We start from the raw sequence: 112884 nt of genomic DNA on the forward strand, positions 1-112884 counted from the left end.
CGAAATCGAGTTTGCTGTCGGCGAATTTTCCGGATGCCTTGACGGCGAGCTCGGCAAGCCCCGCACGCTTCGTCTGGCTCGTCGCAGCATTTTTCCAATCGAGATCGAAATTGGCGGTGGGATTAGCGAGGGAGCCGGAAGCCCCCACTTTTCCCGTAATCGTGCCTTCGGCGGCGAGATCGGGAACGAAACCATTGGCGATGCGGGCAGGCAGATTGAGGATATCGGCGTCGACATCAAGCACCGGCGCCTTCGGGTCGGCGAGCGTGACATTGCCGGCAGCCCTCAGCGACAGGCCGTCACTACTGCCGACCGTCGTGTCGAAATCGAGCTTATTGTCGGCGAATTTGCCGCCGGCGGTGATGCCGAGCGGTGCCAGGCCCGCCCCCTTCGTCTGACCCGTCGTCGCATCCTTCCAGTCGAGCTTGAAGTCGGCGACCGGTGCTGCCGGCGTTCCGGTCACGGCAATCGTACCTGAGATCGTGCCGTCGGCTGACAGGTTGGGCACGAAACCATTGGCAAGCGCTGCCGGCAACTCGCGGATGTCTGCATCGATCTTCAGCGTTTCGCCGGCGGAACCGGTGACGGTCACCGAGCCGGTGCCGGTTTTCAGCATCAGTCCGTTCAGGCTGGCGGCACCGCCGCCGATTGCGACCTGCGTCGGTGCGGCAAGCTCGATCGGGATATTGCGGGGGCTTGCCGAGAAGCGATCAAGGTTCAGGTGCATCGTGCCGCCCGCCGCTTCGATACTGCCGGTGGCCAGCACGGGATTGCCGTCATAGGCCGCATCGAGATCGAAATCGGTATGGTCTTGCTGCTTGGTAAAACCGAGCGAAAGGCCGGCGAGCCTGTTCGTTCCGGCACTCACCTCCTCGGCCTTGACCGTGCCGTTTGCCGCAAGGGCTTTGAGATCGCTGACCGTGACATCGATATCCGGCTTGACGATCGCAAGCGTATCACGGCGGATCGAGCCGCCGGTCGCAAGCAGCTTGAGCGCAATCCTGCCGCTGTCGCTGCTGACGCCGAGCGACCCTTTGAGATCGCCTTCGGCCTTCTGTCCGCCGAGTGCGGCGAGCAGGCCGATATTGGGGAAATCGAAGGTCAGCGCGCCTGTCGGCTCAAGGGAAGACGAGAATTCCACATTGCCGGTCAGCCGGTTGCCGCCGATATCGGCGGTCAGTGTCGGAATGCTCGTCTTGCCGTCCTGCGAGCGGATGTCGCCGTTGATGCCGATCGGCTGGCCGTCGATCGTGCCGGTGGCGGCGATCCTGCCCTGCGGGGCCTTGGGATCGGCGAGACCCGACAGGTCGATATTGAGGTTGCCGAGCACGCGGTCGGCCATTTCAAGGCTGGGCGCCTTGAGATTGGCCGTGACGGAAATCGCCGGGAGCTCACCCCCCACTCTCAACGCATAACCCGCCCCGCCGCTGGCGCCGGGGATGAGCTTGCCGATGTCAGGCAACCGGCCGGAGAGATCGGCGTTCAAGATCCCGCCGTCGAGCGCGACGTTGCCCGCCGCTTCGAGCGTGCCGGACTTCAGGACGAGATTGGACAACGCGAATTTCGACGGGATGGTGCCGACCACCTGGCTTTCGAGCGAGATCGGCCCGTCGAACTTGCCTGTTGCCGCAGCCGGCAGGGCTGCCGGGTTGATGGTGAGCTTGAGGTTGCCGGTCAGCGCTTGGTCTGTCAGCCGATAGGAGCCGTTGAGGCTGCCGTTGATATTGGCGCTTTCGACGGTGGTGCCGTTGAAGCCGATACCACTGGGCGAGATCTGCAGCGGCGAGGCGATGGTGATCGGGCCTTGGACCGCACGATTGAGGTTCGGCTCGGCAAAGGTCGCGTCGCCGGCAACGAGGCGCAACTGGACGCTGCCGGAACGGGCGGCGAGATTGAAGGCGTCGCTCTTTGCTGTCAGCTTGATGTTGCCGATATTGGCCTGCGGCAGGGTTGCGGTGTCGAGCGAGCCGCTGACGTTCAGTCGGGCGGTCTGCGCATCGCCTGTTAGTGCCAGGTTGAGGCCTGATATCAGGAAGCGGGCTTCGCCTTCGGCGAGCGGCCAGCGGAAATCGACAGGCCCCGACGTGCCGAGCAGATTGGCGTTCAGGCTGTTGTTGCCGGCAGGATCGAGGGTGCCCGAGGCGGCGATCACAACGCTGCCGGTGGCGATATTGCCGGTCTGGATATCGATCTTGCCGTGATTGTCGAAGGTGGTGGCAAGATCGATATTGGTCTGGCCGGCAAAAAGCGGCCGGAATGCCGATGGAAGCAGCGAGCTCAGGTCACCGCCGCCCTTGAGGTCGAGGTGGTGCAGCCCGTCTTCCGTAATCTGGTGCCGCGCTTCGATTGCGGCACGCTGCTGCCCGTCGAGGGCAGCCTGCAATTTGCCTTTCCAATCGGATATCGGCCCCTGGCCATCGAGATCGATGTTGACGGCCGGGCTGTCCGGCAGACCGAGAAAGCCTGCCAGCAGCCCGCCCTTCGGCTCGGACAGCTGCGCCTTCAGCCGCAGCCGGTTTTCGGCTGGCGCAAAAGCGATGTCGGCGGCAAGCCGCGCATCCGGAACCGCGTGACGGCTGACATTGACGACGGCCTCGCCGCCATCGCCGTTCGCCGAAAGGCTGCCTTCGGCGGCGAGCGCAAAGGCGCGGCCGGCAACGGGTGCGGCAAGTTTGATATCGGGCAGCGCGATGCGGTCTATATCGACCTTGATCGGAAGGCTGAATCCGCCGGAATTTTCAGCCTTCGGCCGCGAGGGCAGGGTGCGCACCGGCTTGCGCAGCACGTTGATCGCTTCGATCTCGAAGCGTTTGGCATGGAAGGTTCCGGTCAGCAGCGCAAGCGGATTCCAGTCGATCGCGACGCCATGAATTTCCGCAAAGACGCCCCTGGTGTCGGAGATGGAGATCTCGGCGGCGCGAAGCCCGCCGGTCAAAAGGCCTTGCGGTTCGCGAACCTCGATCGTCATGTCGCGATTGGACAGCGTGGAGGCTATCTTTTCGGTGACGATGCGGGCACCAAAACTGGTGAAGCCGAAGATCGCCAGTGCTACGACCGCGAGAATCAACGTGGCGCCGACGACATAGCCGGTGAGCCGTACGACCCAGTTGACGATTTTTGTCAGCGTTTGCATCGGCGCGGACACTACCCCGTTTTCATGACGGCCCACAGATCGGAAAACACGAGCGGAATCGGCAATCCTAGAAAGATTGGCCGATGCCGGCGTAGATTCCGTAATCTGTGCCATCTTCGTACTTGTTCAGCGGCATGGCAAAATCAAGCCGCAGCGGGCCGAAAGGCGTTGCATATCGTATTCCGGCGCCGGCACCGGCGCGAATATCGGAAAAACCCGGAAAGGTGCTGTCCGATACGGTGCCGACATCGATGAAGGGCACGATGCCGATCGTATCGGTGATCTTGATGCGGGCCTCCAGCGAACCGGTCACATAGGAACGGCCGCCGGTGGGATCGCCATCGTCGTTATAGGGCGAGATTTCCTGATAGCTGTATCCGCGCACGGAGCCGCCGCCGCCGGCAAAGAAGCGCTGCGTGGCGGGAATGTCCCCAATGCTGTCGCCGCCGATCAGGACGCCGGCGGCAACCTTGCCGGCAAGCACCACGCCGTCTTCCTGTCCGAACGGCAAGTAGCCGGAGATCGAGCCCTCGAATGCCGCATAGGGCGTGGCGTTGAAGATCTCGTAGCCGGGCTTAGCCGAGAATGTTGCGCGATAACCCTCCGTCGGGTTGAACTTGTCGTCGCGTGCGTCGCGGTCATATTGGATCGGCAAGGTGAAGGTCAGGTAGTCGTTCGTGCCGAAGGCGTCGTCGTCGCGCTCCCAGCTGACCTCGCCGGCTGCCGAGACGGTGTCCCGGTCGGTCAGTTCGTAGGAAAGGCCGAGCGAGGCGGTGACGAGCGTGGCGTTATAGGCATCCGGATTTTCGGTCTTGGCGACGATGCTGGCCTTCAGCGTGGCGGCGGGAAAGAAGGCGCCGGGCTTGGTGAACAGGATGCCGGCGGAATAGTCGAGGCTGCCGACATCGGTCGTTTCGCCAAGCCGCGAGACCGCTCCCTCGATCCTCAGCGTTTCGGCTTCGCCAAAAAGGTTGCGGTGGCCCCAATAGCCCTGAACACCGAAGCCGTCGGTGGTGGAATATTGCGCGCCGACGCCGAAGTAGCGCCTCTTGCCCTCTGAAACTTCGATCGTCATCGGCAAGGTGCCGTCCGATGCCAGCGCATCTCCTTGGTGAATGGTGACGCTCGAAAAGACGCCGAGGGCGCGAAGCCGCTCGCCGGCTTTCTTCAACGTTTCCGGGGAATAGGCTTCGCCCTTGTTCAGCCGGGAATAACGCTGGATGAAAGCTGGCTTGACGGTCTTCTCGCCGGTGACGCCGACATCGCCGATCGGAGCGATGGGGCCGCCCTCGGCAGCAAGGACGATATCGACGGTATCGCTGTTGTGATCGGCGACCACCTTGCGTTCGGTCAACTTGGCGAAGGGCCGGCCTTCGCTCTTCAATTGTTCGACGATCTTGTCGCCGGCCCTGATGATCGCCAACGAGCCGGCTTGCGCACCCGGGGCGAGATCGTAATCGGCGGGATTATGGTTTGCGGCATCGCCGCCGAACTGGACCTCCCTGACCTTGAAAACGGGGCCGGGAGCAATGGCGACGGTGACGGGAATCGGCCCGGACCGGTCGAATGTCGGATTGGGCGGCAGGTCGTCGATATTCTTGCCGTCGATGGTGATCGTCACCAGGCCGCCATAACGGGCCTTTTCATACAGAGTGGCGATCAGCCGCTCCCGGTCGTCGCGCGCCTTGACGACGACGCCGAGATCGCCGGAAACCGGCAGCTTCTGGTCGCTGACGAGACGGGAACTGTTTTCCAACGCTTCTTTCAGGTCCGGATCGGCGGTATCGGCTTTGAGGTCGACCTGGTAGCGCACCGGATCGGGCACCTGTTCGCCTTCGTCTTCCTCTTTGCCGAAAATGGTGATGCCGAAAAGCTTGAAGGCGTAAGCGTCGCCGATCAGCACCGGTGAGAACGCAGCCGCCGCTGCGACCACCATCATGGTGCCTGTTCGCCGATACGCAGTACCTGTTTTCGGGCCTGTCCCTCTGATCCGCATCCGCCGCTTTTGGTTGTGTCTACATTGAAGCTTCGTTGCCCAGCCATGAATAGCTTAGCGGCAAAATCGCGCGAGGTGTACCATTTTAAATTGCCAACGCGCTAATTTAGCACAAAAAATCCCGGACCTGTGTCCGGGATTTCTTGAATTTGCCGATTTCAGTGCGCTCTCAGCGCGGGCAACTATCGATATAGCGGCGGCCGTAGCGGTCGCGATAGTAGCACTGGCCGGGCTGTTCGGCGACGCTGCCGATGAGGGCGCCGGACACGCCGCCGATAGCGGCGCCGACTGCCGCGCCACGGACGTTGCCGGTGACTACGCCGCCGATGACGGCGCCTGATGCAGCGCCGATGCCGGCGCCTTGCTGCGTCGGCGTGCAGCTTGCGATCGACAAGCCGATCAATGCGAGTATGACAACTTTCTTCATCTTTTCTCTCCGAGGTTGTTGCCCAGCGGGCAAAGGCCGTCCCTTTTATTTTTTGTCAGGCTAGACCGAAAACTATGTCGGAAGAAAGGGTTGTCCACTGCTGTCCTGATTTTTTTCGATACAGGATGTTGTCGCCAGCTGCACGGTTTCGCGAATTTCCATTATGCTTGCCACATCAATTTCGTTGATCGCGGCTCGCATATTCTTTATCTGGAATCATTCAAAACTCTGCGCCTTTTGCCGCAGTTGATGTTAAAGCAAAGGGCAAGGGTTGACGCGCGAACGTCCGGTCAGCAAGAACGGTCGCGTGATACTGGAGCATATGATGGATTTCGAAGCGTATTTTAAAAGCGAGCTGGACGGGCTTCACATCGAGGGCCGTTACCGCGTTTTTGCCGATCTCGAACGTCACCGCGGCAATTTTCCGCGCGCGACGCGCCATACGGCCGATGGCGCAAAAGAAGTTACCGTCTGGTGCTCCAACGACTATCTCGGCATGGGCCAGCATCCCAAGGTGATCGAGGCGATGAAGAACGCCATCGACCACTGTGGCGCGGGTGCGGGAGGCACCCGGAATATTTCTGGCACCAACCATCACCACGTCGTGCTCGAACGTGAGCTTGCCGATCTGCACGGCAAGGAAGCTGCCCTGATCTTCACATCAGGCTATGTTTCCAACTGGGCGGCACTCGGCACGCTCGGTGCGAAGATTCCCGGGCTCATAATCTTCTCTGACGCTATGAACCATGCCTCGATGATCGAGGGTATTCGCCACGCCAAGTGCGACAAGGTGATCTGGAAGCACAATGACGTGGCCGATCTCGAGGCCAAGCTCGCTGCCGCCGATCCGAGGGCGCCGAAGCTGATCGCCTTCGAGAGCGTCTATTCGATGGATGGCGATATCGCCCCGATCAAGGAGATCTGCGATCTCGCCGACAAATATGGCGCGATGACCTATCTCGACGAAGTGCATGCCGTCGGCATGTACGGCCCGCGTGGCGGCGGCATTGCCGAACGCGAGGGGCTGATGGACCGGTTGACCGTCATCGAGGGCACGCTCGGCAAGGCTTTCGGGGTGATGGGCGGCTATATCGCCGCTTCGACGGCGCTTTGCGATTTCATTCGCTCGTTTGCCTCCGGCTTCATCTTCACCACGGCGCTGCCGCCGGCACTTGCCGCCGGCGCCGTCGCCTCGATCCAGCACCTGAAGGTCAGCCAGTTCGAGCGCGCCCGCCATCAAGATCGTGTCCGCAAGCTGAGAGCGCTGCTCGACCAGCGCGGCATTCCGCATATGCCCAATCCGAGCCATATCGTGCCGGTGCTGGTCGGCGATGCGGCCAAGTGCAAGTGGATCTCCGATCTGCTGCTCGACAATTGCGGCGTCTACGTCCAGCCGATCAACTATCCGACCGTGCCGAAGAAGACCGAGCGCCTGCGCATTACGCCGACGCCGCTGCATTCCGACGCCGATATCGCCCATCTGGTTGAGGCGCTGCATTCGCTCTGGTCGCGCTGCGCACTCGCAAGGCACGTCGCCTGATTTTTCGATGATCGCTCGGTTCGAACCGTAATTCAGGGCCTCCACCGGAGGCTCTGACAGCGATCGGTCTTGCTCCCGCAAAGACGCTGGAACAAACCTCCCTTGCCCGTCCAAGATCGTCCGCTCTGCGCTTGGTCTTAACACCGATGACACATCGCAATCGGCCTGACCGATGCGCATCGATCTTTCCCTGTGCTTGCCTCTTGCCGCAACTGTGTTGCCGATCCGAGCTTTGGTGTGGCGTGAGAAAACCTTTTCTCACTTGACATAAGGATTGGTAAAAGCTTTTCTCAGATCACTTCAGAAGGAGGACGTTCTGAACATATCGGGAGGAAAAAGAGGCAGGATCACCATCCACGAGGTGGCGGCTGCTGCCGCGGTGAGCATCTCGACGGCGTCGAAAGCTCTCAATGATACCGGCCGGATGGGGTCGGAAACGCGCGAGCGGGTGAAACGGATCGCCGCCGAGATCGGATACCGGCCGAATGCGCTGGCGAGAGGTCTTCTCAGCAAGCGCAGCTTCACCATCGGGCTGCTGACGAACGATACTTACGGCCGTTTCACGCTGCCTGTCATGGCGGGTATCTCGGATGCTCTCGTCGATCACGGCGTTTCGGTCTTCCTGTGCGCCATCGAAGACGATCCGGCGCTCGCCCAGATCCATGTCGATGCGATGCTGGACAAACAGGTCGACGGCATCATTGCGACGGGAAAACGCCTGGATCGGCGCCTGCCTGTCGATCTTTCGAATTTGCATGTGCCTGTCGTCTACGCATTCACGGAGGGGACGCAGAACAGTGTCACCTTCCGTTCGGACGACGAACAGGGTGCGCGGCTGGCGGTGGAATGGCTCGTGAAGATCGGACGGCGGCGGATTGCGCACATCACCGGGCCGGAGGACTTCTTCTCAGTGCGGGAACGTGCCGGCGCCTATCACGAGGTGGCAGGTCACCGTGAGCCGGTGCTCTACGGCGTCTGGTCGGAAAGCTGGGGGCATGATGCGGTCGAACAGCTTTGGAAGAGGTCGGGAGAAAAACCGGATGCTCTCTTCTGCGGCAATGACCAGATCGCCCGCGGCGCGGTGGATGCGTTGCGCGAGCGCGGCGTCAAGGTGCCGCAGGACGTCTCGGTCATCGGCTTCGACAATTGGGAGATTGTCGCGGCCCAGACGCGGCCGCCGCTGACGACGGTGGACATGGAACTGAAGGAGCTCGGGCGGCAAGCCGGATTGACGGTGCTCGCGCTTGCGGAAGGACGGCCTGTCGAGCCGGGAGTGAGGAAATTGCCGTGCCGGCTGATCGTCCGGCAGTCATGCGGGGGTACAGCCCCGAAGGAATGAGAACAAGAGAATGAGCAAAGGCGCGAGGAGATGCGCCATATCGGGAGGAGTGTCATGATCAAGCGTCTATTGGCGGCGACCAGCATCGCTACCTTGTGCCTGTTTTCGGCCGCGTCAGCTGCCGAGAATGTCGAAATGTGGGTTCGTACGGGGATCGGCGACGCCTTCAAGAAGGTCGTCGAAGCCTATAATTCCGGTCACGAGAACAAGGTCGTGATGACCGAGGTGCCGTTCTCCGAACTCGTGCAGAAATATGCGACGGCGATCGCCGGCGGACAGGCGCCGGACGCCCTGTCGATGGATCTGATCTATAATCCGGCCTTTGCTGCGGCCGGCCAGCTGGAAGACCTGACGGACTGGGCAAAATCCCTGCCCTATTTCAACTCGCTTTCGCCATCGCATGTTCGCCTCGGCACCTATCAGGACCGGATTTACGGCCTGCCGCTTTCGGTCGAGACCTCCGTCTTTGCCTGGAACAAGGATCTCTACAAGAAGGCAGGTCTCGACCCGGAAATGGCACCTGTGAATTGGGACGAAATCACCGCCAATGCCGAGAAGATCCGGGCGCTGGGTGACGATACCTACGGCTTCTATTTCTCCGGCGGCGGCTGCGGCGGCTGCATGATCTTCACCTTCACGCCGTTGGTCTGGGGTGCGGGCGCCGATATCCTGTCGGCCGACAGCAAGACGGCGACGCTCGATACGCCGCAGATGCGCAAGGCCGTCGATATCTACCGCAACATGATCAAGAAGGACCTCGTGCCGGCAGGAGCCGCCAGCGACAACGGCGCCAACTTCCTGACCTTCACCAACGGCAAGATCGGCCAGCAGAGCCTTGGCGCCTTTGCCATCGGCACGCTGGTGACCGAGCATCCCGATATCAACTTCGGCGTAACGCTCATTCCTGGCGTCGACGGGAAGCCTTCGTCCTTTGCCGGCGGCGACAACTTCGTCATCACCAAGGGCACGAAGAAGATCGACGCGGTGAAGGAGTTCATCGAATATGTATATTCGATGGACGGCCAGAAGATCATGGCGAAGTATGGCAGCCTGCCGACGCGCGGCGATATCGCCGACAAGGTGCTTGAGGGCCTCGATCCGCGCATGCAGGTCGGCCTGAAGGCGATCGGTGTGGCCAAGACCCCCTATACGCTGCAGTTCAACGATCTGATCAACAGCGCCAACGGGCCATGGGCAAGCTTCACCAACGCCGCGATCTTCGGCGAAGACGTCGACGGCGCGTTTTCGAGTGCGCAATCGGAAATGCAATCGATCATCGATAGCGGCCAGTAAACTCTCCCCCGGCCGCGGCCGGGGAGCGGTGGCAGCTTCCCGGCCAATCCCACTCGACAGATGCGGAGCGTTTGATGACCGGTTCCGGTTCAGAGATTCTATTGCCTCGACGCAGGCGACGGCGCCGATCGAACTGGCGCGGCCTCGTCTACATCGCACCGGCCATGGCGCTGGTCATCGTCTTCTTTATCATGCCGGTTCTCTTCACCGGATGGATGAGCCTGCACAACTGGCCGCTGATGGGGGCGTCCCGCTGGATCGGCTTCAACAATTATTTCCGCATGGCCAACGATACCCGTTTTATGACGGCACTGAATTTCACGGCCTATTATACCGTGATCGTCACCATCGCGATCTTCGCGATCGCGTTTCCGCTGGCAATCTTCGTCGAGAAGGAACGGCAGTTCGTCGGCGCCTACCGGACGATCATCTTCCTGCCCGTCGTGGTCGGTCTTGCGACAGCCTCGCTGCTGTGGGTCTGGCTCGCCAATGTCGATAGCGGCTTCATCGGCCCGGCCTTGAAGGCGCTCGGCCTCGTCGAAAAGAGCCCCAATCTTCTTGCGACCTTCGACACCGCCTTTCTGACGATCGTGGTGATGGTCGTCTGGAAGATCGCCGGCTTCACCATGATCATTCTTTTGACCGGGCTTCAGGCCATTCCGTCCGAGCTGACGGAGGCTGCCCGCATCGACGGCGCCGGCCGCTGGCAGCGTTTCCGGCATCTGACGCTGCCGCTGATGCGCAAGACGATCGCACTGGCGCTGATCGTCTCCGTCACCGGTTCGATCCTCGCTTTCGATCAGTTCTACATCATGACGTCAGGCGGACCGCAGAACAAGATGATCTCGGTGGTCTACTACATCTTCAATCAGTCGTTCGTGTCGTTCAATCTTGGTTATGGCGCAGCGCTGTCGATCGTGCTTCTCGCCATCCTAATGGCGATCAGCATCGTGCAGCTCTGGCTGCTTCGCGTCGGGGAGGAGCGTCCATGACCACCTCAAGGGAGCGCCGCGCGCGCAAGGCCATCCGGACGAAGTCGGCCTATCACCTGACCGGCATCGCTATCTCGATCTTCTTTCTCGCCCCCTTCGTGATCACGCTGTTGTCGTCCTTCCGGCATGGCACGGAGGCCAGCCTGCCGCCCTTGCCGCCATGGCCGACCTCAGGCGTCAGCATCGATTCCTACGCGCTGCTTGACACGTTCGGCGCCGGCATCTGGCGGCACATGATCAATTCGCTGTTCGTTTCGGTCGCCACGGTGGTGCTCACCGTCGCCGTCAGCCTGCTCGCCGGCTACGGCTTCTCGCGGTACCGATTCCCGATGAAGAATGCGCTTTTCGTGCTGATCATCGCGACGCTGATGATCCCGTTCCAATCGATCCTGACGCCGCTCTTCATCATCCTGGCAAAGCTCGGCCTCAACAATTCGCTGCTTGGGCTGACGCTCGTCTATGTGACGCTTCAACTGCCCTTTTCGGTGTTCATGATGCGCAACGCCTTCGACGCCGTGCCGAAGGAGATCGAAGAGGCCGCGCGCATCGACGGCGCGCGCGACCTCAGGCTCTTGGTCCGGGTTCTTCTGCCGCTGGTGCTTCCCGGTGTGGCGACGGTGGCGATCTTTGCCTTCCTCAATGCCTGGAACGAGTTTCTGGCCGCCCTCGTGCTGCTCTCCAGCAACGAGAAATACACCCTGCCGGTGCTGATGACGGCGGTTCGCGCCGGGCGGCTCGGCGCCATCAACTGGGGAGCGGTGCAGGCCGGTGTCGTCGTCATGACGATCCCTTGCCTGATCGTCTTCCTGCTCCTGCAACGCTACTACATGCGCGGGCTGATGGCCGGCGCCGTGAAATGATCCCAAGAAGGTAGAGCCCATGACCAAATCAACCAATGACCGCCAGTTTCGTCCCGTCGCCGTTCCCGATGTGGAGCTCGGCGGCTTCTGGGGAAAATGGCAGGATGCCGTCTGCAATTCCACGGCCGAGACCCTGCTCGACCGCTGCGTCGAGGCCGGCATGCTGAAGGCGATCGACGTCAACCAACCGAGCCCCGGGGTGGTCATTCCCATTCAGCCATGGGGCGGGACGACGCAGATGTTCTGGGATTCCGACCTCGGCAAGTCGATCGAAACGATCGCCTATTCGCTCTATCGCCGGCCGAACCCGAAGCTCGAGGCCCGCGCCGATGAGATCATCGACATGTATGAGAAGCTGCAGGACGAAGACGGCTATCTGAACGCCTGGTTCCAGCGCGTCGAGCCGAACCGCCGCTGGACCAATCTGCGCGACCATCATGAGCTCTATTGCGCCGGCCATCTTATGGAAGCCGCCGTCGCCTATTATCAGGCGACCGGCAAACGCAAGCTGCTCGACATCATGTGCCGCTATGCCGATTACATGATCAAGATTTTCGGCCATGGCGAAGGCCAGATATCAGGCTATTGCGGCCATGAGGAAGTCGAGCTCGCGCTGGTCAAGCTTGCCCGCGTGACCGGCGAGACGAAATATCTCGAGCTTTCGAAATACTTCATCGACGAACGCGGCACCGAGCCGCACTTCTTCACGGCCGAGGCCGCTCGCGACGGCCGGAGCGCTGCCGACTTCCATCAGAAGACCTATGAATATGGCCAGGCACACCAGCCGGTGCGCGAGCAGACGAAGGTGGTCGGCCACGCGGTGCGCGCCATGTACCTCTATTCGGGCATGGCCGACATCGCCACCGAATACAAGGACGATAGCCTGACGGCAGCGCTGGAAACGCTCTGGGACGATCTGACCACCAAGCAGATGTACATCACCGGCGGCATCGGGCCGGCGGCCTCCAACGAAGGCTTCACCGATTACTTCGATCTGCCGAACGATACCGCCTATGCGGAGACCTGCGCCTCGGTCGGCTTGGTGTTCTGGGCAAGCCGCATGCTCGGCCGCGGTCCGGATCGGCGCTATGCCGATATTATGGAGCAGGCGCTTTACAACGGCGCGCTGCCGGGGCTTTCGACCGACGGCAAGACATTCTTCTACGACAATCCGCTCGAAAGTGCCGGCAAGCACCACCGGTGGAAGTGGCACCATTGCCCCTGCTGCCCGCCCAACATCGCCCGGCTGGTGACCTCGATCGGCTCCTACATGTACGCCGTTTCGGACAATGAGATCGCCGTGCACCTCTATGGCGAGAGCACCGCAAGGCTGAAGCTGGCCAACGGCGCCGAGGTCGAACTCGAGCAGACCACCAACTATCCGTGGGACGGTGCCGTCGCCTTTACCACCAAGCTGGAGAAGCCGGCGAAGTTTGCACTGTCGCTGCGCATTCCGGACTGGGCTGAAGGCGCAACCCTCAGCGTTAATGGAGAGATGCTCGATCTCAACGCCAATATGCAGGACGGATATGCCAGGATCGATCGTGAGTGGGCTGCGGGCGATCGTGTCGCCCTCTACCTGCCGCTGGCGCTTCGGCCGCAATATGCCAACCCGAAGGTGCGCCAGGATGCCGGGCGCGTCGCATTGATGCGCGGCCCGCTGGTCTATTGCGTCGAAACGACCGACAACGGCGAAGACCTCAACGCCATCGTCCTGCCGCGTGAGCTCTCCACAGCCGAAACCGTCGTACTGAAGGATCTCAATGATGCCGTCGCCCTCGATCTCAAGGTCGAGCGCGAGGAAACATCGAACTGGGGAACGACGCTCTACCGCAAGGCGCCTGCCGAAAGGCAGGTCGCCACCGCGCGTTTCGTGCCCTATCATCTCTGGGACAACCGCGCGCCCGGAGAGATGCTCGTCTGGGTCCAGTCGGACAGATAGGTCTTTTTGGGGATGACGAACGGTATGGGTAACAAGAGCGTCGTGCTCCAGGACGTGCGAAAAAGCTATGGCAATCTGCAGGTGGTCCACGGGATCGACCTGACGATCGCGGAGGGTGAATTCGTCGTCTTCGTCGGCCCTTCCGGCTGCGGAAAATCGACGCTTCTTCGCATGATCGCCGGCTTGGAAGACGTGACCGACGGGGAGGTCGAGATCAAGGGACGTGTTGTCACCGATCTCGATCCATCCGAGCGCGGCATCGCCATGGTCTTTCAGTCCTACGCGCTCTATCCGCATATGAGCGTGCGCGACAATCTGGCCTTCGGTTTGAAGATGGCGCGCACCAATGCCGCCGAGATAGAGACCCGCGTCAAGGCCGCCTCCGCGATCCTGAAGATCGATCATCTGCTCGACCGGCGGCCGGGACAGCTTTCCGGCGGCCAGCGGCAGCGTGTGGCGATCGGCCGGGCGATCGTGCGCAAGCCCGACGTCTTCCTGTTCGACGAACCGCTGTCCAATCTCGATGCGGAACTGCGCGTTTCGATGCGCATCGAGATCGCCCGCCTCCACCGCGAACTCGGCAACACGATGATCTATGTCACCCACGACCAGACGGAGGCGATGACGCTCGCCGACAAGATCGTCGTGCTGCGCGACGGGCGCGTCGAACAGGCGGGAACGCCGCGGGAAATCTACGAGAATCCCTCGAACACCTTCGTGGCGGGCTTTATCGGCTCGCCACGGATGAACCTGCTCAATGCCCGCTGGGGTGAGGGCGGCCTGGTCGAAGTCGCCGGCCGGCAGATCGAAAGCGGCCTGCCGCCCGCAAATCGGCCGGTTGGTGCCGCGGTGACGCTCGGTCTGCGGCCGGAGCATTTGAAGGTGGCATCCGACCTATCGGGCAGCCTGACGGCGAGGGTGGATTTTTCAGAGTATCTCGGGGGAACGCAATATCTCTATTGCCAGCTTGCCGATGGCCAGTCACTGACCGTCGAACATCGGTCACCGATCAGTATTGCGGCGGGCGAGCAGGTGAGCCTGCTGTTTGAACCGTCGGATTGCCGATTGTTCGACGAGGGTGGGAACCGGTTGCGCTAATCGCGGGCGTCAGGATCACAGGCGGGCGACCACTCGGCGATCGGCCCGTCTGAACTTCACTCGGCGATCGCGAGTGTCATGAGCTCCGCCGCCCTTTGCCGGGCTTGCCTGTCGGCGGCGAAGACATCGTCCATGGTGGAGGCCGGCGGCAGGCCGGCCAGATCGTCCATGACCCTCTCGGTGACCTCGGCCATGGCGAGGAAGGAGAGCTGCCCTTCGATGAAGGCTTCGAGCGCCACTTCCTTGGCGCCGTTCAGCACCGCGCCCTGAACACCGCCGCGCGTCATCGCCAGGCGCGCGAGCCGCAGCGCCGGAAACCGCACCTCATCCGGTGCCTCGAAATCCAGCCTGGCGAGCTTGGCGAAATCCAGCCGCTCGACCGGCAGGTTCGGCCGGCGCGGAAAGGACAGGGCATAACCGATGGCGGTGCGCATATCCGGCGCGCCGAGCTGCGCCAGCACCGATCCATCGGTATAGCCGACCATGGAATGAATGATCGATTGCGGATGGAAGATAACCTCGATCTGTTCGGGTCTGAGACCGAAAAGGTGCCGGGCTTCGATCATCTCCAGCGCCTTGTTGAACATCGAGGCGCTGTCGATCGAGATCTTCAATCCCATCGACCAGTTCGGGTGGGCGCGCGCAGTTTCCACCGTCACATCCGCCATGTCACGCAGCGAGGCGGTGCGGAAGGGGCCACCCGACGCCGTCAGGATGACCCGCTCGACGGCGTGGCGCTGGTTCTCTTCCAGCACCTGGAAAATCGCGTTGTGCTCGCTGTCGACCGGAAGCAGCTTGCCGCCGCCCGCCCGGATCGCTGCGATGAACAGGTCGCCGGCCGATACCAGGCATTCCTTGTTGGCAAGGGCGATATCGGCGCCGCGGCGGGCAGCGGCAAGGGTGGGCGCCAGGCCAGCAGTGCCGACGATTGCCGCCATCACCCAGTCGGCTTCGCGGTCCGCGGCTTCCATCAGGCCGGATTTTCCTGAAGCGACCGCGATGCCGGTGCCGGAAAGTGCGCTCTTCAGTGATTCGTAATGCCGGTCATTTGCCGTCACCGCCAGCCGCGCGCCCGATGATTTCGCCTGCCGGGCCAACAATTCGACATTGCCGCTGCCGGTCAGCACGGACATTTCGAAGTTCTCCCGTCCGCCCAGATGATCGACGACATTGAGTGTATTCTGGCCGATCGAACCCGTCGAACCGAAGATGCTGAGGCGCCGCGGCGCGCTTTTGCCGGTCATCATGTAGAATTTCGCGAAAATTTCTCTCGTAGGCTCAGGCTCTACTAGGCTTTGGGGGGGGCGGCAAGTGTGCAGTGCAGCAGATTTCAACCCCTGAGGGGTTTACAGAGCAGCGGCCGGATGTGATCCTTATAACATTGCTGGTGGATTCGGTTCCGCCGCGGCTGGTCGCGGTCGCAGGGCAAGTCGGGGCGCTCCGGAGCCCATCGAAGAACAGGCACTCGGTGCCGCCGGCCTTTCGGCCAACCATTAAATCGAGGATGAAACCGGGATGGGCGGCTTGGCCGTGATCCCCATCGCGTTCGCTGCGAGCGCTTCATGTTCGCTGCTGCTTCGGTTTCGGAGCCGCAGCCCTGTGTCAGGCAAAACGTTCTTACTTCATGACGACATTCAAATTAGCATGCATCCTTTTCGCCATCCTGCCCTCGCTCACAGCCGCAGCCAGGGCAGACGACCTGCTGATCTGGTCGCCGGCCAAGCTTTCGGACCGGTCCTACAAAGCGACGATGGGTTTTCGCCTGCCGGCGGAATGGGAAACGAGTGCCGGCGCCGACATCGCGCTTGCCTCGACCAAAGGCGGGGCGCTGCTGCCCGATTCCGAACAGGCAATGCTTTGGGGCAGGATCAGCAGAACGAGCGTTACCCCGGCAGGCCGGTCACAGCAGGGTGCCAGCGTCAGCGTCGATACGCTGCGCGGCAGCGGCGCGCTGACCCTCAGCCGCTCGCGCAGCTGGATCCTGTCCGATTCGCTCGACATGCAATCGAGCCGATCCATCAGCGTGCAATATGACGCGGTCGAGGCCCGGCAGGCTTCGGTGACGGCATCGCAGGCGCTGAAGCTGATTCATCCCTGGACGGGAACCTCGCTTTCGGCAGGGACAGGCGTCAGCAATGCCAGCGGCGACTTCTCGAGCACGGTAGGGGTCAGCCAGACCATTCTGCCGAACCTCAATCTCGATGCCTCGGTGAGCAATCCATTTTCGGGAGGTGAGGCGGGCAGTGTCAATCTCCGCTATGGCGTCAACTGGTAGCGGGGACTGAACCAAACTCCGCCGATCAGCGTTTCCTACGAAGCTTTCACGGAGGAACGGATCATGGTTTTCAAGGAGCAGACATTTCACGGGCTCGAACCCGAGATGGAGATAGAGATCGCCAATCGCGCAACGGTCGAGTCAGCCGTTGCCAATGCGCTGGCGATTGCCGGCGGCATCGATGCGTCGGATGTCGAGGTGACGATGGAAAACAACCAGATCGTGCTGAGCGGCACCGTCGGCACGGTGGGCGAAATCGAACGGGCAACCGCGGTCGCCAAGGCGGTCGAGGGCGTGCATGCGGTGCAGAACCGGATCCTGCTTGGCGGATCTCCGCTCGACGGCCCGCATTAACCAACGGCGGGCCGCTCCGGCCCCTGCCGGGCGAGGACTATTTCCACAGCATCGCCTATAAGCCGGTCAACCGGCGAAGCGTTCGACGAGGAAGGACGAGCCGGCCAGACGATCCGTTTTCTGCGCAGCGCCTGATCCCTGCGGCTGGTAAGCGATGGCGAGCAGCAGGACGCTGACGGCGACATAGGCGATGGCCAAAAGAGTCATCTTGATACGCATGATGAATACTCCTGTTTCGCGATAAACGCGGCTGTTATGGCGAAGTTCCTCATCGGCGAGATCAGAAGAAAAGCCCGGCCGGGGAGGATCGGCCGGGCTTTTCCTGCATGGATTGCCTTATCGGCAGATCCGGGTTTCCTTGACGATCGTGTGACCGTGGCGGCGGATCTTTTCCGTCTTGGTGAAGCAATCGCGGGAAACGTGCCGCGCCCTCATGTGATGGCGGTAATCGGGCCGTTCTGCATGGCGGTAATGGGGACGCGCGTCATCCGTGGTGATGGTTACACTTGCCGCCTGGGACGGCATTGCTGAAAAGATGGACGCAGCAGCGAGCGTGCAGGCAAGGATAATCTGTTTCATGACAAGCCTTCTTTCTGAGTTGGTCATTCTGGGTTGGTCAGGGCATCAACTCACCGGAAGCGCCGCCGGTTCAATCACATAGAGTTACCGATTGTGTCGACGGCAGAAACCTTTCCGGCCGCGGATCGTTAGCGCAGGGGATAGCCGGAGGCATCGATCATGGGACCGATTGCAAGGATCATCACCATCGTCGCCGGGCTTGCCGGCGGCACGGTTTTTTCGCAGGCGCCGGAATTTGCGCAGCAATACCGACAGCGGATCGGCGGGGCGATCGACGAACTGCGCGTCATCGTCGAGGATTTCAATCGTCAAGCCGCCCAGCACGATCTCGATCGCCAGCAGGCGCTGAACGCCTATTCGCAATCATCCGACGATTTTCTGCGCGATCGCGGCGTCTCGATGCGGAGCACGATCACGCGCTACGAAACGCTGCTGTCGCAGCAGCTCCACCTCGGCACCGCCGCCCCCGTCGCCAAGCCCTTCGTGCTGCTGCGGAATGCGGATGATGTGGTTTTCGCCAATACCTGGCGCGACTTCGTGCCTGGGGTGCCGGTGAGCTTCGCCGGCCTCGTCTGGGGCGTAATCGGTTTTGTCGGCGGATGGGTTGTGGCAGCGCTGCTGGGATTGGGTGCCCGGCGGGTCACGAGGACGCGGCGCGTCCATCGTCAGGTGCGGTGAACCAATCGGTGGCGAACGTGGCACTGGCGCCGGAACGTAAATGATATCAGTCAAGCTTTGCGCTGAAATGACCCCCGCCAAACTTCGGCGGGGGTCATCGATATTAATCGGAACCGGTTCGTCCAGTTGCTTTCCCGGTGATCGGGCCAGAGAGCCTTGTTACGTGGACGCTGCCGCTTCCTTGGCGATGCCACCTGAAAGCAAACGCCAAATGCCGAATGCCACCACGCCCATCGCGAGGAAGATCACAAAGATCAGGAAGTTGTAGTAGATCATCGCTGCCAGCGCGACGAGGGCGAGCCCGAGGGCAATGGCTGGCACCACGGGATAACCCCAGGCCCTGAAGGGTCGGGCGAGTTCAGGTTCGGCCTGACGCAGTTTAAACAGCGACGCCATCGAGACGATGTACATGATGATCGCGCCGAACACCGACATGGTGACAATATTGGCGGTTAGCGGCAAACCGCCGATCTGGATCAGGCTGTCGGAAAAGATGGCTGCGATGCCGACGGCGCCACCTGCAAGGACTGCGAGATAAGGCGTGCGGAATTTCGGATGGATTTTTGCAAGGACTTCCGGGAGGTAGCCGGCGCGGCCCAGCGCAAAAATCTGCCTGGAATAGCCCATGATGATGCCGTGAAAGGAAGCAATCAGGCCGAACAGGCCGATCCAGACCAGCATATGCAGCCAACCGGAGGATTCGCCCACGACCGCCTTCATCGCCTGCGGTAGCGGATCGTTGATATTGGACAGCGTACGCCAGTCGCCGACGCCACCGGCGAAGATCATGGTGCCGAAGGCGAGGAAGACGAGTGTCAGAATACCCGCAATATAGGCAATGGGAACGGTGCGGGTGGGGTTCTTGGTCTCCTCAGCCGCCATTGCCGCGCCTTCGATCGCCAGGAAAAACCAGATGGCAAATGGAATGGCGGCAAAGATGCCTCCAATGGCACCGACCGAGAATTCAGGGGCGCCAGCCCAGCCATTGGCCGCGAAATTGGCAAAAGAGAAGCCCGGCGCGACGACACCCATAAAGATCAGCAATTCGGCAATCGCCAGAACGGTGATAAAGAGTTCGAAGGTTGCCGCGATGGTAACTCCGACAATATTGAGCGCCATGAAAATGATATAGGCGCCGACGGCCGCCATTTTCGGATCAAGCCCCGGGAACTGCACATTGAGATAGGCGCCGATGGCCAGCGCGATGGCCGGAGGGGCGAAGACGAATTCCACCAGTGTTGCAAAGCCCGCAACGAAGCCGCCGAGCGGCCCGAAAGCCCTGAGCGCATAGGCAAAAGGGCCGCCCGCATGGGGAATAGCCGTCGTCAACTCCGTGAAGGAAAAGATAAAGGTGGTGTACATCACGGCGATCAGGGTCGTGGTGATCAAGAAGCCGAGTGTGCCAGCGGCCGCCCAGCCATAGCTCCAGCCGAAATATTCGCCCGAGATGACGAGGCCGACGGCAAGTCCCCATAAGTGCAGCCCGGTCAGGCTCTTGGCGAGCGTCGGTTGAGAATTTGACATGATTGTTCCCCTTTTTTGTAGATTGAACTATGCTTCTTGGTGTGGCAGCGCTTCTATGGCGCCTTCGGCATTTTCCTTGAGATCGACACCGGTCAGCTGCAAGCGAAGCGCCTCCCGGACGATCCAAACGATCTTGTCCGCTGCGACCTCGTAGCTGAGCCCGTCGGCATGAATATTCGAAATACAGTTGCGCTCGCTGTCACGCCGTCCTGATTGCGGGCGGAACGTGATGTAGGCACCGAGACTGTCAGGCACGCTTAGCCCCGGCCTCTCGCCGATCAGCACGATGGCAACTTCCGCACCAAACGCCGCCGCTGCCTCATCACCAAATGCCACCCGCGCCTGCTCGCCCAATATCACCGGGGCGACGCTGAAACCGCCGAGACGCTTCATGCATGCCTTAAACAGCGGCACCGCATGGTGCTCGACCGCCGAGGCCGAAAGCCCATCTGCGATGATGAAGGCGATATCATAGGGATCGCCTGAGCTCGGGAGATCGGCTGCGTTGGTCTGACGGCCGAGATCCGGGCGCGCCAGGTAGATCGTACGGTCTTTGGCGCGAGACCGAATCCGGACCGTCGGCACGGGAGCAAGCTGCTTGGCAAGGGCGACAAAATCCACTTGCCCATGCACGGCATCCCGCGCTCGGGCATGGGCAAGCTGGAAGTCGAGAATTGCCGATGTCGGCAAGGCGTCGCCCGCCCTTCCAAGCCCGATCCGGGCGCGGGTGGCGTTGCGGAACCGCGCAAACGGATCTCGTTCGAAGGGAGTCATGCCGATGCTCCGTAACTCAAGAGATTGCGAGAAAAGGCGCCCGAGGCGCTGGCAGGCGCAAGACGACCCGTGTGATCAATCATGCCCATGCGATGAAGCCAGGCTTCGAACTCCGGAGCGGGCGGACGATTGAACTGGTGCCTGAGGCCGACAATATCGTGGTAGGAAAGGCTCTGATAATTGAGCATGACGTCATCGGCGCCGGGCACTGCGATGAGGAAGCTGACGCCCGCGACAGTCAGCAACACCATCAGATTGTCCATATCGTCCTGGTCGGCTTCGGCGTGGTTCGTGTAGCAGACGTCGACCCCCATCGGCACGCCAAGCAGTTTGCCGCAGAAATGATCTTCGAGCCCGGCGCGGATAATTTGCTTGGCGTCGAAAAGATATTCGGGGCCAATAAAGCCGACCACCGTATTGACGAGCAACGGATTGAGTTCACGTGCAACGGCATAGGCCCGCGCCTCCACCGTCTGTTCGTCGACACCATGATGAGCGTCGGCCGAGAGCGCGCTGCCCTGGCCGGTCTCCAGGTACATGACATTGTTTCCGACCGTGCCGCGCTTCATGGAAAGCGCTGCCTGCTGGCCTTCCCTGAGGACGGCGAGATCGACGCCGAAACCCTTGTTGGCGGCCTCAGAGCCGGCGATTGACTGGAACACCAGATCGAGCGGCGCTCCAGCCTCGATCGCCTTGATTGACGTGGTGACATGGGTCAACACGCAGGATTGGGTCGGGATATCGAACCGTTCGCGCAGCCGGTCGAAAAGAACCATCAATCTTGTGCAGGCTTCGAGATTGTCGGTAGCCGGGTTGATGCCGATCACCGCATCGCCGATCCCATAAAGAAGTCCGTCGAGCGTCGAGCCGGCAACGCCTTCAGGATCATCGGTGGGATGATTGGGCTGAAGACGGCTCGACAGTCGGCCAGGCAGACCGATCGTGGAGCGAAAGGCCGTGACCACCTTACATTTGCCGGCGACGGTGATCAGATCATGGTTGCGCATGATCTTGGAGACCGCCGCGACCATTTCGGGGGTGAGGCCTGGTGCAATGGCAAGCAGTCTTTCGGCGGTCGCGTCATAAGAGAGAAGCCAATCGCGAAACTCACCGACCGTCATATGAGATACCGACGCGAATGCCGTCCAATCATGGCGGTCGATGATCAGTCGGCTGACCTCGTCGACCTCGTATGGGATGACGAGGTCTTCCAGGAAAGTCTTAAGAGGCATATCCGCGAGCAGGTAGCGGGCGGCCACCCGCCGCTCGTTGCTTGACGCTGCGATCCCGGCCAGCACGTCACCGGATTTCAGCGGCGAAGCGCAAGCCAAGACCGATTTCAGATCCTGAAAGACATGGCGTTCGCGTCCTAGAACGATCGAATATGTTGTCATCTGCTCCTGGCCGTCGATCAGCCTATTCCAAATGTCCGAGAACTCACCCACCTTCCGGTTGTGAGAATTCGTGGGCTTCCGCCGACTATGCTCGGCTCTGCGCCAAGCAACGCAAGAATCGTGCCATTCTTTATGGGCTGGGATGCCGAGGTAGCGGTGCCAAAGGCCTCGCGTGACAGGATTAGTGACCCCTCATGCGACGCACCTAGGGCGGAGAACGTTTTCAACCAAGGATAGGCAATTCGCGCGGTGATGTATCCACTTTACGATGGCGTGCTCCGATATGCGCAAATCTGGGTCTGGCTCGACACTGATTGCGAAAATATTCGTTGAGTTCCTGATCTAGTCGTTCTGGCCCAAGCGCTTTTTCGGTGGGGCAGTCTGTGCTGAAACGCGATCATCAACTTTGCAAAACTGACCGTGGATGGACCCCAATGTTGAAAAACTAGCCAGTTGAACGAAACCGGTTGATCGCCCATCTCTTGCCCTATGAGTTCAGGCGTTTCGCGAAGGCCGGCCCTGAGGGTTTATTCGAATTTGGCATCGCGATGAGACTGAGCATGGCAGGAGAGGCTGATAGTGCGGTTTTTCCGCTTGCCGCTGTCCGAGCGGAAATCCTTCCTATCGCTCCTATAAGCCCGCATGGTGTTCTCTGACAGCGCTGCGCGGCCATAGTCGAGCGCATCGGCGCTAAGATCGGAAGCAGTTTCTAAGCCAAGCTGCGGGTTTACCAACGTCAGTGCTTGCACGGTCGTTCCCCCATCTGCCCCAAAGACCATCGCGCCACGACCATAAGGTGCCGCATTTATGCCACAGGTTGCACTTCTTTTTGCCGCAATCTTGAAACTCATAGTGGAACCGTGCTTTGCTTACTCTACCGTGAACGAGGAGAAGCAAATGCCTCCGCATCCGCCACCCTGTGCAGCGAATGAATTGCAGATCGGTAATACATGTTATCCGCGTCCGGACGTGCTGAAAGTAATCCGGCTTGGCGATGGCTACAGCTTCCTACTAGGGTCGGTTTCCCCTGATCTGCTTCCTGTGCTCACCAACTTTTCCGGCGACGCCGCGCACATGCTTGTAAGAAACGTCGGCCCTTCAGTCGACGTGACTATCACCTCCGTGTTGCCAGACGACGCTGCCGAACTGCTGAGGCAACTTCGGCCGAACGATCCGGATGCGACCCTTCCCGACTAAACGGGTGTCAAATGCGAAAAAATTGCCTTACAATCAAGGCCGCAACTCTGTTGTCGGCTCTGTCCCTCTCTAACTGCGGTTTCGTTCCGCCCAAGCTCGCTGAATTTTGGGAAGCTCGCGACGTCAGCGATGGAATGGTGCTCAATATAAAGCGCAACATATTCTGCGAGACGATTGCCGCAATTCGGCACGTCAATGCGGAAAAGACCAACTTTGGCAAGCCGATACCCGACGATTACGGAATCCAGCTCCAGCTAACGTTGGACGTGGCGGAGAGCACCACCTTCTCTCCCACGCTTACTGCTACACGGACACTTCGCAGTGGCTCCCAGTCGGGGGAATCGATCGGGCGCAGCCTTGGTCTGGGTCTCAATGCTACCGCGTCGTCAACGGCCACGCGGACCGATACCACTTATACATACTGGCAAGTTGGCGCTATTTCGGGACGGGGGAAGAACGTAGAGTACTGTGAGACGTGGCCGATTGACCGTCGCGGGAGCTCGCCTCTTCTCACGTCCGATCTCGGGATCGCAAAGTTCCTGGATGACAACGTCAAGCCAGCCATACTTCTGCCTTCGACAAGGCCGAGCGGCAGCAAGAAGCCGGATAAAGTCGACGTATACAGCTACAACATAAAGTTCGCTGTCGTAACGACAGGAGGCATTAGTCCGTCTTTCAAGATGGTCTCGCTTTCAGGTGGCGGCTCGCCGATCCTGGATCTCAACAGAACGCGCACGCACGAGCTTTTACTGACATTCGGTCCGACAGGCCCCGACGGTTATCAACCGTCGCCGATTGCATTGGAACAGCACCTCAATATCCAGAGGAACCAAACACTGTCCCGGCAGCCTTTCTGAGGCCGATCCCAATCGACTGCCAGTTGCCGAGCGCGACTGGTCTCAGTCGAAATGCTGCTGGCTGAAAACCTCGTTGAACACTCCATGCGATACGAAACCATGGACGATCTCTCGAACTTTGGGATGAGCGCCGGCAGACGTCGCGGTCGCCCCGGAGCTCCCGCTGCAGGAACCAAAGCGTGCCGCGGCTTTTGAGATTCAGGATTCCCGGATGGCGTAAGTTGTGTGATGGAGACCCGCCATGGGAAGCCGCATCCAATTGAGTTGCGTATGCGTGTTGTCGCGTTTGTAGAGGAAAGCGACAGTCACCGGGAGGATGCCCGGCATTTCCGGGTTTCACCTCGGTTCGTCAACAACATAATGATCCTGCATTGAGCGATAGGCTCGCTTGCGGCGGCAGGACAAGGTCATGGGTTTGGTGGCCGATTACTGATGCTTTGACTGTCGCATACTTGCTGTTTTCGGGCGCCGTATTCCTCTCTCGGGCGTCGAGATGCGCGGCACGTATTTTCGCCCAGACAAATGGATCAACGCAGCCCTCGTGAAGAAGGGGCGAGTACGCACGTAGTTTTCACCCAGACAGGTTGGGAATGGATGACCAGAGTTCTCGAAGGAATTGCCAAAGCCTGAATGTTGGATTTGGCCCGATTTGGAGTTTCAGATGTCCGCATTGACGTTGATAGGCCCACAGTCGGGCCGCATCATTGAAGCGACCCGGCGTCGCGCACGGACGGTGGAAATCTATATTCGCTGCGCTGATCGCGCCAAAGAATAGCTTGGTTCACTTTTTGAAGTTTCCCTTCTCGCACCAATATCGAACCGTCACCCCGGGTTGGTTTTGGAAAAGTTCAGCTGCTATCCGACAATTCTCTGAGTTGTAATCGGTGCCATCGGTTGTATTGAACGAGGCTACGTGAATTCGCATGTTGCTGTCGAGCGCGGATGATCGATAGAGCGTGTAGCTGTCTCCTCCATCACATCCGGAAAATAGGGCAGCCGCGAAAAGCAAAGGGACAACCTTTCTCATGTAACTTTACCCCTTAGATGCCACCGACTCGCTCATTGAACAACGGCAGAAGATGCCTTCTCACCACAATTCGCAGCTTGACTTATTGGAGCTCCATCGGCCTTTCTCGAGAAAGAACATGGAGGGGTTTTATGCCGACTTGCAAGAGTTGCGATCAACGTTTTGGAATGGTCGAATTGAGAGATGGTTATTGCAAGCCCTGTCGTGGCAGGGAGATGGAACGTGCTGCACGACCGAAAGAGAAAAGCACGAACGGTTGATGGATGCGGGCTTGAATGCCAGCGTTCCGATTAATGTGATTGATGAACGCGCTGCTACTGTCGTCCTAACGACCAGCCACGATGTTCCTTCGCGATCGACCGTATCGGTGATATCGATCGTAGCCGCTGAAGCCGCCATCGGAATGAATATTTTCAAGGATATCGCCAACAACTTCCGCGACACATTTGGTGGTCGTAGTAGTTCCGTTCAAAGCACGTTGAAAGACGCCAGGGAAGCATGCCTGAAGGAACTGAAGCGGGAAGCTTTCATGGCCGGCGCAGACGCTGTAATTGCAGTAAAGCTCGACTACAGCGAGATTTCCACTGGCGGCTCGGGTGGCGGGATTTTGTTTGTTGCAGCAACCGGAACGGCAGTGAAGCTTTCGTCGATCTGAGAGCAAAGAAGGTTGTCTATTGGGGGCTCGGCGCTCCCATTGCGATCTGAGCGTCGCCATTGTTAACGCTGGTCCGTATCGGCCCCGATGTCGGCGAGGAAGGTTTGCTCTTTGGACCAAGATCACTTCCTTCGGCGAACTCAGGAAGAGCGGTGGTTTTCGGTGCGTTCGCGATTCGGAGGCCGATGGAACAGCTAGGCATTTTATTGAATGGCGCCGCGATGGCGTCACGGCATGAGGATGGAGAAGTGATTGAGCCGATATCAGATGATTGGAGAAAACCGGCCGGCGTCGAATATGCGTTGGACGAGCCAAAATTCATGGCTGAATATGGGCGATCAATGGCGGCATGGGGCAATGTTGAGCATGCTCTAAGCAGTGTTTTTGCGACAGCACTTGAGGTTAAGCAGGTGCACCACGCGCGTGCGGCCTTCCATAGCGTCATCTCTTTTCGGGATCGCCTGGGGATGATCGATGCTCCTATGAAAATGGTGACAACTTCTTTCCCCGGTGAACAGTGGCTAAAGCTGAGCCAAGAATGGGCTCGATTAAGCGATACGCTTAACAAGGCGTCCCGACATCGAAACGTCCTCGCCCATATGCATGTTTGGCACAGCCCCTTGGTCGGTACCTTCGGCTGGAAGGACATAACCCGGATCTCTGAATTGCCAATGGATCCTGATGAGCGGAAGAAGGTAACGGTCACCGTCGAAAGGATGCGCGACTATCGAAAGTCCTTCGAGAGTTGCACTCGTCGTGTCCGAGATTTCGAGCAAGATCTACTGAAAGCGATGGAGAACCCAATGCGCGATGTTGTCCTGCCTTCAACTCAAAAATGACTTTGAATCGCCCCCTGGAAAATCGGGAGCCCTTCTCTTTGGGGCTAAGCAATTGACACGTATGGTGATCCCGGCGCGATTCGAACGCGCGACCCCCAGATTAGGAATCTGGTGCTCTATCCTGCTGAGCTACGGGACCACTTGAGTGCCATGCATACAAAAGGCTTGGCGGGAAGCCAAGCCTTAATTGTTGTCAGAGACCGAGGCGCTGTTCGGCGAGGCGGACCCAGTAGGAGATGCCGTGGGCGATGGCTTCGTCGTTGAAGTCGTAGGCCGGGTTGTGGAGGCCGGCGCTGTCGCCGTTGCCGATGAAGATGAAGGCGCCGGGGCGGGCGTTCAGCATGTAGGAGAAATCCTCGCCGCCCATCATCGGATCGATTTCGGCGTTGACGTTCGCCTCGCCGGCGATGGCACTGGCGGTGGCGACTGCATGCTCGGTCTCATCCGGGTGGTTGACGGTAACGGGGTAGTTGCGGTGGAAGCTGATTTCGGCCTCGGCGCCGTGGGCTGCGACCAGGCCCTCGATGATCTGCCGGAACCGCGTCTCGGCGAGCGTGCGCACCTCTGGGTCGAGGGTGCGGACCGTACCGGCGAAGGTCGCATCGTTCGGAATGACGTTATGGGCGAAACCGGCATTGAACTTGGTCACCGAGACGACGACCGAGCGCAGCGGATCGGCGGTGCGCGAGGCGATCATCTGCAGATTGGCGACGATCTGGGCGCCGATGGCGATCGGGTCGATCGTCTTATGCGGCTGGGCGGCGTGGCCACCGCGGCCCTTGACGGTGACGGTGAATTCATCGGTCGCCGCCATGATGGCGCCCTTGCGGGTGGCGAACTGGCCGACAGGCAGGCCCGGCAGATTGTGCATGCCGTAGACCTCTTCGATGTCGAAGCGCTCCATCATGCCGTCCTTGACCATCAGATTGCCGCCGCCGCCGCCTTCTTCGGCGGGCTGGAAGATGACGGCGACATTGCCGTTGAAGTTGCGGGTCTCGGCCAGGTATTTCGCGGCGCCGAGCAGCATGGCGGTGTGGCCGTCATGGCCGCAGGCATGCATCTTGCCCGGCGTCTTCGAAGCCCAGGGTTTGCCGGTGATCTCGGTGAGCGGCAGAGCGTCCATGTCGGCGCGCAGGCCGACCGTGCGGCGGCCTTCGCCCTTGCCCTTGATCAGGCCGACGACACCGGTTCGGCCGATGCCGGTGACGATCTCGTCGACGCCGAATTCCTTGAGCTTTTCGGCGACGAAGGCGGCCGTATTTTCCACAGCGAAGAGGAGTTCCGGCCGGGCGTGGATGTGGCGGCGCCATTCGGCGACCTCGTCCTGCAACTCCGCGGCTCTGTTCAAAATCGGCATATCGGTGTTCCTGTTATGAAATCTCGACAATCTTTCATCGCATCACAAGGGTGTGAGGCTCACGGAAATTACTTAGTCAATGACCTTTGCCATGTCATAGCCATATAGGCTAAATAGGGGAAGATTTCGAGATTTTCCTGATATCCGAAGGACGAACCGTGTCGACGAGCCACTTCCGTTTGTTTGCTGCCTTGCGGCCGCTTTCTTTCGTGTCAGCGGCGACTGCCGTTTTTCTGGCCTCCGTTCCGCTGGCCCAGGCCAATCCGCATATTCTCGTCGATGTTCAGACCGGCCGCGTGCTCGAGCATGAAGAAGCCTTCCGCAAATGGTATCCGGCCTCGCTGACCAAGCTGATGACCGTCTATACCGTGTTCGATGCGATCCGCGCCGGTCAGATCAGCCTTGATACGCCCGTCGTCATCAGCAAACGCGCCGCCGCGCAGCCGGCCGCCAAGATGTATTTCAAACCAGGCCAGAAACTGACGCTCGACAGCGCATTGAAGATCCTGCTGGTGAAGTCGGCCAATGACGTGGCGGTCGCGGTCGCCGAAGCCATCGGCGGCACGCAGGAAGGCTTCGTGACGCGGATGAACGGCGAGGCGCTGAAGCTCGGCATGACGGATTCGCACTTCGTCAATCCGAACGGCTTGCCCGGCAAAGGCCAGTATACGACGGCGCGCGACCTTGCGGTGCTGACGGTGGCGCTGCGCCGCGATTTTCCGCAATATGCCGGCTATTTCTCGCTGGAGGGTTTCACCAACGGCCAGCAGAACGTGCCGAGCCTCAACATGCTGATCGGCCGTTTCGCCGGCGCCGACGGCATGAAGACCGGCTTCATCTGTGCCTCGGGCTTCAACCAGATCGGTTCGGCGACGCGCAACGGCCGCACGCTGGTCTCCGTCGTGCTCGGCACCGACAGCCTTGCAGCGCGCGCCGATGCGACGGCGAATCTTTTGCAGAAGGGCTTCACCACCCAGCCTGCCAGCAACGACACGCTGGGTTCGCTGAGACCCTACGGGTCGGGACAGGACCAGGTGACCGACATCAGTGCCGATATCTGCAGCGCCAAGGGCGCCAAGGTGCGCAGCGAAACGCGCGACGAAGTCGGCCGCATGAAGGTGCAGTCACCCTATATCCAGCCAATGGACCACGATCCGCAATTCGTCTTTGCCGGCCTCATTCCGGGCCAGGATCCGCAGCCGGCCGCGCAGCCGGAAAAAATGGCGCGGGGCGATACGGCGGGAGTGATCGCCAACGTGCCGGTGCCGATGCCGCGCCCGACATCCTTCTAAGCTTTTAAGGTAAAATGACATGAGCGCGCTCAACGACAGGATTCCGGTCACCATCCTGACCGGCTTTCTCGGCGCCGGCAAATCGACGCTGCTCAACCGCATCCTCAAAGATCCTGTCATGAGGGATGCGGCCGTCATCATCAACGAATTCGGCGATGTCGGTATCGATCATCTTCTGGTCGAAAGTTCCGGCGATTCGATCATCGAGCTGTCCGATGGCTGCCTCTGCTGCACCGTGCGCGGCGAGCTTGTCGATACGCTGGCGAACCTGATGGACGCCGTGCAGACGGGCCGCGTCAAACCGGTCAAGCGCGTCGTCATCGAGACGACGGGCCTTGCCGATCCTTCACCGGTCATGCAGGCGATCATGGGAAATCCCGTCATTGCCACGAATTTCGAACTCGACGGCGTCGTCACCGTCGTGGACGCGGTGAATGGGCTGCAGACGCTCGACAATCACGAGGAAGCGCGCAAGCAGGCGGCGGTCGCCGACCGGCTGATCGTCTCGAAAAAGACGATGGCCGAGGCAACGGACGGGCTGGAAAAACGGCTGCGGGCGCTCAATCCGCGTGCCGCGATGATGGATGCCGACAGCGCCGAGGCGGGCAGTGCCGCGGTGCTGGTCAACGGGCTCTACGATCCGGCGACGAAGATCGCCGATGTCGGTCGCTGGTTGCAGGACGAGGATGCACACGAGGCGCATCATCACCATCATGATGACGACCACAATCACGATCGTGATCGTGATGGCCACGGTCACCACCATCATGATCATGCGCACCAGGACCCGCACGACGTCAATCGTCACGATGCCTCGATCCGCTCGTTCTCGATCATCGAAGACAAACCGATCGATCCGATGGCGCTCGAGATGTTCATCGATCTCCTGCGTTCGGCCCATGGCGAGAAGCTGTTGAGGATGAAGGCGATCGTGTCCGTCTCCGACCGGCCGGATCGGCCGCTGGTGCTGCATGGAGTGCAGAGCATCTTCCATCCGCCGGTGCGGCTTCCCGCCTGGCCGGGGGAAGACCGGCGCACGCGCATGGTGCTGATCACCCGGGATCTGCCGGAAGCCTTCGTGAAGGATCTCTTCGACGCCTTCCTCGGCAAGCCGCGCATCGATATGCCGGATCGCGCGGCGCTCTCCGACAATCCGCTCGCTATCCCCGGTATGCGGATTTAAACCGTTGATGTTTGTTGTGGCGCGATCTTCTTCAGGTCTTGCGTTTAAGGATACTTGAAAGCCACTTGGCCTGCTGGCCGCTGAGAAGGCTGCGATAGCGCTCCTGGCTTGCCGCCAGATGGGCGCGCATGGCGGCGCGGGCGGCTTCCGGGTCCCCGGCAGAAATCGCCTTCAAAATCGCCAAATGCTCGCGCTGCAGGCCTTCCTGATAGTCACGCGACAGCGTGCTATCCGTACCCCAAGGCGAGGCGACGTCGCAGGGGATGGCCCGCATGCCAAGCGCATCGAGAACTTCGACATAATATGAATTATTGGTGGCAGCCGCGATTTCTCGGTGGAAAGCGAAGTCGCTCTTGCCGGTTGCTTCGCCGCGCTCGAGCAGCCGGTCGAATTCGAAGAATGCTTCCTGAATCTGCGCTTCCTGAGCCGCATTGCGCCGTAGCGCAGCAAGCCCTGCGCTCTCGATTTCGAGCCCCATGCGCACCTCGATTATGTTGAGTGCATGGGAAACCTTGTTGCCGACATCGGCGCTGATCGAACCGAAGGCAATCGTCGGATGGTTCTTGACGAAGACGCCGGCGCCTTGCCGCGCCTCGACGAGGCCGTCGGCGGCAAGGGTTGCAATCGCCTCACGGACAACGGTGCGACTGACGCCGAAGAGTTCGCCCATCCGGATCTCGGTCGGCAGCTTTTGGCCGGGCGCGTACACTCCGGACACGACCTGAGCACGGATGGTCGAAACGACGCCTTCGGAGAGTTTCGGCCTTCGCTCGACCCTGAAATCTACGGCTGTGTCGGTCGCCATGTCGCACTCCTATTTGAACACGCTCGGCAGCCACAGCGAAATCGCCGGGATGTAAGTGACCAGCCCGAGCACCACGATGCCCGCACCGTAGAACGGCCAGATCGAGCGCATGGCCTCCCAGACAGAGATCTTGCCGACTGCACAAGCCACGAATTGCACCGCGCCGACTGGAGGCGTGTTCAGCCCTATGCCGAAATTGAGGATCATGATCACGCCGAAATGCACCGGGTCGACACCGTAAGCCTGGGCAACCGGCAGGAAGATCGGCGTGCAGATAATGATGGTCGGCCCCATGTCCATAAACGTGCCGAGCACAAGCATGAGGACATTGAGCAGGAGCAGCACCGTCAGCGGATCATCGGCGACGCTCTTCATCCAGATCACCAGCGAGGCTGGCACCTTCAGGAAGGCCATCAACCAGGAGAAGGCGGCGGCTGTGCCGATAATCAAAAGCACCATTGCCGTCGTGCGCACGGCGCCCTGCGTGGCGTGAACGAAGTCTCTCCAACTCATCTGCCGGTAGACCAGGAGGGTTATCAGCAGCGCGTAGAGCACAGCGATGCAAGAGCTTTCCGTCGCAGTGAAGACGCCGGACCTCACCCCGCCGAAGATGATGGCGATCAGCAGCAGCCCGGGGAGTGCGACGGCGAGCAAATGAGCCACCATGACAAAGCCCGGAAAGGGTTCTGTCGGATAGCCGCGCGAGCGCGCAACGATGTAGGCCGTCACCATGAGCGCGACCGCGAGCAATAGTCCGGGTAACACGCCGGCGGTGAACAGGTCGGCGATGGAGATCTTGCCGCCGGCAGAGATCGAATAGATGATCATGTTGTGGGAGGGCGGCAGGAGCAGCGCGATCAGCGCTGCCATCGAAGTGACGTTCACCGCATAATCGGCGCCATAGCCGCGCTGCTTCATCTGCGGGATCATCAGGCCGCCGACGGCTGCGGCTTCTGCCACCGCCGAACCGGAGATGCCGCCGAACAGCGTGGCTGTGACGATGTTGACCTGGCCGAGGCCGCCGCGCACGTGGCCGACCAGTGATGCGGCGAAGGCGACGATGCGGCTGGCGATGCCGCCACGCACCATCAGGTCGCCAGCGTAGATGAAAAAGGGGATGGCGAGGAGCGAAAATACGCTCATGCCGGAATTCAGCCGCTGGAAGATGACCAGCGGCGGCAGGCCCATGTAGAGCACCGTGGCGAAGCTGGCGACGCCGAGGCAGAAGGCGATCGGCGTTCCTATCAGCATCAGGGTGGTGAAAACACCGAACAGGATCCAGAGTTCCATCGCGCTACACTTTCAATTTGACGTTCGGATCGGCATTGATGTTTTCGATCTCGACGGCGATTTCCGCCGGCAGAATCTCATCCAACGCATCGTCAATCGGTTCGCCGGCGAGGCGGAGCACGATGCGCTCCAGCGAGAAGACGACGGCAAGCACCCCGCCGCCTGCGAGCGGCAGATAGTCGAACGCGCCGGAAATACCCAGCGACGGCAAGGTTGTGTTCCAGGTCAGGCTTATGAGCGCGCCGCCGTACCAGATCATGCCAGCGCCGAAGGCGAGAATGACGACGTCCGAGATCATGCGCAGGACGCGCTTGCCGGATTTCGGCAGCACATAAAGGAGCACGTCGAAACCAAGATGATTATTCTCCCGGATACCGACGGCGGCGCCGAGGAAGATGAACCAGCTCATCAGCATGACCGAGCCCGGCTCCGTCCAACTTGGCGAGTCGTTCAGCACATAGCGGCAAAATACCTGCCAGGCGACAAAGACCGTCATCAGCACCAAGCCGGTGCCCGCAAGCCAAAGGGTGGCGTTGCTCAGGCGTGTCAGAAAATTGACGACGGGTGTCAGGTTGTTCGACATAAGGGCCTCGTCGAAATTGGGCGCTCACTCTCCCTTGCCGGGAGGAAACGAGAAAGATGTGCAGGAAACGGCGAGTGAACCGGGGTGGAGATAACCGTCCACCCCGATAACCGACGCCGCTTTCCGCAATAAAAAGGAAGGCAAGCTATGGCTATTGCACAGCCTTTACATCCTCGACCATCTTCTTCAGCACGTCGTCTTTCACGTGCTTTTCATAAACCGGGGCCATGGCGTCGATGAACCCCTGCTTGTCCGGCGTGCTGATCTGGGCGCCGAGCTTTTCGACATTGGCGCGCGATTCAGTGACCTTGGCTGACCACAGCTCGCGCTGCTTGGCGACGCTGTCTTTGGCGGCCTGTTTGAAGACCGCCTGATCCTCCGGCGTCAGCTTGTCGAACGCCGCCTTGTTCATGACGAACACCTCCGGCAGGATCGTATGCTCGTCGAGAGAGTAGTTCTTCGCTACTTCGGCGTGCTTGGCGGTGTCGTAGCTCGGGAAGTTGTTTTCCGCGCCGTCGATAACGCCCGTTTCGATCCCCGAGTAGACTTCTCCATAGGGCATCGGCGTGGCATTGGCGCCGAGGGCCGCCACCATGTCGACGAAGATATCGGACTGGATAACGCGGAACTTCAGACCCTTCATATCGGCAACCGAACTGATCGGCTTCGTTTTGTTGTAGAACGAGCGCGCGCCGGCATCGTAGAAGGCAAGCACCACGAGACCGGCCGGTTCGAACGCCTTCTTGATCTGGTCGCCGATTGCGCCGTCCATGACCTTGTGCATGTGCTCTTCCGAACGGAAGATATAGGGCAGAGCCGGAACGATCGATTCCTTCACAGTGCCGTTGAAGGGTGCCATTGACACACGATTCAGCTCGATTACGCCGGAGCGCACCTGCTCGATCGTGTCCTTCTCCTCGCCGAGCTGGGCGGAATGATAGACTTCGAGGGAATAGCGGCCCTGCGTCCGCTCCTTCAACAGCTCGCCGAAGTATTTAACGCCCTCGACTGTGGGATAACCGTCCGGATGAGTATCGGACGATTTCAGCACCGTTTGAGCGCTGGCCGCGCCACTCATGAATGAAGCGGCAACCATAAGACCGGCCGCCAGTTTAACGAAATTTTTCATGCTCTCCTCCCGTTTTGCATGACGATTAATTCTCAGAGTCGATATCCCCGGCTTTGCGACTTAGAGGAAGGTCCTCTGCACGCTTCGCCTCCTTCCAGCGATATTTCCACAATCGGGCACTGATGGTCCGGCACGAAAAGTTGCGCGAGTTGGAAGAGGCTCATCGAGACAACCAACATGGCTCAGCGGTGCCCATCGGGTTCGATGGAACAGCTGCTGACCTCTACACGCGAACACTGTCGCTCTTCTTGTGGAAACAGAAGACTTGGATCGATAGCCTCCTCTATTCTTGCCGTTCCTCCGACCGGCTCACTATGGCTAGAACCTGTAAAGTATAATGTCAACATACAAAAGCTGTGTAGTTGTATGATGAATTTTCGGCGCCACTTGGTCTCCGGCCGACAGTTGCGGAAGCGCGAGCAGGCAAGGTTGGAGATGCGGGCGACAGCCTTATGGTGAAGGCGTGCGCTTTGTAATAACCCTCAGGCTCATTCAATTAGTTTCAGTTTTGCGCGACGCTCTTTAGCGCTTGCGGATCAGGAAGCGGTGGCCGTTTTCGGTCTTTTCCGTCTCGACCAGTTCGTGGCCGTCCTCATTGCAGAAATGCGGCATATCGATCACGGCCAGCGGGTCGGTGGTGTCGACGCGAATGAGCGTGCCGCTCGCCATGGCGGCGAGCTTCTTGCGTGTCTTGATCACCGGGAATGGGCATTTCAGGCCGCGAAGATCGTAGAGAACGGGGTTCAAGCCGTTCAGTTCCTCGCCCAGAATTTCCAGAACGGCTTCTTTGCCGTGGCTTCCGCCGTTTCCTGCGGTTCGGGCGCCGCAAAGGCCAGCGGGTTCTGCATCGGCACCGGCACGACCGCAGGTGTCGCGGCAGCGACGGCCGTTGCCTGCGGCTGGGCAGAGATTGCCTGCGGCCCGGCAGGTGTTGCCGGCGTGGCGCCCGGCGCGCTCTTGGCGGCGAGGCCCTGCGCGGTGCGCTTGGCCATCATGTCTTCGAGTTCGGCGACCTTGACCATGCGGCCGGCTTCCAGCGAGGTGCCGGTCGGAGCGTAGGCAAGCTCGCGGCCCTTACGCTGCTTGGCGACCACGGCCTTGCGTTCGGCTTCGGTGGGATCGTACCAGGCCATGCCGTCAAATTTGCTCATCGCCTTGGCATAATCGGCATCGTAGGTCTTGCCGTAGGAGGCAAGGGCGGCCGTCAGCGCCGGCGGCGTCGACATTGCCGGGCATTTGCCGGCGGCATTGAAGGCGTTGCCGTCGGTTGCCTGCTGATTGAAGACGTATTTCTTCTCGCAGACATTCACCTCAGGCGGGCGCTTCGTCACTTCGAAATTGTCGTAGCCGACCTTCAGCATCTTCCAGAAGTCGTAATTGCCGTCGAGGCGATGCTTCACCATGTTTTCCGCCGTCATGCGGAAGGGGAAGGCCTGCAGCTGCACCGTCGCCTGGCCGCCCTTGAAGGCGTCGCGGGCAAAAGCGTAGATCTCCAGCACCTGCTGGTCGGTCATCGAATAGCAGCCGGAGGACGAGCAGGCGCCGTGGATCATCAGATCGGAACCGGTGCGGCCGTTCGCCGCGTCGTAGCGGTTCGGGAAGCCGGTGTTGATCGCCAGATAATATTTGGAATTGGGATTGAGGTTGGCGCGCGTCAGGTCGTAGAAACCTTCCGGCGCCTGCCGGTCGCCGGTCTTTACCTTCGGGCCGAGACGGCCGGACCAGGCGCAGATCTTGTAATCGGCGATCTTGTCGAAACGGTTGTCGGTTTTCGCCTTCCAGATCTCCATGGCACCTTCTTCCTTGAAGATGCGGATCATGATCGGCGAATTACGGTCCATGCCCTTGGCGGACATCTGAGCGAGGATATGGCTGGGAAGCGGCTGCTCGACCTTGTTCTTGACCTTGGAAAGATCGACCTGCGCGGTTTCCAACGCGTCATTGCAGCCGGACAGAGCCAGCGCCATGAGGGAGATATAGGCAAAATAACGTATGCGCATCCCAACTAGCCCATAAAGATAATGCGACCCGGTCCGCCCATGGAGTCCAGGCATCAAACGGAATCATAGACGGTTTATACTTTACAAGTCCTTACCAGCCTATGACGTGCCTGGAACATCCCCGCAAGCGCGAATGCTACAGATAACATCAATGTGGCCAAGATTTGGCCCCAATCGATGAGAAACCGAATGTCCGTTAGAGATTGCGGCCCATGGCGAGGAATTTCTGGCGGCGGTCGTTGCGCAGCTGTTCGCCGGAGCGGGGTGCCATCTCAGCCAGCGCACTGGCGATTACGTCGCCGGTTGCGGCTATCACGCTGTCGGGATCGCGATGCGCGCCGCCGAGCGGCTCGGAAATGATGCCGTCGATAACGCCGAGCGACTTCAGGTCCTCGGCGGTGATCTTCATGTTGGTCGCCGCTTCCCGGGCGCGGGTGGAATCGCGCCAGAGGATGGAAGCTGCCCCTTCGGGCGAGATGACGCTGTAGATCGAATGCTCGAGCATATAGACCTTGTTGCCGGTGGCGATGGCGATGGCGCCGCCCGAGCCTCCTTCGCCGATGACGACGGAGACCAGTGGAACCTTGACGCCGAGACACATTTCCGTTGAGCGGGCGATCGCCTCGGCCTGGCCGCGCTCTTCGGCGCCGACGCCGGGATAGGCGCCTGCCGTATCCACCAGCGAAATCACCGGCAGGCCGAAACGATCGGCCATTTCAAGGATGCGGATCGCCTTTCGGTAGCCTTCCGGACGGGGGCTGCCGAAATTGTGCTTGATGCGGCTCTTGGTGTCGTTGCCCTTTTCCTGGCCGATGACGGCGACGGGTTGGCCGCGGAAGCGGGCAAGGCCCGCCTGGATCGCGGCATCCTCGGAAAATTTGCGGTCGCCGGCAAGCGGTGTGAATTCCTGGAACAGGGTCTTGGCGTAATCGATGAAATGCGGTCGCTGCGGATGGCGGGCGACCTGAGTCTTCTGCCAGGGATTGAGCTTGGAATAGATTTCGACGATCGCCTCACGGACGCGAACCTCCAGCCGGCCGATCTCATCGGTGGTGTCGATGCTCTCGTCTTCCGTTGCGAGCTTCTTCAGCTCGATGATCTTGCCTTCGAGGTCGGAGATCGGCTTTTCGAAGTCGAGATAATTGTGCATGAGGTGCGTTTCCGTTCCTTGTGCCCGGGGCGTTTTCCTGGCTCCGCCCCATGTCGCCGGTCCTATTCGTGCTTTTTCGCCTGTTTGGCAAGGGGGTGATGCGTCTGGACAAGCTGCTGCAGCCTCTCTTCGAGGACATGTGTGTAGATCTGCGTGGTCGAAATGTCCGAATGGCCGAGGAGTTCCTGTACGACGCGCAGATCGGCGCCGTTGGCAAGCAGGTGGCTGGCAAAGGCGTGGCGCATGACATGCGGCGAGATCAGCGACGGCGTCAGGCCGGCGCGGATCGCGAGGTTCTTGAGGTCGCGGGCAAAAACCTGGCGCGGCAGGTATCCCTCCTTCGAGGCGGAGGGAAACAGCCACGGGCTTTCCTGCTGTTCCTTCACGGCTGCATTTTCGGCCGCCAGCAGGCGCCCGTAGGATTTCAGGGCTGATATTGCCGAATGCGACAGCGGCACCAGCCGCTCCTTGTTGCCCTTGCCACGGATCATCAGGAAACGGCCCTCCTGATCGAGCACGCGGGCGGGAAGCGAGACGAGTTCGCTGACCCGCATTCCGGTGGCATAGAGCAGCTCCAGCAACGCCAGCATGCGCAGGCGCTGCAACTGGCCCGGAGCCGGATCCTCGGCTTCGGCCTCGGCCTGCGAAAGCAGCCTGCCGACCTCGTCGACGCCCATCGTCTTCGGCAGCGGACGGCCCTTCTTCGGCGCGTCGAGAATGCCTGTGGGGTCGTCGGTCCTCAGGCCCTCGGCATAGAGGAACTTGTAGAACTGCCGCATGGCGGCAAGCCGGCGCGCCTGGGACGAGGGTTTGAAGCCCTTTCGGGCGAGCGAGGAGAGATAGGCGGCAAGATCGGCGGAGACGGCTTCTGTGAGCCGTATGCTGCGCTCCGTCAGGAAGGAGCGGACGTCGTCGAGATCGCGTTCATAGGATTGCAGCGTGTTGGCGGCAGCGCCGCGCTCGGCGCTCATCATCTCCAGGAAGGATTCCACATGGACGCGGCCGAGATCCACCATGCCGGTCACTTCCTGGTCGTGTCGATCGCGCCCGTCGCGGGCGGATTGACCCGCTCGGACGGAATGCGGATCGTCACGTCGCGCTGCTGCGGCTCCACGAAGGTCACAAGCGCCAGCATCGCTCCGTAGACCGTCCCGGCGAGGATCGCGCAGACGAACAGGAAACGGAACAGGGTCGGCATCCAGCAACTCCTTCATGCTCTGCTTCTGTTATAAGAAGCCTATCTGCAAGTGCAAGAAGCGGTATTCAAGCCATGATTCCCTTGTCCGCGACTTGACGCTCCATCTGCATTTGTCGATACCGTTTGCAAACAAAGTGTGAATGGACCGATGAGTGAACAACTGCTGACCGTTGCTGAAAGCTTGAAAGACAGAGCTCGCGCCGCGCTCGGTTCACGCAATCTCATCCTTGTCGGCCTGATGGGCGCCGGCAAATCCTCTGTCGGGCGCATCGTCGCCAGCCAGCTCGCCATTCCCTTCATCGACAGCGATCTCGAGATCGAGCGGGTGTCGCGCATGACGATCGCCGAGCTTTTCGCCGCCTATGGCGAGCAGGAGTTCCGGGCGTTGGAAGCGCGGGTGATCAAGCGGCTGCTGAAGAGCGGGCCGCGTGTCGTCTCCACCGGAGGCGGCGCCTTCATCAACGACCGGACGCGCAAGCATATCAAGAAGGGCGGTCTTTCCGTCTGGCTGAAGGCCGATCTCGACGTGCTCTGGGACCGGGTCGCCAAGCGCGACACACGGCCGCTGCTCAAGACCGAAAATCCGAAGCAGACGCTCGAGGGCCTGATGAATGCGCGTTATCCGATCTATGCGCAGGCCGATCTGACCGTGCTTTCGCGCGACGTCCGCAAGGAAATCATGGCCGACGAAGTCTTAAAGGCCTTGATCGAAGCTCAGAAAGAAAGTGCAGCGTCATGAATGCGATAACCTCCGCCTCCGCCATCCGAACGGTGCATGTGCCGCTCGGCGAGCGCGCCTACGACATCCTGATCGGGCCGGGGCTGATTACGCGGGCCGGCGCCGAGATCGCCTCTCGCCTCAAGGGCCGCAAGGCGGCTGTTGTCACCGATGAAAATGTCGCGCCGCTCTATCTCAAAGCCCTGGTCGCAAGTCTGGATGAAGCAGGTATCGCCTCGGCTGAGGTCGTCCTGCCGGCCGGCGAGAAGACCAAGAGCTTCGAACATCTGATGACGGCCTGCGACAAGGTGCTGGAGGCGCGCGTCGAGCGCAATGATTACGTCATCGCGCTCGGTGGCGGGGTCATCGGCGATCTTTCGGGATTTGCGGCCGGCATCGTCCGTCGCGGCGTGCGCTTCGTGCAGGTACCGACCTCGCTGCTGTCTCAGGTCGATTCCTCGGTCGGCGGCAAGACCGGCATCAATTCCCGCCACGGCAAGAATCTGATCGGCGTCTTCCATCAGCCGGACCTGGTTCTGGCCGATACGGATGTGCTGAATTCGCTGAGCGAGCGCGAATTCCGCGCAGGTTACGCCGAGGTCGCGAAATACGGGTTGATCGACAAGCCGGATTTCTTTGCCTGGCTGGAAGCGAATTGGAAAGCGGTTTTTACCGGCGGCTCCGCGCGCATCGAGGCGATTGCCGCAAGCTGCCAGGCAAAGGCCGATGTCGTCGTTGCCGACGAGCGTGAGAATGGTCAGCGAGCGCTGCTCAATCTCGGCCATACCTTCGGCCACGCGCTGGAAGCGGCGACCGCCTATGACAGTTCTCGCCTCGTGCATGGCGAGGGCGTTTCGATCGGCATGGTGCTGGCGCACGAATTCTCCGCACGGATGAACCTTGCAAGCCCGGACGATGCGCGGCGCGTCGAGCGGCATCTGAAGGAGGTCGGCCTGCCGACCCGCATGTCCGACATTCCAGGCGACCTGCCGCCGGCCGAAACGCTGATGGACGCGATCGCCCAGGACAAGAAGGTCAAGAGCGGCAAGCTTACCTTCATCCTGACACGCGGCATCGGCCAGTCCTTCGTCGCCGACGATGTTCCGGCGTCCGAAGTGATCAGCTTTCTCCGGGAAAAACACGCCTGATGTCGGTCGAAGGCGCTCTGGCATTTCTTTCGACATATTGGCCGGAGATCCTTTCGATCACGGCGCTCGTGTTCATGTCCGCCTTCTTTTCCGGCTCCGAGACCGCGTTGACCGCCGTTTCGCGCAGCCGTATCCATACGCTCGAGGTCAATGGCGACGAACGCGCCGGCCTCGTCCGGCAGTTGATCGAGCGGCGCGACCGGCTGATCGGCGCGCTGCTCATCGGCAACAATCTCGCCAATATCCTGTCCTCCTCGATCGCCACCAGCCTCTTCCTCGGGCTGTTCGGCAGTTCCGGCGTGGCGCTGGCGACGCTTGCGATGACCGTCATTCTGGTCATCTTCGCGGAAGTGCTGCCGAAGAGCTGGGCGATTTCGGCGCCTGAGCGCTTCGCACTCGCCATCGCGCTGCCGGCCAAGCTCTTCGTCGCCGTCGTCGGCCCGGTTTCCTCCTTCGTCAATGCGATCGTCCGGCAGATTCTTTCGCTGTTCGGCATCAATCTCTCACGCGAGACATCGATGCTGACGGCGCATGAGGAGCTGCGCGGCGCCGTCGATCTGCTGCACCGCGAGGGATCGGTGGTGAAGGCCGACCGTGACCGCCTCGGCGGCATACTCGATCTTAGCGAGCTCGAACTCTCCGACATCATGGTCCACCGCACCGCGATGCGGGCGATCAACGCCGACGATGCGCCGGAAGCGGTGGTGCGCGTCATCCTCGAAAGCCCCTATACGCGTATGCCGTTGTGGCGCGGCACGATCGACAACATCATCGGCGTCGTCCACGCCAAGGATCTGCTGCGGGCGCTCGCCGAGCCGAACATGGAGCCGCAGAACCTCGATATCGTGAAGATCGCGCAGAAGCCGTGGTTCGTGCCCGACAGCACCAACCTCGAGGACCAGCTCAACGCTTTCCTGCGCCGCAAGCAGCATTTCGCCGTCGTCGTCGATGAATATGGCGAGGTGCAGGGCATCGTCACGCTGGAGGATATTCTCGAGGAAATCGTCGGCGACATCTCCGACGAGCACGATATCGAAATACAGGGTGTGCGCCAGGAGGCCGACGGTTCCGTCGTCGTTGATGGCGGCGTGCCGATCCGCGACCTGAACCGCGCGCTCGACTGGAACCTGCCGGACGAGGAGGCGACGACGATCGCCGGACTCGTCATCCACGAATCGATGACCATCCCGGAAGAGCGCCAGGCCTTCACCTTCTACGGCAAGCGTTTCGTCGTCATGAAGCGGGAGAAGAACCGCATCACCAAGCTGCGCATCCGCCCGGCCGGGGAAGACGGCGCAAAGCCAGGCTGATTCTGCTTGGATCTTAGACGGCGAATGCCCATATGGGTTGCGTGCCGCTACCAGCGGGTCGGTTCATCAGGTGCAGCCGGTTCGACGGCCAGCGCATGCAGGCCGGCATCGAGCTCCGGTTTCAACAGGTCGGTGATGGCCCGGTGGCGCGCCAGCCGCGACATGCCGGCGAATTTTCCGGAAACGATCCTCACCCGCATATGGGTTTCGCCGGTGCCCGTGATATCGGGCTGGTGGCCGGCATGCAGATGGCTTTCGTCGATGACGCTCAGGCGGTCGGGCGCGAAGGCTTCGACAAGTTTTTCTTCGATGCGGGTTCGCAGGGTCATCATCCGGTCTTGCTGTTCGCGAAAAGGGTTCCTACCAAGCCAGCAACATTCCCGTTTGTCAATTCTTGTTGTCGCTTCGCGACAGCCCCATAATTAGCGCCGTCATGAGACTTGATTCCAAATATTTCGATCGCATCCGAACACGCCGCAAACGCGAGCCAGAGACAGAGCAGGCGCCGCCTACCTGTCAGTGGGACGGCTGCGACAAAAAGGGGGCGCATCGCGCTCCCGTCGGCCGCAATGCGGAAGGCCAGTTCTTTTTGTTCTGTTTCGAGCACGTCAAGGAATACAACAAGGGCTACAATTATTTCTCCGGTCTTTCGGACGGCGAGATCGCGCGTTACCAGAAAGAGGCGATCACCGGTCACCGGCCGACATGGACGGTCGGCGTCAACAAGGCGGCGAAGGACAGTCCGCTGCATTCGGAGATCCGCTCCGGCGCCTATACCCGCGTTCGCGATCCCTTCGGCTTCGTCAAGGAAGGCGGCAAGGGCAGCGGGCCGCGTTTTCCGCAGGCACGCAAGCTGAAATCGCTCGAAACCAAGGCCTTCGAAACGATGGGCCTCGACGCCAATGCGACATCGGCGGAGATCAAGAGCCGCTACAAGGAACTGGTGAAGAAACACCATCCGGATGCCAATGGCGGCGACCGCGGCTCGGAGGAGCGTTTCCGCGCCGTCATCCAGGCCTATCAATTGTTGAAGCAGAACGGTTTTTGTTAATTCCCGTCCTTGCTCTTGGGCTTCAATCGGGTATGGTCCAAATCGGCTGAGGCCGCAGGCAAACGCGGCTCATATTTGTGCGTTTTCCCGACATCGCCTCCGCCGACCTTCCGGACGCGGCGTTTCTTGTCCGGGACTCTTTCAAGAATGCTCGCACGCGGTCATTATCCCGCCGAGGTTTCGTTTCAGTCCCGGAGAGCATCGCCGACGTTCCGACCTGGACGGGCGCGGAATAAAAAACGCGGCGTCTGGGTTGCGACATGGCCTGAGACAGTATGGCCGGGTGGCATCACCCGCCTTGGAGACATGATGAGCAAGATCGACCTGGATATATCAGAACTGCCCGATACCACCGTTTCGGTCCGCGAGGCCTTCGGCATCGATTCCGACATCCGCGTTCCCGCCTACAGCAAGGGCGACGCCTATGTGCCGGACCTCGACACCGACTACCTGTTCGACCGCGACACGACGCTCGCCATTCTCGCAGGCTTCGCCCATAACCGCCGCGTGATGATTTCTGGCTATCACGGCACGGGCAAGTCCTCGCATATCGAGCAGGTGGCGGCGCGGCTCAACTGGCCTTGCGTGCGCATCAATCTCGACAGCCATGTCAGCCGTATCGATCTCGTCGGCAAGGATGCGATCGTCGTCAAGGACGGGCTGCAGGTCACCGAATTCAAGGACGGCATCCTGCCCTGGGCCTATCAGCACAATGTTGCGCTCGTCTTCGACGAATATGATGCCGGCCGTCCCGATGTGATGTTCGTCATCCAGCGCGTACTCGAATCCTCCGGTCGCCTGACGCTGCTCGACCAGAGCCGCGTCATCCGGCCGCACCCGGCATTCCGCCTGTTTGCGACCGCAAATACGATCGGCCTCGGCGACACGACAGGCCTCTATCATGGTACGCAACAGATCAACCAGGCGCAGATGGACCGCTGGTCGATCGTCACCACGCTGAACTATCTGCCGCATGATCATGAAGTGAATATCGTCGCAGCCAAGGTGAAGAGCTTCGGCAAGGACAAGGGCGGCCGCGAGACCGTTTCGAAGATGGTGCGCGTCGCCGACCTGACGCGCGCTGCCTTCATGAACGGTGATCTCTCCACCGTCATGAGCCCGCGCACGGTCATCACCTGGGCCGAAAATGCCGAGATCTTCGGCGATCTCGCCTTCGCCTTCCGCGTCACATTCCTCAACAAGTGCGACGAGCTGGAGCGTCCGCTGGTCGCCGAGCACTATCAGCGGGCCTTCGGCGTCGAGCTGAAGGAAAGTGCCGCCAATATCGTTCTCGGAGCTTGAGACCGACCGATCATGGCAGCTCGCGGTGACAATTCGAAAGCAAAGCCCGGCGCGCCTGTCGACGTCGAGCCATTGCGCCGGGCGATAACCGGCTGCGTGCGCTCGATCGCCGGCGACGGCGACGTCGAGGTGACCTTCGCCAATGAACGGCCGGGGATGACCGGCGAGCGCATTCGGCTGCCGGAACTTTCCAAGCGGCCGACGGCGCATGAGCTGGCGGTCACCCGCGGTCTCGGCGATTCGATGGCGCTGCGGCTCGCCTGCCATGACGAGAAGGTGCATGCGACGATGGCGCCGCAGGGCTCGGATGCCCGGGCGATCTTCGATGTGGTCGAGCAAGCGCGTGTCGAATCGATCGGCGCGCTGCGCATGGAGGGCATGGCGTCGAACCTGCGCTCCATGACGGATGAGAAATATTCCAAGGCGAATTTTACCGGCATCGAGCGCCAGGAAGACGCACCGGTCGGCGAAGCGGTTGCGATGATGGTGCGCGAGAAGCTGACCGGCCAGCGCCCGCCGGCCTCCGCCGGCAAGGTGCTCGACCTTTGGCGTGACTTTATCGAGGACAAGGCAGGGTCCGAACTCGACAATCTGTCGAGCGCGATCAACGACCAGCAGGCCTTCGCCAAGGTCATCCGCAACATGCTGTCGGCCATGGAAATGGCCGAGGAATACGGCGACGACGACAGCGACGCCGACAATGACGACCAGTCGGAGCAGGAAGACCAGCCGAGCGGCGACGAACAGGACCAGGACGAGGTCGACGAGGATGCCGGCACCGATGCCGCCCCCGTCGAGGACAGTGAAGTCGCCGACGAGCAGATGGAGGACGGCGAGACCGAGGGCGCCGAAATCTCCGACGACGACATGATGGAAGAGGGTGAGGACGATTCGGAAACGCCGGGCGAGACCCGCCGGCCGAATACGCCTTTTGCCGATTTCAACGAGAAGGTCGATTATCACGTCTTTACCGAAGAGTTCGACGAGATCATCACCGCCGAGGAACTTTGCGACGCCGCCGAGCTGGAGCGCCTGCGCGCCTTCCTCGACAAGCAGCTGGCGCATCTCCAGGGGGCCGTCGGCCGTCTCGCCAACCGGCTGCAGCGCCGCCTGATGGCGCAGCAGAACCGCTCCTGGGATTTCGACCTGGAAGAGGGTTATCTCGATCCAGCCCGGCTGCAGCGTATCATCATCGATCCGATGCAGGCGCTCTCTTTCAAGATGGAGCGCGACACCCAGTTCCGCGATACCGTCGTTACCCTGCTCATCGACAATTCCGGCTCGATGCGCGGCCGGCCGATCACGGTTGCCGCCACATGCGCCGACATTCTCGCCCGCACGCTGGAGCGCTGCGGCGTCAAGGTCGAGATCCTGGGCTTTACGACCAAAGCCTGGAAGGGCGGGCAGGCGCGTGAAAACTGGCTTGCCGGCGGCAAACCGCAGACGCCGGGCCGCCTCAACGACCTGCGTCATATCATCTACAAATCGGCCGACGCGCCGTGGCGGCGCGCGCGCGCCAATCTCGGGCTGATGATGCGCGAGGGCCTGCTCAAGGAAAATATCGACGGCGAGGCGCTGATCTGGGCGCATAATCGCCTGCTCGCGCGCCGTGAGCAGCGCCGTATCCTGATGATGATCTCTGACGGCGCGCCGGTGGACGATTCGACGCTGTCGGTCAATCCGGGCAATTATCTGGAGCGGCACCTGCGCGCCGTCATCGAACAGATCGAGACGCGCTCGCCTGTCGAACTGCTGGCGATCGGCATCGGCCACGACGTGACGCGCTACTATCGCCGCGCCGTGACGATCGTCGATGCGGACGAGCTTGCCGGTGCGATGACCGAGCAGCTTGCCTCACTGTTCGAGGACCAATCCGTCCAGCCGCGCGGCGGCCGGATTCGCCGTGCCGGCTGACGTCGCTGGAAGAATGACAGTCAAGCGCCTCTGCCGTGCGGCGTCGATCGCTCTCTGCATCGCGGCCGGCGCTTCCTCGTCATGGGCCGGCGACGACGTGCCGGTCATTAGCCGGCAAATCTCCGATTTCAGGATCGGCTCTTCGGAGACGCAATTCGGTTCGCTGGAATTTCTCGGCGGGCTGGAAGTGGTCTCCAGCCGAGCGCTATTCGGCTCGCTCTCCTCCATCCGTTTCCGGCCGGACCAAAAACATTTCGTCGTCGTGCTCGACACCGGCCAGTGGCTGACCGGCAGCATCGAGCGCGACGTCAAGGGCAGGCTTTCCGGCCTTTCGGATGTCGAGATCACGCCGATGAAGAACAGCGCCGGGCGCAGCTTCGAGGGCAAGGGACATATGGATGCCGAAGGCCTGGCGCTCGACGGCGACCGGATCCTGGTCTCCTTCGAGCAGGCTCATCGCGTCGATGTCTATCCCGATCCCGGCTTTGCCGGCTCGGGAGTGATAGCCACCCTGCCGATCCTCATCCCGCGAAAGATGCTGGACGACAACCGCGGCATCGAAACCATCGCCGTGGCGCCGGCATCCAGCCCACTCAAGGGCGGCGTGGTCATCGTCTCCGAACGCGGTCTCGACAGTGACGGCAATCGGCTGGCGGCCATTCTCAGCGGGCCGCTGAAAGGCCGTTTCTCGGTTAAGCGAGACGGCAGCTTCGACATCACCGACGGTGCCTTCCTGCCGAACGGCGACCTGCTGCTGCTGGAGCGCCGCTTCAACATGGCCGAAGGCATCGGCATGCGTCTTCGGCGCATCAAGGGCGCCGACATCAGGCCCGGCGCCGTCGTCGACGGCGACTTGCTGCTGGAAGGCAATTTCAACTCGCAGATCGACAATATGGAAGGGCTCGATGCTTTCCAGGCTGCCGACGGCACGACCCATATCATTCTAGTGTCGGACGACAATCATTCGATCCTGCAGCGCAATCTGATGCTGGAATTTCGGCTTTCGGAAGAGGCCGCGTGGTCAGCGCCGAGTTCCCGGAAGCGGAATTGATCCTAGCCATCGGCCCGAAAATCGGAATCGATTTTCGGAAAGCACGATGCGTAGATTCAAAATGTTAGAGCGTCCTTTGTGCGTCCGAAAGGACGTAGACGTCAGACTGATGTCATATGCCTCGGCTATCCCGCCGCAATCGGTCGGCTTGCGACATCGGGAAAGCAGCCTCGGAGGGAAGTTCGTGGCGCATATTCATGTCATGGGCGCGTCCGGTTCAGGCACGACATCACTCGGCCGTGCGCTTGCCGAGAAGCTCGATATCGCCCATCTCGACACCGACGATTTCTTCTGGTTACCGACCGATTCGCCCTTCACGACGCCGAGGGATGCCGACGAGCGCATCGGGCTGCTCCTCGATGAGGTGGCGCGGCATGACGGCTGGGTCCTCTCCGGATCGGCGCTGAAATGGGGAAGGCCGCTCGAGCCGCTTTACGATCTGATCGTGTCCCTCAGGATCGACTCGGAGCTCAGAATGGCGCGCATCCTTGCGCGGGAGATTGCCCGATACGGCAATAGAATCAGGCCGGGCGGCGACATGGCCGTAAAAGCGGGGAATTCCTGGAATGGGCGCCAGCTACGATACGGCCGGTCGCGAACGCCGCAGCCTTGTGGCACATGAGCAATGGCTGGAAACACAGACAGCGCCGGTGCTGCGGCTCGATTCATCGCTAGGTATCGACGATCTGACGGCAGAGGTGCTGCTGCATCCGGCCCTCGCCGCCGACGCGGTCCGGCGGCGTCCGTAACTTCAGCTAGCTGGCGCGAGCAGCCTGCATCGGCCGCAGCACATTCATCAGTGCGCCATAAGGCAGCAGCATGACGAGGCCGACGATCATCTTCACGGCGAAATCGCCGATCGCCCAGGAAATCCAGCGCGGAGCCTCCGCGGCGAAGACGCCGAGGATGGGGGCTGCTTCCAGCGCAAAGGGATCGTTCGGGCCGAGGAAGACGAAAACGGCGGCGAAGGACAACGAGAAGAACATTACCGTATCGAGCGCCGAGCCGATCAGCGAACCGACCAGTGGCGCGCGCCACCAGGCTTGGCGGCGGAGGCGGTTGAAGACGGCGATATCGAGCAGCTGGCCGGCGAGATAGGCCGAGCCGGAGGCGATGGCGATACGCGGCACTGAGGTGAAGAAGGAGAGCGTCACGCCGACGACGAAGCCGGCAAACACGACCTTGCGGGCTGCCTGCGGGCCGAACTGACGATTGGTCAGATCGGTGATCAGGAAGGCGATCGGATAGGAGAAAGCGCCCCAGGTCAGGATGTCGGCAAGGTTGATGCCGGCGACTTCGGCGTTCAGCGGAAACTGGACGAGGAAGTTGGAGGCGACGACGACGAGCGTCATCAGCGCGACATAGGCGATGGTATAGCGGGTCTTCAGCATTTTTTTATCCTGGGTGATGCCACCAGTTGGAGGAGCAAACCGGCAAAGCAAAAGGCTTGTCCGGTATTATCCGTTCAAGCCTTTTGAAGCCGTATAAAAGAAGGGCAGAAGCTTACGCAGCAGCGGCTTCAGCAGTCTTCTTGGCGATCTGACGGCGCAGCAGGCGAGCGCGCATCGACAGTTCGTTTTCGCTGGCCTTCAGCAGGAAGGCATCGAGGCCGCCACGATGCTCGACGGTGCGAAGAGCGGCAGCCGAAACGCGAAGACGATAACGCTGGTTGAGAGCGTCGGAAATCAGCGTTACCTGGCACAGGTTCGGCAGGAACCGGCGCTTGGTCTTGTTGTTGGCATGGCTGACATTGTTACCAGTCAGGACGGCCTTGCCGGTCAATTCGCACACGCGGGACATGGAACACCTATTCTTGTTTTTCTCGGGCCATCGAATTGCCATTCCCGGCAAAGCCAGGCGCGCAATCCAACGGGCATGATTGGAAAGTTGCGGTTCTATAGTCAGACAGGCTGCTCGCGTCAAGCCAAACCTTGGCCTTTCCCGCAATTCTGTCAAAAAGCTGCTGTTTTCTTCCCTTCGCGGCAGGAGTATAGAGCGCTCAGCAAGGGCCTGCCAGCGCGCAGCAAGACAAGGCTTTTTTCCATGGCTCATTCGGGCAGACGGATTTTCATTTCGGCCATCGCCGCACTTCTTGCCATACCGGCATCGGCGGCCGAAATCCAGCATCGGACGGAATACCGGGTGGCGCTCGCCGGCCTGCCGATCGCGCGCGCCGCGTTCCTGACGCAGATCGAGGACGATCACAGCTACAAGATCGCCGGCGACATCAATTCTGCCGGTCTTGCCGATCTCGTCACGACGATTTCGGCCAAGACCAGCGTCACCGGCGTAGTTCGCAATGACAGATTGCAGGCGCAAAAATACTCTCTCTACTACAAGAGCGGCAAGCGGAAGGCCCGCTTCTACGAGGTCAGCTACCGCAACGGCAACATCATCTCGGCGACGACGACACCGATGCCGAAGCGTCCGAAGAACTGGATCGACGTCACGCCGCGCGACATGCGCTCGGTGCTCGACCCGATCTCCGGCCTGGTCTTCACCGGCGACACCAAGGTCTGCTCGCAGACGCTGCCGATCTTCGATGGCGAGACACGCATGGATCTGGTGCTGTCGCCGAAGGGCGACGAGGATTTTTCCACCAATGGCTTCAAGGGCAAGGCGACCGTCTGCAGCGTGCGCTTCGTACCGCGCTCGGGCTACAAGAAGGGCCGCAAGGACATCGACTATCTCAGCAAGAGTAACCGGATGGAAATCTGGTTTGCCAAGTCGGACGCGGCAAATGTATACGCTCCTGTCTATGTGCGCATTCCAACCGAATATGGAATGGTGACGATCACTGCCGTCAAATACGGCAGCAACAGCTGACGGGGCTTCTGCCTCCGTGAAGGGGGACAGGTGAAGCTTCGCGCGACGTTGATCGGTTTTACGGCCATTCTGATGTGGTCGTTCCTGGCGTTGTTCACGGCCGCCTCCGGCAAGATGCCGCCGTTCCAGCTTTCGGCCGTCTGCTTTGCGATCGGCAGCCTTCCCGGCCTTGTGGTGCTTATCCTCAATCCCGCGCGGCTGGCGCTGCTGAAGCAGCCGGCCAAGGTCTGGATAACAGGCATTGCGGGGCTGTTCGGTTATCATTTTCTCTATTTTACCGCGCTCCGGAACGCGCCGGCGGTGGAGGCGGGGCTGGTCGCCTATCTTTGGCCGCTGCTGATCGTCGTCGGTTCGGCGCTGCTGCCGGGCGAACGGCTGCGCTGGTATCATGTGGCGGGTGCGCTTGCCGGACTTTGCGGTACCTTCCTGATCGTTGGCCGCAACGGCGTCGATTTCGACGGCGCCTATGCCGTCGGTTACGGTGCCGCCTTTCTCTGCGCCTTCACATGGTCCGGTTATTCGCTGCTAACGCGGCGTTTCGACGCCGTCTCCACGGATGTCGTCACCGGCTTCTGCCTTGCGACCTCCATGCTGTCGCTCTTCTGCCATCTCGGCCTTGAGACGACCGTCTGGCCGGAAACGATTTTCGAATGGGTCGCCGTCGCCGGGCTCGGGCTCTTTCCGGTCGGTGCTGCCTTCTACGCGTGGGATTACGGCGTCAAGAACGGCGATATCCAGATTCTCGGCGCGGCAAGTTATGCAGCACCTCTGCTTTCGACGCTTATTCTGGTGCTGTTTGGATTTGCCGAGCCGAGCTGGCGCATTGCTCTCGCCTGCCTGCTCGTCACCGGCGGGGCGGTGCTCGCCGCTCAGGACATGTTTCGCCGCAAAGTTCCGGCGCAGCCTGCGGCTGCAGCATAGGCCTTAGAACAGGATGACTTTAGGCCCGGTCGGCCTAAAATCTGAATCCTGTTCTAAATTAGATAGTTGGAGCATGATGTCGCCCGAAAACCGCTCACACTTTTCGGCATCATGCTCTAGCCGCCTGGCTTCCAACCGGGTGGCGCCATCTCGAAGCTCGAGAATTCGAAGCCGGGTGAGACGGTGCAGCCGACCAGGGTGAAATCGCCGAGGGTTTCGGCCGATTGCCACCAATTGGCGGGAATGATTGCTTGCGGCCGCTCGCCGGCAGGAAGATTCGTTCCGAGCGTCAGGGTCTCGCTTGCCGTTCCGTCTTCCGACCGATGCAGCGAGAGCGGCGCGCCGGCGTAATAATGCCAGACCTCGGCCGCATCATGGACACGATGCCAGTGCGAACGTTGCCCCCTGGTCAGCAGATAATAGATCGCCGTCGAATGGCCGCGTTCTCCGCCCGCCGTATCGCGGAACGTCTGCACGTACCAGCCACCTTCGGGATGCGGCTGCATGCCGAGTTCGCTGATGATGTCCTCAGGCGACATCAGAAATGGTCCTTGCGCTTGCGGATCTCTGCAAAGACTTCCTCGTTGGTCTTACCTTCCATCAGCAGATTGCGGCGGATCGCCGGATCGGCGGCGCGCAGAAACGGGTTGGTTTCCTTTTCCAGCCCCAGCGTCGTCGGGATGGTGAATTTGCCGTCGGCGCGCAAGGCCTCGATCTCGGCGGCGCGGTTCTTCAGTCGCTCATTGTCGGGATCGACGGTCAGCGCGAAGCGGGCATTGGACAATGTGTATTCATGGCCGAAATAGATGGCGGTCTCATCGGGCAGCACGGCGAGTTTCTGCAGGGAATGCCACATATCGGCGGCCGGGCGTTCGAACAGCCGGCCGCAGCCGAGCGCAAACAGCGTGTCGGCGGCAAACAGCAGCTTGTCATCGGCAAAGTAATAGCAGATGTGGCCGGCGGTGTGGCCGGGCGTCTCGATGACGTTGACCGTGTGATCGCCGAAAAGGAAGCTGTCGCCATCGGCCATCGTCCGATCGAGGCCGGGAATGGCAATGGCCTCGTTGATCGGGCCGATGATCTCACAGCCGAACTGTTCCTTCAGTGCCAGGTTGGCAGTGACATGGTCGGTGTGATGATGCGTGGTGAAGATATGGGTGATTTTCCAGCCGCGACGTGTCGCCGCTTCCAGAATCGGCGCCTCCTCCGGCGCATCGATCGCCGCGGTAAAGCCTGTCTCCGGATCATGCACGAGAACGCCGAAATTGTCGGTGCGGCAGAGAAAAACGTCTAATTCCAAAGGTTTCATCGTTCAATAATCCCTTATCCCAGGAGTCTCGCGGAAATGTAGAGGTTCCGGCCTTGAAGTCCAACCGCCCGCTGATAACATTTGTCGCAATGCACGCCGATATCGTCGACTTACGCCAGTTCTATCATTCCGAGCTCGGACGTCTTGCCGAGCAGTCGATCGCCATGGCGCTGTCCTCGCTCTGGGTGCGGCTGCCGCAGGAGCGTCTGGTCGGTCTCGGTTATGCCGTGCCCTTCCTCGATCGCTTCCAGGCCGATACCGAACGCACCTTCGCCTTCATGCCGGCCGGGCAGGGCGCGGTGAACTGGCCGATGGGCTCGCTCTCGACGACGGCGCTGGTTTTCGACGAGGAATTGCCGCTGCCGGATTCCTCGATCGACCGGGTGCTGATGGTGCATTCGCTGGAATTTGCCGAAAGCCCGCGCGAGACGCTGAAGGAGCTCTGGCGGGTGCTGGCGCCGGGCGGACGGCTGGTCATCGTCGTGCCGAACCGGCGCGGCGTCTGGGCACGCATGGAGCATACGCCCTTCGGTTCGGGCCGGCCCTATTCCCGCGGTCAGCTGACAAATCTGCTGCGCGAGACGAATTTCACGCCGGGCGCGACGGCTGAAGCGCTGTTCTTCCCGCCTTCGAAGCTCAGAACCATCCTGCGCCTGCGGCGCGCCTTCGAGCGGATCGGCCGAACGCTTTGGCCGGCCTTCTCGGGCGTCATCATCGTCGAAGCGCAGAAGCGGCTCTATCAGGGGCTGCCGGTTGCTGCGCGGGCCTCCCGCCGCGTCTTCGTGCCGGTTCTCGCACCTCATGGCGTGCCGACCACACGCACGACAGCGCCGCGCGTCTTTTAAGACGCGCAAAGGACGCTGTAGCACTTTGAATGCTGCATAATTTTATCCTTAAATCGATTCCGATTTAAGGAATTATGCGGGAGCTGACGTCGCTCCCGGCGGTGTCCAACTGCTTGTGTCACGCCCATAGCTCTCGACAACAATCGCATTCCGCTTTAATGCCACTTGGTGTTTTTCAGCCCGGATTTACCGGCAATTCCAAGGTCGAACCCATGAGCGTTGAGATGAGCAAGCCCGTTCCGCGTCCCGGTATTCTCGATATCGCAGCCTATGTGCCGGGCAAGGAACATGCGCCGGGTGTTGCCCGTGTCTACAAGCTCTCGTCCAACGAAACGCCGCTCGGCGCCAGCCCGAAGGCAATTGAGGCCTTCAAGACGGTTGCCGACAATCTGGGGCGTTATCCCGACGGGCAGGCGATCGAACTGCGCGAGGCGATCGCCGCCGTGCACGGTCTCAATCCGGCAAACATCCTCTGCGGCAACGGTTCGGACGAGCTGCTCGGCCTGCTCTGCCATGTCTATCTCGGCGCCGGCGATGAGGGCATCATCACCGAGCACGGCTTCCTCGTCTACAAGATCCAGATCCTGGGCGCAGGCGCCACGCCTGTCGTCGTCAAGGAGAAGGACTATACCGTCGATGTCGATGCGATCCTTGCCGCGGTGACGGAGAAGACGAAGATCGTCTTCATCGCCAATCCCGGCAATCCGACCGGCACCTATGTTTCCGTCAGCGAGATCCGCCGCCTGCAGGCCGGACTGCCGAAACATGTCGTCCTGGTGCTCGATGCGGCTTACGCCGAATATGTGCGCCGCAACGATTATGAAGCCGGCATCGAGGTCGTATCCTCCAATGCCAACGTGGTGATGACCCGCACCTTCTCGAAGGCCTATGGTCTTGCGGCGCTGCGCGTCGGCTGGATGTATGCGCCCGCCGAGATCGTCGACGCGCTGAACCGCGTGCGCGCGCCGTTCAACTTGAACGCACCGGCAATCGCCGCCGCAGCCGCTGCCATCCGCGATCAGGCCTTCATCCAGCAGGCCGTCTCCTTCAACCAGATGTGGGTGGAGACGCTGACCCAGGCGCTCGAAGCGATCGGGCTGAAGGTGACGCCGTCCGTCGCCAATTTCGTCCTCATCCATTTCCCCGAGATCGACGGTAAGCGCGCCGCGGATGCCGACGATTTGCTGACGAGCCGCGGTTACATCCTGCGCGCCGTGCGCGGTTATGGCTTCGCCAATGCGCTGCGCATGAGCATTGGCCCCGAGGAGGCCAATCGCGGCGTGATTGCCGCGCTCACCGAATTCATGGGTCATCAGCCATGAGCGTGCAGTTCGATCGTATCGCGCTGATCGGCATCGGCCTGATCGGATCGTCGCTCGCCTATGACATCAGGCGGCTTGGCCTTGCGAGGGAGATCGTCGTCGCCACACGCAGCCCCGATACGCTGAAGCGCGCGGAAGAGCTTGGCCTCGGCGATCACTATACGGCGTCGTCGCAGGATGCCGTCACGGATGCCGATCTGGTGATCGTCTCGGTGCCGGTCGGCGCTTCGGAAAGTGTGGCGAAGGAGATCTCGGGAAACCTGAAGCCCGGGGCCATCGTCACCGATGTCGGTTCGACAAAGGCTTCTGTCATTGCGCAGATGCTGCCGCATATGCCTGATAATGTGCATTTTATCCCCGGCCATCCGCTGGCCGGCACCGAGAAATCCGGCCCGGATGCCGGCTTTCCCGGCCTCTTCGAAGGTCGCTGGTGCATTTTCACGCCGGTCGCCGGCACCGATGAGACGGCGCTGAAGCGGCTTCGCAGCTTCTGGGAAGCGCTGGGCTCGAAAGTCGACGAGATGGATGCCGAGCATCACGACAAGGTGCTCGCCATCGTCTCACACCTGCCGCATATCATCGCCTACAATATCGTCGGCACCGCCGACGATCTGGAGACGGTGACGGAATCGGAAGTCATCAAATATTCCGCCTCCGGCTTTCGCGATTTCACCCGCCTTGCTGCCTCCGACCCGACGATGTGGCGCGACGTCTGCCTGCATAACCGCGATGCGATCCTCGAAATGCTGGCACGGTTCTCGGAGGATCTCGCCTATCTGCAGCGCGCCATCCGCTGGGGCGAGGGCGACAAGATATTCGAACTCTTCACCCGCACGCGCGCCATCCGCCGTTCGATCGTCCAGGCTGGCCAGGATGTCGACGCGCCGGATTTCGGCCGCCATGCGCTAGACAAGAAGTAGCCGCGGCGATGGTGGAGGTGGCACGTGCCGGCCGGGCGGATATCGACTGGCTGGCGCGCGAGGATGCTAGCGCCGGTGCGGCATGGGTATCGCGCTGCGTCGCGCTCGGCGAATATCTGGTTGCCAGGGAGGCCGATGAGATTGTCGGTTTCCTGCGCTTTTCCCGCTTCTGGGGCAGGGTTCCCTATATGGAAATGATCCGCGTCCTGCCCGGTCACCGCCGGTCGGGCGTCGGCACGGCGCTGTTTCTCGCCTGGGAAGACGCTATGCGCGGCGACGGCGCCCGCCTGCTGATGACGTCGAGCGAATGCGACGAAAGCCGGCCTCAGGACTGGCATCGCCGCAACGGATTTTCCGAAACCGGTGCGATCGAGCTGCCCGACCTGCAATCGGTGCCGGAAGTCTTCTTCATCAAGCGAATCGCCTGAAGCGCCTCGCGTCGAGCCGGAATCATGCGACGCGCTTCAGGCCTTTCCTATGCATCCCGTTATCCCAGAAACCTCTGGACACTTTTGGGGGGATGCATCAGATCGGCGGAATCCGGCCGAGCGGGATGAAACCGCTGACGGTGGCATTGCCGCGATCGACGACGAGATCGACAGAGACTTTGTCGCCGCCGCCGGCAAGCGCCTTCAAGAGCTTGGTCGCCGTATTGACGGTCGAGGCGATATCCGGAAAGGCCTGTTTCAGGCTGTCCCCCCAAGGACCGAGCTGTTCGATCTCCAGCTTGAATTTTCCCGAGAGCAAGCCCTGCTCATCGAAGGAGAAGGGGCCGGTGAGCGTCATCACCTTGCCGTCGCCGATGTCGGCGACGATGCGGCGCAGGTCGCCGGTGGCACCATTGAGGCCGTTCCGGTCACTGCCGTCGATCAGGCCGGCCTTGCCGGCGACGGTCAGATCGATGCTGGCAGACAATTTCGGGAAGATCTGCGGCCAGTCCTTGATCGCCGCGTTGGCGTCCTGCACGGAAATCGCACCGTCGAGATCGGCACCATTCTGGCGCAGATGGATTTCGGTGCGAGCGGCATCGAAGCTCATGGTCTGGCCGGTGTAGGAGGAGACGGCCATCGCCTTCAGACCTTCGATGACGGTCGAGCTGCGGTCGACGCCCTGCAGCCTGGTTGCAAGACTTGCCTGCAGGTCCGTCCATTGGGCCGAGATCGAAAGGCCGTTGCTGGTGCGGATTTCGGCCGGCGAATCGAGTTCCCAGACGATATTGCCGGGCGCATAGACCTGGGCTGCCGAACGCAGTGCGCCGAAGGTGGCGGAGACGCCGTTGACATTGTCGTCGACGTCAATCTTCGAGCAGAACAGACCGATACGGAAGGGATAGCCGCGGAATTCGATATCGGAGCATTCGCCGCTGACGCCTGCCTGATCGCGCGGCGCGATCGCTTTCAGCACTGTGTTCTTCAGCGCCGAGGCCGCATAGAACCAGCCGCCGGTATAAAGCGCAATCACCAGGAGGACGCCTCCACCCAGCAACCAGAATTTCTTACCGCTGCCGGATTGGCTTGACGCTGCCATGATGTTCTCCAATGGTGAATCGCAAATGTGATTCCCGGTCTGGCGTGCGATATGGACGAATTTTGGGTATTTGGCTACGGTTCGCTGATGTGGAATCCGGGCTTCGAGTTCATGGAGCGGGCAGAGGCCCTGGTCTACGGCTACAGGCGTTCGCTCTGCGTCCGCTCCTTTGTCCATCGTGGCTCCCGCGACAATCCGGGCCTGGTTCTCGGCCTCGACAGGGGTGGCGCCTGCCGCGGCATGGCTTTCCGCATTTCGCCGGAAAAATGGGATGAGGTGATCGATTATCTCCGCGCCCGCGAGCTGGTCACCAATGTCTACCTGGAGCGCCGGGTGCGGCTGCAGCTTGCCGGACGGCGCCGGGTGGAGGCGGTCGCCTACATCATCGACCGCGAGCATGAACAATATGCCGGCGCGCTCGATGCGCTGGCGGCGGCGCGCGTGGTGAACGAAGCAAAAGGCCAGTCTGGTCCGAATGACGCCTATGTCTTCAACACGCTGACGCATCTGAAGCAGATGGGCATTCGCGACCATTGGCTGGAGCAGGTCGTCAACGAAGTGGAGCGGCTACGCGCCGCCTGATCTCAGCCAGTTGCCGCGTTCAGCTTGCGCAACTCGACCAGCCTTTCGACCGCCGTCGGCGGGAGCGGCAGATGCGGATTTCGCTCGACGGTTTCGAGCAGGAGCTCGTCGCTTGCCCGCTCCGATACCTCGATCAGATGGGTAAAAAAGGCGTCCGGATCCATTCCCGGCATGATCGGCGGCAGGATCCTCACCTTGAAATGGCCGGGATAACGACGAATGCTCCGTCGCGGCCAGAAGAGGCCGGGATGCATGGCGACCGGCACGACGGGGAGGTTAAGATCGCGGTACATGCGGGCGATGCCGTATTTATAGAGCGGTTCTGCGCCCGGCGGGCGGCGGGTGCCCTCCGGATAGATGATGAGCTGGCGGCCGGTCGAAAGCTCTTCCTTCGTGCGTTTCAGCACTTCCACCATCACCTTGCCGCGGGCGCCGCGATCGACCGGGATCATGCGCTGTTTCTTCGCATACCAGCCGAAGAGCGGAATCCACATCAGTTCGCGCTTCAGGATATAAACCGGATCCTTCAGCCAGGGCAGCAGTGCGTAGGTATCCCAGAAGGACTGATGCTTCGGCGCCAGGATGTAACTGCCGTCAGGCAGGTTCTCCAGGCCCTCGATCTCGAAGGTGGTGCCGACGATCACCCGCATCAGCCAGTGGTTGGAGCGCGCCCAGTTCTTCGGGATCGCATAGGCGATCTTGCGCGGCACCACGAAATAGTAGGGCGAGAGCACAATCATCCGGATGATGAGGTTGGCGTAGAAGATCGTGTTGAAGAGAACGGAACGCAGGGCGATCATGAAACTTTCCCGAGGCATGCTCACGCGACCGGCCTACACGATATTGCCCGCCATAAAAAGCGTTTGATGCTGCCTTGATGTAAAAGCCTGGAGCAATTCCAGCAAAAGTGCGCAGCGGTTTTGCGTCCGGAATTGCGCAAAAACAAGAAGATAGCGCATGACCCCGAAAGTCGGAATCGATTTTCGCAAGGGATTATGCGCGACTTTCAAAGGGATGGACCGTCCTTGCGCGTCCTATCGAAGCGCGGCGCTCTATTCTTGGCCGGACGCACTTGCCGAGCGCAAGCCAGTGTGGCGGCCGAAGCCGGTGATGTTGCGGGCGCCAGTCAGCAGCACTTTCACATATTCGGCCAGCATGACGCGCATCGCATTCGGGTCGGTGAACCAGTTGCGGCTCTTCAAATCCGAGTTGACCACGGGATAAGCGATGAACTCGATGTCGGGATCGACATAGGAGAGCTCGGCGAGGCTTCGCGGCATGTGGTAGTTGTTGGTGACGATCAGAACGCTGCGGTATCCCTTGGCGTGGATCCAGTTCGAAGCTTCCTCGGCATTGCCGATCGTGTCGATCGCATCGTAGCCGATATCGACACAGCAGGAGAAGAGATCGGCCGAACCCTGCGTCATCTTGCGGATCTGTGCCGGTGTCGTCGTCGGGTGGGCGCCGGAAATGAGCAGGCGCTTGCCGGCACCCTTCTGCAGCAGCTCCACGGCCTGGTCGATGCGCTGGTAACCACCCGTCAATACCACAATGGCATCCGCTTTAGGCTCGGCCGGCGGCCTGAGTGTCGTCACCGAATCGGCAAAACGCAGAAAGCCGCCGAACACCAGGGCGATTACCAGCAGGCAGCCAAAGCCGCCCCAGCGCAGCAGGCGGCGGATCGGCCCACGCCGCGGCGGCAGACCCGCCGGGCGATCAAGCTCCGGGTCCTGATGAATCGGGTTGGGTGTCGTGTGTCCCATCGTCATGAATCGTGATTATACGCTGATTGCGGCGCGGAACAGACGCTTTCATGGCAAAACGGCACGGTCACGATCAACTTCCGATGCCGTCCGTGCGTGTCGGGTCCGAGCGTAGCGTATCGATTTCGTAGATCGTCCGCATGACGGTGAGCCGGGCGGTGAAGGTGGTGAGCAGCGCGATGACGATCATCGTTGCGAAGATGCCGGCATAACCGAGCACGCCGACGGAGAAGGTGCCAAAGAGCGCGGTCGCCTGGTCCGTTTCGGGGGTGGCGAGGGTGCGGCTTTGCCAGAAACCGGCGGTGGCGAAGAAGAGGGCGGCAAGCGCGCTGCCGATCGCCGAGCCCTTGAGGCTGATCTTCAGGAAATGCTTCTGGAATTCGGTGGCGACGAAGGAGCTTTCGGCGCCGACGAAATGCAGCACCTCGACGACGTGACGATTGCCCGACAACGCGCCGCGCGTGGCGAAGACGACAGTGAGCACCATCGCCGTGAAAACCAGGAGCAGGATGCCGGTGCCGATCATCACAGTCGTGTGCGCCATGGACACCAACCGGTCGACCCAGGTGCGGTGATCGTCAAGGGTGGCCTGCGGAATGCTTTCCTTCAGCAGCGCCCGCATCGAATCGAAATCCGGTGGATTGCTCTCGTCGATGGTGATGATGACGAGGCGGGGAACGGGCAGATCCTTGAGATCGAGACCAGGGCCGAGCCAGGGTTCGAGCAGGCGAGCGGTCGCCGCCTCATCGACGATCTGGCCACTCTTGGTGCCGACGAAGGTCAGCGCGAGATCGCGCGCCTGGGTCAGCGCCTTTTCCATGTCGAGATTGTCGTCCGGCTTGATCTGGATGGTAATCTCGCGCGAGATCTGGCTCTCCCAGCTGGCCGCCGTCGAGCGCACCATGCTGACGCCGCCGAGCGTCAGGCAGGCGAGAAAGGCCATGATTGATATCACCACCATCAAGGCGCTGCCCTGGATGTTGGAAGGCGGCAGGATCGGCGCGGTCGGACGCACGCGCAATTCTGGCCGCTTCTGCTGGGTCTTGGCAGACGCCTTCTCGGGGTTTCTGGACGGGGGCTCAGTCATAAATATCGAGATGCCCCTCTGAGAGGATCATGCGGCGGGCTTCCACCTGCTCCATCAGCGCCAGGTCATGCGTGGCGATCACGACTGCCGTGCCGAGGCGGTTCAGCTCGAGGAAAAGGTTGAGTAGGCGCTTTGCCATCGGCGGGTCGACATTGCCTGTGGGTTCGTCGGCCAGCAGCACTTCCGGCCGATCCATCAACGCCCGGGCGATTGCGGCGCGCTGCTTCTCGCCGCCGGAGAGTACGGGCGGCAGCACGTTGATGCGTTCGCCGAGGCCGACCCATTTCAAAAGTTCCAGGACGTCGGTCTTGTAGGAGCTCTCATCCTTGCCGCGCACCCGTAAGGGCAAAGCGACATTCTCATAGGTGGTGAGATGGTCGAGGAGGCGGAAATCCTGGAAGACGATGCCGACGCGGCGGCGCAGAAGCGGCAGTTCGGGGCGGGGGATTTCGGAAATGTCGCGCCCGAACATGCGGATCAAGCCGCGCGTCGGCTGCAGCGACATGAAAAGCATCCGCAGCAACGACGTCTTGCCGGCGCCCGATGGACCAGTCAGGAACTGAAAGGATTTCTTCGGAATGTCAAAGGTCAGGTCCCGGAGGATTTCCGGGCCCATGCCATAACGCAAACCGACATTCTCGAAGTGGATCAACGGGCAGCTCAGTCTGTTGTGGGTTTCACCGCACGACTTGTTAACCAACACCGTTAACAGCCGGTAAATTTTGCTGGAAAGACGCCCGTTTGATGGCGATCTTTGCGAAGCATTAACCATTAAAATTTACGACTGAGCAGGATTCGTTTCAATGCCAAGATTTCCCCTGGCAGCGAAACCATGTGGACATCTGCGAGGCAGCCACCATGGAAGCATCCTCCTTCAGTCGCCGGACGGGCCAGGCCTATGATTTCCTGCCGCCGGAACCCACCAACCGTCGGTACCGCTCGGCGCGTCCTGCCGATATCTCCGACGCCGAATTCGTCACCCTCGGCAAAGTTCGGCCCAGGGAATTCAATGCAAGGACCTATAACGACAACCGCAAGCGTATGGCTGCCGCAAACGCCGCACCGCCGCCGTTCATGCCGGCAATGGCTGCTTCCGTTCTGCAGACCGTGGAATCCTGGCTGCAGCGCGCGTCGATGCGGAGCTTCGCAGCGCTGGTGCTGGCGCTCGTCGTGCTCGTCTTCGGGCTTGCGGGTGGTTTTTCCGGCCTTTCCGGGGAGCGAGCCACTTCCGGCGCATCGCTGCATTTCACCCATGTCACGGTGACGCCGCGTGATGCGAACGGCATGCGCGTGCTCGTCATCAACGGCATCATCGAAAACGAGAGCGGCACGACGCAGACGGTGCATCCGATCCGTGCCGATCTCGTGACCGACGAACGGTTGACCGCAAGCATCGTCATCAACCCGCCAGCCGATGTGATCTATGGCGGCCAGAGCCGGGGCTTCTCGGCGCGCGTCCAGCATGCCGGCGGAAAAATGCCGGAGGTCCGGCTTTCCTTCCTGCCGCAGACGTAACAGGACATGGATTGCCGATTTTCGCGTCGCAGGTCGCGCCAATCGCGTTAATTTCATAGCCGGCGAGGCTGTTTCAGGCTCGCATATGTGCTAACGGCTTACCCTTCTTTTCATGGAGCAAGCCCTTATGCCTGTCGTGCGCGGAAAAAACATCGAGCCGCTCTTCACCGCCGAGCAGATCGCCGAGCGCAATCATTCGATGGCGCGGGAGATCGCCAGCGGCCCGACCAAGGACCTGCTGGTCATCGCCGTGCTCAAGGGCTCCTTCATCTTCGCCGCCGACCTGATCCGTGCCCTGCATGATAGCGGGCTTGCCCCGGAGGTCGAGTTCATCACCCTGTCGAGTTACGGCATCGGCACGGTTTCTCAGGGCGTGCGCATCGTCAAGGATATCGACAGCGACGTGCATGGCCGCGACGTCCTGCTGATCGACGATATCCTCGAATCCGGCCGGACGCTGCTCTTTGCCAAGGAGCTGCTGTTCGAACGTGGCGCGCGCAACGTCACGATCGCCGTGCTGCTCGACAAGCGCGTCAAGCGCAAGGAAAAGCTGGAGGCCGACTATGTCGGCTTCGAATGCCCCGACTATTTTGTCGTCGGCTACGGCATGGATGTCGCCTATGCCTTTCGCGAACTGCCCTTCGTCGGCGTGGTTACCGGGGACGCCTGAGCTGTTGCCTTCAAGACGGGTTGTTAACCATCTCGTCCATCGCTTCACCATCTTTACCGATCGAAAAGGAAAGTCTGGTGATTTCCGTCGCGGGGCTGATACGGAGCGATGCACATATGGCAAGAATTCTGATTACGGAAGACGAGGACTCCCTGCGGTCCTTCGTGGCCCGGGCCCTGCGGCTTGATGGCCACGAGACCGATGAGGCGGCCGATGGGGCCGAGGGCTTGGAGAAGCTCAAGGACGGGGTCTACGATCTGCTGCTTTCAGATATCCGCATGCCCGTGATGGACGGCATTGAACTCGCCCATCAGGCAAAAGACGCTTTTCCGGGTCTGAAGATCCTGCTGATGACCGGTTATGCCGAACAGCGCGAACGAGCCGACGATCTTGCCGAAAAGATCATCGATGTCGTTGCCAAACCATTCGCGCTTCCCGATATCCGCAAGGCTGTTGCCCGGGCGCTCGTCGCCTAGGGCTTAATGCCGAAAGGTGTGAGCGGTCGTCGGACGAGATGGTGCTCACCTTCCTCGATTGATATCCGGATTTAGATTTTAGGCCGATCCGGCCTAAAATCATTCTGTTAGAGCGACTGCGATCCATTATGTGGTGGAGTAGGACCTACTGGATGTCCAGCAGCCGCTCGAGATAGCGCCGTTCCATTTCCTGCGGCGGATTGTTGCCAAGCTTTTCGCGGATCGCGTCAAGGATTTCTCGCGCCCGCTGAACGTCGATTTCGTCAGGCACCTTCACGTTGTCGCCAAATTCAGGTCCCTGGGTCCGGCGTGGCCGGCCGAGCGGGTCGCGGCCGTTCTGGTCGCCCTGGCCAACCTGGCCGTTCGGACCTTGACCTTGCTGGCCCTGCTGCGCCTGCATCATCTGGTTCATCATGTCGCGGGCGCCCTGGCGAAGTGCTTCGAGCGCGCGGCCCTGGCCCTCGACGGCCGGCTGGCCGCGGCCCTGGCCGAGTTCACGGCCGGCGCCTTCCATCTCACGCTGCGCCTGGCGGAAGCCCGGGCCGGGCTTCATGCCCATCTCGCCGAGGCTCTTCTGCAATTCGCCGAGCTGCTTGCCCAGCGCATCCTGCTGGGCGCGCAGCTGTTTCAGCGCCTCCCGCAGCTGCTCGGCCGTCATCTGGTCGGAGGGCTGCTGGCCTTCCTTGCCTTGCTGGCCCTGCTGCTGGTCCTGTGGCTCGCCGTTCTCTCCGGGATTCATCTCGTCGAGCAGCGGATCGTTTTCGCCCATGTCAGGCTCGCCGCGCTGCATGCGGTCCCTGAGCTGCTGGTCGAGCCGGAAGGTCTGTTCCATCAGCTTCTGCTGGTCGCGCAGGATCTCGCCGAGCTTGTCGATCTGTTTGCGGGCTTCGCTGTTTTCCTGGCCCTGCTGACCGCGCTGCGGGCGGCCCGCCTGCAGGTTGTTCATCATCCGCTGCAATTCCGACAGCATCTGCTGGGCCGCGTCACGATTGCCGGAGCGGGCGAGATTCTCGATCTGGTCCATCATCCGTTCCAGATCCTGCTGGCGCAGGATATTCTGCGCATTCTGGTTCGGTTGCATCGGCGCGTTCTGCATGCGCTCTGCAAGCTCGGTCATATAGTCCTGCATCGCCTTGCGCAGCTCGTCCATCAGCTTCTTGATCTCCGCGTCGGGAGCGTTGCGGTCCAGCGCGTCGGCAAGCTTCTGCTGGGCTTCGCGCAGCTTGCGCTCGGCAAGCGAGAGATCGCCGTCCTCCATGCCGAGGGCGATCTCCCAGAGATATTGGGCCGTATCCTTCAGCGCATCCTCACCCTTTGCGAGCTTCATGCGAGCCAAGGCGGATTCGAGCAGCAGATAGTTGGTGAGCTTGGGGATCGTCTCCTCGGGGCGGATGGTCAGCGCCTCGTTCAGGGCGATCGCCTGCGGCATCTTGCGGGTATCGAGCGCGAAAACCTGCCGCTCCTCGGCGACGGCCGCGGCAAGCGGCTCGTTGAAGGGCCGCGACGGCAGCACCATCTCATGCGGTGGGCTGCGGCCGGTCTGGCCGGCGGCATCCTTGGCGACGAGGGTGATGCGCACGCGCTTGCCGGCAAGCGGATGTTCGGTCAGGTTCCGGCTGGTCACACCCTTGGCGTCGCGGGCGTTGCGGCGGGGGACATCCAGCCGGTACTCCGGCAGCGGATAGAGCGGCGTTGCGGTCGGGTCTGTTTCGACGGGAACGATCTCCGCATGCGCTTCCTGGACGCCGTAATCGTCCTTGACGGTGAAACCGATTTCGAGCGCGCCGTTGACGCTGGGCTTCGGCAGGCCGTCAAAGGCAATCTCCGGGGCCTTGTCGGGGAGCACGTCGAAGCTCCAGCGCCGGCCATTGACCTCGAGTGCACCGTTCTCCTGAAGCTTCATCATATGCGTCTGCGCGATGAGAGCCTGGCTGGCTGGTGCCGCCGTCGGCTGCTCGCTGGCTGATGCCGCGGTCTGCTGCGGCTTGGTATCGGCCTGCACGGCGATATCCTGTGCCTCGCCGTTCGCCTTGCGGAACACGACTTTTTCCGCCGTCTTTCCGCCGCTGACGCGGACAGTGAGGCCTGAAAACTGCGGAATGCCGATCGGCGCCTGCTCGCTGCCGTCAGCCGTCAGATAGATCGGGGCGCGGCCGGTATAGGAAGGCGGCGTCACCCAGGCGTCAATGCGCACTGCCGGATCGCTGACCACCTGCTCGGGTGCTGCCTGCAACGCGTCGCGGATCGAGCCGCCGTTGATCGACAGCGAATAACCGAAGGCCGTGACGAGCAGCAGCGCCGGGACGGCGCGCAGCGCGAAACGGTCATGCGCGGCGATATCAGGCCGCGGCAGTCCGGCATCGAGCGCTGCGATCTTTTCGGCCATGCGCGTCTGGTGCTCACGCCAGAGCGCCCGGCCGAAGGGCGTATCGAAGGCCGGCTCGTCTTCCTGAACGGTGACCGGCTGGTGCGGCAGGCCGTTGCGCTCTTCCAGCATGCGGTCGGCTTCTGCAACCCTCGGCCAGCGCAGGGTGCGGAAGGGGAGGAGCGAGACGAGAAAAGCGCCAGCAAAGGCAATCAGCAGCAAGATGCGCAGCCAGTCCGGCACGCTGCGGAAGACGCCGAACCAGGAGGCAGAGAGATAAAAGGCGATGACGGACAGTACCGGCATCAAAGGCGGCAGCAGTTGCTCGAAAAAGAGCACGATTCGCGCCAGCAGTCGTTTCGTCGTCACCAGCCGGGCAAGCGAGGGACGATAGGCAAATGCGCCTTTCTTCTGCCGCGAGGGGCTTGTCATCGGTCCGGTCTCCGCGATCTGGCGTTCTGGAACAGAGGGCGCTTCCGGCGATTGCAGGGCAATACGCTCATGAACGAAAGGATAACACTCTTTGTGGCGAAGGCGAGGGCGAGCGGCCGGCAATACCGGCTTTTCACGTTTATTCGCCAAAAAGTGATGGCGACTTAAAGCGCGTCGCGATCTTTCAGATTGCTTCGCGCGCTTTAAATCTTCGTTTTACGCATGTGGTAGTCGCAAAATCGCTGCCCACTTTTGCGCGAAAATCGATCCCGATTTTCGGGCCGATGCGCTAGAACAGGATGATTTTAGGCCGGGTCGGCCTAAAATCTGAATCCTGTTCTACATTCTATAGTGAGAGCATGATGTCGTCCGAAAACCGCTCACACTTTTCGGCATCATGCACTAGTCGAGCCAGGCCGGAACGGAGTCGAGGCTGATCAGTTCGGCATAGGTTCTGCGCGGTCGAATCGTGTGGAAATCGCTGCCCCTGACCAGAACTTCGGGCACCAGCAGGCGGCTGTTATAGGTGCCGGCCTGGACCGCGCCATAGGCGCCGGCGCTGCTGACGGCCACCAGGTCGCCGGGCTTCGGCATCGCCATCTCGCGGTCGAGCGCCAGATAGTCGCCAGTCTCGCAGACGGGGCCGACAACATCGGCGCGGATGCGGGGGGCGTTGGCCGCCGAAATCGTTACCGGCCGGATCTCGTGATAGGCCTCGTAGAGCGTCGGGCGGATGAGATCGTTCATCGCGCCGTCGACGATGACGAAGGTTTTTTCGCCGCCATCCTTCACATACAATACTTCGGTCACGAGGATGCCGGCATTGCCGACGATCAGGCGTCCGGGTTCGGTGATGATCTTGCAGTTTAGACCGCGCAGCTGGTTCTTGACGATTGCCGCATAGGCGTCCGGCAGCGGCGGCGGATTGTTGTCGTCCTTGTAGGGGATGCCGAGGCCGCCGCCGATATCGACGTGATGGATGGTGTGGCCGTCGGCGCGCAGCGTCGCGACAAGGTCGTGCAGCAGCTTGAAGGCGTCGTCGAAGGGCTGCAATTCGGTGATCTGGCTGCCGATATGCATGTCGATGCCGGTGACCTCGATGCCCGGCAGCTTGGCGGCATGGGCATAGATGGCGCGGGCGCGCTCCCAGGAGATGCCGAACTTGTTTTCCTTCTTGCCGGTCGAGATCTTGGAATGCGTCTTTGCATCGACATCAGGGTTGATGCGGAAGGAGACCGGCGCTTTCTTGCCCGCGCTGACGGCGCGCTGATTGAGGATCTCGAGTTCAGGCTCGGATTCGACGTTGAAACAGTAAATGCCGGCTTCGAGAGCGAAATCCATCTCGGATGGGGTCTTGCCGACACCTGAGAACATGATGCGATTTGCCGGGATGTCGGCGGCAAGCGCGCGGCGCAGCTCTCCCTCCGAGACGACGTCGATGCCGGCGCCGAGGCGGCCCAGCGTCTTCAGCACCGCCTGGTTCGAATTCGCCTTCATCGCATAGCAGACCATGGAGTCCATGTCGGCGAAGGCTTCCGAAAAGACGCGGTAATGGCGCTCCAGCGTCGCGGTGGAGTAGACGTAGAAAGGGGTGCCGACCGCCTTGGCGATCTCGGGAACGGGGACGTTCTCCGCATGAAGGACGCCGTCGCGGTACTCGAAATGGTTCACGGGTTTATGCCTTAAAGAAGGGGATCGAGAAGGAAGGGCTTGTCGACGGTTCCCGGCCGTTTCGTCGGCTTGGAAACGTCGCCTTCCTTGGTTGCCGCAGCGCTCGGCGGATCGAGGTCGCCCTTGCGCCCGCATCCGGCAACGGCAAGGCCGATGACGGCGAGAACCGCCGTCAGGCGGACGAGGTGCGGCAAGCTCTTCATGAATATCCTCTTCTGCGGCATGTGATGGCATCATTCATATCGAATAATGGACATCTTCATAGCGAAGTTTATCCGCCTTGTGCACCCTGATTGTTGGCGGTCTTTGCGCGCTCCGCAGGAAGGGCGCGGCGGTTTTTCGCCACGCCTGGTATCTCTTAGTTGCGGGCGCGCCAGAAGGCGATCTGCCTGCGCACTTCGGACGGCGCGGTGCCGCCGAAGCTCTTGCGACTGGCGACCGAGGCCTCGACGGTCAGCACGTCGTAGACCTTGTCGGTGATCGCGGCATGGATCGCCTGCAGATCGGAGAGCGGCAGCTCGGCAAGGTCGCAGCCTTTGCTTTCGGCGAGTGCGACGGCGCGGCCAGTGACGTGATGGGCGTCGCGGAAGGGAAGGCCCGCTTCACGTACCAGCCAGTCGGCAAGATCGGTCGCCGTCGAATAGCCGGAGCCGGCCGCCGCCTTCATGCGCGCGGTATTGACGGTCATATCGCGCACCATGCCGGTCATGGCGGCAATTGCCAGTTCCAGACTCTCGGCGGCGTCGAAGACCTGTTCCTTGTCTTCCTGCATGTCCTTGGAATAGGCGAGCGGCAGGCCCTTCATGATCGTCAACAGCGCCACCAGCGAGCCGTTGATGCGGCCGGTCTTGGCGCGCACCAGTTCGGCCGCATCCGGGTTCTTCTTCTGCGGCATGATCGACGAGCCGGTCGAGAAGGCGTCGGAGAGACGCACGAAACCGAATTGCGGGGTCGACCAGATGACGATCTCTTCCGCCAGACGCGACAGATGCATGCCCGCAATCGCCGCGATCGACAGGAATTCGATGGCGAAATCGCGGTCGGAGACCGTATCGATGGAGTTGCGGGTCGGCTCGCGGAAACCGAGCGCCTTGGCCGTCATGTGGCGGTCGATCGGATAGCCGGTGCCGGCAAGTGCGGCGGCACCGATCGGGCTTTCATCCAGATGCTCGATGGCGTGGCGCACACGCGAGCGATCGCGGCCGAACATTTCGACATAGGCCATGCAGTGATGGCCGAAGGTAACGGGCTGGGCTGCCTGCAGATGGGTGAAGCCCGGCATGACGCTTTCGGCATGTTCTTCGGCGCGGTCGAGGAAAGCCGCGATCAGGCCGGTCAGCATCTGCTCGGTCTTCTGCAGCTCTTCCTTCACCCAGAGACGGAAGTCGAGCGCCACCTGATCATTGCGCGACCGGGCGGTGTGCAACCGGCCGGCCGCCGGTCCGATCAATGTCGCCAGGCGTGCTTCGACATTCATATGGATATCTTCGAGCTGACGCGAGAATTCGAAATTGCCGCTTTCGATCTCTGACAGGATCGTGTTTAGCCCGTGAACGATCTTGTCCTTATCTTCGGCGGAAATGATCCCCTGATGGGCGAGCATCGTCGCATGGGCAATCGAACCGCGAATATCCTGCGCGAATAGCTTCTTGTCGAAACCGATCGAGGCATTTATCTCCTCCATGATCGCGTCCGGGCCGGAGGCGAAGCGACCGCCCCACATCTGGTTGGAGGATTTGGTGTCCGTGGTGTCGTCGGCCATGAAGGTGTCCGCCTTGAGGATGCATGTCCAGGAGAATGAAATGACGACAAGAAAACCCCTCGGGCTGCCATCCCTGAAATGGATCGCGATGGCCGCCGTTGCGGGTGTCGTTGCCGGTGCGGCAGCGGTATACGTGAAGGAGACGGGGATTGGCAATGGCGGCGGCGAAACGGCGTCGGCCGAATGCAAGCTTGCGAGGGATCGCGTCGCCAGCGTCACGCCGCTGATGAAGGGACAGGTGGCCGCGATGGTCGCCGCCTACGAGCCGCGCAAGCTGACCGCGGTCTCCTTCAACGGGCCGGATGGCAAGCCGCTGACGCTCGATCATTTCGCCGGCAAGACCGTGCTTCTCAATCTCTGGGCGACATGGTGCGTTCCGTGCCGCGAGGAGATGCCGGCGCTGAACGCGCTTGAGAAGGAGATGGGCAGCGACAGGTTCCAGGTGGTGCCGGTCAATATCGATAGCGGCGACGACGAGAAGCCGAAGACCTTCCTTGCGGAGATCGGCGTCGATGCGCTGCAGCTCTATCGCGACAATACGATTTCGGTGTTCAACAATCTGAAGAAAGAGGGCCTCGCCATGGGGCTGCCGGTGACGCTGTTGATCGATGACAAGGGATGCCTGATTTCAGCAATGAACGGGCCGGCTGCCTGGGACAGCGAGGATGCCAAGGCGCTGATCAAGGGCGCGATCGGGTCGTAGCGCCGCGGGCGCTGATGAGGATGCTTCGAGCAGCAGAAGTTTACCGCGTCGGGACCGGCACTTCACCGCGATAGTCATAGAAGCCGCGGCCGGACTTGCGTCCGAGCCAGCCGGCTTCGACATATTTCACCAGCAGCGGGCAGGGACGATATTTCGAGTCCGCCAGGCCGTCATGCAGCACCTGCATGATCGAGAGGCAGGTGTCGAGGCCGATGAAATCGGCAAGCTGCAGCGGTCCCATCGGATGGTTGGCGCCGAGCTTCATCGCCGTATCGATGGCGTCGACCGTGCCGACGCCCTCATAGAGCGTGTAGATCGCTTCGTTGATCATCGGCAGCAGGATGCGGTTGACGATGAAGGCCGGGAAATCCTCGGCGACGGTGATGGTCTTTTCCAGCGTGCCGACGAATTGCTTGGCGGCGGAAAAGGTCTTCTCGTCGGTGGCGATGCCGCGCACCAGTTCAACCAGCTTCATCACCGGCACCGGGTTCATGAAATGTATGCCCATGAAGCGCTCGGGGCGGTCGGTGGCGGCAGCAAGCCGGGTGATGGACAGGGAAGAGGTGTTGGTGGCAAGCAGTGCTTCCGGCTTCAGGACCGGACAGACCTGGGTATAGATCTTGCGCTTGACCGTTTCATCCTCGGTGGCGGCCTCGATGACGAGGTCGGAGGGGGCGAGATCATTGACATCGGACGAGCCTGTGATGAGCGACAAGGTCGACTTGCGCTCCTCTTCGGTCATCTTGCCGTTCGTCACCAGGCGGGCCAGGTTGCCGTTGATGGTGGCAAGACCGGATTCGATGCGGTCCTGCGAGAGATCGTAAATGTGAACCCTGTAACCTGCGGCGGCCGAAACATGCGCGATGCCGCAGCCCATCTGGCCGGCACCGATAATACCAATATTCTTCAACACCGCATTCATCTCCAAACCCCCGCACGGCATTCGCCCCCGCGCCGCCGCATTTTTCTAGCAATGCTGCCGGACGAAGGATCGCCCGGCAGCAGTAGTAGCCCGATAAAAGATAATTTTCCAGTCATTCGCAAGTGCGAAAGAAAAGCATTTGACGCGGTCAGAGCGCCTTTTGCAATTCCGGCAGGGCGTCGAAGAGATCGGCGACCAGTCCGTAGTCGGCGACCTGGAAGATCGGCGCCTCCTCGTCCTTGTTGATGGCGACGATGACCTTCGAATCCTTCATGCCGGCCAGATGCTGGATGGCGCCTGAAATGCCGCAGGCAATGTAGAGCTGCGGCGCCACCACCTTGCCGGTCTGGCCGACCTGCCAGTCGTTCGGCGCATAACCGGCATCGACGGCGGCTCTGGATGCGCCGACGGCAGCACCGAGCTTATCGGCAAGCGGCAGGATGACTTCCCTGAACTTCTCGGCCGAGCCGAGTGCCCGGCCGCCGGAGATGATGATCTTCGCCGATGTCAGCTCCGGACGGTCGGAGGCCGACACCGCGTCCTTGACGAAGGTCGAAAGCCCCGGATCGGAAACCGCCGAGATTGCCTCGACGGTCGCCGAACCACCTTCCGGTGCAGAGGCAAAGGAAGCGGTGCGCACGGTGATGACCTTCTTGGCATCGGTCGCCTGTACCGTCTGGATGGCATTGCCGGCATAGATCGGCCGCTTGAAGGTATCGGACGAGATCACCTCGATGATCTCGGAGACCTGGGCGACGTCGAGAAGAGCGGCGACGCGCGGCAGCACATTCTTGCCGACCGAGGTGGCGGCAGACAGGATCGTGTCGTAGCTGCCGGAGAGCGAGACGATCAGGTCGGCCAGCGGCTCGGCCAGATTGTTGGCCAGCTCGTCGCTTTCGGCCAGCAGCACCTTGGAGACGCCGGCAAGCTTGGCCGCCTGTTCGGCAGCAGCCTTGGCAGCCTTGCCGGCGACGAGCACATGCACGTCGCCGCCGATCTTGGTGGCAGCCGTCAGCGTCTTGGCGGTCTGATCAGACAGGCTTGCATTGTCGTGGTCAGCCAGAAGAAGAATAGTCATGATGATGGCTCCTGTTCCCAGCTGATTACAGCACGCCGGCTTCGTTTTTGAGCTTGTCGATCAATTCGGCGACCGACTTGACCTTGACGCCGGCCTTGCGGCCCGATGGCTCCTCGGTCTTCAAGACTTTCAGGCGCGGCGTGGTGGAGATGCCGAAGTCGCTTGGCGTCTTCTTGTCGAGCGGCTTCTTCTTCGCCTTCATGATATTCGGCAGCGAGGCATAGCGCGGTTCGTTCAAGCGCAGATCGGTGGTGATCACCGCCGGCAGCTTGATCTCGATCGTCTGCAGGCCGCCATCGACTTCGCGGGTTACCTGAGCCTTGCCATCACCGATCTCGATCTTCGAGGCGAAGGTCGCTTGGGCAGTTCCGAGCAGTGCTGCCAGCATCTGGCCGGTCTGGTTGCTGTCGTCATCGATCGCCTGCTTGCCGACGATGATCAGCCCCGGCTGTTCGGCATCGGCGACAGCCTTCAAGATCTTGGCAACGGTGAGCGGCTCGACTTGATCGTCGGTCTCGACCAGGATCGCCCGGTCGGCGCCCATGGCAAGGGCGGTGCGCAGCGTCTCCTCGGCCTTGTTAGGACCGATCGAGACGACCACAACTTCCTCGCACTTGCCGGCTTCCTTCAGCCGCAGCGCCTCTTCCACCGAGATCTCGTCGAACGGGTTCATCGACATCTTCACATTGGCAAGCTCGACACCCGTGCCGTCCGGCTTCACCCGGATCTTCACGTTGTAGTCGACAACCCGTTTGACTGGCACGAGTATCTTCATGTGGTCCTTCCTTCAGGAGAAACTGGCTTCGGAGACTTTTTTAGAAAATGCGCGTTCGGACGCCGCTCCGATTGTCGAATGGCGACATGGATACGCGTTTTTCCTCCAAATTCAACGCTTGCATGACGCCGGCAGGCGATTTGCCTCGGCAATATATGGACGTTTACGTTCACGTCAATATCGTCGTTAGCGGCGGCCCCAGGGAAATCGCTGCGCCGTCCGCCCGTCCGTGCCGGCTGCGATGGCCGGGCCGGCGCCCGGGTCGTTCCTCACGGCGCGGGGCGTGACGATCTGCCGGTCGAAGAGCGGCACACCAGGCCGGCGCAACAGCAGGATCAGTAAAGCGCCGGCAAGGATGCCGCCAACATGCGCGCCCCAGGAAACGTCGCCGTCAGGTGCAATCGCCAGCATGAAGAACTGCTGCCCGATCCACAAAAGCAGCGGCACGAAGGCCGGCAAGGGCAACGGCACACGGAAAAACACCAGCACCCAGACCCTGACGCGCGGATGAAGCATGACATAGGCGGCAACGACGCCGGAGACCGCCCCCGATGCGCCGACCAGCGGCGCTTCCGAGGTCATGGTCAGCAGGCCGTGGCAGAGCGCGCCGGCGGCCGCGCAAACGAGATAGAAGATCAGGAAGCGCAGATGCCCCATCGCATCCTCGACATTGTCGCCAAAGACCCAGAGGAAGATCATGTTGCCGGCCAAATGCCAAAACCCGGTATGGACGAAGGCGTAGGTGAGGTAGGTCAGCGGTTCCGGCACGATTTCGAGCCCCTGCGCTAGCATCGCATGGCCGAAGGCAATCGCCGGGATGTAGCCGAGCCCGACAGTCGTCGCCTGGGCTGCCTGTTCGCTCTCCAGGCTGGTCAAAAGCCAGACCGCGATATTCAGCGCGATCAGTGCGAGCGTCACCCACTGAACCTTGATATGTTTCAGCGTATTGGCATCGTGAAGTGGTATGAACATAAAGGCCCCCCGGCGATCGTGAACGCGGCAAGCCTATCTGTTTTTTCCCGGAACCCAAAGTACATCCGCATGGCCCTGGTCATTTGCATGACGCGCGGCGACGAAGAGGAAATCGGAGAGCCGGTTGACATATTTCATCGCCGGCTCGCCGACGATTTCGCCGTCGGTGCGGGCAAGCGCCACCATCAAACGCTCGGCTCGGCGCGCAATCGTGCGGGCAAGATGCAGATGGGCGGCGGCCGGACTGCCGCCTGGCAGGATGAAGGATTTCAGCGGCTCCAGGCCGGCGTTCAACTGGTCGATATCACGCTCGACGCGGTCGACCTGCGTCTCGATGATCCGCAGGGGCTCGTAGGCCGGCGGCTCACCAGTGTCGGGGGTAGCGAGATCGGCGCCGAGATCGAAGAGATCGTTCTGGATCGACATCAGCATGGCGTCGAGTTCGGGCAAGCCTGATGTGTGCAGCCGCGCCAGGCCGATCGCGGAATTGGCCTCGTCGATCGTACCGTAGGCCTCGACGCGCAGATCGTCTTTGAGCCGGCGCGGGCCGGACACCAGCCCGGTCGTGCCGTCATCGCCTGTTTTCGTGTAGATCTTGTTGAGTTTTACCATGCCGCACCGCCGGTCGGGAGGGCGGCCACGTTACTCCACCCTCCCTCATTCCTGTGCTCATCACAGGAATCCAGTGCGCCCAAGTCTTTGGGCGCAGGAAACTCTTTTGAACGTTGCATTTGGTTATTCACCGCGTAGACGCGCGATGGCTGGATTCCTGTGACAAGCACAGGAATGAGGGAGTTCGGGGAGGCGATAGTGCCCATATTTATCCCTCTACCGTTAGATTAGCCCTCACGTCGGACGGCCGCCGCCGGTCAGCCACAGCGTCACCATGATCAGGATGACGGCGATCGCCTGCAACAGCACACGAAGCTGCATCAGCTTGTTGGAACGGTTGGGATCGCCGCCCTTCATCATGTTGAAGAGACCGCGGATCAGGACGAGGGCGACGACGCCCATGACGATGATCGCGAGGATATAGGTGACCGTGGACATGGCGTTCAGCTTTCTCAGTCAGTCCGTCCAGCGCATCAGGCGGTAGAAGAGGTCTGCCGGAAGCAGCCGCTTCAGGAACATGCCCTGCTTAGCCGGAGTCGTTACAGGATAATGTGGCCTCGGATTTTTCGAGTTCAATGCGTGTTTCAACACGGAATAGACCGCTTCCGGGCCGAGTTTATGGCGGTTGACCGGCCCCGATCCGTCGAGTCTCGCCAGTTGTCTGATGTAATCGACCGCGTGCGGCGAATTCTCGAGATCGATATGTTCCTTGATCTTTGCGAGCGCATTGGCGGTGAACCGCGTGGCGATCGGTCCCGGCTCGATCAGACTGACATGGATGCCGCTGCCCTGCAGCTCCATGCGGAGCGTAATGCTGAGGCCTTCCAGCGCGAACTTGGACGCGGTGTAGGCGCCGCGATAGCGATAGGGGACGACGCCGAGGATCGACGAGCATTGCACGATCCGCCCTTGGCCACGCTTGCGCATCGGCGGAATGACCTGCCGCGTCAGTTCATGCCAGCCGAAGAAATTCGCCTCGAACTGCGCGCGCAGCGTTGCCGTCGACAGATCCTCGACGGCGCCCGGCTGGCCATAGGCGCCGTTATTGAAGAGGGCGTCGATGCGACCGCCGCTGCGTTCCAGAACCGCGCCGACCAGGTCGGAAATCGTCTCGGTCCTGGCATAGTCCATCAGGAAGGCTTCGATGCCTTCTGCTTCCAGCCCCGAAAGATCGTCCGGCTTGCGCACCGTCGCGAAGACACGCCAACCATCGGCTTTCAGCGCCCGCGCGCAATGAGCGCCGATACCGGACGAACATCCGGTCACGACGATGGTGCGCTCTCCCGCCATGGAATGATTCCTGTACAAAATGGGACTCGTTTCCCATATTCGGCCAGAGGATACAATCTGGAAAGCCGGAGACGGAATGCCCAAGGTGCTGCGCACGATCTACGACGTGGTCTATGACGCGATCTGTCACATGGTCGAGGACGACGGCTTCGCCATGGCAAGCCATGTGGCGCTGTCGAGCCTGCTTGCGGTTTTCCCCTTCCTGATCTTCGGTACGGCGCTTGCAAGCTTCCTCGGCGCCGATCAATTTTCCTCGACCGCCATCCACCTGATCTTCGACACCTGGCCCGAGGCGATCGCCAAACCGCTCGCCGACCAGGTGCTGCAGGTGCTGACCATTCCGCGCGGCGGGCTGCTGACGATCTCGGTGCTGGCGGCCGCATATTTCGCTTCGAACGGTGTCGAGGCGCTGCGCATTTCGCTCAATCGCGCCTATCGGGTGCAGGAAACGCGGGCCTGGTATTTCACCCGTCTCGCCAGTCTGGGCTACGTGTTGATCGCGGTCATCATCTTCACGGCGATCAGCATTCTGCTGGTCGCCCTGCCGCTGGCGCTCGATTATTCGAGGAAATGGTTTCCGCTGTTTGCCGATACGCTCGACATCGTCTTCAGCTGGCGCATCTACGGCACGCTGGTGGTTCTGACCGTCGGACTGCTGGTCATGCATCTCTGGCTGCCGGCCGGCAAGCGGCGGGTCTTCGACGTCATTCCCGGGGTGCTGCTGACCCTGCTTCTCTGGCTCGCCGGCGCGCTGATCTTTGCCTATTATCTCGCGACCTTCGCCAATTATACGGCAACCTATGCCGGCCTCGCCTCTGTCATGATCGTGCTGATCTTCCTCTATATGGTCGGCGTCATCTTCATCATCGGCGCGGAGATCAATGCAGCGCTGATCAAGTTCCGCGTCTTCCGGATGTTTTCGCACACGCTGTCGATCGTCGGCAGAGAGCGTGTCGAAAGGCAGTCAGAGCCCGACAAGGCGGCGAATATCCGCCCCTGACATGCCCTGGGCGCGCAATTCGCCAAGTCCGCTGTCGCCTTGGCTTTTCGAAAGCTTGCGGCCATCGGCGCCGAGAATGAGACGGTGATGGTGATAGACCGGCTGCGGCAGGCCGAGCAGTACCTGCAACAGCCGGTGCACCGATGTCGCGTGGAAGAGGTCGAGCCCGCGCACGACATGGGTGACGCCCTGCAGCGCATCGTCGACGACCACGGAAAGATGATAGCTCGACGGCGCATCCGAGCGCGACAGGATGACGTCGCCCCAGACGTCGGGTTCTGCGGCAATCTCGCCTGTCCTGCCGTCGCCGGTTTCCGTCCAGAACAGCAGTTCGCCGATCAGGTCGAGCGCTTTGCGCATATCGAGCCGCCAGGCATGTTTCTTCCCCGAGGTCAGCATGTCCCGCCATTCGTCTGCCGGACGCTCGCGATCACTTGCGGGATAATGCGGAGTGCCGTCGGGATCGCGCGGCCAGGATTCACCCGCCGCCTCGTAGGCGACGACGCGCGCCTTCACCTCGCCGCGCGTCAGGAAGGCCGGATAGACCAGTCCGCGCTCGATCAGTTCGTGCAACGCTGCCTGATATTCGGGAAAATGTTCCGACTGGCGCCGCACCGGGCTTTCCCAGCTGATATCAAGCCATTCGAGATCCCTGAGGATGCCGGCCTCGAACTCGGGCGTGCAGCGCGTCTGGTCGATATCCTCGATGCGCAGCAGTAGGCGCGCTTGTTCGGCCTCCGCCATGTCGCGGTTCAGAAGGGCCGAGAGGGCATGTCCGAGATGCAACGGTCCGTTGGGGCTCGGCGCAAAACGAAAGACAGGTTTTTGACGCTCACTCGTGGTCATGCTTTCTTCTGCCATGGATTCGGCTTTTGAACCACTGCGAGGCAATGTGCAGATCATCCGCAACGAAGATGACGTCAGGCAGGGGCTCGAAGCGCTGCTTCGCCTCGATCCGCGTCTTGCGCCGATCGTCGCGGAGGCCGGGGCCATTCCGCTCAGGTTGCGCGAGCCCGGCTTTGCCGGTCTTGCCCATATCATCGTCTCGCAGATGGTGTCGCGCGCCAGCGCCGAGGCGATCTGGCGGCGCATGCTGCCGGCGGACGGTTCGCTGACGGCCGAAGGTTACGCACTGCTTCACGCCGAGGCGTGGCGCGAATTCGGCCTATCGCGCGCCAAGGCCGAGACGCTGTCGCGGATCGCCGAAGCGGTCGCCTCCGGCCGTCTCGATCTCTCCGGGCTCTGCCTGAAGCCGCCGGGCGAGGCGCTTGGCGAACTGACCGCGCTGAAGGGCGTCGGGCCGTGGACGGCAGAGGTCTATCTGATGTTTTGCGGCGGCCATGCCGATGTTTTCCCGGCCGGCGATGTCGCGTTGCAGAATGCCGTCGGGGCGGCATTCGGTCTGGCCGCACGGCCGCAGGCGAAGGCGCTTGCTGAGCTTGCGGCAGTCTGGTCGCCGTGGCGCTCGGTGGCGGCACGGCTTTTCTGGGCCTACTACGCCACGAGGATGCGCCGTGACATGGTGCCGATCGGCTGATCGGCAACACTCTTCAAATTGCCTTTATCCTCTGAATTTATTGGACTTCACAATCCTGTAACAACCGGCCTAATATACAGGTGCAGATGCCGAATCGATCAGGAGAGTCCCTTGACGATTGCAGTCTCCCCACAGGCCCTGCCGGCGCTCGTCCTGAACGCTGACTACCGGCCACTGAGTTATTACCCCTTGTCGTTGTGGTCCTGGCAGGACGCGATCAAGGCGGTATTTCTCGACCGTGTGAACATCATTGCAGAATATGAACATTCGGTTTCCTCGCCGAGCTTTTCGATGCGGCTTCCGAGTGTCGTGTGCCTGAAGACTTACGTTCAGCCGTCCCGCAATCCCGCTTTCACCCGGTTCAACGTCTTCCTGCGCGACCGCTTCGAGTGCCAGTATTGCGGCGCCCATGACGACCTGACCTTCGATCACGTCATCCCGCGCGCCCATGGCGGCGAGACCACCTGGGAGAATGTCGTGGCAGCCTGTTCGCCTTGCAATCTGCGCAAGGGCAGCAAGCTTCCAAAGCAGGCAAGCATGTTCCCGGCGCAGAAGCCCTACCAGCCGACGGTGCAGGATCTGCACAATAACGGCCGGCTGTTCCCGCCGAACTACCTGCATGAAAGCTGGCTCGACTATCTCTACTGGGATACCGAACTGCAGCCCTGATCGAACGGCTTACAGCGCTGCGCGTCTTTTCAGACGCGTAGCGCTATAGGACTTCAAATGCTGCATAATTTTATGAGGCGGCCTTGCGAACGCCGACAAAGGCGAAGGCTGCGAGCAGAATTCCGGCAATCACGTTCCAGCCCGCAAAAGACAGGCCGAGCACCCGCAGCGCCGCATCGGTGCAGGACGGGCCCTTGATGGTGTTGAGCTCACCGAGCAGATCGCCGGCATTGGTCGTCATGCTGCTTGCCGTCGTTGAGCAGGTGGCCGGGCCAGGCCAGAAATGCCATTCGACACCGGCGTGATAGACACCCATGCCTGCCGTCACCAACATCAGCATGCCGGCCGCGAGAATGAGCGCCCGGGTGATCCAATTCGGCAGTCCGACGAGCTCGGAGATGGCGGCCAGGATCGCGATCGGGATGGCGTAATAATAGGGCTGCCGTTGCAACAGGCAGAGGGCACAGGGAATATAACCGCCGATATACTGGAAGCCGAGCGCGGTGCCGACCGCCGCCGCCATGCCGATGGCGAGCAAAATGGAATAGACAAAGCCGGGGCGGGCGAGCGGCGAGGAAATAGTCATGGCGGAGCTCCGCGAGTTTAGTAGAGCATGAGATGCAGATTGAGATTTTAGGCCTGTGCGGCCGAAAATCATCCTCGCCTAGTGAGCGAAAGAGCGGTAGCCGACATATAGCACGATCACGGTAGCGGCACCGATGCCAACGATTTGGCCGAGGCGCTTCTCGATGAAGTCACGGATCGGCTCGCCGTAGCGGCGCAGCAGCCAAGCGAGGAAGAGGAAACGCGCGCCGCGTGCAATAATCGCCGAAACAATGAAAAGGCCCAGATTGACGTGAATGACGCCAGACAGGATCGTCACGATCTTGATCGGCGGCAGATGCGCAAGACCTGATGTGACAAGCAGCAGCAGGATCCACTCGTAGGTGACATAGGCCTTCATCTGCTCAAAGGCATCGAGCTTGCCATAGAATTCGAGAACCGGCCGCGCCACCGTCTCATAGGCGTAAAAGCCGAGCGCCCAGCCGGCGATGCCGCCGAGTACGGATGCGACGGTCGCGACCAGCGCGTAGCGATAGGAGCGTTCCGGCCTGGCAAGCGCCATCGGCAGGAAGAGCACATCGGCGGGGACGAGAAAGATGGAGCTTTCGACGAAGGCGATGACGGCGAGCCAGATTTCGGCCGATTTGCGCGCGGCCAGAGACATGGTCCAGTCGTAAAGTCTGCGGAGCATTCCGTTTCCTTCCTGTTGCAGTGCAAAAGAGCTTTAGGGGCCGTGCGCGGCGCTGTAAATGCTCGCCCGTGTCCTTCCTGCCACCGCCGTCAAAAAATTTTCGTGATGCGGGGTGTCAGCGCCTCTCCCAAGATTTCGCAGGATTGCGAATCTGCCATTCTGCGGCAAGCTGATTTAGGGTCGACGTGCAAGGTGGCATGAGAATGTTCAAAGTGATCGAAGGCGGCCGTGGGCGGGCCGTGCAAATGGATAACTGGTCCGAAGAGGGGCGCGGACCAAGCAAAGAGGACGTGCGCCGGGAGGCTGCCCGACGGATCAGCGAGAGCGGTTATCATCTGTCCCGCATCCGGGAATTCGCGACCGGTGTGCCAATGCTGGCGTCTCTCAAACACTTGTCGCTGCAGATCGATTTCGCAGCCGAGACGTTGTCGCGGCTTGATCCAATCCCGGAGGATTTCCGCTCCGACGGCTATTGGCCGGCGGGCTGAGGCAATCACGGTAGCGTGACATGCGGCGCTGTTTGCGTCAGGACAGGTCCATCGACTTTTCCCATTGCTGCCGCAGGACGTTCATTTCCGTCCGCTTCTGGGCCATTTCGCTAACGGCAGCGCGCAGATGCGGATGGTGCGACATGAACATGTTGAAGTCGCGCCGTTCGAGCACCTCGAACTGGCAGAAATCGACGGCGATGACGTCGGCCGTGCGTCGTGCGCCTGTCAATAGCGCCATTTCGCCGAAAAAAGCGCCGGGCTCCAGGCGGATCGCGCCACTGGCGAGCCGCACTTCCACCGCGCCCGAGGAGATGAAATACATGCTGTCGCCGCGGTCGCCGCGGCGGATAACGCGTTCGCCCGGCGGCGCGGATTTTGCCTTGAAGAGCAGTAGCAGCTCCTCCTGCGCGTCCTCGTCGACCTCGGAGAACAGCGGGAAAGTCTCGATCAGCTGCTGCATCTTCAGTTGATGCTGGCGCTCTCGCTCTTCGCCGAGCGCCCTGATCTTTTCCAGTTCTTTGCCGAGCGCCTTCTGCCTGCTCCTGCCGTAGCTTTCCCAGAGGGAGGGCCATTTCGAATGGATATATTTCTTCAGGCCGTCGGTTGCGAAGATCACGATCGGGTTGAGTGTGATCGACAGGATCGCGGCGGCCAGGATCAGATCCTGGCCCTCATGCGGCAGGAGCCCGAGTGAGACGCCGAGGCCGGCGAGGATGAAGGAAAACTCGCCGATCTGGGCGAGGCCGCCGGCCAATGTTAGTCCCATGCTGATAGGGTATCTGAGCAGGATGACGATGAGGAAGGTGATGATGCCCTTGCCGAGGATGACGAGCGCCAGTGCGCCGATCACGGCCAGCGGCTGGCGCACCAGGATGGAGGGATCGAAGAGCATGCCGACGGAAACGAAGAACAGCACGGAGAAGGCATTCTGCAGCGGCAACGAGTCGGCGGCGGCCCTGTGGCTGAGCTGGGATTCGCTCATGACGACGCCGGCGAAAAATGCGCCGAGCGCAAAGGAGACGCCGAAGATCGCCGCCGAACCGAAAGCGATGCCGAGTGCGATCGCCAGCACCGTCAGCGTAAAGAGTTCCCGCGAGCCGGTGCGGGCGATCATCGTCAGCAGCCAGGGCACGATGCGAGGGCCGAGGAAGATCGCCATGGCGGCGAAGGCAACAACCTTCAGCAGTGTCAGGCCGATCGTCAGCGCCAGTGGCAGGTCACCGAGGCCGTGATTGGTCGTATTGCTGGCGTTGCCACCCAGTAGCTCTGCCAGCGCCGGCAGCAGCACCAGCGCCAGCACCATCACCAGATCCTCGACGATCAGCCAGCCGACGGCGACGCGTCCGCTCGCCGCGTTGACGAGATTGCGCTCTTCCAGCGCCTTCAAGAGAACGACGGTGCTCGCCACCGACAGGCTGAGGCCGAGGACGATGCCGGCGCCGAGGCTCCAGCCCCAGAGTTTGCAAAGGCCGATGCCCAAGAGGGTGGCGAGGATGATCCGCCCGATCGCGCCAGGCACGGCGATGCCGCGCACGGCGAGCAGGTCGGAGGCGGAAAAATGCAGGCCGACGCCGAACATCAAAAGGATAACGCCCATCTCGGCGAGCTGGCCGGCAAGGGCGGTATCGGCGACGAAGCCCGGTGTGAACGGCCCCATCAGGATGCCCGCCATCAAATAACCGACGAGTGGCGGCAGCCGAAGCCGGTCGGCCCCATAGCCCAGGATCGCTGCGAAAACGAAACTGACGGCGACCGTCGCGATAAGTCCTACTTCCTGATGCACGTCCGCCCTCTCTTGTGATAGCGGCGGCCACTTTGGACGAAGTGCAAGCAAAATTAAACAGTTGATTTGGGGATGGGCTGCTGTTCGGGCTTTCGTTCTCAGTCCTGGCTGGTGTGGCGCAGACGTCGTCCGCGGCACGGTCGGGCCGTCACCGATGTTGGAACCACTTGCGTCTTGCCTCGTTGCCCTTTCATCAGACAAGGAGAAACGACATGCGGAAGATGATCTTGAACTGTACTGTGGCGGCCCTTGCCGCCTGCTCGTTTGCAGCGCCTGTTCTTGCCAACAGCGTCTATGTCAGGGAGCGTTCTTATGACGACGGCTATCGCCATGAGCGGGTACAACCTGGCATCACCATCAGCGAACGTGGCGTCACTTTCGGTGCCGTGCGCGAACGTGAGCACCGCCGCTATCGCGATAATGGCTGCGAAACCAGGAGCGTCACCCGACAGACCGACGAAGGCGAGGTCACCAAGACGGTCCGTCGCTGCAATTAACGAAAAAATATGCGATAAGGACGAAGCCCGGTTCCGACGAGCCGGGTTTTCGCCTTTTGTGGCAAGAATATCTCAATGCGGTGGTGAAAGTCGTCTGTCGGTGTTATGAGCACGCCTTTGGTAAAAGCGCGTTCCCAGCGCAAACACCGCCCGCACAGGATCTTTTAGTATGATTGAGCTTACGCCGTCCCAGATCGCCGCACTTAAACTCGCCAGGGATGGAGACCTTTATCCTCAGCCAGCCAATAAATGGACGCACGAGAATGCGACAGTTACTTATGCAAAAACTGACCGGTGGAAAGAGCGGCCTCAGAAAATAAAGTCGGTCACTGCCAAGACGTTGGGCGAGTTGAAGGAGCCGGGTTTTCTCGAAAGGCGGCACCTGGATGACGACGCATCAAAAGACGTCTACGGCATCACGATGGCCGGCAAGATGTGGCTGCTGAAGAATAAGTAAGCTTCGCTTAGATGCGAATTCCTTCCGTAGGGCCATCGATTCTTTGAGGCAAGGCAAGGCATTTGAGATGATGGTGCAGCCAACCGGAGCATTATAGAACCCGTCCGCCTTCGTTCCTGACGGAACTACGGCGCGACAGCCTCCGCTTAGCTGCTCTCTTCGGCTTGCCGAGCCGAAGCTCACAGAGCGAAGGCTGGTGCCCCATGCCGGAGTCGAACCAGCACTTCTTTCGAAACTCGATTTTGAGTCGAGCGCGTCTACCAATTCCGCCAATGGGGCAACGGATATGAACGGGCGGCTGTCTAACATGCGAGCGCCCGGACGCGCAAGACGGGCAAGCGAAGTTATCGGACTGATCCGGTAGAGAGATCCGGCCTCGCGTCGAGGCCGGATCCTGTCTGATATCAATGGGCGGCGGCCGGTGCCGGGCTGCTCAGGCCGGACTTCTTCAGCGTGATCGCCAGGATCGAGGCCAAGAGGCAGAAGGCGCCGGCGACGAAGAATGCGGGCAGGTAGCTCGAAAGTTCCGTACGCGAGAGGCCGGCGCCATAGGCGGCGGTGGCTGCTCCCAGCTGATGGCCGGCGAAGACCCAGCCGAAGACGAGGCCGACCTTTTCGGGGCCGAAGCGATCGGCGGCGATCTTGACGGTCGGCGGCACGGTGGCGATCCAGTCGAGGCCGTAGAAGATGGCGAAGATGGAGAGGCCGTAAAAACTGAAATCGCTGAAGGGCAGGTAGAGCAGCGACAGGCCGCGCAGGCCGTAATACCAGAAGAGCAGCCAGCGATTATCGAAGCGATCGGACAGCCAGCCGGAGCCGATGGTGCCGAAGAAATCGAAAATGCCCATGACGGCCAGCACGCTGGCGGCGGCCACCGGCACGATGCCGAAATCGCCGCAAAGGGTGACGAAATGAGTCTGGATCAGGCCGTTGGTGCTGAGGCCGCAGATGAAAAAGGTGGCAAAGAGGATCCAGAAGGTCGAGGTCTTCGAGATTTCCTTAAGCACGGTGATCGGCGTCATCAACGCGACGCCAAGCGAGGTGCTTGCCGGTGGCGGCGTCACCTGCGTCTCACCGAAGGAGGGCAGGTTGAGGTCGGCCGGACGGTCGCGCATGAAGGCCAGCACGGCAAGGGCTGCGACCATGATCATGGCGCAGACGAAAAACACCGTCGAGCGCCAGCCGTAGCGCTCCGTCAGCTCCGCCATCAGCGGCAGGAAGACGAGCTGGCCAGTGGCCGAACTTGCCGAGAGCATGCCGACGACGAGGCCGCGATGCTTGGTGAACCAGCGGCTGGAGACCGTTGCGGCGAGCACCATGGCCGTCAGACCCGTGCCGAAACCAACGACGATACCCCAGAGCAGCAGCAGCTGCCACAGCGTCGTCATGAACAGCGAACCGACGAAGCCCGCGCCAATCAGCGCCAGTGCGAAGACGATGACCTTGCGCACGCCGAAATAATTCATGAAGGCGGCGGCGAACGGACCCATGAAGCCGAAAAGGATCAGGCGAATCGCAAGGGCCGAGGAAATCTGCGAGGTCTCCCAGCCGAACTCATCCTGCAGCGGTTTGATGAGCACGCCAGGTGCGCCCATGGCGCCGGCGGTGACCAGCATGGTGAGGAAGGTCGCGGCAACGACGACCCAACCGTAATGGATGTTGCGCCGGGCAAGGGTGGAGGCGAGGACGGTGGAAACCATGGGCAAGATTCCGTTTGAATTCAGGTTTTAGGAGATACTGGACCGATTTACATGATGGCCATCATATTTCTTGCGTATTGATGATGGACGTCATATATTTTGTCAAGCGACTATTTCTGGAGATGACAAATGCGGGTCAGCCGCGAAAAATTTGCCGAAAACCGCGAAAAGATCCTGATCGTTGCCGGCGTGCTTTTCCGCGAAAATGGCTTCGACGGGGTCGGCGTCGCCGACATCATGAAGGCGGCCGGGCTGACGCATGGCGGCTTTTACGGTCATTTCGGTTCGAAGGACGACCTGGCGCTTGAGGTCAGCCGCAAGCTGATCGACAAGGTCGAGACGCGCTGGAAGGAGCATATCGCCGAATCGCCGGACCGGCCGCTGGCAGCGCTTCTCGATCATTATATCCACTGGCGCACGGTTGACGATCCGGGCGGCAGCTGTGTCTTCGCAACGCTGATCCAGGAAGTCAGCCGCAGCCGCGGCGCGGTCCGCGCGGTCTTCAGCGACGGGCTGTCCGTGCTGGTCGACACGCTTGCCGATATCGTTCCCGGCGAAACGGAAGAAAAGCGCCGCGCCAATGCGACGACTACACTGTCATCGATGATGGGGGCCGTCATTCTTGCCCGTGCGGTCGAGGACAGGGCGCTTGCCGAGCAGTTTCTGGTGACGATGCGCCGGCAGCTCGATCCTGAAAGCCAGACATAATCTCAGTCGCGAAAGGCGATGAGCGCGTTGCTCTCGACGATCTCGGTGAATTTCCCCTTCGGCGAGAGCGCGGTGAGTTCGCTTCGCAGCACCTGCTCGAATTCCATCATCCTGTCGCCGAGCGCCTGTGGCGAGGTGACGGACATGGAGAAGGCGCGGCCGACGATCTCATCGGCATTGATCACCCGCTCAGCGACGACGCCGATGCGTTCGAGGTTGCGGAAGGTCGAGCGCAGCAGAAATTCCTCGTGCTTTATCCAATCCGGCCCATGGTGAAACTGCCGGTCGGTCCGCATCCGCTCCGGTGAAAAGGTCTCAGACACCCTCTCCATCGCCTCGCGCCAGGCAGGTGAAGAAGAAATGTGCCGGTCGCCGAAAAGAGCGACCGCTCCGCCGGGCTCGGTCAGTGTGTCCAGCGTCGACAACGTGGCGGCGCGATCCATCCAATGGAACGAGCGGCCCATGGCTGTCATCTTCAGCGGCCCGAAAGAAGGGCCGAGGTCATAGGACGAAGCGAGAATGAACTTCGCGTCGACTCCGGCCGCGATGGCATCTTCTCGCGCGGCGTCGAGCATTTCAGGTTCAGGATCGAGGCCGGTGACATCGGCGTGGGCGAGGCGTGCGAAGGCGATGCCGATCTGGCCCGGGCCGCAGCCGAGATCGAGCACATGATCGCCAGGCTGAAGGTCAATCCTAGCGACCACGCGCTCGATCAGCCTGTCGGGATAGGGAACGCGGAAACGGCTGTAATAAGCGGCGGTGGTGCGGAAGCGGCGGGGCTCGAAAGGAATGGTGGTCATGGCGAACGATTCCTCGATGTCTAAGAACATTCGCTAGGACCGAATCATGACTGCCTTGTGATGACTTGTGCCCGAGGCAGTCACTTGACCGATGGAAGAAGAAGGGGCAGCCGGACGATGAGGCGATCCCAGCCCTCCACGAGTGAGGAGAACTGGGAGAAAGCGGCGGCAACCGCTGCTTACTTGAAGCCGGCGATGGCGTGCGGGATGTAGGGTGCCTCCAGTGCCGCGATTTCCTCGGCGGTAAGCTTGACCGAGAGCGAGGCAACGGCGTCCGTGAGGTGGTTCGGTTTGGACGCGCCGATAATTGGGGCGGTCACCGCACTTTTCTGCAGGATCCAGGCAGTTGCGACCTGGGCGCGGGAGATGTTGCGGGCCCTGGCGATTTCGGCCACGGCCCCGACGATCTTGCGGTCGGCATCGATGGACTGGGTGTAGAGCGTCTTGCCGAATTCGTCGGTTTCGCTGCGTGCCGTCGTCTCGTCCCAGTCGCGGGTCAGGCGGCCGCGGGCAAGCGGGCTCCAGGGGATGACGGCGATCTTCTGATCCTCGCAAAGCGGCAGCATTTCGCGCTCTTCCTCACGGTAGAGCAGGTTCAGGTGGTCCTGCATGCTGACGAATTCGGTCCAGCCGTTCAGCCTGGAGACGTAAAGCGCCTTGGCGAATTGCCAGGCATACATGGAGGAGGCGCCGATATAACGGGCCTTGCCCGATTTGACGACGTCGTGCAGCGCTTCCAGCGTTTCCTCGATCGGCGTCGTGTAGTCGAAGCGGTGGATCTGGTAGAGATCCACGTAGTCGGTGCCGAGGCGACGCAGGCTGTTGTCGATCTCGTCGAAGATCGCCTTGCGCGACAGGCCGGCGCCGTTCGGGCCCGGCCGCATGCGGTTGAACACCTTGGTCGCCAGCACGATGTCCTCGCGTTTGGCGAAGTCTTTTATGGCCCGGCCGACGATCTCCTCTGATGAACCATTGGAATAGGTGTTGGCGGTATCGAGGAAATTGATGCCGAGGTCGATCGCCTGCTTGATCATCGTCCGGCTTTCTTCTTCCCGCAGGCTCCAGGCATGATTGCCGCGGCCGGGATCGCCAAAGGTCATGCAGCCCAAGCAGATCTTCGATACTTCGAGACCGGTCTTGCCAAATTTTGCGTATTCCATGAAACGACTCCGTGATGAATTGGATGACCCCAGGCGGCTTTCCATGATTTAGCGCGAGATGGCCAAAGTCGCAGGGCGGCAAATGAAGAATCTATGCTGCATGCGCACAATGATCCGTGATCGAGACTTCTGAAGCCGCGCTCATCGCCGTCGATTCCGGCTGCAGCTTGCACATCCGCGCCGCAAGATGTTAGCTGATGCAGCATTTTTATCGGAATCCGACCATGCAACTGCCGTCCCACGATCGCTATGACGATCTTTATCGCGATTTCTCCTGGCGGATTCCGGAGGATTTCAATATCGGCCGCGCCGTCAGCGACGACTGGGCGGCGAGAGATCCGGAGCGTGTCTGCCTTGAGCATTTCAGCCCCGATGGCGATCATCTTTCGCTGACTTACGGTGAGCTTGCCGGCGCCTCGTCCATGTTCGCCAATGCGCTGGCTTCGCTCGGCATTAAGCGAGGCGACCGCGTCGCGCTGCTGATGCCTCAGTCCTTCGAGACCGTGGTCGTTCATGTCGCGATCTACAAGATGGGCGCAATCGCCTTGCCGCTGGCGCTGCTCTTCGGCGTCGAGGCGCTCGAATACAGGCTGAGGACCTCAGGTGCGGTGGCAATCGTCACCAATGATTTCGGCCTTGATCGCGTCCGGAAAATTCGCGATCGGCTGCCGGAGCTTCGGCATGTGATCAGCCTCGATAGTGCTCTCGATGCTCTCTCCTTTGCCGATCTGATCGTGTCATACGAGCCCTTCTTCAAGGGAGAAAAGACGTCTCCCGACGATCCGGCGCTGATGATCTTCACCTCGGGAACGACGGGGCCACCCAAGGGCGCGTTGCATGGCCATCGCGTCCTGCCCGGCCATGTTCCCGGCATGCAGTTCGCCCATGAGGGTTTTCCGCAACCGGACGATAAGGTCTGGACGCCGTCCGACTGGGCCTGGGCCGGCGGGCTGCTCAACGCGCTGCTGCCGAGTCTTCTGCTCGGTATTCCCGTCGTTTCGTCGCCGGCGCAGAAATTCGATGCCGGCATGGCCTATCGCATCATGGCCGAAATGAAGGTGCGCAATGCCTTCATTCCGCCGACGGCGCTGAGGCTGATGAGATCCGTTGCCGATCCGCGCTCGAAATATGATCTGGTGCTGCGCACCATCGGCTCGGCCGGGGAGGCGCTCGGGCGCGAGACCTATGAATGGGCGCGCCATACGCTCGGCATCACCGTCAACGAATTCTACGGCCAGACGGAGTGCAATTTCGTGCTTGCGTCGAGCGCTGCCTATGGCGTCACTAAAGCGGGCGCCATAGGGCGGGCGGTGCCCGGGCATCGCGTCGCGATCGTCAGCGAGACGGGCGATGAGTTGCCCGTCGGCGAACCGGGCCAGATCGCCATCGCCAGTCCCGATCCTGTCATGTTCCTCGGCTACTGGGACGACACGGTGGCGACGGACCGAAAATTCGCCAAAGGCTGGCTGCTCACCGGCGATATCGGCCGGCAGGACGCCGAGGGATATGTGACCTTCGAAGGGCGCGACGACGATGTGATCACCTCGTCGGGATATCGCATCGGCCCGGCCGAGATCGAGGACTGCCTGATCGGTCATCCCGCCGTGCAGCTTGCCGCCGCCGTCGGCAAGCCCGATGCCGTGCGCACCGAAGTCGTCAAGGCCTATATCGTGCTTTCACCAGGCCATCATCCAAGCGAGGCGTTGGCTGCCGACATAAGGGAATGGGTGAAGACGCGGCTTTCGATGCACGAATATCCGCGCGAAGTGGAATTCATCGATGCATTACCGCTAACCACCACCGGCAAGGTGATCCGCCGGCTGCTGCGCGAAAAGGCCGCCAGCGAGGGATAGAGCATTTCCGGACGCAAAAACACTAGGCACTTTTGCTGGAATGCTTAGCCTCGACCGGCAAGCGACATGATCTTCTCGCGCAGCATCTTCGCCATATTGCGGGTGCTGCGGTACATGTGGAGCTGGGCGGTGACCTGGCGCATGTCGCGGTCGCTGTTCTGCGTCAGGCCGATCACCAGCGTTCCCATTTCCTCGCGCTCCTGCCAGAAGCGGCTCATGATCGGATGATCCGAGACGGCGCAGGAATCCGAGCGGACGATATTGGCGTCGTCGAGATGCCATTCGGTGAGTTCGCTCATCAGCAGCTTGCCCGGCGAATAGCGGGCATAGTTTTCGTCGTAGGCGGTCTTCCAAGTATAGGCCTCGCCGCCCATCATCAGCACGACGATGGCGGCGATCGCCTTGCCGTTGAGGTCGATCGTGTGAATACGCACGGCATCGACGGCGGCAAGGTTCGACACCGCCTCGCGGGCGAAGGCCGTGTGATAACGATCGGTGACGAGAGCGCTTCGCCGCTTGCCCTTCCAACCGCCGGCTTCCATCGCCAGGAATTCCTCGAAGCGGGTATGGATTTCGCGCGGCTGGCGGGCGACGGCATAGACCGCGGTTCCCTGTTCCTCCAGCAGGCGCCACTGGCGGCGCATCTCGCGCATATGCGAGGAGGAGATGGTTTTGCCGAGATAGACCGGCGCCTCTTCCTCGCTCTGCAGCATCGGGCGCAGGTAGGGATTGGTAACGGTGACGGGAAGATTGCGGCTGAGCGCAACGGCCTTGACCATGCGCACGAAGATACCGTTCAGCCTGAGATCCGGCAGGACCATTATGGAGGGCAGATTGAGATCACGGGCGGTCAGCCCCTCGAAGAGATTGTCGAGGGTTTCGGCGGCATCCTCGCCATCGACGAGCGGCGTGCCGAGCGGACCGAAACTGTTTGACCAGCCGCGGATGATCGACGGGCCGACGGCAAAGCCCGGCTTGTCGACCGAAAACGGCAAGAGGAAGCGCATGCGGCTGCGACCGGCATTGTGGTCGCGGATCAGGGCGAAGTTCACCTGCCGGTCTTCGAGCCGCGGCATGGCGGGGGCGAGGAAGCGGCCGGAGAAAAAGACATTCGGTTCCATCGCCCGGTTGGAGAGGAAATCGAGCTCATCCTGAAGCTCATAGCCGAGTTTGCCGGGATAGAGGCAGAGTTCGCGCCCCGGCCGGCCGATCTCGGCGCGAGCCTCGGCCTGCGGCGCTTCGAAATGCAGTGCTGCGAGATCATGCACCATGCGGTTTGCGGCGCTGTCGGTGCTTTCGGTAACGGGGGGAACACGCACCATCTATCGAACTCTCATTTCTGGCGTTGCGGCGGAGGGGCTGGCGAAGGCGAAAAGAACGATGGCGAGGGTGCGGCGCACGGCGACATGCAGCAGGATTGCCTCGACTGCCATGGCAGAGGCCGTGGCGATCGCCGTGCCCTCGATGCCGTAATGCGGGATCAAAGCGAGGTTGAGGCCGACATTGGCCGTCAGTGCGCCGGCATAGAGCGCGACGCAGAGGTTCTGCTTGCCTGCCATCATCAGCAGCGTTTCGGCCGGGCCGACCAGCGATTTGGCAAGGATGCCGGCGAGCAGGATCGCCATGACCAGATAGCCCGATGTGAAGGCGCCGCCGAAGAGCGACAGCAGCAGATGACCGGCCGCAAGCACGACAAGGCCGACCCCGAGCGCCGGCCAGAAGGTCCAGCGGGCGGCGTCGATGGCTGCGGCTGCCAGCTGGGCGTGGTCGCCTTCGGCGATGATCGAGGAAAAGCGCGGGCCGGAGGCCGCCTTGACCGAGAAATTGATGAAATGTACCAGCGCCATCGTTTTGGCGGCGGCGAAGTAGATGGCGACGTCATGCGGCTCGAGGAAGATGCCGACGACGACGACGTCGGAATTGGTCAGCAGGAAGCTCACGCCCTCGATCAGGAAAATCGGAAAGGCGACGCTGAACCAGGCGAGGAAATCGACCTTGCGTGGGCCGTCGTCATAATGCCGGCGAAGGCGGTAAAGCGTTGCGGCATACTGGCCGAGAGCGGTGACGTAGGTGGCGGCGAGCGCTGCCTGCATCGCGGTGACGGCTGTGTGCTCGGCGCCGATGGCAATCGCGATCAGCATGAAGAAGATGATGAGGATCGGGCGGACGATATAGACCGGGCTCAGCGCCATCACCGGCCAATGGTTTGCCCGTGACGTGCCTTCGAGAATGTCGCCGAGCGCGATCATCGGCATGGCGAGCAGGCCGATGAAGATCGGGATGAGATAATAGACCTGGATCATATCGCCGAAGAAATGCAGCCCGAGCATGCCAGCGGCGAGCACCGCCGTGCCGGACAGCAGCGCAAAGATGCGCGCCGTGCCGGTCAGGCCGCGGATTTCCTCGAAAGCGCCCGCTGCCCTGTATTGCGGCAGAAAGCGGACGATCGCGGTGTGGAAACCGAGGCATGAGAGATCGCCGAAGACGACGACCAGCACCCAGACGAAAACGAAGATGCCGTATTCATATTCGCCCATCAGCCGGGCGAGCACGATCTGGGAGACGAAGGCGAGTGCGGCGCTGAGGATACGGATCGAAAAGGCCGTCAGTGCCATACGCTGGGCGGCCGCCCTCTCACCGCGCTCGGTGAGCACGGCAGCAAGCAAACGCAGCGTGCGGCCACCGATCGGGCGCAGGCCCGCGGGCAGCATCTTCTCCGCTGTTTCTATGACCGCCATGATGAACACGCAAAACTCTGAGGTCAGGCAAATCGCCCCTGAAGTCTTGACAGAACAGGGTTAAGAAACGGTTCCGGATCGCGCCTGCCGTCCAAGGCTGAAATTCCGGCTTTCCGGTGTTGCCGCAGAAAAGAAAATGCCGCCCGGAGGCGGCATTTCGCGGATCTTTGCGGGCCTGCTTCAGACCTGCTCGAAGGCGCCGTGGCAATGCTTGTATTTCTTGCCGGAGCCGCAGGGGCAGGTCTCGTTGCGGCCGACCTTGCCCCAGGTGGCTGGGTCATCCGGGTTGCGGTTTTCAGGAGAAACGATGACTTCCGATGCCTGGTAGATCGCCGGCGCGAAATCGTCTTCGCCGGTCGTCGGATCCAGGTGATGGGCCTGCATCAGCGGTGGTTCGGGCTCGGCAGGGGCCTGCTGCACCAGTTCGACGCGCATCAGCTGGGCAGTGACGGCCTCGCGCAGATTGTTGAGCAGCGCCGTGAAGAGCTCGAAGGCCTCCGACTTGTATTCCTGCAGCGGATCGCGCTGGGCATAGCCGCGGAATCCGATGACGGAGCGCAGATGGTCGAGGTTGACGATGTGCTCGCGCCAGAGATGATCGAGCGTCTGCATGACGATCGAGCGTTCGACATAATGCATGATGTCGTCACCGAAACGCTCGGCCTTTTCCGTGAAGGCGGCATTGGTGGCTTCCGTCAGGCGCTCACGGATATCGTCTTCGCCGATACCTTCTTCCTTCACCCAGTCCTCGATCGGCAGGTCCAGATTGAGAATGTTCAAAGCACCGGTCTTCAGGCCGGCGGCATCCCATTGTTCGGCATAGGCGCGTTCGGGGATATGCTTTTCGACCATGTCCTCGATCACCTCACGGCGCATGTCGGAAACGGTCTCGGAAATATTGGTCGATTCCATCAGTTCGAGGCGCTGCTCGAAGACCACCTTGCGCTGATCGTTGAGAACGTCGTCATACTTCAGGAGGTTCTTGCGGATGTCGAAGTTGCGGGCTTCGACCTTCTTCTGGGCGCGCTCCAGGGCCTTGTTGATCCAGGGATGGACGATCGCCTCGCCCTCCTTGAGGCCGAGCTTGGTCAGCATGCTGTCCATGCGGTCGGAGCCGAAGATGCGCATCAGGTCGTCCTGAAGCGAGAGGTAGAACTTCGAGCGGCCGGGGTCGCCCTGACGGCCGGAGCGGCCGCGCAGCTGGTTGTCGATGCGGCGGCTTTCATGGCGTTCGGTGGCGATGACGTAGAGGCCACCGGCTTCGAGCGCCTTCTGCTTGAGTTCCTTGATCTCCTCGATGATTGCCTGGATCCGGGCGTCACGCTCCGGACCGGCTTCGACTTCGCCGAGTTCGCGCTCGATGCGCATATCGAGGTTGCCGCCGAGCTGGATGTCGGTACCGCGGCCGGCCATATTGGTGGCGATGGTAATGGCACCCGGCACGCCGGCCTGGGCGACGATATAGGCTTCCTGCTCGTGGTAGCGGGCGTTCAGCACCTTGAAGTCGTCGAAGCCCTGCTTGCGCAGGCGCTCGGCGAGCAGTTCCGATTTCTCGATCGAGGTGGTGCCGACCAGCACCGGCTGGCCGCGCTTGTGGGCGTCGAGGATCTCTTCGATGATCGCCTTGAACTTCTCGTCGAAGGTCCGGTAGACCTCGTCGTCCTCGTCGAGGCGCTTGATCGGCAGATTGGTCGGGACCTCGATGACATCGAGATTGTAGATATTGGCGAATTCTTCCGCTTCCGTCTGCGCCGTGCCGGTCATGCCGGCGAGCTTGTCGTACATGCGGAAGTAGTTCTGGAAGGTGATCGAGGCCAGCGTCTGGTTTTCCGGCTGGATCTGCACCTTTTCCTTGGCTTCGAGCGCCTGGTGCTGGCCTTCCGAATAGCGGCGGCCCGGCATCATACGGCCGGTGAACTCGTCGATGATGACGACTTCGTCGTTGCGGACGATATAGTCCTTGTCGCGCTGGAAGAGCTTGTGGGCCTTCAGCGCGTTGTTGACGTGGTGGACGATCGCAACGTTCTCGATGTCGTAGAGCGCGTTGCCCTTCAAGAGGCCGGCTTGGCGGAGCAGGTTTTCCAGCTTCTCGGTGCCCTCTTCGGAGAAGTTGGCGGAGCGCTGCTTCTCGTCGATCTCGTAATCGCTGGGCGCCAGCAGCGGTATGTAGGCGTCGATCGTATTATAGAGTTCGGAGCGGTCGTCGAGCGGACCGGAGATGATCAGCGGCGTGCGCGCCTCGTCGACGAGGATCGAGTCCACTTCGTCGACAATTGCGAAGTTGTGGCCGCGCTGAACCATCTGGTTCTTCTCGTACTTCATGTTATCGCGCAGATAATCGAAGCCGAGTTCGTTGTTGGTGGCGTAGGTGATGTCGCAGGCATAGGCCGCGTGGCGTTCCTCGTCGGAAAGGCCGTGGACGATGACGCCGGTGGTCATGCCGAGGAAGCCGTAGACGCGGCCCATGGTCGCGGCATCGCGCTGGGCGAGGTAATCGTTGACGGTGACGACGTGCACGCCCTTGCCGGAAAGCGCGTTCAGATAGACCGGCAGGGTGGCGACGAGGGTCTTGCCTTCGCCGGTCTTCATCTCGGCGATCGCGTTCGAATGCAGGATCATGCCGCCGACCAGCTGTACGTCAAAAGGTCGCAGGCCGAGAACGCGGCGAGAGGCTTCGCGCACGACGGCAAAGGCCGGGATCAAAATGTCGTCGAGCGTCTTGCCCTCGGCGAGCAGGGCGCGAAACTCCACGGTCTTTGCCGCGAGCTGCTCGTCCGTCAGGGCCTTCGTCTTCTCTTCGATAGAGTTGATGGCAGTGACGTTCGGCTGATAGGACCGCACGCGGCGGTCGTTGGAAGACCCAAATAACTTGCGGGCTATACCGCCAAAGCTGACCATATGACTGGCCCTTTCTCAATATTCATCCCCGGCGTTTCTTGTCCGCGGCCCAGCCGAAAATCAGGCGCGCGCCTTAAAACGCCCGGAAACTGTTCTGGACGCGAGGTTGCGTGACAGATAAGAGGGGGGTCGAATGATGTCAACGGATTTGGCGGATACAGAAAGGCCACAATCCGGTGTTGATGGCTATTTTGGGCTGGATTCAGGGGATGCTGAAACCGGCAATGTAACTGTGAAGGGTATTTCATGTTGAGCACCAACAAACTTGCCGTTCTGGCGTTTGCAACCTTTGTTGCGCTCCAGGCCCCGGCCTATGCCGATGACGCCGTCATCGCCAAGGTCGGCACCCTGGAGATCCACCAGTCGGAACTCGACCTTGCCGTCGCCAATCTCGACCCCCAGTTGGCGCAGCTTCCCGATGACCAGAAGAAGGTCGCAGCCCTTTCCGCCGCCATCGACGTGAAGCTGCTTGCCGCCGACGCTGCGGCCGAGAAGCTTGATCAGACCGACGAATTCAAGAAGCGCATGCAGTATCTCTCCGACCGCGAGCTGCACAATGCCTATTTCAAGAAGCATGTCGTCGACATCGTGACGCCTGAAGAAGTCAAGGCCCGTTACGACAAGGAAGTCGCCGCCCTGCCGAAGCAGGAGGAAGTCCACGCCCGTCATATCCTCGTCAAGACCGAGGACGAAGCCAAGGACATCATCAAGCAGCTCGACGCCGGCAAGGATTTCGCCGAACTCGCCAAGGAAAAGTCCACCGATCCGAACAAGTCGGAAGGCGGCGATCTCGGTTATTTCTCGCGCGGCCGCATGGTCAAGGAATTCGAAGACGCAGCCTTTGCGCTCGAGAAGGGCACCTATTCCAAGACGCCGGTGAAGACCGATTTCGGCTTCCACGTCATCAAGGTCGAGGATAAGCGCGACGCTCCGCCGCCGCCCTTCGAGCAGGTGCAGGATCAGGTTCGTCAGCTCGTCATGCGCGACAAGTATCTTGAGCTTCTGAACAAGGCGAAGGCCTCGGCCAAGATCGAGATCACGGACGAGACGCTGCGCAAGGGTTACGACCAGGCCAACAAGCAGCCCGAGCCGGGCAGCGAGCCCGTTGCGCCGGCACCGCAGCAGTAATAATCGCATTAGGGCCCGGTTCTTCCGGGCCCCTCACTATCGTGGTTGTCGCATTTCCGGACGGCGAACCGGTTTCCATTTCGCCTGGAAATGCTCATTGGCAGGTCTCATCATGTCCGGTTCCGTCTCTCCGCTTGCTCCGAAATCCTTCGTCTCGATGCCACCGCTGCGCGGCGTGCGCATGGCGACGGCTTCCGCCGGCATCAAGTACAAGAACCGTACCGACGTGCTAATGATGGTCTTCGACAGACCGGCGACTGTTGCGGGCGTTTTTACCCGCTCGAAGTGCCCGTCGGCGCCGGTCGATTTCTGCCGGGCCAATCTCCCCCATGGCAGCGCCCGCGCCGTCGTCGTCAACTCAGGCAATGCCAATGCTTTCACCGGCCTGAAGGGCCGCCAGGCGACCGCACTGACGGCGAAGTCGGCTGCCGCTGCCGTCGGCTGCGCCGAAAACGAGGTCTATCTGGCCTCGACTGGCGTCATCGGCGAGCCGCTCGATGCCACCAAATTCGCAGGCGTTCTGGATCGGATGCAGGTCGAAGCGACCGGCGATTTCTGGTTCGAGGCCGCCAAGGCGATCATGACGACGGACACCTATCCGAAGGTTTCGACCCGCAGCGCCGAGATCGGCGGCGTGGCCGTGACGATCAACGGCATCGCCAAGGGCGCCGGCATGATCGCGCCTGATATGGCGACGATGCTCTCCTTCGTCGTCACCGATGCCGACATTGCGCCTGCCGCGCTGCAGGCGCTTCTGTCCGACGGCGTCGGCCCGACCTTCAATTCCATGACCGTCGACAGCGACACCTCCACGTCCGACACACTGATGCTGTTTGCAACGGGTGCCGCAGCCGAGGACGGCCAGGCCCGCATCGAGCGCGCCGACGACCCGCGGCTTGCCGCCTTCCGGGCCGCACTCAACGAAGTGCTGAAGGATCTGTCGCTGCAGGTGGTGCGGGACGGCGAAGGTGCGACCAAGATGCTCGAAATCACCGTGACGGGGGCCGAGAGCGATGCCGCCGCCAAGCGCATCGCGCTGTCGATCGCCAATTCGCCGCTGGTCAAGACCGCGGCCGCCGGCGAAGACGCCAATTGGGGCCGTATCGTCATGGCCGTCGGCAAATCCGGCGAGATGGCCGACCGCGACAGGCTTGCCATCTGGTTTGGCGATATCAGGGTCGCCGTCAATGGCGAGCGTGATCCCGATTATTCCGAAGCGGCCGCCTCAGACGTCATGAAGGCCCAGGATATCCCCGTCAAAGTCGATATCGGGCTCGGTGCCGGCACGGCAACGGTCTGGACCTGCGACCTCACCAAGGAATATGTTGCGATCAATGGCGACTATCGGAGCTGATCGTTCATTGGAGCAGGCATCCATTTCCTCACACAATCTGCCGCTGGTGCGCAGGCTGGAGGCCGTCGGCTTCCGCGCCTGGCCGGCGGCATCCGTGCAATATGACGGCAGCTGGCAGGTGCGGCTGACGGCCGGTCACCCGTCCAACCGGCTGAACTCGATCGTGCCGCTCGATCCCTCGGATCATCGCGACGTCGAAATCCGCCTGGAAAAGGCGAGCCGGAAGTTCGAGGCCTATGGCCGCGCCGCCGTGGTCCGCCAGACGCCGCTTGCTTCGCCGGTGCTGATCGAACTTCTGCGCGCGCAGAACTGGACGCGCTTCGACGATACGGTGGTGATGGCCTGCGACCTCGCCGAGGCGGAGCTGCCGGATACGCTCGATCACCTGCCGACCCATGATATCGGCCGTTTCGTCGACGCCAACCTCGCCGTCGACCAGTCGCCACTGAGGCTGAAGCCGGCGCTTGCCGAAATCATTTCGGCGATCAAGCCGCCATCCGGCCTGTTCATGATCGAGAACGCGGTGGACGGCCCGCTTGCGACCGTGCTCTGTGTCCAGGACAACGACCTCGCCGGCATCATGTCGCTTTCGGTCTCCGAGGCGCGGCGGCGCGAAGGACTCGGCACCGAAATCCTGACCTCGGCGCTGCGCTGGGCGCGCATGCGCAGCGCCCGTTCGGCCTGGCTGCAGGTGAAGCTGTCCAACCGTCCGGCCATCGCACTTTATGAGCGCCTCGGTTTTCGCGACGCCTATCATTATTGCTATTGGCAGCAGGAGCCGCGATGAGCGAGGCGGGCCGGAAGATATTGCTGGTCGCCGCCTGTGCGCTGATCGATGCCGATGGGCGTATCCTGTTGGCACAGCGCCCCGAGGGAAAGTCGCTCGCCGGGCTCTGGGAGTTTCCCGGCGGCAAGGTCGAGCCGGGTGAGACGCCGGAGGAAACACTGGTGCGCGAGCTCGAGGAGGAGCTCGGCATCAACACCAAGATCGCCTGCCTCGCGCCGCTTACCTTTGCCAGCCACTCCTACGAGACCTTCCACCTTTTGATGCCGCTTTATATCTGCCGGCGCTATGAGGGCATTCCCCAGGGCCGCGAAGGCCAGGCGCTGAAATGGGTGCGTCCGCAGGCGCTGCGCGATTATCCGATGCCTCCGGCCGACGAGCCGCTCATCCCGATGTTGCAGGATTTACTTTAGCATTATCTGATTATTATTGTGCCACACCATTTTCGGCTGTGGATATTAATGGATCGTTTAACACCTTCTGCCAAAGATCGGCCTCAATCAAGCATCTGGCGTGCGTGTATTAAAAGGCTTGACCTCATGGACGATGATTTCTGGAAAGCTGTCCGGGAAAAGGAACGGGCCTCGTCTGCTTCGCGCAGGACGGGTGCGCTGAATATCGCCCTCCTGTTCGGCACGGCGGTAGTCGCGCTGACGCTTATCCTGACGCCAATGCTTGCGGATTCCTCGAAGAAAAGCGTCTTTGCCAGTGCTCCGGCGGATTTCGATACGATCACGACGGGATCGATCCCCAAGAGTGAAAGCGGCAAGCGTTATACGATCCGCCGCAGCGTCCTCCAGGATACGCCCGGCTCGGTCTGCGTCGTCCAGGGCTATGGCGTCGGCGCCGGTTGCTGAAAAATGCCGGCCGTCGCCCGATGGTCGTGGAATTGGTCGTTTGCCGTCGGTTTCGCTCAGAGGGTCGCGAAATAATGCGTATTTTGAAAGCATTTCTTGCAGATAACAGAGCTGCGACGGCAATTGAGTATGGCTTGATCGCCGCCCTCATTTGTGGCGCGCTCGTCTCCGGTCTCGGGGTCTTCACCGGCGCCTTGCAAGGCGTCTTCAACGTGATCAATAACAATATGACGGTGAATTGAAGAAGCCGCCGGCCCTCACTGTTTGAGCTTGTGTTCGTCCACCTTCAGTGCATCGGCAAGGCGCGCCTTGGCCGAACCCGGCTTGAGCGGCTTTTGCTGGCTCTCGTGGGCAGCCCATCCCGAGACATAGATGATCGAGAAGGTGGCGCGGATACGTCCGTCGGGATCGGCATAACGTTCGCCGTAGATCTCCGCTGCGCGCAGGAAGAAGGCGCGCGTCAGTGGCATCCGGGCGCGGGCTGCAAGCGGATTGCTCATGCCCATCGCTCTCAGATCCCGCATCAGCGGAAAGAGCGAATCATAGCGCACCGTATAATTCTCCGCATCGATCACCGGCAACGTGAAGCCGGCGCGCTGCATGAGGCTACCGACATCGCGCACATCGGCGAAGGGAATGACACGCGGGCTTGCGCCACCTGTCATCTCGACCTCGGCGGTCAGCAGCACGTCGCGCAGTTCCTGTAACGTGCCGGCGCCGGGGATCGCGGCCAGGAAAAGGCCGTCCGGCTTCAGGGCGCGGCGGATCTGGATGAAGACACCCGGCGTATCGTTGGTCAGATGCAGGCTGAGCGGCGCAAGGATGAGATTGGCCGATTGCGGTTCGAGCGGCACGTCCTCGAGCGGCGCCTCGATCAAGATTTCGTCCGGCCCGGCATAGGCCTTCTCGCTTTCAACGCGGATCATCGTACCGATCTTGCCCGTTGCCAGCGCCGCCCGGGCGGCAGCACCGGTCGCGCCATGCAGTTCGACGGCGGTCCCGAAAGTCCGCTCGACCACGGAAAGCCTTTCGCCCATTTCCTCAGCGGCGATGTCGAGCAGGAAGGCGGCTTTCGGATCGTTGTTGGCAAGCGCGCGATGGCGATGTGCGGCGATCAGGGCTCTGTCGAAGATCGTTTCCATGGCGATGTCCTTAGTCCCGCGCCGCCCGTGCGGCAAGACGATTTTCCTTTCGTGGAGAACGCGCTAGTCTCTGCGGCATGGGGCCAATCGAATTGAAAAGACCGGCAGAATTCTTGCGCACGCATCTCTTGCGGCCGTTTTCGGCGCTTGCCGATTTTTTCTATCCGCCGGCCTGTTCCGTCTGCGGCATTTCGACCGGCGGCCATCGCGGGCTCTGCGCGAAATGCTGGTCCGGTATCCGCTTCATCGAGCGGCCCTATTGCGAGGTGCTCGGCATTCCCTTCTCGCATGATCTCGGCACCGGGATACTCAGCGCCGAGGCGATCGCCAACCCGCCGCCCTTCGACCGGCTGCGGTCGGCTGCGACCCACGACCATGCAGTCCGCGATCTCGTCCATGGGCTGAAATATCGCGATCGCACCGATCTGGCGCCGATGATGGCAGCCTGGATGCTGCGTGCTTCCGACGGGACGGTCGAAAGCTGCGATGCGCTGATCCCGGTGCCGCTGCACCGTAGCCGTATGCTGGCGCGCAAGTTCAACCAGGCAGCCGAGCTGGCCCGCCATATGGCAAGGCTCTCGGGCAAGCCGCTGCTGGCCGCCACGCTTATGCGCGTCAAGCGCACCAGCCAGCAGGTCGGCCTTGGCGCCAAGGCGCGCGAAGACAATGTCAGGGGCGCTTTTGCGATCGCCAAGGGTAGCGAAAACGACATTTTCGGCAAGCGCATCGTCCTTATCGACGACGTCTATACAACAGGGGCGACGGTTGCCGCGGCAAGCCGGACGCTGCGCAAGGCGGGTGCGGCCGACATAACGGTTTTGACCTTTGCAAGGGCTCTCTCCGAGCCTATATGACAGAAATACCCGGCATCGGTCTGGAGAGATTATGGTACCCGTCACAATCTATACACGGCAGTTCTGCGGCTATTGCACCCGCGCCAAGTCCCTTCTCGAAGAAAAGGGTGTCGAATATGTCGAGCACGACGCGACCTTTTCGCCGGATCTTCGCCAGGAGATGATCGGCAAGTCGAACGGCCGTGCCACTTTTCCGCAGATCTTCATCGGCGCCGATCATGTCGGCGGTTGCGACGATCTCTTTGCGCTCGATCGGGCCGGCAAGCTCGACCCGATGCTGGCAGCCTGAGGTAGAACCGATGAGCTTCAAGGCCGCCGTCGTCCAGATGTGTTCCGGGGTCGATCCGGTGAAGAATGCCGCCGCCATGGCGCGGCTGGTGCGCGAGGCCGCTGGCCAGGGCGCGACCTATGTACAGACGCCCGAGATGACCGGCATGCTGCAGCGCGACCGTGCGGCCGCACGCGCCGTGCTCGCCGACGAGGCGCATGACATTATCGTCAAGACCGGCTCAGAGCTCGCCAGGGAACTCGGCATCCACATGCATGTCGGTTCGACGGCGATCGCCCTTGCCGACGGCAAGATCGCCAATCGCGGCTTCCTCTTCGGTCCCGACGGCAGGATCCTCAATCGTTACGACAAGATTCATATGTTCGATGTCGACCTCGACAATGGCGAGAGCTGGCGTGAAAGTGCCGCCTATACAGCCGGCTCGGAGGCCCGCGTCCTGTCGCTGCCCTTTGCCGAAATGGGCTTTGCGATCTGCTATGACGTGCGGTTTCCCGCACTCTTTCGCGCCCAGGCGGTTGCCGGCGCCGAGGTGATGACTGTTCCTGCCGCCTTCACCAAGCAGACCGGCGAGGCGCATTGGGAGATCCTGCTCAGGGCACGCGCGATCGAGAACGGTGTCTTCGTCATCGCCGCCGCGCAGGCCGGCCGGCATGAGGATGGGCGCGAGACCTTCGGCCATTCGATGATCGTCGATCCCTGGGGCATGGTGCTGGCGTCGGCCGGCGCCACCGGTGAGGCGGTTATCGTCGCCGAGATCGATCCCACCGCGGTCAAGGCCGCGCATGACAAGATCCCGAACCTGAGGAATGGCCGGGAATTCTCGGTCGAGAAGATTGCGGGGGCAGTCGCCGGAGGCGTCGCCGCTTGATCCGCTATTCCCTCACCTGTGACAATGCCCATGAATTCGAAGGTTGGTTTTCGGAAAGCGCCGATTTTGATCGTCAGATCGAAACCGGTTTTCTGACCTGCCCGGTCTGTCATTCCGCCGCCATTTCGAAGCTGTTGATGGCGCCTTCGGTGTCGACCGCGCGGAAGAAGGACGAGAGGCAGACGCTGGCGATGAATGCCATGCGTCAGGAGGCCCTGCAAAAGCTCAAAGAAGCCGTCGCTGCGGTCAAGGCCAATTCCGAGGACGTCGGCACGCAGTTTCCCGAGGAAGCCCGCAAGATCCATTACGGCGAGGCGGATGCCCGCGGCATCATCGGCCAGGCGACGGTCGACGAGGCGCAGGCGCTCTTGGAAGAGGGCATCGAGATCGCAGCCATTCCCGTCTTGCCGGAAGACGTGAACTGACATGAAGTTCACGCCGCTTGCTGTCCATGATTTCAGCCTGCGTGTCGCGCTGAAAATAGCCGGCTTATTGATGGCGGGAGCTATGCCGGCCGCTTCGCCAGCAGCATATAATTTACGTCCATATCCTTGGACAGGTTCCACTGGTTCGACAGCGGATTGAAGAAGACGCCGGTGCGGTCGGTGATCTCAAGGCCGCTTGCCACCAGCGGCTTTTCCAGCTCTTCCGGGCGTACCAGCTTTTCATACTGATGCGTTCCGCGCGGCAGCCAGCGCAGAATGTTCTCGGCGGCGAAGATGGCAAGCGCTGCCGCCTTCATCGTTCGGTTGATGGTGGCAACGAAGATCAGGCCGCCGGGGCGGACCATTTTTGCGCAGGTCGTCATGAAGAATTCGACATCGGCGACGTGCTCCACCACTTCCATATTCAAGACGATATCGAAGGTCTCGCCAGCCTCAGCGAGCTCTTCGGCGGTGACGGCGCGATAGTTGACCGAAACGCCGGAGGCCTTGGCATGGGTGGAGGCGATGCCAATATTCTTCTCGGACGGATCGGCGCCGACGACCGAGGCGCCCATGCGGGCGACAGGTTCGGACAACAGACCGCCGCCGCAGCCGATATCCAGCACGCGCAGACCCTCCAGCGGGCGTGCGCTTTTTGGATCACGGCTGAAATTCTCGCAGGCCTTGTCGCGGATATAGGCGAGCCGGACGGGATTGAACTTGTGCAGTGGTTTGAACTTGCCGGTCGGGCTCCACCATTCCGCCGCCATCGCCGAGAAGCGGTCCACTTCGCCCTGGTCGATCGTGCTTTTGGCGCCTTCCGTCATCGTCCACTCCTTCATTCGTGACATGTGAAGTCGGATGATCGGGGGCATAAGTCAAGGGGCGCGGATCAGGGGATTGGCGAGTGCGGAACCGCTCACCAATAGCTTTTGTCGCGTGCGCTTGCCTCCCCTCGCCAAACTCGCTAAGAGACGCCGCAACTTGGGGCCTTTGGGGCCTGGGCTTTTAGAGCGGTTCCAGAAGTTGGGAATCCGGCTCTCTGGCCCAAGCGGTCTGCCCCAGAGCTTTCGTGATGCCGGGTCCGGTTTTCCGCTTTCCCGGCGCCAGTCGTGGTAGAGGCATATGGCACGCATCGTAATGAAATTCGGCGGCACGTCCGTCGCTGACCTGGACCGCATCAAGAATGTTGCCCGCCACGTAAAACGCGAAGTCGATGCCGGGCACGAGGTGGCGGTGGTCGTCTCGGCCATGTCCGGCAAGACCAATGAACTGGTCGGCTGGGTCCAGGGCACGCCGAAGGTGATCGGCGCCAATTCTCCATTTTACGATGCGCGGGAATATGATGCGGTGGTCGCCTCCGGCGAGCAGGTGACCTCGGGGCTGCTGGCAATCGCATTGCAGGCGATGGATATCAATGCGCGTTCCTGGCAGGGATGGCAGATCCCGATCCGCACCGACAATGCGCATGGCGCGGCACGGATCATGGAGATTGACGGCTCAGACATCGTCAAGCGGATGGGCGAGGGGCAGGTCGCCGTCATCTCCGGCTTCCAGGGGCTGGGACCCGACAACCGGATCGCGACGCTCGGACGCGGCGGATCGGACACTTCAGCCGTCGCAATCGCGGCAGCTGTCAAGGCGGATCGCTGCGATATCTATACTGATGTCGACGGCGTCTACACGACCGACCCGCGCATCGTGCCGAAGGCGCGCAGGCTGAAGAAGATCGCCTTCGAGGAAATGCTGGAAATGGCCTCGCTCGGCGCCAAGGTACTGCAGGTGCGCTCGGTCGAGCTTGCCATGGTACACAAGGTGCGCACCTTCGTGCGCTCATCATTCGAAGATCCCGATGCTCCGGGCATGGGCGATCTGCTGAACCCGCCCGGAACGCTGATTTGTGACGAGGATGAAATCGTGGAACAGGAAGTAGTCACCGGCATCGCCTATGCCAAGGATGAGGCTCAGATCTCGCTTCGCCGTCTTGCCGATCGGCCGGGCGTCTCCGCGGCGATCTTCGGGCCGCTCGCCGAATCCCATATTAATGTCGACATGATCGTCCAGAATATTTCCGAGGACGGGTCGAAGACAGACATGACCTTCACCGTGCCGTCAGGCGACGTCGAGAAGGCGATCAAGGTGCTCGGCGACCATAAGGAGAAGATCGGCTACGACGTCGTGCAGAACGAATCGGGGCTGGTGAAAGTATCGGTCATCGGCATCGGCATGCGCAGCCACGCGGGCGTTGCCGCTACCGCATTTCGTGCACTTGCCGAAAAAGGCATCAACATCAAGGCGATCACCACCTCCGAGATCAAGATTTCCATCCTGATCGACGGTCCCTATGCAGAACTCGCTGTCAGGACTTTGCATTCCTGCTACGGTCTGGATAAGAATTGATTCCCAGCGGGCGGCCTGCCCCTTCAGGTTGAGGAGATGAGGCCGGCCCGCCGGGACTAAGTGCGTTGTTTCGGGAGCTTGAGACGCCATGAGAGACCTTTCCGGCGGTCCGCGCGTGCTGCTCAGGCGGCTGCGCGAGTTGATGGCGGAGCCGCTGGAGCCGCAGGATCGTCTTGACCGGATCGTCCGCCAGATCGCCGGCAACATGGTGGCGGAGGTTTGCTCCGTCTATGTGCTGCGCGCCGACGGCGTCCTCGAACTCTACGCGACCGAAGGCCTCAACCGCGAGGCCGTGCATCTGGCGCAATTGAAGATGGGGCAGGGCCTGGTCGGCACCATCGCGGCCTCGGCCCAGCCGTTGAACCTTTCCGACGCGCAGTCGCATCCTGCGTTCCGCTACCTGCCGGAAACGGGTGAAGAAATCTACCATTCCTTCCTCGGCGTGCCGATCCTCAGGACCGGGCGCTCGCTTGGCGTTCTCGTCGTGCAGAACAAGGCAAGCCGCAACTATCGCGAGGAAGAGCTAGAAGCGCTCGAGACGACGGCGATGGTGCTGGCAGAGATGATCGCCACCGGTGAGCTCAAGAAGATCACCAAGCCGGGCCTCGAACTCGACCTGACGCGTTCGGTCACCGTCGACGGCGATACTTATAATGACGGCATCGGCCTCGGTTACGTCGTGCTGCACGAGCCGCGCATCGTCGTCACCAATCTGCTGAACGAGGATGCCGAGAAGGAAATCCGGCGGCTGGCCGAAGCCATGGGCTCGCTCAGGATCTCGATCGACGATATGCTGTCGCGCCGTGACGTCTCGATGGAAGGCGAACATCGCGAGGTGCTCGAAACCTATCGCATGTTCGCCCATGACCAGGGCTGGGTGCGCAAGCTCGAGGAGGCGATCCGCAACGGCCTGACGGCGGAAGCAGCAGTCGAGAAGGTGCAAAGCGACACCAAGGCGCGGATGATGCGGTTGACCGACCCTTATCTGCGCGAACGCATGCATGATTTCGAGGATCTGGCGAATCGGCTGCTCAGACAGTTGACCGGTTATACCGGCCGGACGACCGGCGAAGGTTTCCCCAGCGATGCGATCATCCTGGCGCGCGCCATGGGAGCAGCCGAACTGCTCGATTATCCGCGTTCCAATGTCCGCGGGCTAGTGCTGGAAGAAGGGGCGGTAACGAGCCATGTGGTGATCGTCGCGCGCGCCATGGGCATTCCGGTCATCGGTCAGGCAGCGGGCGTGGTGGCGCTCGCCGAGAACGGCGATGCGGTGATCATCGACGCCGACGAGGGACATGTGCATCTGCGGCCGATGGCCGATCACCGGCGTTCCTACGAGGAAAAGGTTCGCTTCCGCGCCAGGCGGCAGGAGCAGTTCCGGGCGCTGCGTGCCGTCGAGCCGGTGACCAAGGATGGGCAGCGGATCGCGCTGATGATGAATGCCGGCCTGCTGGTCGACCTGCCGCAGCTTTCGGAATCGGGCGCCGAGGGCATCGGCCTGTTCCGCACCGAGCTGCAGTTCATGATCGCCTCCACCATGCCGAAGGCGGAGGAGCAGGAGCAGTTCTATCGCAATGTGATAAAGCAGGCGGCGGGCCGCACCGTCACCTTCCGTACGCTCGATATCGGCGGCGACAAGGTGGTGCCCTATTTCCGCGGCCATGAGGAAGAAAATCCCGCACTTGGCTGGCGCGCCATCCGGCTGTCGCTCGACCGGCCGGGATTGTTGCGCACCCAGTTGCGCGCCCTGCTGAAGGCATCGGCCGACACCGAGCTGAAGCTGATGGTGCCGATGGTGACCGAGGTTTCCGAGCTGAAGATGGTGCGTGAGCTCTTGCAGAAGGAAGTGCAGCATCTGTCGCGCTTCGGCCACGGGCTGCCGCGCAAGCTGCAATTCGGCGCGATGCTGGAGGTGCCGGCACTGCTTTGGCAGCTCGACGAGCTGATGGAGGCGGTCGATTTCGTCTCGGTCGGTTCGAACGATCTCTTCCAGTTCTCGATGGCGGTCGATCGCGGCAATGCGCGGGTCTCGGACCGCTTCGATCCGCTCGGCAAGCCGTTCTTGCGCATCCTGCGCGATATCGTGCGGGGGGCGGAGCGGAACAAGACGCCGGTGACGCTCTGTGGCGAGCTCGCCAGCAAACCGATCTCGGCGATGGCGCTGCTCGGTATCGGCTTCCGCTCGATCTCGATGTCGCCGGCCTCGATCGGACCGGTGAAGGCGATGCTGCTCGGGCTCGACGTCGGGGCGCTGACGAAGGCGATGGATGAGGTGCTGGACGATCACCACGCCTTGATGCCGATGCGCGAAGTGCTTGCCCGCTTCGCCGAGAGCCACAATATTCCCCTTTAGACAGAGATTAAGAAGAATCGGAGTGAAGGGTGGCGAAGCTTCCCGTTGAAAAGATGCGCGAGCTGGAACGTCGTTTCGGCGAGATCGAGGCGCGCATGTCGGCTGGCCCGGCTGCCGATGTCTATGTGAAGCTCGCATCCGAATATTCCGAGCTGCAGCCGGTCGTGACGAAGATCCGCGTCTATGAAAAGGCGGTCGCCGAGCTTGCCGATCTCGAAACGCTGCTCGAGGACAGGTCGGTCGACCGCGAAATGCGCGACCTCGCCGAGCTGGAGCTGCCCGATGTGAAAGAGCAGATCGAGTCGCTCGAGCAGGAGATGCAGATCCTGCTTCTGCCGAAGGATGCAGCCGACGAAAAGAGTGCGATCCTCGAAATCCGAGCCGGCACGGGCGGCTCGGAAGCGGCTCTTTTCGCCGGCGATCTCTTTCGCATGTATGAGCGCTTTGCGGCGGAAAAGGGCTGGAAGGTGGAGGTGCTCTCGGCAAGTGAGGGCGAAGCCGGCGGCTACAAGGAAATCATCGCGACGATCACCGGCAGGGGGGTCTTTGCCAAGCTGAAATTCGAATCCGGCGTGCATCGCGTGCAACGCGTGCCGGAAACCGAGGCGGGTGGGCGTATCCATACGTCGGCCGCAACGGTTGCGGTGCTGCCGGAGGCCGAGGAAATCGACATCGAGATCCGGGCCGAAGACATCCGCATCGACACGATGCGCTCTTCGGGTGCTGGCGGCCAGCACGTCAATACGACGGACTCGGCAGTGCGCATCACCCACCTGCCGAGCGGCATCGTCGTCACCAGTTCGGAAAAATCGCAACACCAAAATCGCGCCAAGGCGATGCAGGTGCTGCGCTCCAGGCTTTATGATGCCGAGCGGCAGAGGGCCGATAGCGAGCGCTCTGCCGATCGCAAGAGTCAGGTCGGCTCCGGCGACCGCTCGGAACGTATCCGTACCTATAATTTCCCGCAGGGGCGGGTGACGGACCATCGCATCAATCTGACGCTCTATAAGCTCGACCGGATGATGGAAGGCGAGATCGAGGAGGTTGTCGACGCGCTGATGGCTGATTACCAGGCGAGCCAGCTGGCGCAGCTCGGCGAGCAACAATGAGCTCGACGGTCGCCGATATGCTTGCCGATGCGCGCCGCCGCTTCACCGAAGCAGGTATCGTCGACCCGGCGACCGATGCGCGGCTGCTTGTCGCGGGTCTTCTGACACTGTCGCCGACCGAGCTGTTGACGCGATCGGCCGAAAGGCTTTCTGCCGAGCAGGCCGAAGTGATTTTCAAGGCGCTGGAGCGGCGGCTTGGTCATGAGCCGGTGCATCGCATTCTCGGCGAGCGTGAATTCTACGGCCTGCCGCTTCGGCTCTCGGCTGAAACGCTGGAACCGCGGCCGGATACGGAAATCCTGGTCGATACGGTTCTCGTCTATCTCAAAGACCTTGCAAAGGCGCAAAACCGTCTCCATATCCTTGACATGGGAACCGGGACCGGGGCGATATGCCTTGCGCTTTTGAGCGAATGTCCTCATGCATCAGGTGTCGGCAGCGACATATCGGCGGATGCACTTTTGACGGCAAGATCGAATGCAGAAAGAAACGGGTTGCAGGATCGTTTTGAGGCCGTACAGTCAAGTTGGTTCGAGGACATCCAGGGATCCTTTCACGCGATTGTCTCAAATCCGCCCTATATTGCTTCCAATGTCATTCACGATCTCGCTCCCGAAGTGACGAAATTTGATCCGGCGGCGGCTCTGGATGGCGGCCCGGATGGGCTTGACGCTTACAAAGCCATAGCCAAGGATGCGGCAAGGTTCATCAGGCCCGATGGGGTCGTCGGACTGGAGATCGGCTACGATCAGCGAAACGACGTGACGGCGATCTTTGAAGCGAAAGGCTTCAGGTGCCTCAAATCCGTGAAAGATTATGGTCAGAACGACAGGGTGCTCGTGTTCGCGCTCGCGTGAAAGACGATAATGCGGCATTGGACGAGACATTATTGTTATTGCGAAGAAAAGGCTTGGATTTCCCGGTGAAGCAATATAGGTTGCGGTCACGTGTTGGGCAGATAGGAATGAACGAGATTCGTTCGGTACTTGGTTTGCCTCGGGGGTCCGCTCTTTTAAACGAGAGTTTCAACGGTTGAACACGACCCAATGCGTGAATCAGTCAAACTGACTTGAGAACCAAGCGGCAGGTCGGCGCAAAGGCGCAGTATGCTCGCGGCACAAAGGTCCTGATCCGGTTTTCCGGTCATGGCGGTTGGTGCCATGTATCCATCACAAACAGAGAATTCAGGTGAACGATCTATGAGGCCAGGACAGCAGAACAAGCGCGGTCGAGGGCGTGGTAACAATAATAACGGCGGCGGTGGCGGCGGTGGAAATAACAATAACAACAATTTCAACCGCAAGGGCGGCAATCCGCTAACCCGGACTTATGACAGCTCCGGCCCCGATGTGAAGATTCGCGGTACTGCGCAGCATATCGCCGAAAAATACGCGCAGCTCGCCCGCGACGCCCAAAGCTCCGGCGACCGCGTGATTGCCGAGAACTATCTCCAGCACGCCGAACATTATAATCGTATCATCGCCAGCGCCCAGGCGCAGATGCAGGAACGCTTCCAGCGCGACGACCGCGGCGAGTATAATGATCGCGACGGTGCGGACCGTGACGGCGACGATATGGACAACAATGACAATGAGAATGACAATGACGGCGACGATGTCGTTATCGTCCAGCCGCCGCAGAGCAGGCCGCACCAGCCGCAACAGAGCAGACAGCACCAGCCGCAGGCACAGCCGAAGCCGGTAGCCGCTCAGGCGCCTGCACCGGCACCCCAGTCCGAGGTCATCGATGGAACCGGCCCTCAGCCGGAGATCGAAGGCATTCCGGCCGAAGTCGCCATGGACGAGGAAGGTGCCGGCGGCCAGCCGCGCGAACGCCAGCCCCGCCGCCGCAGCACCGGCAGCCGTCCCCGGCGCCCGCGTCGCGGTGCTGAGGGCGAAGAAGCCGCCGCTGAAGGCGAGGGTGCCTCTGCCGAGGCGCCGGTGCTGGCTGACGTCGCATCGGAATGAGGATTTCGCTTTCCCTTCAGGGGAGAGCGTGACGTTCATGCCATCTACTCGAATTAGCTTGAAAATCCCCGGCCTTGTGCCGGGGATTTTCATTTTATGGGCTCTTTAAACTCACAGAACAGGCTACCATATTCTCCTCGAACTGCTTCGCCCGAATCCCTTACGGGCCAAGCGCGGCCTGCCTTTTCAGGGGGTCGATCTCAATCATTGGTCTGCGCCTCGTCAGGGCAGGGCGATCCATGGAGGTAGAATATGAATATCGAGAAATATTCGGAGCGGGTGCGCGGTTTCATCCAGTCCGCCCAGACCTATGCGTTGGCGCAGGGTCACCAGCAATTTACGCCGGAACATGTGCTGAAAGTCCTGCTCGACGACGATCAGGGCATGGCGGCGTCGCTGATCGAGCGCGCCGGCGGCGATGCCAAGGCCGCCCGCCTGGCCAATGACGCGGCTCTCGCCAAATTGCCGAAGATCTCCGGCGGCAACGGCAATATCTATCTGGCACAACCACTCGCCAAGGTGCTTTCGACCGCCGAAGAAGCGGCGAAGAAGGCTGGCGACAGCTTCGTCACGGTCGAGCGCCTGCTGCAGGCGCTGGCGATCGAATCCTCGGCCTCGACCTTTTCGACGCTGAAGAACGCAGGCGTGACGGCCCAGGGCCTCAACCAGGTCATCAACGACATCCGCAAGGGTCGGACGGCGGATTCCTCCAATGCCGAGCAGGGTTTCGACTCGCTGAAAAAGTTCGCACGCGATCTCACTGCCGAAGCCCGTGAGGGTAGGCTCGACCCGGTCATCGGCCGCGATGACGAAATCCGCCGCACCATCCAGGTGCTTTCGCGCCGTACCAAGAACAATCCTGTGCTGATCGGAGAACCCGGCGTCGGCAAGACTGCGATCGTCGAGGGCCTGGCGCTGCGCATCGTCAACGGTGACGTGCCGGAATCGCTCAAGGACAAGAAACTGATGGCGCTCGATATGGGCGCGCTGATTGCCGGTGCGAAATACCGCGGCGAATTCGAGGAGCGGCTGAAGGCCGTGCTCAACGAGGTCCAGGCGGAAAACGGCGAGATCATCCTGTTCATCGACGAGATGCATACGCTGGTGGGCGCCGGCAAGGCGGATGGGGCGATGGATGCCTCGAACCTCCTGAAGCCGGCCCTTGCCCGCGGTGAGCTGCATTGCGTCGGCGCGACCACGCTCGACGAATATCGCAAACATGTCGAGAAGGATCCGGCCCTTGCCCGCCGCTTCCAGCCCGTTGTCGTCGACGAACCGACGGTCGAAGACACGATCTCGATCCTGCGCGGCCTGAAGGAAAAATACGAGCAGCATCACAAGGTGCGCATCGCCGATGCGGCGCTGGTGGCGGCTGCGACACTTTCCAACCGCTATATCACCGACCGTTTCCTACCCGACAAGGCGATCGACCTGATGGACGAGGCGGCGGCGCGGTTGCGCATGCAGGTTGATTCCAAGCCGGAAGAACTCGACGAACTCGACCGTCGCATCATGCAGCTGAAGATCGAGCGCGAAGCGCTGAAAAAGGAAACGGACGTCGCGTCCGCCGACCGGCTGAAGCGGCTTGAAACCGAAGTGACCGATCTCGAGGAACAGGCCGATGCGCTGACGGCCCGCTGGCAGGCGGAAAAGCAGAAACTCGGCCTTGCCGCCGATCTCAAGAAGCAGCTCGATGATGCCCGCAACGAACTGGCGATCGCCCAGCGCAAAGGCGAATTCCAGCGTGCCGGCGAGCTGACCTACGGCGTCATTCCCGACCTTGAGAAGCAGCTCGTCGATGCCGAGAAGCAGGATGGCGACCGCGGCGCGATGGTGCAGGAGGTGGTCACCCCCGATAACATCGCCCATGTCGTTTCCCGCTGGACCGGCATTCCGGTCGATAGGATGCTAGAGGGCGAACGCGATAAGCTGCTCCGGATGGAAGACGAACTGGCGAAATCGGTGATCGGCCAGGGCGATGCGGTTCAGGCCGTGTCGCGCGCCGTTCGCCGCGCGCGCGCCGGCCTGCAGGATCCGAACCGGCCGATCGGCTCGTTCATCTTCCTCGGTCCGACCGGCGTCGGCAAGACGGAGCTCACTAAGGCGCTCGCCCGCTTCCTCTTCGACGACGAAACGGCGATGGTGCGCATGGACATGTCGGAATATATGGAGAAGCACTCCGTTGCCCGGCTGATCGGCGCGCCTC

111 protein-coding genes, 2 tRNA genes and 1 pseudogene (2 of these 114 running past the window's edge) are annotated in these 112884 nt (G+C 61.2%); 59 read left to right on the forward strand and 55 right to left on the reverse strand.

What is annotated here, in order from left to right:
- The 3 genes from FFM53_RS15095 to FFM53_RS15105 form a co-directional block, all read right to left on the reverse strand.
- A protein-coding gene (locus FFM53_RS15095) for a translocation/assembly module TamB domain-containing protein (RefSeq protein ID WP_138389531.1) crosses the window boundary here: on the reverse strand, positions 1-3133 show its 5' portion. 3290 nt of this gene lie to the left of the window's left edge; 3133 of the gene's 6423 nt are visible here — the first part of the coding sequence; the start codon lies at positions 3131-3133; its stop codon lies off the left edge, out of view.
- Between the two features lie 67 nt (positions 3134-3200).
- The gene (locus FFM53_RS15100) at positions 3201-5129 is read right to left on the reverse strand and encodes an autotransporter assembly complex protein TamA (RefSeq protein WP_173883591.1); all 1929 of its coding nucleotides are present in this window, start codon (positions 5127-5129) and stop codon (positions 3201-3203) included.
- A 169-nt stretch (positions 5130-5298) separates the two neighbouring features.
- Entirely contained in the window at positions 5299-5556 is a 258-nt protein-coding gene (locus FFM53_RS15105; protein ID WP_012759223.1) for a YMGG-like glycine zipper-containing protein, read from the reverse strand.
- A 325-nt stretch (positions 5557-5881) separates the two neighbouring features.
- Between FFM53_RS15105 and hemA the strand changes: the two genes are divergently transcribed.
- From hemA to FFM53_RS15140, 7 genes are all read left to right on the forward strand, one after another.
- Positions 5882-7096: a 5-aminolevulinate synthase gene (gene hemA / locus FFM53_RS15110; protein ID WP_138331732.1), complete on the forward strand. Its 1215-nt coding sequence runs from the start codon at positions 5882-5884 to the stop codon at positions 7094-7096.
- A 361-nt stretch (positions 7097-7457) separates the two neighbouring features.
- Positions 7458-8435 (forward strand): LacI family DNA-binding transcriptional regulator, encoded by a 978-nt coding sequence (locus FFM53_RS15115; protein ID WP_138332022.1) that lies wholly within the window; start codon positions 7458-7460, stop codon positions 8433-8435.
- A gap of 54 nt (positions 8436-8489) precedes the next feature.
- On the forward strand, positions 8490-9728 hold the full coding sequence (locus FFM53_RS15120; protein WP_138389532.1) for an ABC transporter substrate-binding protein: 1239 nt from the start codon (positions 8490-8492) through the stop codon (positions 9726-9728).
- 74 nt (positions 9729-9802) lie between these two features.
- Positions 9803-10720, forward strand: coding sequence for a carbohydrate ABC transporter permease (locus FFM53_RS15125; RefSeq protein ID WP_129421912.1), 918 nt, complete (start codon positions 9803-9805; stop codon positions 10718-10720).
- Complete coding sequence (locus FFM53_RS15130) at positions 10717-11580, forward strand: carbohydrate ABC transporter permease (RefSeq protein ID WP_072640387.1); 864 nt, start codon at positions 10717-10719, stop codon at positions 11578-11580. Before FFM53_RS15125 ends, FFM53_RS15130 begins: the two co-directional genes overlap by 4 nt.
- Before the next feature lie 19 nt (positions 11581-11599).
- Positions 11600-13522: a glycoside hydrolase family 127 protein gene (locus tag FFM53_RS15135; RefSeq protein WP_138389533.1), complete on the forward strand. Its 1923-nt coding sequence runs from the start codon at positions 11600-11602 to the stop codon at positions 13520-13522.
- 24 nt (positions 13523-13546) lie between these two features.
- On the forward strand, positions 13547-14620 hold the full coding sequence (locus tag FFM53_RS15140; RefSeq protein ID WP_171600156.1) for an ABC transporter ATP-binding protein: 1074 nt from the start codon (positions 13547-13549) through the stop codon (positions 14618-14620).
- Between the two features lie 56 nt (positions 14621-14676).
- On the opposite strand, the gene dxr is transcribed toward FFM53_RS15140, so the two are convergent.
- Complete coding sequence (gene dxr, locus FFM53_RS15145) at positions 14677-15867, reverse strand: 1-deoxy-D-xylulose-5-phosphate reductoisomerase (protein ID WP_138389534.1); 1191 nt, start codon at positions 15865-15867, stop codon at positions 14677-14679.
- A gap of 377 nt (positions 15868-16244) precedes the next feature.
- Between dxr and FFM53_RS15150 the strand changes: the two genes are divergently transcribed.
- A complete protein-coding gene (locus tag FFM53_RS15150; protein ID WP_138389535.1) occupies positions 16245-16895 on the forward strand; it encodes a hypothetical protein in 651 nt (216 codons plus the stop codon).
- 63 nt (positions 16896-16958) lie between these two features.
- Positions 16959-17249 (forward strand): BON domain-containing protein, encoded by a 291-nt coding sequence (locus FFM53_RS15155; RefSeq protein ID WP_138389536.1) that lies wholly within the window; start codon positions 16959-16961, stop codon positions 17247-17249.
- Between the two features lie 66 nt (positions 17250-17315).
- Here the strand turns inward: FFM53_RS15155 and FFM53_RS15160 are convergent, their stop codons facing one another.
- Together FFM53_RS15160 and FFM53_RS15165 are read right to left on the reverse strand one after the other, a co-directional pair.
- Entirely contained in the window at positions 17316-17468 is a 153-nt protein-coding gene (locus FFM53_RS15160; protein WP_003543398.1) for a hypothetical protein, read from the reverse strand.
- A gap of 117 nt (positions 17469-17585) precedes the next feature.
- Positions 17586-17828, reverse strand: a complete 243-nt coding sequence (locus FFM53_RS15165; RefSeq protein ID WP_138389537.1) for a hypothetical protein — start codon at positions 17826-17828, stop codon at positions 17586-17588.
- 159 nt (positions 17829-17987) lie between these two features.
- Here FFM53_RS15165 and FFM53_RS15170 point away from each other — a divergent pair, with 159 nt between their 5' ends.
- Positions 17988-18506, forward strand: a complete 519-nt coding sequence (locus tag FFM53_RS15170; protein WP_138389538.1) for a DUF2937 family protein — start codon at positions 17988-17990, stop codon at positions 18504-18506.
- A gap of 159 nt (positions 18507-18665) precedes the next feature.
- On the opposite strand, the gene eat is transcribed toward FFM53_RS15170, so the two are convergent.
- The 4 genes from eat to FFM53_RS15190 form a co-directional block, all read right to left on the reverse strand.
- A complete protein-coding gene (eat, locus tag FFM53_RS15175; RefSeq protein WP_173883592.1) occupies positions 18666-20030 on the reverse strand; it encodes an ethanolamine permease in 1365 nt (454 codons plus the stop codon).
- A 27-nt stretch (positions 20031-20057) separates the two neighbouring features.
- Entirely contained in the window at positions 20058-20804 is a 747-nt protein-coding gene (eutC, locus tag FFM53_RS15180; protein ID WP_138389540.1) for an ethanolamine ammonia-lyase subunit EutC, read from the reverse strand.
- Positions 20801-22249 (reverse strand): ethanolamine ammonia-lyase subunit EutB, encoded by a 1449-nt coding sequence (locus FFM53_RS15185; protein WP_138389541.1) that lies wholly within the window; start codon positions 22247-22249, stop codon positions 20801-20803. The genes eutC and FFM53_RS15185 overlap by 4 nt, the downstream gene beginning before the upstream one ends.
- 476 nt (positions 22250-22725) lie before the next feature.
- Positions 22726-23049, reverse strand: coding sequence for a hypothetical protein (locus FFM53_RS15190; protein ID WP_138389542.1), 324 nt, complete (start codon positions 23047-23049; stop codon positions 22726-22728).
- Positions 23050-23095: 46 nt separating this feature from the next.
- On the opposite strand from FFM53_RS15190, the gene FFM53_RS15195 reads away from it, so the two are divergent.
- The 4 genes from FFM53_RS15195 to FFM53_RS15210 all read left to right on the forward strand — a co-directional run bounded on the left by FFM53_RS15195 (position 23096) and on the right by FFM53_RS15210 (position 26773).
- Positions 23096-23395 carry a hypothetical protein gene (locus tag FFM53_RS15195; RefSeq protein ID WP_138389543.1) on the forward strand — a complete coding sequence of 100 codons (300 nt, stop codon included), beginning with the start codon at positions 23096-23098 and terminating at the stop codon, positions 23393-23395.
- A gap of 50 nt (positions 23396-23445) precedes the next feature.
- Entirely contained in the window at positions 23446-24252 is an 807-nt protein-coding gene (locus FFM53_RS15200) for a hypothetical protein (protein WP_138389544.1), read from the forward strand.
- A gap of 1145 nt (positions 24253-25397) precedes the next feature.
- Entirely contained in the window at positions 25398-25934 is a 537-nt protein-coding gene (locus FFM53_RS15205; protein ID WP_246412978.1) for a YbjQ family protein, read from the forward strand.
- Positions 25935-25993: 59 nt separating this feature from the next.
- Positions 25994-26773 (forward strand): hypothetical protein, encoded by a 780-nt coding sequence (locus FFM53_RS15210; RefSeq protein ID WP_173883594.1) that lies wholly within the window; start codon positions 25994-25996, stop codon positions 26771-26773.
- Positions 26774-26835: 62 nt separating this feature from the next.
- Here the strand turns inward: FFM53_RS15210 and FFM53_RS15215 are convergent.
- Positions 26836-26912: transfer RNA gene (locus FFM53_RS15215), tRNA-Arg, on the reverse strand.
- A 54-nt stretch (positions 26913-26966) separates the two neighbouring features.
- A complete protein-coding gene (locus FFM53_RS15220) occupies positions 26967-28130 on the reverse strand; it encodes a M20 aminoacylase family protein (RefSeq protein WP_138389545.1) in 1164 nt (387 codons plus the stop codon).
- Positions 28131-28288: 158 nt separating this feature from the next.
- On the opposite strand from FFM53_RS15220, the gene FFM53_RS15225 reads away from it, so the two are divergent.
- Together FFM53_RS15225 and FFM53_RS15230 are read left to right on the forward strand one after the other, a co-directional pair.
- Entirely contained in the window at positions 28289-29422 is a 1134-nt protein-coding gene (locus tag FFM53_RS15225) for a D-alanyl-D-alanine carboxypeptidase family protein (protein WP_138389546.1), read from the forward strand.
- A 19-nt stretch (positions 29423-29441) separates the two neighbouring features.
- Positions 29442-30605, forward strand: a complete 1164-nt coding sequence (locus FFM53_RS15230) for a CobW family GTP-binding protein (protein WP_138389547.1) — start codon at positions 29442-29444, stop codon at positions 30603-30605.
- A gap of 31 nt (positions 30606-30636) precedes the next feature.
- Here FFM53_RS15230 and FFM53_RS15235 read toward each other — a convergent pair whose 3' ends face one another.
- The 9 genes from FFM53_RS15235 to FFM53_RS15275 form a co-directional block, all read right to left on the reverse strand.
- Positions 30637-31410, reverse strand: a complete 774-nt coding sequence (locus tag FFM53_RS15235; protein WP_138389548.1) for a FadR/GntR family transcriptional regulator — start codon at positions 31408-31410, stop codon at positions 30637-30639.
- A 9-nt stretch (positions 31411-31419) separates the two neighbouring features.
- Positions 31420-32700, reverse strand: a complete 1281-nt coding sequence (locus FFM53_RS15240) for a TRAP transporter large permease (protein ID WP_011653742.1) — start codon at positions 32698-32700, stop codon at positions 31420-31422.
- A gap of 4 nt (positions 32701-32704) precedes the next feature.
- Positions 32705-33283: a TRAP transporter small permease gene (locus FFM53_RS15245; protein WP_138389549.1), complete on the reverse strand. Its 579-nt coding sequence runs from the start codon at positions 33281-33283 to the stop codon at positions 32705-32707.
- 151 nt (positions 33284-33434) lie between these two features.
- Positions 33435-34412 (reverse strand): TRAP transporter substrate-binding protein, encoded by a 978-nt coding sequence (locus FFM53_RS15250; protein WP_138389550.1) that lies wholly within the window; start codon positions 34410-34412, stop codon positions 33435-33437.
- A 522-nt stretch (positions 34413-34934) separates the two neighbouring features.
- The gene (locus FFM53_RS15255; RefSeq protein WP_018482755.1) at positions 34935-35159 is read right to left on the reverse strand and encodes a sulfurtransferase TusA family protein; all 225 of its coding nucleotides are present in this window, start codon (positions 35157-35159) and stop codon (positions 34935-34937) included.
- Between the two features lie 5 nt (positions 35160-35164).
- A complete protein-coding gene (locus FFM53_RS15260; protein WP_138389551.1) occupies positions 35165-36412 on the reverse strand; it encodes a L,D-transpeptidase family protein in 1248 nt (415 codons plus the stop codon).
- Positions 36413-36608: 196 nt separating this feature from the next.
- Complete coding sequence (locus FFM53_RS15265) at positions 36609-37562, reverse strand: acetyl-CoA carboxylase carboxyltransferase subunit alpha (RefSeq protein WP_138331713.1); 954 nt, start codon at positions 37560-37562, stop codon at positions 36609-36611.
- Positions 37563-37624: 62 nt separating this feature from the next.
- Positions 37625-38578, reverse strand: a complete 954-nt coding sequence (gene xerD / locus FFM53_RS15270) for a site-specific tyrosine recombinase XerD (protein WP_138331712.1) — start codon at positions 38576-38578, stop codon at positions 37625-37627.
- 5 nt (positions 38579-38583) lie between these two features.
- Positions 38584-38760 carry a hypothetical protein gene (locus FFM53_RS15275; protein WP_012759201.1) on the reverse strand — a complete coding sequence of 59 codons (177 nt, stop codon included), beginning with the start codon at positions 38758-38760 and terminating at the stop codon, positions 38584-38586.
- 148 nt (positions 38761-38908) lie between these two features.
- Here FFM53_RS15275 and FFM53_RS15280 point away from each other — a divergent pair, with 148 nt between their 5' ends.
- Genes FFM53_RS15280 through FFM53_RS15290 form a run of 3 tightly spaced genes read left to right on the forward strand, consistent with a single transcriptional unit; the run spans position 38909 to position 41936 of the window.
- Positions 38909-39499, forward strand: coding sequence for a shikimate kinase (locus FFM53_RS15280; protein WP_003543361.1), 591 nt, complete (start codon positions 38909-38911; stop codon positions 39497-39499).
- Positions 39496-40626 carry a 3-dehydroquinate synthase gene (gene aroB, locus FFM53_RS15285; RefSeq protein ID WP_138331711.1) on the forward strand — a complete coding sequence of 377 codons (1131 nt, stop codon included), beginning with the start codon at positions 39496-39498 and terminating at the stop codon, positions 40624-40626. The genes FFM53_RS15280 and aroB overlap by 4 nt, the downstream gene beginning before the upstream one ends.
- Positions 40626-41936, forward strand: coding sequence for an HlyC/CorC family transporter (locus FFM53_RS15290; protein ID WP_138389552.1), 1311 nt, complete (start codon positions 40626-40628; stop codon positions 41934-41936). Before aroB ends, FFM53_RS15290 begins: the two co-directional genes overlap by 1 nt.
- 47 nt (positions 41937-41983) lie before the next feature.
- Here FFM53_RS15290 and FFM53_RS15295 read toward each other — a convergent pair whose 3' ends face one another.
- Positions 41984-42268, reverse strand: coding sequence for a BolA family protein (locus FFM53_RS15295; RefSeq protein ID WP_171600148.1), 285 nt, complete (start codon positions 42266-42268; stop codon positions 41984-41986).
- Positions 42269-42369: 101 nt separating this feature from the next.
- On the opposite strand from FFM53_RS15295, the gene FFM53_RS15300 reads away from it, so the two are divergent.
- The 5 genes and pseudogenes from FFM53_RS15300 (at position 42370) to FFM53_RS15320 (ending at position 48003) form a co-directional block, all read left to right on the forward strand.
- Positions 42370-42987, forward strand: a complete 618-nt coding sequence (locus FFM53_RS15300; RefSeq protein ID WP_011653732.1) for a J domain-containing protein — start codon at positions 42370-42372, stop codon at positions 42985-42987.
- Positions 42988-43296: 309 nt separating this feature from the next.
- Positions 43297-44289, forward strand: coding sequence for a cobaltochelatase subunit CobS (cobS, locus tag FFM53_RS15305; RefSeq protein ID WP_011653731.1), 993 nt, complete (start codon positions 43297-43299; stop codon positions 44287-44289).
- Between the two features lie 12 nt (positions 44290-44301).
- Positions 44302-46203 (forward strand): cobaltochelatase subunit CobT, encoded by a 1902-nt coding sequence (gene cobT / locus FFM53_RS15310; protein ID WP_020051849.1) that lies wholly within the window; start codon positions 44302-44304, stop codon positions 46201-46203.
- Positions 46204-46216: 13 nt separating this feature from the next.
- Positions 46217-47254 (forward strand): esterase-like activity of phytase family protein, encoded by a 1038-nt coding sequence (locus tag FFM53_RS15315; RefSeq protein WP_138389553.1) that lies wholly within the window; start codon positions 46217-46219, stop codon positions 47252-47254.
- A 184-nt stretch (positions 47255-47438) separates the two neighbouring features.
- Positions 47439-48003 (forward strand): annotated as a pseudogene (locus tag FFM53_RS15320) (ATP-binding protein).
- 6 nt (positions 48004-48009) lie between these two features.
- Here FFM53_RS15320 and FFM53_RS15325 read toward each other — a convergent pair.
- Together FFM53_RS15325 and rpmB are read right to left on the reverse strand one after the other, a co-directional pair.
- A complete protein-coding gene (locus tag FFM53_RS15325; protein ID WP_138331707.1) occupies positions 48010-48645 on the reverse strand; it encodes a VUT family protein in 636 nt (211 codons plus the stop codon).
- 112 nt (positions 48646-48757) lie between these two features.
- Complete coding sequence (gene rpmB / locus FFM53_RS15330; RefSeq protein WP_003543341.1) at positions 48758-49054, reverse strand: 50S ribosomal protein L28; 297 nt, start codon at positions 49052-49054, stop codon at positions 48758-48760.
- A gap of 243 nt (positions 49055-49297) precedes the next feature.
- On the opposite strand from rpmB, the gene FFM53_RS15335 reads away from it, so the two are divergent.
- Together FFM53_RS15335 and yddG are read left to right on the forward strand one after the other, a co-directional pair.
- Entirely contained in the window at positions 49298-50080 is a 783-nt protein-coding gene (locus FFM53_RS15335; RefSeq protein WP_029871080.1) for a DUF3108 domain-containing protein, read from the forward strand.
- 30 nt (positions 50081-50110) lie between these two features.
- Positions 50111-51001 carry an aromatic amino acid exporter YddG gene (gene yddG / locus FFM53_RS15340; RefSeq protein WP_138331705.1) on the forward strand — a complete coding sequence of 297 codons (891 nt, stop codon included), beginning with the start codon at positions 50111-50113 and terminating at the stop codon, positions 50999-51001.
- Between the two features lie 116 nt (positions 51002-51117).
- Here yddG and FFM53_RS15345 read toward each other — a convergent pair whose 3' ends face one another.
- Positions 51118-51540: a cupin domain-containing protein gene (locus FFM53_RS15345; protein ID WP_138331704.1), complete on the reverse strand. Its 423-nt coding sequence runs from the start codon at positions 51538-51540 to the stop codon at positions 51118-51120.
- Complete coding sequence (gloB, locus tag FFM53_RS15350) at positions 51540-52310, reverse strand: hydroxyacylglutathione hydrolase (RefSeq protein WP_138331703.1); 771 nt, start codon at positions 52308-52310, stop codon at positions 51540-51542. Before gloB ends, FFM53_RS15345 begins: the two co-directional genes overlap by 1 nt.
- A gap of 53 nt (positions 52311-52363) precedes the next feature.
- Between gloB and FFM53_RS15355 the strand changes: the two genes are divergently transcribed.
- The 4 genes from FFM53_RS15355 to FFM53_RS15370 all read left to right on the forward strand — a co-directional run bounded on the left by FFM53_RS15355 (position 52364) and on the right by FFM53_RS15370 (position 55825).
- A complete protein-coding gene (locus FFM53_RS15355; RefSeq protein ID WP_130727549.1) occupies positions 52364-53155 on the forward strand; it encodes a class I SAM-dependent methyltransferase in 792 nt (263 codons plus the stop codon).
- Positions 53156-53379: 224 nt separating this feature from the next.
- A complete protein-coding gene (gene hisC / locus FFM53_RS15360) occupies positions 53380-54477 on the forward strand; it encodes a histidinol-phosphate transaminase (protein ID WP_171600146.1) in 1098 nt (365 codons plus the stop codon).
- Positions 54474-55397, forward strand: coding sequence for a prephenate/arogenate dehydrogenase family protein (locus tag FFM53_RS15365; protein ID WP_138389554.1), 924 nt, complete (start codon positions 54474-54476; stop codon positions 55395-55397). The genes hisC and FFM53_RS15365 overlap by 4 nt, the downstream gene beginning before the upstream one ends.
- An 8-nt stretch (positions 55398-55405) precedes the next feature.
- A complete protein-coding gene (locus tag FFM53_RS15370) occupies positions 55406-55825 on the forward strand; it encodes a GNAT family N-acetyltransferase (RefSeq protein ID WP_138389555.1) in 420 nt (139 codons plus the stop codon).
- A gap of 97 nt (positions 55826-55922) precedes the next feature.
- Here the strand turns inward: FFM53_RS15370 and FFM53_RS15375 are convergent, their stop codons facing one another.
- Positions 55923-56924 (reverse strand): DUF2125 domain-containing protein, encoded by a 1002-nt coding sequence (locus FFM53_RS15375; protein ID WP_062941176.1) that lies wholly within the window; start codon positions 56922-56924, stop codon positions 55923-55925.
- 51 nt (positions 56925-56975) lie between these two features.
- On the opposite strand from FFM53_RS15375, the gene FFM53_RS15380 reads away from it, so the two are divergent.
- Positions 56976-57506 carry a gamma-glutamylcyclotransferase gene (locus FFM53_RS15380; RefSeq protein WP_138331699.1) on the forward strand — a complete coding sequence of 177 codons (531 nt, stop codon included), beginning with the start codon at positions 56976-56978 and terminating at the stop codon, positions 57504-57506.
- A 2-nt stretch (positions 57507-57508) separates the two neighbouring features.
- On the opposite strand, the gene FFM53_RS15385 is transcribed toward FFM53_RS15380, so the two are convergent.
- The 4 genes from FFM53_RS15385 to ftsE form a co-directional block, all read right to left on the reverse strand.
- Positions 57509-58306, reverse strand: a complete 798-nt coding sequence (locus tag FFM53_RS15385; protein ID WP_138331698.1) for a lysophospholipid acyltransferase family protein — start codon at positions 58304-58306, stop codon at positions 57509-57511.
- Between the two features lie 252 nt (positions 58307-58558).
- Positions 58559-59269 (reverse strand): YdcF family protein, encoded by a 711-nt coding sequence (locus FFM53_RS15390; protein WP_138331697.1) that lies wholly within the window; start codon positions 59267-59269, stop codon positions 58559-58561.
- 73 nt (positions 59270-59342) lie between these two features.
- Positions 59343-60356, reverse strand: coding sequence for a cell division protein FtsX (locus FFM53_RS15395; protein WP_011653715.1), 1014 nt, complete (start codon positions 60354-60356; stop codon positions 59343-59345).
- Positions 60349-61008: a cell division ATP-binding protein FtsE gene (ftsE, locus tag FFM53_RS15400; protein WP_003543317.1), complete on the reverse strand. Its 660-nt coding sequence runs from the start codon at positions 61006-61008 to the stop codon at positions 60349-60351. The genes FFM53_RS15395 and ftsE overlap by 8 nt, the downstream gene beginning before the upstream one ends.
- 206 nt (positions 61009-61214) lie before the next feature.
- Here ftsE and FFM53_RS15405 point away from each other — a divergent pair, with 206 nt between their 5' ends.
- From FFM53_RS15405 to FFM53_RS15415, 3 genes are all read left to right on the forward strand, one after another.
- Complete coding sequence (locus FFM53_RS15405) at positions 61215-61871, forward strand: hypothetical protein (RefSeq protein ID WP_138389556.1); 657 nt, start codon at positions 61215-61217, stop codon at positions 61869-61871.
- Positions 61872-61998: 127 nt separating this feature from the next.
- Positions 61999-62541, forward strand: coding sequence for a hypoxanthine phosphoribosyltransferase (hpt, locus tag FFM53_RS15410; protein ID WP_003543314.1), 543 nt, complete (start codon positions 61999-62001; stop codon positions 62539-62541).
- 116 nt (positions 62542-62657) lie between these two features.
- The gene (locus FFM53_RS15415; RefSeq protein ID WP_003543311.1) at positions 62658-63017 is read left to right on the forward strand and encodes a response regulator; all 360 of its coding nucleotides are present in this window, start codon (positions 62658-62660) and stop codon (positions 63015-63017) included.
- Positions 63018-63162: 145 nt separating this feature from the next.
- Here FFM53_RS15415 and FFM53_RS15420 read toward each other — a convergent pair whose 3' ends face one another.
- The 4 genes from FFM53_RS15420 to argH form a co-directional block, all read right to left on the reverse strand.
- Complete coding sequence (locus FFM53_RS15420; RefSeq protein WP_138389557.1) at positions 63163-65814, reverse strand: TIGR02302 family protein; 2652 nt, start codon at positions 65812-65814, stop codon at positions 63163-63165.
- A gap of 402 nt (positions 65815-66216) precedes the next feature.
- Positions 66217-67485, reverse strand: a complete 1269-nt coding sequence (gene lysA / locus FFM53_RS15425; RefSeq protein WP_138331694.1) for a diaminopimelate decarboxylase — start codon at positions 67483-67485, stop codon at positions 66217-66219.
- 11 nt (positions 67486-67496) lie between these two features.
- The gene (gene lptM, locus FFM53_RS15430; protein ID WP_138389558.1) at positions 67497-67709 is read right to left on the reverse strand and encodes an LPS translocon maturation chaperone LptM; all 213 of its coding nucleotides are present in this window, start codon (positions 67707-67709) and stop codon (positions 67497-67499) included.
- Positions 67710-67843: 134 nt separating this feature from the next.
- Positions 67844-69247 carry an argininosuccinate lyase gene (gene argH / locus FFM53_RS15435; RefSeq protein ID WP_138331692.1) on the reverse strand — a complete coding sequence of 468 codons (1404 nt, stop codon included), beginning with the start codon at positions 69245-69247 and terminating at the stop codon, positions 67844-67846.
- Between the two features lie 40 nt (positions 69248-69287).
- Between argH and tlpA the strand changes: the two genes are divergently transcribed.
- A complete protein-coding gene (gene tlpA / locus FFM53_RS15440; RefSeq protein ID WP_138389559.1) occupies positions 69288-69950 on the forward strand; it encodes a thiol:disulfide interchange protein TlpA in 663 nt (220 codons plus the stop codon).
- 40 nt (positions 69951-69990) lie between these two features.
- On the opposite strand, the gene FFM53_RS15445 is transcribed toward tlpA, so the two are convergent.
- The 7 genes from FFM53_RS15445 to FFM53_RS15475 all read right to left on the reverse strand — a co-directional run bounded on the left by FFM53_RS15445 (position 69991) and on the right by FFM53_RS15475 (position 75599).
- Positions 69991-70872, reverse strand: coding sequence for a 3-hydroxybutyryl-CoA dehydrogenase (locus FFM53_RS15445; RefSeq protein ID WP_012759170.1), 882 nt, complete (start codon positions 70870-70872; stop codon positions 69991-69993).
- A gap of 148 nt (positions 70873-71020) precedes the next feature.
- Positions 71021-71950: an electron transfer flavoprotein subunit alpha/FixB family protein gene (locus FFM53_RS15450; RefSeq protein ID WP_138389560.1), complete on the reverse strand. Its 930-nt coding sequence runs from the start codon at positions 71948-71950 to the stop codon at positions 71021-71023.
- 25 nt (positions 71951-71975) lie between these two features.
- A complete protein-coding gene (locus FFM53_RS15455) occupies positions 71976-72725 on the reverse strand; it encodes an electron transfer flavoprotein subunit beta/FixA family protein (RefSeq protein WP_138389561.1) in 750 nt (249 codons plus the stop codon).
- 186 nt (positions 72726-72911) lie between these two features.
- Positions 72912-73697 carry a rhomboid family intramembrane serine protease gene (locus FFM53_RS15460; protein WP_138389563.1) on the reverse strand — a complete coding sequence of 262 codons (786 nt, stop codon included), beginning with the start codon at positions 73695-73697 and terminating at the stop codon, positions 72912-72914.
- Positions 73698-73730: 33 nt separating this feature from the next.
- On the reverse strand, positions 73731-74309 hold the full coding sequence (locus FFM53_RS15465) for a cob(I)yrinic acid a,c-diamide adenosyltransferase (protein ID WP_138331686.1): 579 nt from the start codon (positions 74307-74309) through the stop codon (positions 73731-73733).
- A gap of 234 nt (positions 74310-74543) precedes the next feature.
- Positions 74544-74747 carry a twin transmembrane helix small protein gene (locus FFM53_RS15470; RefSeq protein ID WP_012759165.1) on the reverse strand — a complete coding sequence of 68 codons (204 nt, stop codon included), beginning with the start codon at positions 74745-74747 and terminating at the stop codon, positions 74544-74546.
- A gap of 18 nt (positions 74748-74765) precedes the next feature.
- A complete protein-coding gene (locus FFM53_RS15475; RefSeq protein ID WP_138389565.1) occupies positions 74766-75599 on the reverse strand; it encodes an SDR family oxidoreductase in 834 nt (277 codons plus the stop codon).
- A 76-nt stretch (positions 75600-75675) separates the two neighbouring features.
- On the opposite strand from FFM53_RS15475, the gene FFM53_RS15480 reads away from it, so the two are divergent.
- The gene (locus FFM53_RS15480; protein WP_003543284.1) at positions 75676-76599 is read left to right on the forward strand and encodes a YihY/virulence factor BrkB family protein; all 924 of its coding nucleotides are present in this window, start codon (positions 75676-75678) and stop codon (positions 76597-76599) included.
- On the opposite strand, the gene gluQRS is transcribed toward FFM53_RS15480, so the two are convergent.
- Positions 76564-77445, reverse strand: coding sequence for a tRNA glutamyl-Q(34) synthetase GluQRS (gene gluQRS, locus FFM53_RS15485; protein ID WP_138389566.1), 882 nt, complete (start codon positions 77443-77445; stop codon positions 76564-76566). The two genes, FFM53_RS15480 and gluQRS, sit on opposite strands and share 36 nt — an antisense overlap.
- On the opposite strand from gluQRS, the gene FFM53_RS15490 reads away from it, so the two are divergent.
- Positions 77444-78136, forward strand: coding sequence for a DNA-3-methyladenine glycosylase family protein (locus tag FFM53_RS15490; protein WP_138389586.1), 693 nt, complete (start codon positions 77444-77446; stop codon positions 78134-78136). The genes gluQRS and FFM53_RS15490 overlap by 2 nt on opposite strands.
- Positions 78137-78247: 111 nt before the next feature.
- The gene (locus tag FFM53_RS15495) at positions 78248-78805 is read left to right on the forward strand and encodes an HNH endonuclease (protein ID WP_012759160.1); all 558 of its coding nucleotides are present in this window, start codon (positions 78248-78250) and stop codon (positions 78803-78805) included.
- Positions 78806-78875: 70 nt separating this feature from the next.
- Here the strand turns inward: FFM53_RS15495 and FFM53_RS15500 are convergent, their stop codons facing one another.
- Together FFM53_RS15500 and FFM53_RS15505 are read right to left on the reverse strand one after the other, a co-directional pair.
- Entirely contained in the window at positions 78876-79391 is a 516-nt protein-coding gene (locus FFM53_RS15500; protein ID WP_138389567.1) for a disulfide bond formation protein B, read from the reverse strand.
- Between the two features lie 78 nt (positions 79392-79469).
- A complete protein-coding gene (locus tag FFM53_RS15505) occupies positions 79470-80060 on the reverse strand; it encodes a YqaA family protein (RefSeq protein ID WP_017995313.1) in 591 nt (196 codons plus the stop codon).
- A 197-nt stretch (positions 80061-80257) separates the two neighbouring features.
- Here FFM53_RS15505 and FFM53_RS15510 point away from each other — a divergent pair, with 197 nt between their 5' ends.
- The gene (locus FFM53_RS15510) at positions 80258-80548 is read left to right on the forward strand and encodes a hypothetical protein (protein WP_138389568.1); all 291 of its coding nucleotides are present in this window, start codon (positions 80258-80260) and stop codon (positions 80546-80548) included.
- A 37-nt stretch (positions 80549-80585) separates the two neighbouring features.
- On the opposite strand, the gene FFM53_RS15515 is transcribed toward FFM53_RS15510, so the two are convergent.
- A complete protein-coding gene (locus FFM53_RS15515; protein WP_138389569.1) occupies positions 80586-82334 on the reverse strand; it encodes a cation:proton antiporter domain-containing protein in 1749 nt (582 codons plus the stop codon).
- Between the two features lie 212 nt (positions 82335-82546).
- Here FFM53_RS15515 and FFM53_RS15520 point away from each other — a divergent pair, with 212 nt between their 5' ends.
- Positions 82547-82831 carry a hypothetical protein gene (locus FFM53_RS15520; protein ID WP_138389570.1) on the forward strand — a complete coding sequence of 95 codons (285 nt, stop codon included), beginning with the start codon at positions 82547-82549 and terminating at the stop codon, positions 82829-82831.
- Between the two features lie 169 nt (positions 82832-83000).
- A complete protein-coding gene (locus FFM53_RS15525; RefSeq protein WP_003543268.1) occupies positions 83001-83288 on the forward strand; it encodes a hypothetical protein in 288 nt (95 codons plus the stop codon).
- Positions 83289-83482: 194 nt separating this feature from the next.
- Here FFM53_RS15525 and FFM53_RS15530 read toward each other — a convergent pair.
- Together FFM53_RS15530 and FFM53_RS15535 are read right to left on the reverse strand one after the other, a co-directional pair.
- Positions 83483-83567 (reverse strand) — tRNA-Leu (locus FFM53_RS15530).
- 125 nt (positions 83568-83692) lie between these two features.
- Complete coding sequence (locus FFM53_RS15535) at positions 83693-84988, reverse strand: MFS transporter (RefSeq protein WP_138331679.1); 1296 nt, start codon at positions 84986-84988, stop codon at positions 83693-83695.
- 129 nt (positions 84989-85117) lie between these two features.
- Between FFM53_RS15535 and FFM53_RS15540 the strand changes: the two genes are divergently transcribed.
- A complete protein-coding gene (locus tag FFM53_RS15540) occupies positions 85118-85696 on the forward strand; it encodes a TetR/AcrR family transcriptional regulator (protein ID WP_138331678.1) in 579 nt (192 codons plus the stop codon).
- Positions 85697-85698: 2 nt separating this feature from the next.
- Here FFM53_RS15540 and FFM53_RS15545 read toward each other — a convergent pair whose 3' ends face one another.
- Positions 85699-86496 (reverse strand): class I SAM-dependent methyltransferase, encoded by a 798-nt coding sequence (locus FFM53_RS15545; RefSeq protein ID WP_138389571.1) that lies wholly within the window; start codon positions 86494-86496, stop codon positions 85699-85701.
- Positions 86497-86675: 179 nt separating this feature from the next.
- Positions 86676-87656: an aldo/keto reductase gene (locus FFM53_RS15550; RefSeq protein ID WP_138331677.1), complete on the reverse strand. Its 981-nt coding sequence runs from the start codon at positions 87654-87656 to the stop codon at positions 86676-86678.
- A gap of 224 nt (positions 87657-87880) precedes the next feature.
- Between FFM53_RS15550 and FFM53_RS15555 the strand changes: the two genes are divergently transcribed.
- Entirely contained in the window at positions 87881-89509 is a 1629-nt protein-coding gene (locus FFM53_RS15555; RefSeq protein WP_138331676.1) for an AMP-binding protein, read from the forward strand.
- Between the two features lie 44 nt (positions 89510-89553).
- On the opposite strand, the gene FFM53_RS15560 is transcribed toward FFM53_RS15555, so the two are convergent.
- From FFM53_RS15560 to secA, 3 genes are all read right to left on the reverse strand, one after another.
- A complete protein-coding gene (locus FFM53_RS15560) occupies positions 89554-90831 on the reverse strand; it encodes a GNAT family N-acetyltransferase (protein WP_138389572.1) in 1278 nt (425 codons plus the stop codon).
- On the reverse strand, positions 90832-92247 hold the full coding sequence (locus FFM53_RS15565; protein WP_138389573.1) for a lipopolysaccharide biosynthesis protein: 1416 nt from the start codon (positions 92245-92247) through the stop codon (positions 90832-90834). It abuts the gene before it with no gap.
- Positions 92248-92427: 180 nt separating this feature from the next.
- Positions 92428-95145: a preprotein translocase subunit SecA gene (gene secA / locus FFM53_RS15570; RefSeq protein ID WP_138331673.1), complete on the reverse strand. Its 2718-nt coding sequence runs from the start codon at positions 95143-95145 to the stop codon at positions 92428-92430.
- Positions 95146-95391: 246 nt separating this feature from the next.
- Between secA and FFM53_RS15575 the strand changes: the two genes are divergently transcribed.
- The 6 genes from FFM53_RS15575 (at position 95392) to FFM53_RS15600 (ending at position 99510) form a co-directional block, all read left to right on the forward strand.
- Positions 95392-96273, forward strand: a complete 882-nt coding sequence (locus FFM53_RS15575) for a peptidylprolyl isomerase (protein ID WP_072640438.1) — start codon at positions 95392-95394, stop codon at positions 96271-96273.
- A gap of 112 nt (positions 96274-96385) precedes the next feature.
- The gene (gene argJ, locus FFM53_RS15580) at positions 96386-97627 is read left to right on the forward strand and encodes a bifunctional glutamate N-acetyltransferase/amino-acid acetyltransferase ArgJ (RefSeq protein WP_072640439.1); all 1242 of its coding nucleotides are present in this window, start codon (positions 96386-96388) and stop codon (positions 97625-97627) included.
- Positions 97608-98414 carry a GNAT family N-acetyltransferase gene (locus FFM53_RS15585; RefSeq protein WP_138389574.1) on the forward strand — a complete coding sequence of 269 codons (807 nt, stop codon included), beginning with the start codon at positions 97608-97610 and terminating at the stop codon, positions 98412-98414. The genes argJ and FFM53_RS15585 overlap by 20 nt, the downstream gene beginning before the upstream one ends.
- Entirely contained in the window at positions 98411-98824 is a 414-nt protein-coding gene (mutT, locus tag FFM53_RS15590; RefSeq protein ID WP_012759141.1) for an 8-oxo-dGTP diphosphatase MutT, read from the forward strand. The genes FFM53_RS15585 and mutT overlap by 4 nt, the downstream gene beginning before the upstream one ends.
- A 126-nt stretch (positions 98825-98950) precedes the next feature.
- A complete protein-coding gene (locus FFM53_RS15595; protein ID WP_003543245.1) occupies positions 98951-99268 on the forward strand; it encodes a hypothetical protein in 318 nt (105 codons plus the stop codon).
- 74 nt (positions 99269-99342) lie between these two features.
- The gene (locus tag FFM53_RS15600) at positions 99343-99510 is read left to right on the forward strand and encodes a Flp family type IVb pilin (protein WP_138332020.1); all 168 of its coding nucleotides are present in this window, start codon (positions 99343-99345) and stop codon (positions 99508-99510) included.
- Between the two features lie 15 nt (positions 99511-99525).
- Here FFM53_RS15600 and FFM53_RS15605 read toward each other — a convergent pair whose 3' ends face one another.
- Positions 99526-100410, reverse strand: coding sequence for a methyltransferase domain-containing protein (locus FFM53_RS15605; protein WP_138389575.1), 885 nt, complete (start codon positions 100408-100410; stop codon positions 99526-99528).
- A gap of 77 nt (positions 100411-100487) precedes the next feature.
- On the opposite strand from FFM53_RS15605, the gene FFM53_RS15610 reads away from it, so the two are divergent.
- From FFM53_RS15610 to FFM53_RS15625, 4 genes are read left to right on the forward strand one after another with little or no spacing between them, the layout of a single operon-like run.
- Complete coding sequence (locus FFM53_RS15610) at positions 100488-101264, forward strand: ComF family protein (protein ID WP_138331669.1); 777 nt, start codon at positions 100488-100490, stop codon at positions 101262-101264.
- 31 nt (positions 101265-101295) lie between these two features.
- Positions 101296-101553 (forward strand): glutaredoxin 3, encoded by a 258-nt coding sequence (grxC, locus tag FFM53_RS15615; RefSeq protein ID WP_062941150.1) that lies wholly within the window; start codon positions 101296-101298, stop codon positions 101551-101553.
- A 10-nt stretch (positions 101554-101563) separates the two neighbouring features.
- The gene (locus tag FFM53_RS15620; protein ID WP_138331668.1) at positions 101564-102421 is read left to right on the forward strand and encodes a carbon-nitrogen hydrolase family protein; all 858 of its coding nucleotides are present in this window, start codon (positions 101564-101566) and stop codon (positions 102419-102421) included.
- Positions 102418-102846: a DUF1178 family protein gene (locus FFM53_RS15625; RefSeq protein ID WP_138331667.1), complete on the forward strand. Its 429-nt coding sequence runs from the start codon at positions 102418-102420 to the stop codon at positions 102844-102846. The genes FFM53_RS15620 and FFM53_RS15625 overlap by 4 nt, the downstream gene beginning before the upstream one ends.
- 80 nt (positions 102847-102926) lie before the next feature.
- Here FFM53_RS15625 and ubiG read toward each other — a convergent pair whose 3' ends face one another.
- Positions 102927-103673, reverse strand: a complete 747-nt coding sequence (gene ubiG / locus FFM53_RS15630; protein ID WP_138389576.1) for a bifunctional 2-polyprenyl-6-hydroxyphenol methylase/3-demethylubiquinol 3-O-methyltransferase UbiG — start codon at positions 103671-103673, stop codon at positions 102927-102929.
- Positions 103674-103971: 298 nt separating this feature from the next.
- On the opposite strand from ubiG, the gene FFM53_RS15635 reads away from it, so the two are divergent.
- From FFM53_RS15635 to clpB, 6 genes are all read left to right on the forward strand, one after another.
- On the forward strand, positions 103972-105246 hold the full coding sequence (locus FFM53_RS15635; RefSeq protein ID WP_011653679.1) for an aspartate kinase: 1275 nt from the start codon (positions 103972-103974) through the stop codon (positions 105244-105246).
- An 88-nt stretch (positions 105247-105334) separates the two neighbouring features.
- On the forward strand, positions 105335-107602 hold the full coding sequence (ptsP, locus tag FFM53_RS15640) for a phosphoenolpyruvate--protein phosphotransferase (protein WP_138331665.1): 2268 nt from the start codon (positions 105335-105337) through the stop codon (positions 107600-107602).
- A gap of 29 nt (positions 107603-107631) precedes the next feature.
- A complete protein-coding gene (gene prfA, locus FFM53_RS15645) occupies positions 107632-108711 on the forward strand; it encodes a peptide chain release factor 1 (protein ID WP_138331664.1) in 1080 nt (359 codons plus the stop codon).
- Positions 108708-109568 (forward strand): peptide chain release factor N(5)-glutamine methyltransferase, encoded by an 861-nt coding sequence (gene prmC / locus FFM53_RS15650; RefSeq protein ID WP_138331663.1) that lies wholly within the window; start codon positions 108708-108710, stop codon positions 109566-109568. Before prfA ends, prmC begins: the two co-directional genes overlap by 4 nt.
- Before the next feature lie 342 nt (positions 109569-109910).
- On the forward strand, positions 109911-110678 hold the full coding sequence (locus FFM53_RS15655; protein ID WP_018069201.1) for a DUF4167 domain-containing protein: 768 nt from the start codon (positions 109911-109913) through the stop codon (positions 110676-110678).
- Between the two features lie 252 nt (positions 110679-110930).
- Positions 110931-112884, forward strand: partial view of an ATP-dependent chaperone ClpB gene (clpB, locus tag FFM53_RS15660; RefSeq protein WP_138389577.1) — the 5' portion only. Its footprint extends 647 nt past the window's final position; only the first 1954 of its 2601 coding nucleotides appear in the window; it begins with the start codon at positions 110931-110933; its stop codon lies beyond the right edge, outside the window.

The organism is Rhizobium indicum (genome assembly GCF_005862305.2).
In the GTDB taxonomy this organism is placed as follows: domain Bacteria; phylum Pseudomonadota; class Alphaproteobacteria; order Rhizobiales; family Rhizobiaceae; genus Rhizobium; species Rhizobium indicum.

Coding starts and splice junctions, on each gene's coding strand:
- cobT (WP_020051849.1), top strand. CDS start 44,302: ATGGCAGCTCGCGGTGACAATTCGAAAGCAAAGCCCGGCGCGCCTGTC.
- grxC (WP_062941150.1), top strand. CDS start 101,296: ATGGTACCCGTCACAATCTATACACGGCAGTTCTGCGGCTATTGCACC.
- FFM53_RS15250 (WP_138389550.1), bottom strand. CDS start 34,412: ATGAAAAATTTCGTTAAACTGGCGGCCGGTCTTATGGTTGCCGCTTCA.
- FFM53_RS15505 (WP_017995313.1), bottom strand. CDS start 80,060: ATGCTCCGCAGACTTTACGACTGGACCATGTCTCTGGCCGCGCGCAAA.
- FFM53_RS15610 (WP_138331669.1), top strand. CDS start 100,488: ATGGGGCCAATCGAATTGAAAAGACCGGCAGAATTCTTGCGCACGCAT.
- prmC (WP_138331663.1), top strand. CDS start 108,708: ATGAGCTCGACGGTCGCCGATATGCTTGCCGATGCGCGCCGCCGCTTC.
- FFM53_RS15420 (WP_138389557.1), bottom strand. CDS start 65,814: ATGACAAGCCCCTCGCGGCAGAAGAAAGGCGCATTTGCCTATCGTCCC.
- FFM53_RS15370 (WP_138389555.1), top strand. CDS start 55,406: ATGGTGGAGGTGGCACGTGCCGGCCGGGCGGATATCGACTGGCTGGCG.
- argH (WP_138331692.1), bottom strand. CDS start 69,247: ATGGCCGACGACACCACGGACACCAAATCCTCCAACCAGATGTGGGGC.
- eat (WP_173883592.1), bottom strand. CDS start 20,030: ATGTCAAATTCTCAACCGACGCTCGCCAAGAGCCTGACCGGGCTGCAC.
- FFM53_RS15555 (WP_138331676.1), top strand. CDS start 87,881: ATGCAACTGCCGTCCCACGATCGCTATGACGATCTTTATCGCGATTTC.
- FFM53_RS15125 (WP_129421912.1), top strand. CDS start 9,803: ATGACCGGTTCCGGTTCAGAGATTCTATTGCCTCGACGCAGGCGACGG.
- FFM53_RS15230 (WP_138389547.1), top strand. CDS start 29,442: ATGAGCGCGCTCAACGACAGGATTCCGGTCACCATCCTGACCGGCTTT.
- FFM53_RS15525 (WP_003543268.1), top strand. CDS start 83,001: ATGATTGAGCTTACGCCGTCCCAGATCGCCGCACTTAAACTCGCCAGG.
- argJ (WP_072640439.1), top strand. CDS start 96,386: ATGTCCGGTTCCGTCTCTCCGCTTGCTCCGAAATCCTTCGTCTCGATG.
- FFM53_RS15395 (WP_011653715.1), bottom strand. CDS start 60,356: ATGACTGAGCCCCCGTCCAGAAACCCCGAGAAGGCGTCTGCCAAGACC.
- FFM53_RS15380 (WP_138331699.1), top strand. CDS start 56,976: ATGGACGAATTTTGGGTATTTGGCTACGGTTCGCTGATGTGGAATCCG.
- FFM53_RS15565 (WP_138389573.1), bottom strand. CDS start 92,247: ATGGCGGTCATAGAAACAGCGGAGAAGATGCTGCCCGCGGGCCTGCGC.
- FFM53_RS15500 (WP_138389567.1), bottom strand. CDS start 79,391: ATGACTATTTCCTCGCCGCTCGCCCGCCCCGGCTTTGTCTATTCCATT.
- FFM53_RS15540 (WP_138331678.1), top strand. CDS start 85,118: ATGCGGGTCAGCCGCGAAAAATTTGCCGAAAACCGCGAAAAGATCCTG.
- eutC (WP_138389540.1), bottom strand. CDS start 20,804: ATGACTCCCTTCGAACGAGATCCGTTTGCGCGGTTCCGCAACGCCACC.
- FFM53_RS15165 (WP_138389537.1), bottom strand. CDS start 17,828: ATGAAACAGATTATCCTTGCCTGCACGCTCGCTGCTGCGTCCATCTTT.
- FFM53_RS15100 (WP_173883591.1), bottom strand. CDS start 5,129: ATGCGGATCAGAGGGACAGGCCCGAAAACAGGTACTGCGTATCGGCGA.
- FFM53_RS15220 (WP_138389545.1), bottom strand. CDS start 28,130: ATGCCGATTTTGAACAGAGCCGCGGAGTTGCAGGACGAGGTCGCCGAA.
- FFM53_RS15385 (WP_138331698.1), bottom strand. CDS start 58,306: ATGATCGCCCTGCGTTCCGTTCTCTTCAACACGATCTTCTACGCCAAC.
- tlpA (WP_138389559.1), top strand. CDS start 69,288: ATGACGACAAGAAAACCCCTCGGGCTGCCATCCCTGAAATGGATCGCG.
- hisC (WP_171600146.1), top strand. CDS start 53,380: ATGAGCAAGCCCGTTCCGCGTCCCGGTATTCTCGATATCGCAGCCTAT.
- rpmB (WP_003543341.1), bottom strand. CDS start 49,054: ATGTCCCGCGTGTGCGAATTGACCGGCAAGGCCGTCCTGACTGGTAAC.
- FFM53_RS15490 (WP_138389586.1), top strand. CDS start 77,444: ATGCTTTCTTCTGCCATGGATTCGGCTTTTGAACCACTGCGAGGCAAT.
- secA (WP_138331673.1), bottom strand. CDS start 95,145: ATGGTCAGCTTTGGCGGTATAGCCCGCAAGTTATTTGGGTCTTCCAAC.
- FFM53_RS15120 (WP_138389532.1), top strand. CDS start 8,490: ATGATCAAGCGTCTATTGGCGGCGACCAGCATCGCTACCTTGTGCCTG.
- aroB (WP_138331711.1), top strand. CDS start 39,496: ATGAATGCGATAACCTCCGCCTCCGCCATCCGAACGGTGCATGTGCCG.
- FFM53_RS15415 (WP_003543311.1), top strand. CDS start 62,658: ATGGCAAGAATTCTGATTACGGAAGACGAGGACTCCCTGCGGTCCTTC.
- FFM53_RS15575 (WP_072640438.1), top strand. CDS start 95,392: ATGTTGAGCACCAACAAACTTGCCGTTCTGGCGTTTGCAACCTTTGTT.
- mutT (WP_012759141.1), top strand. CDS start 98,411: ATGAGCGAGGCGGGCCGGAAGATATTGCTGGTCGCCGCCTGTGCGCTG.
- FFM53_RS15545 (WP_138389571.1), bottom strand. CDS start 86,496: ATGACCACCATTCCTTTCGAGCCCCGCCGCTTCCGCACCACCGCCGCT.
- FFM53_RS15635 (WP_011653679.1), top strand. CDS start 103,972: ATGGCACGCATCGTAATGAAATTCGGCGGCACGTCCGTCGCTGACCTG.
- FFM53_RS15550 (WP_138331677.1), bottom strand. CDS start 87,656: ATGGAATACGCAAAATTTGGCAAGACCGGTCTCGAAGTATCGAAGATC.
- FFM53_RS15105 (WP_012759223.1), bottom strand. CDS start 5,556: ATGAAGAAAGTTGTCATACTCGCATTGATCGGCTTGTCGATCGCAAGC.
- FFM53_RS15260 (WP_138389551.1), bottom strand. CDS start 36,412: ATGCGCATACGTTATTTTGCCTATATCTCCCTCATGGCGCTGGCTCTG.
- FFM53_RS15510 (WP_138389568.1), top strand. CDS start 80,258: ATGAGAATGTTCAAAGTGATCGAAGGCGGCCGTGGGCGGGCCGTGCAA.
- FFM53_RS15620 (WP_138331668.1), top strand. CDS start 101,564: ATGAGCTTCAAGGCCGCCGTCGTCCAGATGTGTTCCGGGGTCGATCCG.
- FFM53_RS15315 (WP_138389553.1), top strand. CDS start 46,217: ATGACAGTCAAGCGCCTCTGCCGTGCGGCGTCGATCGCTCTCTGCATC.
- FFM53_RS15480 (WP_003543284.1), top strand. CDS start 75,676: ATGCCCAAGGTGCTGCGCACGATCTACGACGTGGTCTATGACGCGATC.
- xerD (WP_138331712.1), bottom strand. CDS start 38,578: ATGGTGGATCTCGGCCGCGTCCATGTGGAATCCTTCCTGGAGATGATG.
- FFM53_RS15595 (WP_003543245.1), top strand. CDS start 98,951: ATGGACGATGATTTCTGGAAAGCTGTCCGGGAAAAGGAACGGGCCTCG.
- dxr (WP_138389534.1), bottom strand. CDS start 15,867: ATGATGACCGGCAAAAGCGCGCCGCGGCGCCTCAGCATCTTCGGTTCG.
- FFM53_RS15600 (WP_138332020.1), top strand. CDS start 99,343: ATGCGTATTTTGAAAGCATTTCTTGCAGATAACAGAGCTGCGACGGCA.
- cobS (WP_011653731.1), top strand. CDS start 43,297: ATGAGCAAGATCGACCTGGATATATCAGAACTGCCCGATACCACCGTT.
- FFM53_RS15275 (WP_012759201.1), bottom strand. CDS start 38,760: ATGCCGACCCTGTTCCGTTTCCTGTTCGTCTGCGCGATCCTCGCCGGG.
- FFM53_RS15190 (WP_138389542.1), bottom strand. CDS start 23,049: ATGAGTTTCAAGATTGCGGCAAAAAGAAGTGCAACCTGTGGCATAAAT.
- FFM53_RS15535 (WP_138331679.1), bottom strand. CDS start 84,988: ATGGTTTCCACCGTCCTCGCCTCCACCCTTGCCCGGCGCAACATCCAT.
- ptsP (WP_138331665.1), top strand. CDS start 105,335: ATGAGAGACCTTTCCGGCGGTCCGCGCGTGCTGCTCAGGCGGCTGCGC.
- FFM53_RS15160 (WP_003543398.1), bottom strand. CDS start 17,468: ATGCGTATCAAGATGACTCTTTTGGCCATCGCCTATGTCGCCGTCAGC.
- gluQRS (WP_138389566.1), bottom strand. CDS start 77,445: ATGACCACGAGTGAGCGTCAAAAACCTGTCTTTCGTTTTGCGCCGAGC.
- hpt (WP_003543314.1), top strand. CDS start 61,999: ATGCCTGTCGTGCGCGGAAAAAACATCGAGCCGCTCTTCACCGCCGAG.
- FFM53_RS15140 (WP_171600156.1), top strand. CDS start 13,547: ATGGGTAACAAGAGCGTCGTGCTCCAGGACGTGCGAAAAAGCTATGGC.
- FFM53_RS15235 (WP_138389548.1), bottom strand. CDS start 31,410: ATGGCGACCGACACAGCCGTAGATTTCAGGGTCGAGCGAAGGCCGAAA.
- FFM53_RS15345 (WP_138331704.1), bottom strand. CDS start 51,540: ATGTCGCCTGAGGACATCATCAGCGAACTCGGCATGCAGCCGCATCCC.
- FFM53_RS15450 (WP_138389560.1), bottom strand. CDS start 71,950: ATGACTATTCTTCTTCTGGCTGACCACGACAATGCAAGCCTGTCTGAT.
- FFM53_RS15605 (WP_138389575.1), bottom strand. CDS start 100,410: ATGGAAACGATCTTCGACAGAGCCCTGATCGCCGCACATCGCCATCGC.
- FFM53_RS15325 (WP_138331707.1), bottom strand. CDS start 48,645: ATGCTGAAGACCCGCTATACCATCGCCTATGTCGCGCTGATGACGCTC.
- FFM53_RS15295 (WP_171600148.1), bottom strand. CDS start 42,268: ATGATGACCCTGCGAACCCGCATCGAAGAAAAACTTGTCGAAGCCTTC.
- hemA (WP_138331732.1), top strand. CDS start 5,882: ATGGATTTCGAAGCGTATTTTAAAAGCGAGCTGGACGGGCTTCACATC.
- FFM53_RS15195 (WP_138389543.1), top strand. CDS start 23,096: ATGCCTCCGCATCCGCCACCCTGTGCAGCGAATGAATTGCAGATCGGT.
- FFM53_RS15375 (WP_062941176.1), bottom strand. CDS start 56,924: ATGGCAGCGTCAAGCCAATCCGGCAGCGGTAAGAAATTCTGGTTGCTG.
- FFM53_RS15465 (WP_138331686.1), bottom strand. CDS start 74,309: ATGGTAAAACTCAACAAGATCTACACGAAAACAGGCGATGACGGCACG.
- FFM53_RS15240 (WP_011653742.1), bottom strand. CDS start 32,700: ATGGAACTCTGGATCCTGTTCGGTGTTTTCACCACCCTGATGCTGATA.
- FFM53_RS15520 (WP_138389570.1), top strand. CDS start 82,547: ATGCGGAAGATGATCTTGAACTGTACTGTGGCGGCCCTTGCCGCCTGC.
- FFM53_RS15335 (WP_029871080.1), top strand. CDS start 49,298: ATGGCTCATTCGGGCAGACGGATTTTCATTTCGGCCATCGCCGCACTT.
- FFM53_RS15300 (WP_011653732.1), top strand. CDS start 42,370: ATGAGACTTGATTCCAAATATTTCGATCGCATCCGAACACGCCGCAAA.
- FFM53_RS15470 (WP_012759165.1), bottom strand. CDS start 74,747: ATGTCCACGGTCACCTATATCCTCGCGATCATCGTCATGGGCGTCGTC.
- lptM (WP_138389558.1), bottom strand. CDS start 67,709: ATGCCGCAGAAGAGGATATTCATGAAGAGCTTGCCGCACCTCGTCCGC.
- FFM53_RS15455 (WP_138389561.1), bottom strand. CDS start 72,725: ATGAAGATACTCGTGCCAGTCAAACGGGTTGTCGACTACAACGTGAAG.
- FFM53_RS15155 (WP_138389536.1), top strand. CDS start 16,959: ATGGTTTTCAAGGAGCAGACATTTCACGGGCTCGAACCCGAGATGGAG.
- FFM53_RS15475 (WP_138389565.1), bottom strand. CDS start 75,599: ATGGCGGGAGAGCGCACCATCGTCGTGACCGGATGTTCGTCCGGTATC.
- FFM53_RS15365 (WP_138389554.1), top strand. CDS start 54,474: ATGAGCGTGCAGTTCGATCGTATCGCGCTGATCGGCATCGGCCTGATC.
- FFM53_RS15135 (WP_138389533.1), top strand. CDS start 11,600: ATGACCAAATCAACCAATGACCGCCAGTTTCGTCCCGTCGCCGTTCCC.
- FFM53_RS15405 (WP_138389556.1), top strand. CDS start 61,215: ATGGAAGCATCCTCCTTCAGTCGCCGGACGGGCCAGGCCTATGATTTC.
- FFM53_RS15655 (WP_018069201.1), top strand. CDS start 109,911: ATGAGGCCAGGACAGCAGAACAAGCGCGGTCGAGGGCGTGGTAACAAT.
- gloB (WP_138331703.1), bottom strand. CDS start 52,310: ATGAAACCTTTGGAATTAGACGTTTTTCTCTGCCGCACCGACAATTTC.
- FFM53_RS15585 (WP_138389574.1), top strand. CDS start 97,608: ATGGCGACTATCGGAGCTGATCGTTCATTGGAGCAGGCATCCATTTCC.
- FFM53_RS15280 (WP_003543361.1), top strand. CDS start 38,909: ATGAGTGAACAACTGCTGACCGTTGCTGAAAGCTTGAAAGACAGAGCT.
- FFM53_RS15205 (WP_246412978.1), top strand. CDS start 25,398: ATGGAGGGGTTTTATGCCGACTTGCAAGAGTTGCGATCAACGTTTTGG.
- FFM53_RS15290 (WP_138389552.1), top strand. CDS start 40,626: ATGTCGGTCGAAGGCGCTCTGGCATTTCTTTCGACATATTGGCCGGAG.
- FFM53_RS15170 (WP_138389538.1), top strand. CDS start 17,988: ATGGGACCGATTGCAAGGATCATCACCATCGTCGCCGGGCTTGCCGGC.
- FFM53_RS15445 (WP_012759170.1), bottom strand. CDS start 70,872: ATGAATGCGGTGTTGAAGAATATTGGTATTATCGGTGCCGGCCAGATG.
- ubiG (WP_138389576.1), bottom strand. CDS start 103,673: ATGACGGAAGGCGCCAAAAGCACGATCGACCAGGGCGAAGTGGACCGC.
- FFM53_RS15150 (WP_138389535.1), top strand. CDS start 16,245: ATGACGACATTCAAATTAGCATGCATCCTTTTCGCCATCCTGCCCTCG.
- FFM53_RS15560 (WP_138389572.1), bottom strand. CDS start 90,831: ATGGTGCGTGTTCCCCCCGTTACCGAAAGCACCGACAGCGCCGCAAAC.
- FFM53_RS15390 (WP_138331697.1), bottom strand. CDS start 59,269: ATGGGACACACGACACCCAACCCGATTCATCAGGACCCGGAGCTTGAT.
- FFM53_RS15130 (WP_072640387.1), top strand. CDS start 10,717: ATGACCACCTCAAGGGAGCGCCGCGCGCGCAAGGCCATCCGGACGAAG.
- FFM53_RS15265 (WP_138331713.1), bottom strand. CDS start 37,562: ATGCACAATTATCTCGACTTCGAAAAGCCGATCTCCGACCTCGAAGGC.
- FFM53_RS15460 (WP_138389563.1), bottom strand. CDS start 73,697: ATGTTCATACCACTTCACGATGCCAATACGCTGAAACATATCAAGGTT.
- FFM53_RS15245 (WP_138389549.1), bottom strand. CDS start 33,283: ATGTCGAACAACCTGACACCCGTCGTCAATTTTCTGACACGCCTGAGC.